The organism is Poseidonibacter antarcticus, assembly GCF_003667345.1.
Taxonomy (GTDB): domain Bacteria; phylum Campylobacterota; class Campylobacteria; order Campylobacterales; family Arcobacteraceae; genus Poseidonibacter; species Poseidonibacter antarcticus.
Genome location: NZ_RCWF01000007.1, coordinates 57,672 through 140,303 on the forward strand (window position 1 = coordinate 57,672; position 82,632 = coordinate 140,303).

An 82,632-nucleotide genomic window follows, 5' to 3' on the forward strand; every position below is an offset into this window, starting at 1 on the left:
GACAATACCTCAAAATATTGCTTCTTCAATACTAACTAAAATGTTAACAAAATTTGATGATTATACTATTATTTCAACTTTAAATATTGATACAAAAATTGATGATGATAGATATGTAAATTTATCTAAAGAATCTAAGAGTATAAATGATTTTATTTATATTATTTCTCAAATGGATTCGATTATAACAACGGATACATCAACTTTTCATATATCAGATGCCTTTATGATACCAACTATTGTATTATCAACTGACAAAGAAATTGATAAAAGAGTGAAGTATTATAATTACACAAAAGTAATAAAAATTAAAGATGAATCGAAGTCTTTATCCAAGTTCATTTATGATAATGATTCTTTAACATTGTATAGATTTAAATCGTGGGAAAAGCTGAAATTATCGAAGATTATTAAACTATTAGATACTTTTTGATATAATCGTGACTTTATAGAAAATACAAGGAATAAAAATGAATTTTATATCAATTATTATGGGTAGTAAATCTGACTATGAAATTATGAAACACTGTGCAGATACGTTCGAAAGATTTAATGTAAATTATGAACTTATTATCTCATCAGCTCATAGATCTCCAACAAGAACTAAAAATTATATTAAAGAAGCAGAAGAAAAAGGTGCTATTGCATTTATTGCAGCTGCTGGTATGGCAGCTCATTTAGCAGGTGCTTTAGCATCTGTTACAACTAAACCTGTTATTGGTGTTCCAATGAAAGGTGGAGCAATGGATGGAATGGATGCAATGCTTTCTACTGTTCAAATGCCAGCTGGTATGCCTGTTGGTACTGTTGCACTTGGAAGATCAGGTGCTATTAATGCAGCATATTTTGCAATGCAAATTCTCGCAATTACAAATAAAGAATTAGCTGTAAAATTAAAAGAAGATAGAATTGTTCAGGCTAAAAAAGTTGAAACAGATTCTAAAGAAGTAGAAGTACTTTTATAATATAAATTAGTGCTATTTTATTAGCACTGATTTTACTTTTTATTAAAATCAAAAATATATCAAAACAAAATTAACACTAGGGATTAAATAGATGCTTACATTTTCACAAATTCTATTAAAATTACAAGAATTTTGGGCAAAAGAAGGATGTAATATTGTACAACCTTATGATATTCCAGCTGGTGCTGGAACTTTTCATCCAGCAACACTTTTACGAAGTTTAGACTCAACACCTTGGTCAACAGCTTATGTTGCACCAAGTAGAAGACCAACTGATGGAAGATATGGAGAAAATCCAAATAGATTAGGTGCTTATTATCAATTTCAAGCATTAATTAAACCAAGTCCTGACAATATTCAGGATTTATATCTTCAATCATTAGAATATTTAGGTTTAGATTTATCTAAGCATGATGTTAGATTTGTTGAAGATAACTGGGAATCTCCAACACTAGGTGCATGGGGACTTGGTTGGGAAGTTTGGCTTGATGGAATGGAAGTTACTCAATTTACTTATTTTCAACAAGTAGGAGGAATTGCGTGTGATCCTGTTGCTGTTGAAATTACATATGGAACAGAAAGACTTGCAATGTATTTACAAGGTGTTGATTCTGTATTTGATATTGTATGGAATGAAAATAAATATGGAACTACAACTTATGCAGATGTTCATAAAGAAAGTGAATATGAATTTTCAAAATATAACTTTGAAATAGCTAATACAGAAATGTTATTTAGACATTTTGATGATGCTTTTAAAGAATGTAATATTTGTCTTGAAAATGGACTTCCTCTTCCTGCTTATGATCAATGTATGATGGCATCACATGCTTTTAATACATTAGATGCAAGAAAAGCTATTTCAGTAACTGAAAGACAAAATTATATTTTAAAGGTACGAGAATTATCTCAAGGTTGTGCTGTTTTATATAAAAGTCAAGAAGAAGAAAGACTAAAAAGAATAGGTAGATAAATAATAGTGAAAGTACAAAATATATACAATTTTTTAAATGATCTATCACCTTTTTCATATCAAGAAAAATGGGATAATAGTGGACTTCTTGTAGGTTCTTTAGATGATGAAATAAAAAAAGTATATATTAGTATTGATTTAGATGAAGAATTAATTGATGAAGTTGAAGACAATTCTTTAATTATTACCCATCATCCTTTGATTTTTTCAGCTTTAAAAAAAATTAATTATGATTCATATAGTACTAAATTATTACAAAAATTAATTAAAAAAGATATAGCTTTAATTTCAATGCATACAAATATAGATAAAACGCATTTAAATAAATATGTAGTAAGTGAGATTTTAGGTTTTAAAATTGAAAATACAGATGAATTTATATCTTATGCAAATGTAAATATGAAGTTTAATGATTTAGTAAAATATGTATCAAAAAAATTGGATTTAAAAACTACAAAAGCCGTTAAATGTAACAATTTTATAAAAAATGTAGCAATTGTTACAGGTGCAGGGATGTCTTTAATTAGTGAAGTAAAAGCAGATTGTTTCTTAACAGGTGATATAAAATATCATGATGCAATGGAAGCAAAAGCTAGAGGTATTTCATTAATTGATATAAGACATTATGAGAGTGAAAGACACTTTAGCAACTTGCTAGAGGGACTTCTTTCAGAATATTTGAAAAAAAATGAATTAAAAGCTATAATAACAGCTTCAAAAAATCCATTTGATTTTTTTATAGAAGGAGAAACTATTGAATAAGTATTTACAGGATTTAATCAAATTATCTAAATTTGATACATCAATTAGCATGTTCGAACCAAAAATCGAAAATGAAAAAGCAAAACTTGCAACATTTGTTGAAACAGCAGAAGATATTAAGGCATCAATAAATGCTTTATATCTAGAAGTTGATGATATCAAATCTAAAAGAAGTAAGAATAATGTTCACTTAAGTGAATTAAAATCTAAGTTAGACGATATTTCTAAGAAGAATGATAATATTCAAACAGAAAAAGAGTTAAAAGCTTTACAATTAGAAGAAGAAATTGCTAAAGAACAAATTACTTTCGCAAATGAAGAAATAAATAGATTAGATACATTAAGTGAGTCTAAAGAAGAAACACTTAAAGAATTACAAGAACAATTAACTGAAGAAGAAGAATCTATTAAAGATATTCAAGTTGCAGTTGATAATACTATTGAAGAAATCAATAAAGAACGAAATCTTGTATATCAAGAAAGAAGTGAATTATTAGAGAAATTTGATAATAAAATTTTAACATTCTATGAAAAAATTAAAAGATGGGCAAAAGATTCTGCTGTTGTTCCTGTAAAAAAACAAGCATGTTATGGTTGTCATATGAAAATTAATGATAAAACATACGCAGAAGTTATAAAATCAGAAGAGATTGTAAACTGTCCACATTGTGGTAGAATTCTTTATAAAGAAGATGAAATAGAAGAACAAACACAAAAGGCTTAATTTTGAGCCTTTTTAGTGTATTTTACTATTTACTTTTGTTTGTAGTATATATACTAGCAATACCTTATTTAATTTTTAAATCAAGAAATCCAAAATATAGACAAGCAATTCCCTCAAAATTCTTTTTAAAAAATAATCCAAAGTTTAATGAAAATGGAATATGGTTTCATTCTTGTTCAATGGGTGAAACAAAAGCTATTAAGCCTTTAATAGATTATTATAAAGAGAATGTAAATGTATCAGTTATTACAAATACAGGATATGAAGAGGCACTTAAAAGTACTTCAAATGTAAGATATTTACCTTTTGAAATATTTTTACCATTTTGGGTGAATAAACAAAAAGTTCTAGTTGTTATGGAAGCTGAATTATGGTTTATGCTTTTTTTAGTAGCAAAAAGAAAAGGTGCAAAAACTTTTTTAATAAATGCAAGAATTTCTGATAAATCATATAATTCTTATAAAAGATTTTCTTTTCTTTATAAAAGAATATTTGAGAATATTGATAAAGTTTTTGCACAAAGTGATATTGATAAAAAAAGATTAGAGCAATTAGGTGCGAAGAATGTTGAAACTATTGGAAATATAAAATTAGCACAAATGCCAGTAGTAACTGAAGTTTTAGAAAAAGTTGATGATGTATTAATTACAGCAGCAAGTACACATAAAAATGAAGAAGAATTAATTCTAAAATCATATAAAAGAAGTCAAGGTAAACTAGTAATCGTTCCTAGACATCCAGAAAGATTTTTGGAAGTAGATTTATTAATTAAAGAGTATATAAAAGGTAAGTCTTTTACTTATCATAAATATTCACAACAAGAAGACTTTGATTCAGATATAATTTTAGTAGATAAAATGGGTATACTAAATAATATATTTGCTATTTCAGATCTTGTTATTTTAGGTGGGGCATTTGAAAAAATTGGTGGACATAATCCAATTGAACCTGCATATTTTAATTGTAAAATAGTAAGTGGAATGAATATATTTAATCAAAAACCACTTTTTGAGTGTATTGAAAATTATTACTTAATAAAAAATGATGAATTAGGTGATTATTTAAATAATATTAAAAATCTAAAAAAACCAGTTTTAAAAAAGATTGGTTCACTAGATCCCATAATAAAGGAAATAAATGGCTGGACGAGATAAAGCATACAAATTATTAGCAATGCAAGAAGGAATTTCTAATTCTAAAGCAAAAGAGTTAATAGATAAAGGACTTGTAAGAGTTGCTGGAAAAAAAGTAATGATTGCACGTGGTGAAATTAGTGCAGATGTTACTTTTGTAGTAAAAGATATTGCTCCAATAAAAGTGATATTTCAAGATAACGATATCTTAGTAGTAGATAAACCTGCATTTTTAACAGCAGATGAAGTTGCTAGAAAATATCCTGATGCAATATTGCTTAACAGACTTGATAAAGAAACAAGTGGTGTTATGATGTTTGCAAAAAATGAAGATTTTCAGAAAAAAGCAATAAAAGAATTTAAACAAAACAGAGTTTATAAAGAATATGTTGCAATTGTTGAAGGTAAGGTTATTGAAGAAATTGTCATTGATAAACCTATTTTAACAACAAAAGATAGAGGTAGTGCTAAATCAAAAATTGATGTAAAAAAAGGTAAACCAGCTAAATCAACTGTTTATCCAATGCTAGTAGAAGGTAACAAATCAAAAATCAAGATTGTTATTGAATCTGGAAGAACACATCAAATTAGAGTTCATCTTAATTCTGTTGGTTTACCAATTATTGGTGATGCAATTTATGGTAGAACTGCTAGTAATGTTACTAGAGTATTATTGCATTCAAAAATCACTAAAATATTTGACTATGTATTCGAAGCTAGAGAACCTAGAGAATTTAAAGTGTATGAATTTAATTAAAATTTAAGTTAAAATATAAATAAATATTTCTACAAAGTCCTATAAAATAGACTTTGTAGAAAAAAACTAAAAAACTAAAACTAAAACTAATCTTAATAAACACAAATTTAACCTATCTTGAAGTATTAAAAAAGTATAATCCACAAAATTAAAAAAATCTAGGAGTAGGGCTTTGTTTGATTCAATAACCGGTTCGATAAAAAATGCTGTTAATAAAATAAGACATAAAGATGATGTTGCTTCATTAAAAAAAGCAATTGTTGAATTAAAAAAATCTTTATTAAAAGCAGATGTTCATCATAAAACTACAAAAGAATTATTATTAGCAATTGAGCTTGAAACAAAAAGACTTGGTATTGGGCAAGACTCATTTATCAGTGCTTTAAAAACAGAATTAACTAAAGTATTAACAACTGAAGGTAATCAAGGTTTTGTTTATTCAAACACACCACCTACTACGATTTTAATGACAGGGCTTCAAGGTTCTGGTAAAACAACAACAACAGGTAAATTAGCTAACTATTTAAAACAAAGAAATAAAAAAGTTTTAGTAGCAGCTGGCGATTTACAAAGACTTGCAGCAGTTGAGCAATTAAAACAAATTGCCGCACAAGTTGAAGTTGATATTTATTTTGATGATAATGAAAAAGATCCAATTGCAATTGCTAAAGCTGCTCAAGAAAAAGCTATAAAAGAACATTATGATGTTTTATTAGTGGATACTGCGGGTCGTCTTGCAATTGATGAAGAGTTAATGACTCAATTAAAAAATGTTAGAGATGCGATTAAAATAGATGAAATTTTCTATGTTGCGGATTCTTTAACAGGACACGATGCTACAAAAACTGCAGCTTCATTTAAAGAGCAAATTGGTATTGATGGTGTTATTCTTTCTAAATATGATGGAGATACAAAAGGCGGGGTTGCCTTATCAATTGCATCACAAGTTGGTGTTCCTTTAAGATTTATTGGTATTGGTGAAAAAATGCCAGACCTTGAAGTATTTATTCCTGATAGAATTGTTTCAAGATTACTTGGACTTGGAGATATAGAAGGTTTAGCTGAAAGAACTTCTGCTGTTATTGATGAAAAACAAGCAAAAGCAGTAGCTAAAAAGATTAAAAAAGGTGAATTTAACTTTAATGACTTCTTAGACCAATTAGCAATGATGAGTAAATTAGGTTCTATGAAATCTATTATTGGAATGATTCCTGGTCTTTCACAAATGGCTGGACCATTAAAAGATATGGATTTTGAAAATTCTGATGAGATTAAAAGAATAAAAGCATTAATAGGTTCTATGACTCAAAAAGAAAGAATGGAACCATCTTTAATGAATCCAAGTAGAAAGAAAAGAATTGCAAAAGGTTCAGGGCTTTCAGAAGTACAAATAAATAAAATATTAAAGCAATTTAAAAATGCTTCAAAAATGGCTAAGAAATTATCATCAAAAGGTGGAATGAAAGGCTTACAAAATATGATGTCTCAAATGGGACCTGGTGGAATGCCTAAAATACCAAGATAGTAATTTGATTTAATAGTGTTGAGCTGTGAACTCACTTTAATTAGAGTTTAGACCTCAATACTATAATAAAAGTATATAAATAAAAGGAAAAAAACATGACAGTAATTAGATTAACAAGAATGGGAAGAAACAAAAAACCATTTTACAGAATCGTTGTAACAGACTCAAGAAAAAGAAGAGATTCAGGTTGGATTGAATCAATTGGTTACTTTAACCCAGTTGCAGAACCAAAAGTATTAAAAATTGACCAAGAAAGATATGATTATTGGTTAAGTGTTGGTGCTAAACCTTCTGAAAAAGTAGCTAAATTAGCTGCAAAATAGTTAGTTGATTAATTGCTATGATTACTAATTTTATTAAAAACTATGCAAAACTTATTGTTAGTGTACCTGAAGATGTAACTGTTACTAAAGAATTAATAGATGATACTTTTGCTGAAATTACAGTTGAAGCAAATAGTTCTGATATTGGTAAACTTATTGGTAAAAATGGTAATATGATTAATGCTTTAAAAACTATGGCAAATGGTTGTAAAGCAAAAGACGGTGTATCATACAAGATACAAGTCGTAGCAAAGTAGATATAAAATGAATAGTAATATATATGTAGCAAAATTAGGGAAAGCTGTTGGTTTAAAAGGACATTTAAAGCTTCATATAGACTCAGATTTCCCTGAGCAATTTAAAAAAGACGCAATCTTTGTAACAAATAGAAAAATAAATCTAAAAGTTATTGAATATAATACAAATAGAGATATGATTTTATTTGAAAATTATGAAGATGTAGACCTAGCAAAAAAACTTATAAATCAAGAACTTTTTGCATCTATGGAACAAACTAGAGAAAATTGTCAATTAAAAGACAATGAGTTCTTTTGGTTTGATTTAATGGGTTGTACGGTTTATGAAGATGATTTAAAATTAGGTACAATTAAAGATATACATAGATACCCTGTTAGTGATTATTTAGAAGTTACTACAGATGAATCTTTAGTATCAAAAGATTTACCCAAAACTTTTTTATTACCACATTTATTTGATAAATATATTTTAAATGTTGATATACTAAAAAAAGAAATTAAAGTAAAAGATGCATATGCTATATTAGAAAACTCATAGAGTTTTTTAGTACTTACATCTTTTAGAAAATTCTTCTTTTGTTAATTCAACTTCATATGAATTTATGATTCCATTCTCTTGTAATTTTTTATATATTTCACTTCTTTTCTTATCATCTTTAAATGGTCCATAATAGATTTCAATTCTATTTAAGTCATCTCTACATAGTTTTATATCACTGTAAATATTAGTAATTTTATCTAGATATGATTTATACAGTTCACCTTTAATTTTTGCAACATTAATTAAAGATACAAATTCACTTTTTTCTTTAAGTGATTCATCTTTATCTTCTTTAATTATTGCTACTTCTTTTTTAATTTTAGGTTTAACTTGAACAACATTATTCTTATTTTTTTCTATTTCTTCTTTATTATTAATCATTTCATCTCTAAGTGCGATTGCTTGATTTTTTAATAATTCAAGTTCTTCTTTCTGTTTTTGTAATTCTATTTTTTTATTTTCTAAATTTTCTTTTTCTTTAGTTAGTTTTTCCTCTTCTAAAGCTAAAGCCTCTTTCTTCTTTTTCTCTTCTTCTCTTTTAATCTTTTTGGCTTCTTCTTCTTTTTCTCTTTTGTTAATTTCTTCTTCTTGAACTATATTTTTATTTGTTAGTAGTAAAAGTTGTTTATTTAATTTTTTAGAATTTATATCTTTTATATTAAAGCTATTAGTTTTTACACTAATTTTTTCTTCTTTAGGAGTTTCTTTGATTTTTATTTCTTCTGATTGAAAAAATCCCATAAAAAAAAGTATTGTTCCTAGAATTAATGTTAAAAATAAAAATCCTACTACTGAAAATAATATTTTATTTAGGATTGGTATCTTCTTCTTTTTTACAAGTTGGTCTTCATTAGAGTTTTTATCATTTGAGACTTTTTGAGTTTTTATCTCATCATCTAAAGAAATATTTGTTTCTTCATCTATTTCTTGTATATTTTCTTCTTCTGCCATGATTCACTCTTTTTTTAAGATTTTCTTTTTTCTTTTTGTTTTGCTAATATTTTTTCTTTATTTCTTTGATAATATTCTCTTCTATACTTTTTTAACTCTTCTTTTTTCTTTTCTCTATACTCTCTATCATATTCTAATCGTTTCTTTTTATTTTCTGTATAATATTCTTTTTTTTTATTCTTATACTCATTTATTTTTGCAACAATTAATTCTTTTCTATTATCTATATGTATTTTTTGAGCTTTTGCTATTTCTTTTATTTTACTTACAAAGTTATCATCATTTAATTCTTTTGAGTAATCAATCTCTTTCCTCACTGATTTTTTAGATGCTTTTTTCTTTAAGTAATACTCTTTCTTTTTTTTCTTATGTGCGGAAAAATTTTTTTCTCGAAGTCTCTTTAATTCTTCTAAATTCATATATTATTTATTTACTTAGCTTTTTAATCGATTTACTGTATCTAACATACTATCTGTTGTTGTAATTGATTTAGAATTAGCTTCATATGCTCTTTGTGCTGTAATTAAATCAACCATTTCATTTACTAATTTTACATTCGATAACTCAATCATTCCCTGTCTAACTCCACCGAACTGGTCTGTTAATGGATTACCTGTTTGAACATCTCCTGATGCTTCAGATTGCATATATAATGATTCACCTAAAGGAGTAAGTCCTGAAGGATTTATAAAATCAGCTATTTCTATTTGTCCTAAATCAACTGTATCTCCAGTTGTTGGATCTGTTGCGGATACAATACCATCTGTACCAAAACTAACATCTGTTACATTATCAGGTACAACAATTTCAGGAGACAATTCATACCCATTTCCATTAACAATAGTCCCTTCTTCATTAAGCTTAAAAGCTCCATTTCTTGTATAGGCTGTTTCTCCACTTGGAAGTGTAATTTGGAAAAAACCACTTCCTTCAATTGCTAAATCTAAGGTATTTGAAGTAAGTTTTAAATCACCTTCGCTAAAATTTTTTTGAATACCTGAAATTCTAACTCCCAGACCTGTATCAATACCTGTAGGATTTCTAGTTGTTTGCGAAGTTTGTCCTGCTGTATAATTTAATGTTTCATACATTAAATCTTGGAACTCAGCTCTATCTTGTTTAAAACCTGTTGTATTTACGTTTGCAATATTATTTGATGTTACATCAATTTGGTGTTGCATAGAGTTCATACCAGTTGCTGCAGTGTAAAGTCCTCGAATCATAACTTTTCCTTTAGAGTATTTATATAATATATTATTATATTTTAACAACAATTAAAAATAGATAAATTATAAATACTGTTTTCTTCTTATTAAGTGAAAATTTAAAACAAATCATATATAATATATTATATTTTAAAGTAATATTAAATAAAAAGGTTAAGTAATGAAAATTCTTATAGTTGATGACAGTTCTACCATGCGAAGAATTATTGGAAACGTAGTCATGCAATTAGGTTTTAAAAAAGAGGAATTCGATGAAGCTGAAGATGGTGTTAAAGCTTGGAAATTACTTGGCGAATCACATTATGATGTAATCTTAACAGACTGGAATATGCCTAATATGAATGGTTTACAATTAGTGCAAAAGACAAGATCTGAGGGTACACATATGAAGACACCAATTATTATGATTACTACCGAAGGTGGTAAAGGAGAGGTTATAACAGCTCTTAAAGCAGGTGTTAATAACTATATTGTTAAGCCTTTTAATGCAGAGATTTTAAAAGAAAAGCTTGATGGAGTATTAAAAAAATAATATAAGGTTTTAGTATGAGTATGAGTCAAGAAGAAATTGAAGCTTTAATGAATGGTTTAGATATCGAGGATGATGCTTCAGATAGTAAGGAAGAACTACCAGTTGTAGAAGAAAAGAATTCTGTTATTAATACTGATGAGATTGAAGAATTAATTTCTCAAAATGAAGATGTCAAAATACAAGAGCCTAAAAAAACTGAAAATGAAACTTTAGAGAATAATGATATTGATGCATTACTAAAAGAATTAGAAATTACTGATAAAAATGAAAAAGAAGTTAGTAATGAAGATAGTAAATTAGAATCAAGTGAAGTTACTGATACTAATGATATTACTCCTAAAAGTTTTGATGATGTATCTGCAGATGAAGAAGGTATTGTAGAGTCTACAAATAAAGTTAATATTGAATCAAATAATGAAGAAGAAATTGGTAAAAATTGGGCAGGATCAAAGATTAATGAAGGTGTTTTCCCTTTACCTGCTGATAATGATACAAAAGTAGTAAACCAATTAAGTCAAGTTGCAAATGATTCAGAAGAAAAAGTATCTCAAATATTTGATGTACTTAGTTTAGCTTTAGATAATAATAGTGATATTAGAAATAAAATAGAAAGTTTTGAGAATTATATTAATTCAGAATTAGAATTATTAAATTCATTAAGTACTAAATTCCCAAATATTGAGGTGTTTAATACACAGAAAACATTATCTATTGAAATGTCTAATAATCTAAAAGATATGAGTTCTATTGTTAATTCAGAAGATAAGAAAATTTATGAAGCTATGGAATTAATGCAATTTAATGATATTAATAGACAAAAAATAGAAAGAGTGATGTCTGTTATTAGAAGATTATCTTTATATCTCAATAATTTATTTGAAGATGATGGCTCAACTCAAGAAATTGCAGTAGCAAAACATATCCCAGGGGATGCAAATCATGATTTAATTGGTGATGATTTAGATAAACTAATAGATGAATTTGGAAAATAAAAGGTAAATTATGAATCAAGGTACATATCCATTAGCTGCATCAATGATTAATCAAATAAATCGTTTAGATCAGATAAGTAATAATTTAGCAAATGTTAATACTAGTGGTTTTAAGCAAGATGGTTTAACTGAAACAACATTTAATTACTATTTACAAAGAGCACAAACTGAAGATTTCACTCCTACAAAAATAAGTACTATTACCAATAATATTCCTAAAATTGATGCAAAATATATTGATAGTGAAGTGGGTCCAATTACAAGTACTGGTAATAAATTAGATTTCGCATTAGAACAACCCGATACTTTTTTTAAATTACAAGATAAAAATGGAGACATTGTTTATACTAGAGATGGAGCATTTAAAGTATTAGATGGTTTTTTAGTGGATTCAAATGGTAATAATATACTAAATGCTGATAATGAAGCTATTGAAATTAATGATAATGTAAGAGAACAAATTGGAGTTACTCAAATACCTTTCTCAAATTTAGAAAAAGTAGGTAGCAATAATTTTAAACTAAAAGATGATACTGAACTTGCTATTTATGATAATAATGATGGTTTAATAATTGAAGGTGCAATTGAAAAATCTAATGTAAATTCTGTTACAGCCATGGTTGAATTAATTGATGCACATAGAAGATTTGATCAATCTCAAAAAGCAATTAAAACTATTGATGAAATGAATGGAACAGTTATTGATAAAATAGGGAGTAATACTAACTAATGGAAGCAAGTAATATAACAAGTACACTTTTTAATAATTTAAATTTTAGAGCTGAAAGGCAAAAAGTTATATCAAGTAATATTGCAAATATTAATACTCCTAATTATAAAACAAAAGATTTAACATTTGAAAATGAATTAAAAAATGTACAATCACCAATTTTAGAACTATCTCAAACAAAAGGTAACCATTTTTCTAATATTAATAACAACATGAATATATCTACTCCATCTTTAATTAAAGTGCAAGGCTTAGAAGAACAAAATGATGGTAATAATGTAAATTTAGATGCACAAATGAGTGAAATGTCAAAAAATAAGATTTTATTTGATGCTGTTCAAACAGCAATAAAAAAAGATTCTACATTATTTAGATCAGTAATTGAATCATCTGCTAAAAATTAATTAGGATAAATGATATATGGATCAACTTGTAAAATTTATAAATAATTTAAATCCTGCACAAAGAGCAGTTGTAATTGGAGGATTTTCTCTATTATTTGTTCTTTTAATTGGATTGTTAGTTTATTCAAATATCAAAGCTGAAGATAAAAAATTAAATTATACAATTGCCTCAAATCTAACAAAATCTCAAGTAATGCTTGCAAGTGATGAATTAGAAGCTTCAGGGATTGAATTTTCTGTAATTGGGAATGGTAATAATCTTACTTTAAAAACATCAAAAGAGTTTATAAATATTGCTAAGATAAAGCTTGTTACAAGCGAAGCTTCAACTAGTCAACACGTAGGTTGGGAAATATTTGAGAAATCTTCTTTAGGTACTACAAATTTTGAAAATAAAGTCAAATACTTAAGAGCTTTAGAGGGTGAATTATCTAGATCTTTAGAGTCTTTAACTGGTGTTTTAAGAGCTAGTGTAAAAATTGCAATTCCAAAAGACACTATATTTACTGAAAGGAAAGCAGATACAACTGCATCTGCTGTTTTATCATTAAAACCTGGAATTTTTTTAACACAAAAACAAATTAATGGAATTAAAAATTTTATTTCATCTGCTGTTCCTAATTTAAGACAAGAAAATATTAAATTAATTGATCAAGATGGTAGTTTACTTCAAAAGTCATCAGATGATATGGATAATATTAAATCTTTAAATCAAAACAAATATAAAGATAAAATAGAAAATGATTATGAACAAAAAATTATAGCATTATTAGAACCTTTTGTTGGTTTAGGAAGAGTTGTTGCTAGAGTAAATGTTGATTTAGATTTTGTAAAAAAGAATATAGAAGAAGAGATATATGATCCTGAAGGGACAATAAGAGCACAGCAAGTAATAGAAAATACTTCAAATTCTCAAGGTGTAGCTGCTAATACAGGGGGTACAGCCGGTGTTGATAATAATATTCAAGAACCAGGAAATGCAAATGCTTCAGGAGTTACAAATTCCAATAGTGAGGGAACAAATACTGTTACAAATTATGAGATATCAAAAAAAATAATTAAACAAAAAGATAATAATTATTCAAAAATCAATAAAATAAATGCGGCAGTTACTTTTGATTCTAGTGTTTTAAATGATGTAGAAAATAAAGAAGAATTTTTGTCTTCTATTACATCTATTGTTGAAGATACAATAGGATATGAGCAGAAAAGAGGAGATAAAATTACAGTAAGAGATTTTAAGTTTTTAGGAGTTAAATCTTTAGATGAAATTAAACAGCAAGTAGATGAAAATGGTAATGTTATTGCAATCGATGATGGGAATGCTGTTGATACTCTTACTATGATAAAATCTATACTTAAAGAGTTTAGTGAATATTTCCAATATTTAATTGCTGCAATTTTACTTTTTATTTTTTATAAAAAATTTATTGTAAATCATGAAGTTGTAATATTAGGGGATAATGTTAGCGCTGAAAAAAGTAGTGAAGCTAATAGTGAAAACAATTTTGAAGATTATTCAAATGAATTTGATTTAGATTCTGCACAAGGTAGATTAAAGTCAAAAATCAAAAGTCAAATTATAAATAATATAGAAGGATTAGATGAAGAGTCTGCTACAAAATATGAAGTATTTATAGAAGAATTAGATAAAGAGATCAACAATAAACCAGAAGAAATTGCAAGTATGATTGAACTACTTCTTTCTGAAGGTAATATCAATTTTAAAGTAGGAAATAGATAATGTCTGAAAATAATGATTTACTAAAAGGTATGTCAATGATGGACAAAGTAGCTAGATTCTTTGTTTTAATTGGCGAAGAATCGACGGTAAAAATTTTTCAATTTTTACCAAAAGAATTAGTTGAAGATATTTCTACAGCTATTACACAAATTTCATCAATTAATAAAGATATTTCATTAGCTATTTTAGAAGAATTTCATTTATATACAAGATCAAAAAGTTTTATTACTTCAGGTGGATATAATTTTGCAAAAGATATTCTATATAAATCCTTAGGTAAAGGTGAGGCAGATGAAGTTTTAGCAAAACTTTCAAGAATGAAATTAGCTTCTCAATCATTTACATACTTAGATGCAATAAATCCAAAACAATTATCAGATTTTATTAAAGATGAATCTCCTCATACTATAGCTGTTATTTTATCTCATATGAATTCAACAAAATCTGCTGATGTATTAATGCAACTTGAAGAAGAAACAAGAGTAAAAGTAACTATGCAAATGGCAACAATAAAAGATGTTTCCCCAGATGTTGTACGAACAATTTCAGTTGTTTTAGAGAAAAAGTTAGAATCACTCTTCTCTTCTATAGTAGATGTTGGAGGAGTAAAAGTTGTTGCTGATATGCTTAATAAATTAGGACCTAAATCGCAAGATATATTAAAAAATATTAATGGTATTGATACTTCTCTTGCTACTAAAATAAAAGAAAATATGTTTGTATTTGAAGATTTATTAAATCTTGACACTGAATATATAATGAAAATTCTTCAAAATGTTGATACAGGTGATGTTGCTGTTGCTATGAAAAATGCTCCAGAAGAAGATATGGAAAAAATTACTAACGCAATGTCTCAAAGAGCTAGAGATAGATTTATTGAAGAGTTTGAAATGCTTAATAAAGTTAAAATAAAAGATATAGAAAATTCACAAAGAAAAATGCTTGATGTTGCCCAAAAAATGATCGAAGATGGCATAATTGACAGAGATATGGATGAATAATGACAGGTAATAACGTATATTCAAATGCAAAAGTTGTAAATAATAATACAAATGCAAAAGTTGAAAAGTATGAATTAGGAACATTTATTAATAATACTTCAACTAATACACCTACAACTTCTAATACAATTTTAGATGATAGAGAAATAAACGGGAAAGTAGACCCACTACTTATTGAAGTTAGAAATTTGGGTAATCAATTATCTGAACTTACAAGAAAAGTTACAAATATTGAAAATGATGGTATATCAGGAAAAGATGTTGATGCTCAAGTTGTTCAAGCTATAAAAGATTTAAAACATTATGCTGCTTTTTTTGAACAAGCAACATTTCAAATGGAAGCTAAACTTTTAAAAACATCTATTTCTATTGCTCAAAAAATAATTAGTATAGAAGTTGGCGAAAATTCTGCAAAAATGGCAAAACAAACTATTACACATTTATTAGAAAAGATTAAAACTGCATCAAAAGTTCAAATTCATTTAAATCCAAAGGATTATGAAATATTAAAAGATCAATTAAATTTAGAAAGTTTTATTGAACTCCGTCAAGATGCTAATGTATCAGCAGGTGGTGTTGTTATAGCTAGTGATTTAGGAAATTTTGATGGTAATATAGAAGCAAAAGTTGCCTCAATGCTTGAAACATTAGATATGGTTACTTAATGAACAAATAATTTAAATTACTTAATTACAAATACTCTACTATTATGATACAATATATTAAAATAATTTATTTAAAAGTGTAAAAATGGAAATTAGTGAAAGAGATTATGACATATTAGTTGATACAGAGATTCTTGTTGATGTAATGTTAGGTAATTCTGATATTAGTATTGCAGAGTTTTTAAAACTAAGTAGTGGTGATATAATTTCTTTAAATAAACCTGCTGGTTCTGGTGGTGATATATATGTGAATTCACGTATAATTGGTACTGGTGATATAATTGTAATAGATGATAAACTTGCAGTAAGAGTTCAAGATGCAATGGATTCAGATAATGTTGTAAGATATTTCTTTGAAGAGAATATGATATAGGAGTTTATAATGGCTACAGATATACAAGTTAATTCAAGTACTGGAGTAGATGGTAATTCATATACTAATTCAGTAAGTAATGATGAATTAACAAATGATGATTTTTTAACACTTATGATTACAGAGTTAAAATTACAAGATCCAACTTCTCCAACTGATTCAGCACAAATGCTTTCAACACAAATGCAAATGTCAACAATTAATACAAATCAAGAAATGGTTACTGCAATGCAATCTTTGCAACAATCTTTTTCTCAAACAGCATTAACTAATGCATCTAATATTATTGGTAAAAATATAGAAGATGGTAATATTGGAGAAAGTGGTATTAATAAAGCCTATACTGTAACATCTGTTGAAAGTATTGATGGGGTAGTTCAGGTTAGAGCTCAAGAAATGCTTTATCTTGAAAATAAAATTAAACTAACGGATCCAGATGATAGTTCAAATGATATTTTATTAGATTATAATACTGCTGGTGAAATTATTGATGCAAATGGAAATAAAAATGGAAGTAAAATTGCTTTAAATAGTCCAGGTGATCCTATAATTAAGGATGGTTCGTTAGTTGTTTTAGACTCTACTAATACTGAAGTAACTGATCATAATTATAAATTAGCGGGACTTAGTTCTCCTGTGTATTCTGATGAATTAATTGATATTCCATTTTCTCAGATTACAAAAATATTCTAAAGATTTATAATGATTTCTTCACTTTGGAATGGCTTGTCTGGTTTAAATACATATGAAAAAGCTTTAGGTGGAGTATCAAATAACGTTGCAAATGTTAGTACAGTTGGACATAAATCTAATAATGTAAGATTTGAAGATAGAATCGGTTGTGATATTTCTTATACAAGAGCTGATAATTGATAGTGTACTTCAAAGAGTAGATAATCTAAAAGTATTAGGATTGACTCCTCTTATAAAATGAATAAATTAGTTAGTAATATTTTAGAGTTAAGTAGGTTAAGTATGCATACATCTTTTGCCAGCTTATTTGTTTATTTAAAAGTATTTGAAATAAATTCAGAATCTGACACAATTTCGGATGAAATGTTAATAACTGTAATGAAATTAATTAAACAAGTATGTTTTCATATTAGTATTTAAATTTAAATTTAAATATTAATATATGAACATCTAATGTTCACTACATTATTCAAAAAGGATAAATCATGATTGGAGCACTTTGGACAGGAATCTCAGGATTATCGTCACAACAAACAGCTTTAGACAATGAGTCAAATAATATTGCAAATGTTAATACAGTAGGTTATAAAGCCTCAAGAATATCTTTTGCAGATCAAATGTACCAAGATGGTATTGGTAAAGGATCTACAGTATTAGATGCAGAAAAATTATATACTCAAGGAAGTTTAAAACTAACAGGTGTATCTTATGATGTAGCACTAGATGGAGATGGCTTTTTCACTGTTACAGATGCAAGTGCTAGTGGAACAACAGAAAATTACTATACTAGAGCTGGTAACTTTAGGATGGGAGAAAACGGAACACTTCAAGACGCAAATGGGAATGAAGTTCAAGGTTGGGCAATGTCTGCAATTGATGCAGATAATGATGTAACTTCAACAAATTCAAATATCAGTATGTTTACAAATGATTATACTAAACTTTTATCTTCAAAAATAATATCCCATTCAAATTATGTAGAAACAATTACTGCAAAAGCGACTGATTATGCAGCTAGTGCAATATCTGATGATGAATCTGTATTTTCAGGAGCAGGATTAAAAACAAAATCTGCAAAGATATCTGATGTAGAAGCAGCGATTAGTAATTATACAAGTTGGTTACAAAAATTGCAAGATACACCAGATGGAGTATCAATCTCATCAATTGCTCAAAAATCTGAAATAAATTTTGAGACAGGATCTGATTCAATTATTAGTAAAGAAGGTGATGAAGTTTATGTATATATAGATGGAAATAAAATATCACAATCTTATGTATCAACTACTGCTGATGCTGACTTAAAACAAGAAATATTTGATAACCTTTCTGCTGCAGATCAAGCTACTTATGGTGCCCCAACAGGAACATTAACAGAAGCACAAGTTGCATTATATGATAAGGAAGCAAGTAAAATTGCAACATATAAAGGATTAGCAGATACAATTTCTGAAATATCAGGATTAGTTGCATATATGTCAAGTGAAGTTGGTGGAACAACAAATGATACATTAGAAGAAGATGATACATTTGGTTTATCTACAAGTACAGCAGATATGATGAAAGGTATTATTCAAATAAAATCACTAATACCAGGAAATGAATTTATAATATCTGAAGTAGGAGAAGTATCAGGAAGTTCAACTATCAAAGGTGATTATCAAACTAGTGTTAATTCTGTTACAGGAAGTGGAACAGGAGCCGTTGAATCAGCAAAAGATGCTTTAGCGAAATTAATTAGTGGTAAACAACAAGATGTTTATAAAACTACAGATTTAAATTTTGATAATGGTGCAAGTGATTTTACTTTTGGAATATCAATCTATGATAAAGATGCAGGAGAATCAATTCCTGTACCTAATGATAGTGGTACTCCTCTTCAGTCGACACCAGTTTCTTTTACAGGAATAACTAATATTGATGATTTTGTTACAGCATTTAATTATGGAACATCTGATGGATTACCTTCGACAGGAACAAATGATTTAGATCCTGCCTTGACTGATTATCTTGAAGCTGTTAATATTAATGGTAACTTAGTAATAAGAACACTAGATACAAACTATGATGCTGAATTTAGTACAACTTTAAAAGATGTAACAAATGCAGAAACACTTACTAAAAACAATGATTTAAGTGGTAGGGCTGGTGCTGGCGCTGAATTCATTGAAATGGTTACTAAAGTAGATCAAACATCATCTCAAAATTCATTACAATTAAGACTAGATACTTTAGGTATTTCTGATTCTGCATTTGGTGAATTTTCTATTGATAGTAATGGTTTAATTACAATGACTCAAGATGGAGCAGAAATTGCTGTTGGACAAGCATCAATTGCATTATTTACAAATAATATTGGATTAGAAGCAATTGGGGATAATTTACTTGCGAAGACTACTCAATCAGGTGACCCTATATATAACTTAAATAATGATAAAGCTGCAAAAATAGAAGGTAAAACTTTAGAACTTAGTACTGCTGATTTAAGTGAAAGTTTAGTTAATCTTATGGTATTCCAAAGAGCTTTTGAAGCAAATGCTAAATCAATAACAACAGCTGATGAAATTTTAACTACTCTAATAGGTTTAAAAAGATAATATTTAAATAAAGTAGGATTTAGTCTACTTTATTTATTAAGAAATAGGATAAATTTGGAAAATTTTTTATTATTAACAATTGCCGTAGTTTTATTGATTTATTTCTTTTCTAGTGCAAATGTTTATAAATCTCTTTATAAAAAAGTTAATGAAGAGAAAAACTTAGTTGAGATAGAATTGAAAAAACTTGAAGGAATTATTGAAAAATATGAGAAGCAAATGAAATCTAGTGCTTCTATACTTAAATCAAGTCATGATAATTTACAAGTTGCAAGAACTGATTTACAAGAATTACGTTTAGAAACTATGAATCAAAAACATAAAATTGATGAATTAGAAAAAAGAAATGAAGAACTTTATGCACAAGTAAATACAATGGTATAGGGAAAATAAATTGAAGATAAATTTGATATATAAAATAGTATTAGCTTTTACTTTGTTATATAGTAATTTATATGCAAAAATTGATTTAATTGAATCTCAACCCGAGATTATATTTCAATTTAATAAATTAAAAAAATCAAATGAAAACTTAAGTTTACAAGTAGATTTTAATAAGGCAGTTTTACTTTTAAGTAAAAATGAGTATAAAAAATCAATTGAGATTTTTGAACAAACTGCAAAAATTTTAGAAGTTCCTTCTTATCTAAATATTGGCATTGCATATTATAAATTGAATTCAGTAGATAATGCTATTGTATATTTAAATAAAATATATGAAAATAGATTAAATGCAAATGATAATACCTTCTCATATATATCTTCATGTTACTATTTATATCAAATATCAAAAGATAATAAATATCTAAATACAATTATTAATATCACAAAAAAGTTTAAAAATTTATCTGAACATTCTAAAAGAATGCTTGCTGATACATATATAATTTTAAAAGAGTATAAAAAGTCTTTAGAAGTTTTAGAATCAATGGATTATGGTTTAGATTTAAAAAAAGCATTATTATATTTAAAACTGAAGAATTATAAGAAGGCTGATATTTTCTTAAAGAAAGCAAAAGAAGTTACAGTAAATCCAAATAGATTAAATAAGGTTCTATGGTTTAGTGTTTTTACTGATTTAAAATCAAATAATATAGACCAATTAAAAGATAATTTAGACTTAATAAATAAAAAAAGACATAATTTTAAAGCTAATTTAGAACTTCCTTTAGAAATGTATTTTAATAAAAAAAAGTATACTCCAAAAGAGTATTTAGATTCTGTTGTTAACTTTAGAAGAGAGCGAAAGATTGATTATATATTCTATTTTGCACCTTTTATTTTTTCTGATACACAAGAAATAATTTATGATTCTGCAAGAGGATTTATTTTTGGTTCTGAAGATAATATCAAATCTTTAACTGAGATGGTAGAATATAATGCGAAATTTTTGGATATCGTAAGAGAAGATCCTATTTTACGAGTTGTAAAATTAAAGAAATTATTAAAAAAAGATACTAAATCTTATGTTTATTATAATTTAGCTTTATCATATGCTCAAATAAATGACTTTCATAATGCATATAAATATTTTGAAAAAGCTTATAAGTTAAATCCTGGGAATAAGTTATATGCAAGTATGACTTTAATTACAGCAAAGAGTTTAAAAATAAAAGTTAAAGAAAAAGAATATATTGAAAAAACAATAAAAACAAATGATGGTTTATATAATTATTTTGGTAAAGAACTTTATAAATTGTTTATAAACCAAGAATACAAACCGTCATATAAATTTTTATCTTATTCTAATACAATATTTTTTAAATCTATAGATTTTTTACAAAAATTAGATAATGAAGAAGATATTATGCTTCATCCTTTGTTAGAAGAGTATCATAAAGACCCCTTGATTTATTTAATTAGATTAGTGCAAAGAAATAAAAATGAGAATGATTTTTCATACTATTCACGTCTTCAAGATAATATTCCTTTAACATTAAATAATAATTTTTTACAAGGTCCTTTAATTGTAACAAAATATTATGTGGATATTCTAAAAGGCTTGGGATTATTTACAAAAGCAGATTTTGATATGCCAGGGAAAAATAGTCCATCTTATCTTAGGACTAAAGCTTTAATTGATTTACATTTTAATGCTTCAGATGAGACAATAAAAATATTAGATTACCTTCGTTTAGAATATAATTTAGAAGATAAGTACTCTATGTATTTAATGGTTGCAGCATTATTAGAATCAGGTAGATATAATGATGCTTCAGTTCAAATATCTTTGATTAAAGCTATTCTAAATGATGAAGATGCAAATTTTCTAACAGCAGTACAATTAATACAAGAGTTGAAATTATCAAGTGCTAAACAATATATAAATGAACCTTATTTGGATTCTTTAATAGACTTTAGAATAATTGGCTTTGATGAATATTTAGAATCACTTTAAACTTTTATTTTATATAAAAAAATATTTCTTAAATAATTTATTTATTTTGTGCTATAATATTTACTAATAGTAACTTTTTAAAAAGGGGATATTATGGAAATTGGTAAAGTAGCAAATATAGATAATGCACGAATAAATAATATTGAAAAAGTTCAAAAGATTAGTAATGTTAATGATAAGAATAAAGTTATACCTGATGATGAATACAAAAAAACATTAGGGAAAGAACAAATTCTTGATAAAAATGAAGTTATTTTAGATAATGTACGTTTTGGTTACAACAAAAGTTCAAAAGACTTTTTTGTAAAAGTTACAAGAGGTGAAGCTGAGTATAAATATCCTACAGAGGATATGATGAAAGCAAAAGCATATATTTTACAAGAATTAGAAAATAAAAATAAGGTTTAATTAATTGGCATCAGATTTATCCAATATATTTAAAGATGAATTATCAAATACATTAGAGCAACTTTTATCGAAAAGTTCTCAAGTAGAAACAGTACATGAACTTAACTTTGAAGAATATAGTTCTTCTCAAGTAATCGAGGCTACTGTAATATTTGACTTTAAAGATATTTCATCAACATGGAAATTTTATATTCCAACTATAAGTGCTACAAAATTTGAATACTTAATGCTTGGAGGAATGGGCGATTTAAAAGAACATATTGATGATGAGATTACTGATGCAGTGAATGAAATAATTTCAAATATTTGTGGGAGTTTTTGTACTTCCGTAAATGCACAAGGTTTCTCTGATGTCTCTTCATTAAAATCAGTAGTAAAAAGTTCTGTAATATTAGAAGGAGAAGTGTTATCTTCTAAAAAGAATATATATGAATTTACAATTTCATTAGATGAAGATAAATTACCAATTATTATCTGCTTTGATGAAAGAATTTTACCTTATATATCTTCTATTACAGGAGGGAAAGTAGAAATTTTATCTAATGATTTAGTAGAAGAAACAATAATTGATAAAGTTGATGATAAGTCTCCTTTAAATACAACAAATATGAATATGCCTAAGAACTTAGAACTCTTATATAATGTTAAATTAAAACTTAGTGTTAGGTTAGGAACAAAAATAGTTTTATTAAAAGATGTCTTAAGTTGGGATATTGGAGAAATAATAGAACTTGAGCAGATGGTTAATGAACCTTTAGAAATATTGGTTAATGGAATTAAAATAGGTGAAGGTGAAGCGGTTATTGTTGAGGGTAAGTTTGGTCTTAAAATTAAAAATATTGGTAATGATAACTTTAAACTAAATCAAATAGGAATGTAATTTATGGATAAAAGTACTGCAGGTGGATTAGGTGGAGGTTGGGGTCTTGTCGCTCTAGCTATTATTCTTGGTGGTGTTGGATTTGGACCATATCTTGATATTCCATCTGTGATAATTGTTATAGGTGGTACTATTGCTGTAACTGCAGGTCAATTTGAAGCTTCTGATTTAAAAAGATTTACGCCTGCTTTAAAAGTAGCTATGAATGAAGTAAAAATAGAACCTCTCCCTGAATTAGTTGAAAAAATAATCTTTTATGCTACAGAAATTAAAAAGCATGGTGTTATGCAGATTGAACAAAAAGTAATGGAAGAAACTAACCCTTTTTTTAAAGAAGCATTTCAACTTTTAGTAGATGGTACAAAAGCTGAAGTATTAACTCCATTACTAGAAACAAAATTAGAACATATGTCAAAAAGACATGGTAGAATGATTTCAATGTTTGGAAATATAGGTGGTACAGCAGGAGCTATGGGGATGATTGGTACACTTGTTGGTTTAGTTGCAATGCTTGCAAATTTATCAGATCCAGCTGCTGTTGGACCAGCAATGGCTGTTGCCTTATTAACTACCATGTATGGTGCTTTAATTGGAACTTTATTTGCAGGTGTTGTTGAGAGTAAATTATCTCAAAAGCATGATAAAGAAGCTGTTGCTTGTGAAGTAATAATTTTAGGATCATCAATGATTGCTGCTGAAGAATCTATTGGTAATATAAAAATGCAGTTGAACTCTATTTTAACTGATGTAGAAGAATAGAAGATTTAAATAATGGCAAAAGACAAATGTCCAGAATGTGAAAAATGTTTACCAGGTTGGTTAGTTCAATTTGGTGACTTAATGTCATTATTATTAACATTTTTTATTCTTTTATTATCAATGGCTGTTATGGATAAAAAGAAAGTAGAAGAATATTTTGAAGTTATGAGAAAAGCAATGGGGTTTCTCGATAAAAATACATCAGTTGAAGAACAAAGTGAAAAGAATTCTACAGATAATAGTAGTTCAGATTCGTTTGAAGATGATGAAAGTACTACAGAAGATGCAGCTGAAGAGGTCTCACAATTAATTTCAGATGTTAATGCTTCTAGTGATAATGAAAGTGAAGAAATAAGTATAGAAAAAGGAAAAAATGAGTTTACTCTTGATATTCCTTCAACAATAATGTTTGAAGATGGAGAATATAACTTAACTAATCCGGCGGCAAAAGTATTTATTTCTAAAATAGCAAGAGTAATTAGAACAATGCCTCAAACATTTAATATTGAAATAATTGGACATACAGATACAAATAGAATAAGAAACACAACAATACCAAGAGATGCTTGGGATATTTCGGCTTTAAGATCAATATCTGTTGTAAAAGAATTAATAAAAAATCGAATTGATCCTGCAGTGTTAAAGGTTTCTGCATATGGTTCTTATCATCCTAAAAGTGATAATGCAGCAGATAACAGAAGGGTTGAAATGAGATTTTTTGCTCAAAATAATCAAGATGATATTTTAGATGAAGAAAGTTTCTTCGATAGGTTGGAATAATGGAAATAAATAGTAATAATTTAGTGGATATTTCTACTTTACAAAATAAAGATTTTAATAATTTAAAAACAGATAATTTAGAAGATAAGGAATTAAGAGAAGTTGCAGATTCATTTGAATCATTTTTCTTAAATCAAATAATGGATGTTTCTTTAAAGTCTACAAAAATAGCAGGAGATGGCCCTGGTTCGGATATTATAAAAAGTATGTATTTACAAAATATTGCAGATAGTTCATCAGGTACTTTTGGAATTAGTGATATGTTATATGATTTTTTAAGTAAGAATAATAAGTAAAGGGAATTTTATGATAAATGAAATAATACAAAGAATGTCTGAACTTGTTAAGAATTTACAAAATTCTATTGAGCTTGATATAGAAGATATTAAAAAAGCTAAGCATGAATCTTTATTAAATAGAAATGATGAAAAACATTATATGATTAATGAGATTACAGAATTAAAAGCCAAATTAAATCAAGAACTTGTTTTAAAAATACAAGAAGGTGTAGATGTTAATATATATAGACAAAAAGTTGATTCTTTAGAAGATGAATTAAAAAAATTATATGAATTAAACAAGAGATTAGCATCAATTGTATTGCCTGTCCAACAAATGTATAAAGAACTTGTTGAAGATATTACAGCTGTTAATGGGGGAAATATCTTTGATATTAAAGCTTAGTTTTATTATTCTATTTTTAACAACTAATGTATTTGCAGTTAATGTATTAATCTCTAAAAGTTCAATAGGCTTTGAACAAAAAATTAAAGCTTCAAAGTTAAGATTAGTAAATGTACCTGTTTTAAAAAAAGCATGTATTCCTTTAACTTTAAATCAAGTTCAAAATAATGAATATATTTCAACTCATTATATAAATAAAAATTCAATAATATGTCAAAAAGATGTAAAAGAATATAAAAAAGAGTCAGTTATTTTTAAATTTGGTGGTTTGGAAATTGAGAAAAAAGGAAAAATTATTTATGAAAATGAAGAATTTATTCGTATTAAAAAAGAAGATGGACAAATAGAAAAAATTTATAAAGATGGAAGACTACAATGAATATGCTTTCTTTTTTAGGAGAAACACCTACTCTAGCATTACGTTTAGCACAAGAAAAATGTGGTGAAGATGCAATTGTAATCTCTACAAAAAAAATATCTAATGCCAATGATTTTGAGAAAAATATGTATGAAGTTGTTGTTGCAATAGAAGATGATAATAAGAATAGTAATCTTACATATACAAAACAGACTATTACTAAAGCTACCCCTCCAAATAAACCTATGCAAGCTAATGTATATGATTTTAGAGAAGAAATTTTAAAAATGCAAAAAGCATTAGAGCAAGTTAAACAATCAATTTGGCAACCTAAAAGTCAATTATATGATTTAACTATACCTCATGAATTTATTGATATGTATACATTATTTGAAAAAAATGAATTTGATCAAGAAATGACATATACTATTATGAAAAAGACTATAAGGCAACTACCTATATCTTTAAAGTCTAATCCTCAAAAGATTAACGATTTTTTCAAATTAGTATTAAGAAGAATAATTCCAATTAAGTTTGAAGTGCCTTTAAGAAAACATCAAAGAAAAATCATAATGATGGTTGGGCCAACAGGTGTTGGTAAGACTACTACTATTTCAAAACTTGCTGCTAGATATGCTTATAAATTAGGTCAAAATTATAAAGTAGGTATTGTAACTTTAGATTCATTTAGAGTTGGAGCTATTGAGCAATTACAAGCATATACGAATATAATGAGATTACCACTTGAAATTGTAAAAAAACCAGAAGACTTACCTGAAGCACTTTTGAGATTGAAAGATTGTAATTATATTTTTATTGATACTGCAGGTTCTAGTCAATACGATGTAGATAAAATTGAATTGATAAATGAGTATCAGAAGAAAGTAGATGAATTGCCTATTGAAAAAATATTAGTTCTTCCTGCAAATGTTAAGCATAGTGATTTAATTGAAATTTACGCAAATTATTCTAGATTAAATGTTGATTATCTAACTTTTACAAAACTTGATGAAACAAAAAGTTTTGGGAATTTAATCTCATTTGCTCATAAAACAAAAAAATCTATTACATATTTTTCAATTGGGCAAAATGTTCCTGATGATTTAATCGTATCAGATTCTTCTTTTTTAATTGATTGTTTTATGAATAATAAATGTATTAGGAAATAATTGTTGTTTAATAGTATCTCTTCTCAAGCTAGTAAACTAATTAATCTTACACGTAAGAAAAAACATATTACTTCTAAAACAAAATTAATAACGATTACTTCAGGAAAAGGTGGAGTTGGAAAATCAACTTTTACTGCAAATATTGCTTATTTATTAGCTCAGCGTGGATTAAAAGTTGCTGTTTTAGATGCTGATATAGGCTTGGCTAATATGCAAGTATTATTTAATATAAAACCTAAATATACATTTTTTGATTATATAGATGGTAGTAAATCTTTAACGGAAACGATTAGTAAAACCCAATATGAAAATATTTTTTTATTGGCAGGTAAAAGTGGATATCAATATTCTAAGCATTCGAATTCCTTTGTCTTTACAAGAGTTGTTGAAGATGTTATTTCTTTAAATATATTTGATATTTTACTTGTAGATACAGGAGCTGGATTAAATGATTTTGTAAAAGAATTTTTATCTATTTCTGATAATATTATTGCTTTAACAACTACGGATCCTAGCGCTTTAACAGATGTTTACTCATTGATAAAAATGCTTTCCTTTGATAAAGATAAATTGATGCTTTGTTTTAATCATACAAGAAATTATAAAATTGGTGAAACTATTACTAACTCTTTAGTTTCACTAGCTAAGAAAAATAGATTAAATCAAGATTTTATGGTAGAATATATAGGTAACGTTTCTACGTCTGCTAATATTTCTACAACTGGAAGGTTGAGAAAACTATTTACTAAAGAGTTTTTTGATGATGATTCAACAAAACAACTGCAAGACGTAATAAATTATTTACTAAAAAATATTTATTAAGGTATGCCTAAGTGGAAGCACTTTATATGATTAATACTTTATTACTGTTATTGGGACTTGAGATTTATGGTAGTTGAACGATTTTCTCAAAGTGTAATAAATAGTGGAATATTCCGTTTATTTATAGCTTCTGGCTTTTTTGCAACGGTAATATTTTTTGTCATAAATGCTGAACTCTTCACACCTCTTGAAATGATTTTTGGTATAATGGGTGTAACTATTATATTAAAGGGGATTGCAAATTTAATGCTATCTTTGATTATTTCATTTTTTAGTTTAGAAAATAAAAAGAATGAATTAGATTTTAAATATAATGAAGAGAAAATAGAATCAATGTTAAGTGAACTAAATGTTCAAGAAGTTCTCTCTTCTAATAAAAAAATGAATAGTACTAGTTAAGGAATAAAAAATGAATATATCTTCGATAAGTAATTCAATAAGTCCACTTACTTTAAATAACAGTGAACAAAAAGTTAGTGATAATCAATCATTCCAAAATATGCTAAGTGATGCAATTGGTGACGTAAATAAAGAACAAATAGAAGGTTACAAAGCAATGGAAGGTATTGCTACAGGTAAGGTTACTAACTTACAAGAGGCAGTACAACAAATAGAAGAAGCAGAACTTTCTATGAAATTAGCATTAGAAACAAAAAATAAAGCTGTTAGTGCATATAAAGAAATTATGAATATGCAAATATAAGGATAAATCATGGGTTTTTTTGATGGTTATAACGTATCTACTTCAGGAATGAGTGCACAAAGAACAAGAATTAATGTTGTTAGTGCAAATATTGCAAATGCCAAAACTACACATACTCAAGAAGGTGGCCCTTATCAAAAACAACAAGTTGTTTTTGAAGATGTTTTACTTAATAAAAGTAAGACAAATAATAGTAATAGTATTGAATCTAATAATGATAAAAATTCAGCAATGGAATTAAGAGGTGTTGGAGTTAAGTCAGTAGTATCATCAGATGTAAAACCAATTTTACGATTTGAGCCAACTCATCCTGATGCTAATGAAGAAGGATACGTTGAATATCCTGATATTAATCCAGTCGTAGAAATGGTAGATTTAATTGAAGCGATGAGATCATATGAAGCTAATGTTGCCTCATTCAATACTCATAAAAATATTGATTCTAAAACATTGGACATCTTGAAGGTTTAGATTATGACAAAGCAAATAGATATATTATCGACACTAAATACAGGTAATAAAGATTCAAAAACTACGTCTACTACCTCAAATAAAGAAGTAAAACAAGAAATCTCATTATTTGATAAATTATTATCAGGAAGTGTATCTACTTTAGAAAAGATAGATAGTGGAATAAGAAAAGAAAATATAAATATAAAAGAAGTAACAGTAGATATAGATGAAAAGATTAATAATAAAGATAGTATAAAAATAGATAATAAAGATACAGAAAATTCAAATAGAAATACATCATTATTAAATAGATTAGTATTAGAATCAAAAAAAATCAGTATAGATAATAATTCATTAGAAGATACTAAAATAGATAATAAATTAAATACAATAGAAAAAGATACAATAGAAGAAAAGATAGATAGTGGAATAAGAAAAGAAAATATAAATATAAAAGAAGTAACAGTAGATATAGATGAAAAGATTAATAATAAAGATAGTATAAAAATAGATAATAAAGATACAGAAAATTCAAATAGAAATACATCATTATTAAATAGATTAGTATTAGAATCAAAAAAAATCAGTATAGATAATAATTCATTAGAAGATACTAAAATAGATAATAAATTAAATACAATAGAAAAAGATACAATAGAAGAAAAGATAGATAGTGGAATAAGAAAAGAAAATATAAATATAAAAGAAGTAACAGTAAATACAGATGAAATATTAACAATAGATGATTCTAAAAGTATAGGTGTTGATACAATAAAAAATGAAGATAATACAAAAATTATAGATGCATCTAAGATAATAAAATTAGATAATAAATTAAATGAAGTATTAGTAGAAAAAAATACAAAGACAATAGAAGTAAAAGATATTATTGTTGAAGATATAAAAGCTAAACAAACAGTTCAATCTTCTGATGATACAATACTGAAGAATAATGAATTAAAAAATACAGAACTAAAGATAGATACAAAAGTAATTTTAGAGAATAATATAAATGAATTGTCAAAAAAAGAAGAGATAATTACGACGGTAAAGACTGATACAAAAACAACGCAAATATCTGAGATAATAAACTCAAATAATAAGATAGAAAATATAAATATTGATGATCAAAATTTGGCAGGAACTAAAAATAATAAACTTGCAAAAGATTTAGCTATCTTAAATGATAATAATAAGAATGAAAGAATAAATATTTCAAGAGAAGAGCCTAAATCTTTAATGGATAGTTTAATTGACAAAACTAAAATTGTTAAAGATCAAATGATTATAAATGAAGATGATTCTAAAATATTGCAAAATAGTGATGTCATTAATAAGCAGAATAATTCAAAAAATATGTTGAATAATATTTATTTAGGTTCTTTGAAAAATAGTATGAATACTAGTGCCTTATCTAATAAGACAGAAGCGATAAATTCTGTAAAAGATGCAACAACTATTCAAGAAATTGAAGTTAATGCAAATAAATTAGATTTAAATGTTAAAGATATTAGTGTAGGATTAAAAGAAAATGAAATAAAAAAAGATACACTTGATTTAACTGATAGGAAAAGTACACTTGATAAACTTATATTAAATAAAAATGCAATACATAATGAAGTAAATAATGTACTAACAAAATCAATAGAAGCTAGTAAGGTAGTCTTAGATGATTTTGTTAATGAGCAAAATGATGATGTTTCTTTAAATGTTAACACTTCTTTAGCTAATAATATACAAACTAGAATTATTGGGGCTAGACAGCAAATGTCAAGTATGATGTCAGATGTTGCGCGAAAAATGTATGAAAACTATAAGCCACCTATCACTGCATTTAGAATAAATCTAAATCCTGCTACCTTAGGACATATTGGAATTACTATGAAAAGTGACAAAGATAATAGTATAAATATTAGTTTAAATATTTCAAATCATGCAACTCTTGATTCTTTTATTGATAATCAAAGTAGCTTAAGAAATGCTCTAAATAAAACATTTAATGACACTGCTGAATTTAATTTAGATTTTAGTTCAAGTGATCAAAGCAATGGAAATTCAAATAATCAAGAAGATTCAGATAAATCATTTACTAATGAATCTAATACTCAAACTATTTTAGAATCAAGAGAGAAAAACTTAGAATCAGAAGATAGAAACATAGATTATATGTAATGGAAGCATTTTTATCTTTATTAAATGAAGATATTGTATATCAATTTCTACTACTATTAGCGCGAATTGTTGCCTTTGTCGCTTTTATGCCTATTTTTTCACATTCAGCAATAGGTCCTAGAATTAGAATTGCATTTGCTTTTTATATAACAGTATTTGTATTTCCATTAGTTGATATTACTACTACAATAACCAAAGATACATTTATTCTTGGATTGATTTCAGAAATAACATTAGGCTTGGTTGCTGCAATGTTTGTTAATATAATATTTTCATCTGTTAAAATTATTGGAGAATTTATTGGTTTTGCAACAGCCTTGTCTATGGCTACAATGTTTGATCCTTCTACTGGATCGCAAGAAGGTTTAATTTCAAGATTACTTTATTGGATAGCTATAGTATTATTTTTTCAAACAGGAATGTATGAAGTTACACTAGTTATATTAGTAAAAAGTTTTTCAATGATCAATTTAGGAAACTTTGATATTTTTTCTTATGATGGAATACAAATAGCAATTGATGAAATAAAAAGAATGTTTGCTTTTGCCTTCTCTTTTGCCTTACCATTGTTCTTCATTGGTTTTATTATGGATATTTATTATGGATATGGAACAAAATCAATGCCTGCTTTCTCTCCTTTTGTTATAACTTTTCAATTGAAGTTTGCAATAATTTTTATTTTTTTAATTCTTGGTATGGAAGTTTTTACAGAAGCTTTTACAAATTACTTTATTTCAAAATTTGAGTAGAAAGGTTTATAATGGCTGATGAAGATGAAAAAACCGAAGAACCCACGGATAAAAAGATTGAAGATGCCAAAAAAGAAGGTAATGTAAATAAATCTGCTGAGGTAACTGGAGCAACTATTTTAACCCTAGGTTCTATGTATCTATTATTCTTTTCTTCATATTCAATGAATGAAATTAAAAAAATGATGATGTATTCATTTAATTTTATTGGTCAAGATATGGATTCTAGTGTATATTATTCTATAACCTATACTGTAGTAATGACATTTTTATCTGCTTTATTACCATTATTTGTATTAATTATAGTATTAGTATTTGCTACAAATTGGATGCAGTTTGGTTTTGTTATTAATCCTTTAAAATTAGATCTTCAGAAATTAGATCCTATTAAAGGATTTAAAAATATATTTGGTTTTAAAAAAGTTATTGAAGCATTAAAACTTACCGCAAAACTTACAATAATTGTTTCTGTAATGTTCTTATTGTTTCTTTTGACTAATAAAAAATTTTTAGCAATGATGGATCAAGAAACAAATAGTTCTATTGCTTCTATGATAGAGTTAATATTTTATTTTCTTTCAGCAATATTACTTATTATAATTATTTTTGCTATAATGGATTTTTATTTTACAAGACACTATTATATGAAATCTCTACGTATGAGTAAGCAAGATATAAAAGATGAATTTAAAAATATGGATGGAGATCCCCAAGTAAAAGGTCGTATTAGAAGAATCCAAATGGAAATGTCTCGTAAAAGAATGATGTCAAATGTTCCTGATGCAGATGTTGTAATCACAAATCCAACACATTATGCTGTTGCATTAAAGTATGATAATGATGTTGATTCTGCACCTAAAATGATTGCTAAAGGTATCGATTTTATCGCAGTTAAAATAAAAAATATTGCTAAAGATAATAATATACCTATAATAGAGAACCCAGCATTAGCAAGAGCTTTACATGATCAAATTGAGATTGAACAAGAAATTCCTAGTGAATTTTATAAGGCATTAGCAGAAATATTTTCTTACGTATATGAATTAAAAAAGAAAAGGTAAATTTTGAAGATTTTAATACTTTTATTCATCTTATTAAATGTATCTTATTCTAAAAAAGATTTTTATTATAGTTTTATAAATTCTTCGGGTGTACAAATCTCAGAAAAAAGAAAACAGACAATAAGTGATGGCTTTGATATAATAGAAAATGCTAAAAATTTAGCACGTGATGGAAAAATCGATGAAGCATATTCACTTATTGATGCTTATAAAAATAAAAATAAAATTAATGTTTTAAATTCTGATTTAATACTTCTATACTCTGAGTTATCATTAAAAAAGCAATCAAAAAGATTTTCATTAGATGCTTCAAAATTACTTGAAAATGCTATAAATTCTTCTTTAATAAACCAATTTGATTTAGCTAAAGCATATATGTTATTAGTTGAATTAAAATTAAAAATTAATAAAACAAAAGATGCAAAATATTTTGCACAAATTATTATTAATAATTTTGAAAATGAGCTTACAAAAACATATGGAAAAATTGAGCTTGCAAAAGTTTATAAGTATCAGAAGTCTTATGATAAAGCAATAAAGATATTGTATTCAATTTTGGCAAAAACAAATGATAAATTGGTAGCAACAGTTGTTGCAGATGAATTATTTGATGTTTATATTGATAATAAAGAGTATGAAAAAGCAAATGTATTAATTTCAAATGTTTTAAAAAACAATATTAATTATTATGCAAATGATTCATATTTAGCAAATCAAAAAATTACTAAGTTGATTAAAGCTAATATGCCAGAGCATGCTGCAGAAATTTTAAAAGAGTTATTAAATAAAACAACAAAAGAAGAGTCAATTGAAGATTTTAAATATAAATTAGCAAATACCTATATGCTCATGTATGATAGAACAAATTTTTATTTAGAAAAAGCAAAAGAGTTATATAAAGATATTATAAATGATTATGCACAAGGTACGTATGCAAAAAAATCAAAAATGTTTATAGATGAAATTTTAATGAGACAAGGAAGACTTAAACCTACAGTTATTGCTGCAAAATATGAAATATCAGAAGCAATGCAACAAAAAGCTTTACTTCAAGAATTAATAAATGATAAAGAAGATAAAAAATATAAATTAATTTTGCGTTCAAAAAAAGTTTATAAAAAAATATCAAATAATATTGTAAAAAGATTTGGCTATGAGTCTATAGAGTCAATATTTGATGAAGTTAATATTTCAATGATTAAAGAACTTTTAAATGAAGGGAAGTGTTTTGAACTAAATAAAGCATTAAAAACTTCTAGAAGTGAAACCTTAGAAAAATTAATAGAAGATGAAACAATAAAATTTAAATTCTTTGAATGTTTAATTGAAGTACCATATGAAAGAGGATATATGCAAGTTAAGAATACTTTTAATACAAGCAGAGATCCTAATATATATTTATATTTAGAGCGAATGGCATATTCCTTAGGATTAATTGAAGAAGCTTTAGATTATTCTGCAAAAGTTGAAATGGTAGATAATCAAGATGTCTTAGCTAAAGAGTTTTTATATAGATATCAAATACTTAAATCAAAAGGAGATAGTCTATCTTTGGATAAATTCTTCTCTTATACAAATATGAACTTAGCTTTCATTACGTTAAATAAGAATAATCCAGTTATTGTAGATTTTTATTATGATTATTATCTATATTTACTTAAAAAAAAGGATAATACGAAAGCAAATGAGATTATAAATGAATTATATTTAAAACAAAAAGAATTAAGAGCACATATATATTCTCCTTTTGTAGAAATAGAACTATCTAAAAAAGCAAAAGAAAATAATGATTTGCAGAAATCTCTTGATTATCTATTTGAAGCAAAAGAAAATACACGAAGATTAAAAGCTAATGATGAAGTGAAAATTTATTATGATATCTTGAAACTTTATGATGCTTTGGGAAATAAAATAAAAGAAGATGAATATATTACTAAGTGTAAAGAAGTGAAAAATACAAAAGATAGCTTATATAAAAAGATGTGCGATGAGATGTAATGGATATTGAAAAATTAATTAATAATATTGATTCAACAAATTTATCAATTGCTTTTGGAAGGATAAAAAATATTTCTACAACAACAATTACTGCTACAGGATTAGAAGTCGCAGTAGGAGATATTGTAAAAATAGAATCGGTTCAACATTCATCTATCGTATTAGGAATGGTAGCATCTATTTCTAATGATGAATTTACAATAGTGCCTTTTTCATTTATTGAAGGGTTTAGAATATATGATAAAGTATATTTACAAAAAGAAGGTCTTTCTGTTAGATGTGGATATGGACTTTTAGGACGTGTTGTTAATGCACTAGGTGAACCAATTGATGAAGGAGGAAAGATAAAAGATTTAGAAGAAACTTCTGCTATTAATAAACTTTCTATGCCTGCTCTTGAGCGAGGAATCATTGAAGAAAGATTCTCAACAGGTGTTAAATCAATAGATGCAATGTTAACAGCAGGTAAAGGTCAAAAAGTTGGTATCTTTGCAGGTTCAGGGGTTGGAAAATCAACTTTGATGGGTATGATAGTAAAAGGCTGTGATGCACAAATAAAAATTGTTGCCCTAATAGGAGAAAGAGGAAGAGAAATTCCTGAATTTATTCATTATAATTTAGAAAATAATTTAGAAAATACTGTAATAATAGCTGCAACTTCTGATGAATCTGCACTTATGAGAAAATATGGAGCTTTTACTGCTATGGCAATTGCAGAATTTTTTAGAGATAAAGGTCATGATGTTTTACTTATGATGGATTCAGTTACTAGATTTGCAATGGCTCAAAGAGAAATAGGTTTAAGCACTGGTGAGCCTCCTGTAAGTCGTGGTTATCCACCTTCTGTATTTTCTTTATTACCACAATTAATGGAACGAGCTGGGAATAATAAAAAAGGATCAATTACAGCTTTCTTTACTGTATTAGTTGATGGTGATGATATGAATGATCCTATTGCTGATCAAAGTAGATCAATTTTAGATGGACATATTGTATTAACTAGAGAATTAACCGAGCAAGGTTTTTATCCTCCTATAAATCTACTTAAATCAGCTTCTAGAGTAATGGATAAAGTGGTTGATAAACAGCATTATAATGACTTTTTAAAGTTAAAAAGAGTATTATCATTAATAAAAGAAAATGAAGTTTTAGTTCGTGTTGGGGCATATAAAGCAGGCATGGATCCTGAACTTGATAATGCAATGGCTAAAAAAGAATTAATCAGAGAGTTTTTAATTCAAGGTACTGATGAAAAATATGATTTTAATAAAATTGTATCAATGTTTAGAAAGGTTTTACAATGATTAATCAAACAGAACAAACATTATATAGATTGGCTAATTTAAACGCAGAACAAACAAGGGTGACATATCAAACTTCTACAGGAAAAATTTTAGATAAGGGTAGTGATGATTCTACTTTGTATTCTAGAGAAATTCTTATTGATGATAAAATTAGAACATATGAAGGTATTAAATACCAAATAGAAAGAACTACAGTACAAAATGATGCATCAGATTCAGCTATATCTGAAATAAAAAAACTTTATGAAGTAATTAAAACAGAATTAATAAAAGCAAATACTGATACGACTAGTGATGAAGGGAAAAAAGCTATTGCTTTAAATATTGAGGGTATGAAAGATAATATTTTAACTTTAGCAAATACTCAAATAGAAGATGAATATCTTTTTGCAGGTTCAGACTCATCTGTTAAACCTTTTTCTGAAGATACAAATGGCGATATAAGTTATAATGGCGATAATTCAGCTAGAAAAATTGCAGTAGATGATGGTACATATAGAGATCGTGGTGTAAACGGATATGAAATAATGACTTATCCAGCAAGTACTGCTACAATGGGAGAAGCATTAAATTTTAAGGCATCTGATATTATTATTGATGAAGATGGTTCACTTTGGAAATTAAATGCAACAAATACAGCAATTGAAAAGTATGATAAAGAAGATAACCTAATTACTCCACTAGAAACAAAAAGTATAGATAGTAATGATGGATTAACACCTGCTACTTATCAAATAGATAATATAAGTTCAGATTCAGGTACAAAATTTGAAGCACGTACAAGTATTTTTGATTTAATTGATGATATGGTAAATACTTTAAATAAAGTTGATTCTGATGGAAGTGCTATTACAGATGAGCAAAGAGATGCACTTTTAGGTGAGCAACAATCAAGTTTTTCTGATGCGTATGATTCATTAAATGTTGCACATACAAATTTAGGATCTATAAATGCAATGTTTGAATCTTCTTTGGAAAGTGTATCTTCTAAATTAACACAATATAATATATTATCTCAAGAAGTAGGTGCTGCTGATTTAACAAAACTAGCTTTAGAATCAAAATCTTTAGAGTTAACATATACAGCATTATATTCAACAATACAAAAAACAAATGAACTATCTTTAGCAAATTTTCTTAGTTAGTTAGATAAATATAATATATGAATATAAGAAAGTTATTTACTAAAGATTTATTTGTTGTTGCATTATTTGTATCAATTTTAACGATTATTATCGTTCCTTTATCAAAGGGTATCTTAGATTTCTTTCTAATTATTTCTTTATCTTTATCTTTACTTATTTTACTTATATCTTTATATATTCAAAAACCAGCAGATTTGACAACTTTTCCTACAATTATTTTAATATTAGCACTTTTTAGACTTTCCTTAAATATTGCAACTACAAGATCAATTTTAAGTGAAGGACATAATGGTCCAGATGCTGTTAGTTCTATAATTTCAGCTTTTGGGGACTTTGTTGTTGGTGGAAACATGGTTATTGGTATAATTATTTTTATAATATTAGTACTTATAAATTTCATGGTTGTAACAAAGGGTGCTACAAGAGTTGCTGAGGTAACTGCAAGATTTACACTTGACTCAATGCCAGGGAAACAAATGGCAATTGATGCAGATTTAAATGCTGGTTTTATTGATGATAAACAAGCACAACAAAGAAGAAAAGAATTAATCTCAGAAGCAAATTTTTATGGAGCTATGGATGGTTCATCTAAGTTTGTAAAAGGTGATGCTGTAGCAGGTATTATTATTACTTTAGTAAATTTAGTTGGTGGATTATTAATTGGATTGTTCCAGCATGATATGACAGTTGCCCAAAGTGGTAAAATATATACAATTTTAACTATTGGTGATGGATTAGTTGCTCAACTTCCAGCACTTATTCTTTCAACTGCAACAGCTATTATTATTACTCGTTCTAATATGGATGATGATAAATTTGCAAATCAATCAATCAATCAATTAATAAAAGATAGTAAGTCTCTTATTTTAGTTGGTATAGGAATGCTTCTATTCTCATTAATTCCAGGTTTCCCTTCAGGAATTTTAATAGTAATGGGATTATTATTAGTATTTATTGGTTATACAATTGATATGATAAATAATGAAAAAGATAATGCAGTTACAAGATTTTTCAAACCTGAATCTTCTAAACCTAAAGTAAATGAAAATATTGATGTTTTAAAAGATAGAAAAAAACATGCAGCAGTTCCAAATGAAGAACAATCAATTGAAACAATTATGAAATTAGAAGTTTTAGAACTAAAACTAGGTATTAGACTTTTACAATTAGTTCAAGGGAATTCAGAATTATTAGATAAGATTAAAGCAATTAGAAAAACAATTGCTACAGAGTTAGGTTTTGTAATTCCCCAAATTAGAATTTCAGATGATACAAGTTTAGCTCCAAATGAATATAGATTATTTTTAAAAAGAATACCACTAGTGAGTGGAAAAGTTGAAATAGAAAAACTTCTTGCTATGGGTGGATTAGGTAATGAAAAACTACAAGGTTTAAAAGTTAAAGAACCTGTATTTAATCTTGATGCGACATGGATTAAACCTAATTTAAAAGAAGAAGCTTTAATGAAAGGTTTTACAGTTGTTGATGCACCTACTATTATTTCAACTCATATTTCTGAAATAATTAAAAAATATGCTGAAGATATTATAACAAGACAAGATATTGTTAATATAATTGAAAGACTAAAAAAAGATTTTCCTATTGTTGTAGAAGAGGCTATGAAAGTAACATCTTATGGTGCATTATTAAAAGTATGTAAAGATTTACTACATGAAAAAATACCAATAGTAGATATGCTTACAATAATAGAAGCAATTGCAGATATTGCAGAATTTACAAAAGCACCTGATATTTTATTAGAACATGTGCGATCTAAATTATTTAGATTAATTACTGAAAAATTTAAAGATACTGATGGTGTTTTGCATATTATTACAATAAAACCTGAATTAGAACAACAGTTTATTGGAAAATTACAAGAACAACATGGAGTATCTCAACTTATGCTCTCAATTGCTGAGATTAATAATTTAGTTACAAAAACTAAACAATTATTGGATGAAATTGAAACAAAAGGTTTTTCTAAAGTGACAATAGTTGTTGACCCTGTATTAAGAAAAAGAATATCTGAAATATATGAAAAATTTGGATTGCAAATTGCGGTATTATCCCATGCAGAGCTTGATTCAAAGGCTAATTTTGCAATAGAAGGAACTTTGGATTTTTAACTATGATAATGATTAGATTTTTATTTTTATCAATTATTTTTATCACATCATTATTTTCAGATGTTCGACTTGATTTACCTAAAAATAGTATAAAAGGTGAGGCTTTAAATTTTTCTATAACAATTAGTGGAAATGATATAGTTTTACCAAAATTAGATTTAATCGCTTCAAATAGTGTACATGAAATATCAAGTTCTATTTCAACTAATATAGTTAATTCTAAAATTATAAGAAGTATAAAAAAAGTATATTCTTTTTATCCACAAAAAGATTTTATATTTCCAAGTTTAAAATTTATTATTGATGGAAAAGAATATTTTACTAAAGAGCGAAAAATTGTTTTAAAAACTTTAGGAAAAACAAAATCTTCATTATTTGATTTATCAATAAAAGTTAATAAAAAAGAGTTATATGTAAGTGAGAACTTTTTATTGACTTTAGTTTTTAAATATAAAAAGAATCCTAATATTGTTGATTTGTCTTTTGAAAAACCAAACTTTGATAATTTTTGGTATAAGCAATTAAAAGAATCAAAACAGTACGAAGAAAAAGGTTTTATTGTTCAGGAATTGAAGTTTTTATTATTTCCTTTAAAAGAAGGAGTATTAAAAATAAACCCTTTAAAAATAAACGCACGTTTATTTGTAAATGATTCATCTTCTGTTTTTTCAAATAAAATGTCAAATATAAGAATTTATTCAAATGAACTAGAACTTGATATAAAAAAACTACCTTCAAATATAAACTTAATTGGTGATTTTGATATAAAAACAAAAGTTGATAAAACAAAGATAAAACAAGGCGAAGCTGTATCTTTTAAATTAGAAATAAATGCTAATGGAAATATTGATGATATTTCAGATATAAAACTAAATTTGGATAATGCAACAGTTTATGAAAATAAACCTAAAATAGAAACAAAATATGAAAATGGTAAATATATAGGGAAATATACAAAAGTATTTTCTATTGTTCCAAATAAATCTATTATTATTCCTAAAATCAATTTAGAGTATTTCGATAAAAAAACTCGTACAGTTATATTAAAACAAAGTGATGAAATAAAAATTAATGTAGTACAAGATTCTGTTTTAACAACAAATCAATTAATACAAAAGCCAATAGCCAAAATAAAAGAGAAAGAAGTAATAAAAGTTATAGAAAAAATATCTATAAAAGATAGAATAATTTTCTTTACTTTAGGTATTATTGCAGGAATATTAATATTAGGTTTATATTTATATGTTATAAAATATAAAGTGAAAAGAAAATCTAATGATACACCTTTGTTAAAAAGAGTAAAAAAAGCAAAAAATAAAAATGAATTGTTAAAAATATTAGCTGTTTATATTAAAATTGATTCTTCATTAGATAAACTTATTTTTCAATTAGAAAATGAAAATGATATTAAATTAATTAAAAAAGATGTTGTAAAAAGAATAAAAGAGATAAATTTATAAGGATAAATTATATGAAAATATTTATATTATGTTTTATACTAGTAAATAGTTTAATAGCTAGTGAATACTATTCAAAATTAGAACCAATTGAAAGCTATAAAGTAAAAGCTGCAGTTTCGGGAAAAGTTGTATTTTCAAATACAAAAATTGAAGGATTTAGAGCCAAAAATTCTGTAATAATTGAATTAGATTCAAAAGTTAATCAAATGGATTTAGCACAATCACGAAGTAAATTAAGCTTTATTAATGAAATGATTAAAATTGAAGATAACAATTATAAAAGATTAAATAAAGTTTCATCAAAATCAGCTTTTGAAAAAGATACACAAAAGTTAAAAGTTATAAATTTAAAATCTAGTAAAGCTGATATGCTTATTAATATAGAGAATTTAAAAGATACTATCAAAAATAAAAAACTTATAGAAAAATCAAATTATATTTCAAATATATCTGTAAAAGAGGGTGACTATGTAACTCCTGGAACATTATTATATGAATCAAAAGATTTATCTATGGGAAAATTAGAAATATTTGTACCTATTAATGATGTAGAGAATTTAAAAAATATGAGTGTTTATTTAGATGGTAAAAAATCAGATGTAAAAATAAACAAAATTTATACAGTTGCTGATACTCAACATATTTCTTCTTATAAAGTTGAACTATTAGTTCCAAATGTAAAAACATTTTCAAGGTTAGTAAAAATTGAATTCAAATAAAAAAGTAGCATGTCCTATGGATTGTTATGATGCATGTCAGGCAGAAGTTATAGATGGTAATATCAAAGGCTCAAAAGAAGTTGGTATAACAAATGGAAAATTATGCGTTAATTTTGCACAGTTATTAAAAAAAGAAAATCATAAAAGTCCAAAATTTGGAAATGAAAATATTTCATTAGAAGAATCTTTAGAAATTTTAACTAATAAACTTCAAGATACAAAAGCTGAAAATACACTGTTTTATACAGGTAGTGGTAATTTAGGTGTAATACAAAATGCTAGTAAAAACTTTTTTACACAATATGGTTCTACTTTAACAAAAGGAAGTTTATGTGATGGTGGAGGTGGTGTTGGAATTGAGCAAGGAAGAGGAAGTGTAGTTAATCCTCCCATTGAAAACCTTATTAACTCTGATATTATCATTGTTTGGGGTAGAAATTTTTCTGTTACTTCTTCACATATATATAATCTTGTAAAAGATAAAACATTTGTAACTATTGATCCTATTAAAACAGATATTGCAAAGAAATCTGAAATTCATATGCAAATTAATCCTAAAACAGATTATGAATTAGCATTACTTTTAAGTAGATTTGCTCATATGCAAGATATGGAAGATGAAGAGTTCTTAGAAGAGTATTCAGAAGGATCAGACTGGTTTTTTGATATTACTAGAAATAGACCTGTTGTTTCATATGAATCAGCTACAGGAGTATCTCTGTCTTTAATAAATGACTTCTTTGAACTAATAGAAAATAAAAAGATTTCAATAGTTGTAGGTCTTGGAGTACAAAAGTATCTAGAAGGTGCTCAAATTATGAGATGTATTGATTCTTTTGCAGCTTATTTAGGTATTCATAAAAAAGAAAGTGGAGGAGTTTGGTATTTAAGTGATTCTTCTTATGGTTATGAAAATCAATTTAAAATCAAAGGGAAAAATAAAAAAGTTCCAATTCCAGAAGTTGACTTTGGTTCTTATGATTTAGTTTTTATTCAAGGAGGAAATCCCGTTGTTTCAGCTCCTAATACAAAAGCAGTTATTGAAGGTTTAAAAAATACTTTTGTAGTATGTTTTACAACAACTTATAATGATACTTGCGAATATGCAGATTTAATTATTCCTTCTTCTTCTTTTTTATCTAAAGCTGATGTAAGATTATCTTATGGGCATGAATATAAAGCTATTTCCCAAGTTGTTGAAGAGCCAAAAGAAAATACAATTAGTGAATATAAATTAGCAACATATTTAATAGAAAAATTTGGATTTGAAGCTTTAAAAAGTGAAGAAGAAATAATAGAATATTATACAAATGCTAAGGTAGAAAATGAAGTGTTTGAAACTTTTGAGTTTATTGAAGAAGTAGAAATTGAACATTTATATAAAAATAAAACGTCATCAAATTTTTATTTAATTACAGGGAAAAGTAAAAACTCTCTAAACTCTCAATTTACTATAGATAATAATGTGTATTTAAATTCATTAAGTGGTTTTAAAAATGATGATATTGTTAAAATTTCTTCACCTTTTGGAGAAGCTAATTTTGTAGTTAAATTAAATGATGATGTAAAAAATGAATGTGCTTTTTTCTATACAGGAAATAAAAAAACAAACTATTTAACACCTAATAAGGCTGATGAAGAATCATTTTCAGCTATGTTTCAAGAGGTATTAATAGAAATTGAATTATCTAACACTCTTTAGACAACATAAGGTAATAAGGGATTTATCTTTAGTTCAATTTATTGCATATTTTGGGGCTTGGTTTTCAAATGTAGCAATATATACAATGCTTGTTAACTTTGGCTCTTCAGGACTAACTATTGCTCTAGTAACAGCTATGCATTTTTTACCTGCTGTATTAATAGCACCTTTTTCAGGTGCCATTATAGATAGGTTCAAAATTAAACCTTTGATGCTTACTTTATTACTTGTAGAATTTGTAATGACTTTACTTTTTCTAACAATTGAAAATCAAAGTCAAGTATGGCTTTTGATGGTATTTATATTTATTAGAATGTCTGCTGCTTCTATTTTCTTTTCAACTGAAATGTCATTATTAGCAAAATTATTAAAAGGTGAAGCTTTACAAAAAGCAAATGAAATACATTCAATTATTTGGTCATTCTGTTACGCAGCAGGTATGGCAGTATCTGCATTAATAGTAAATTATATAGGTATTAAAGCTGCATTTATTGTTGATTCATTATTTTTTATTACTGCATTTTTAGTATTTGTACGAATAGATTTTGTTGTAAAAGCAAGTGAAGTTCAAGATAAAATATTCAAGTTGATTAAAGATGGTTTTATATATATAAAAGAGAATAAAGTCATTATGCATTTAATAGTTTTACACGCAAGTGTTGGAATAACTTCTTTTGATACACTAATCACATTACTTGCTAAAAATGAGTATAAATATGTGATTTCAGTTCCTTTAGCAATTGGAATATCAAATGCAACAAGAGCAGTTGCATTAATGATTGGACCTTTTTTGATTTCTAAATATATTAATAGAAATAATTTACACTATTTATTAGTTTTTCAAGGAATTACAATAATTCTTTGGGGATTAACTCAATTTAACTTTTATATTTCTCTTATATCAATGTTTTTAGTAGGTCTTTTTACAACAGTACTTTGGTCATATACATATGCATTATTACAAGATAAATGTGATGAAAAATATTTAGGTAGAGTGATTTCATATAATGATATGTTTTTTATGATTTCTTGTATTGTAACAACACTATTTATTGGATTAATGGCAAGTTTAACTTCGCTTGATATAATAACCGTATTATTAGGTTTAGCATTCATTGTTTTTGCTTATTACTATACTAGGATTTTAAAATGGATATAAATGAAAAAATATTGCTTCTAGCAATATTAAAGAAAAAAGAAAATGAAACATTGATGGATATTGTAACTACATTGGAAAATACACAACTTTTTTCTTTAAAAGAGGGTAAAAAACTTTTAAAGAAATTAAAAAGTGAAGAGTTTATTATAGATGGTATTTTATCATTAAAGGGTAATTTAATTGCCAAAGAAGTAGAACAAGAATTCAAGATTTAATTTAACTAAATTATCAAAACTAATTCTTCTTATACTAGATATATTTAGCTATACTTTTATATATTTAAAAGAAAAAATAAGGGACTAGAATGATTTTAGACTATAAAGATATTAACGACTTAAACAGATACAAAATAATGTCTGATACAGTAATACCAAGACCAATTGCATGGATTGTTACAGAAGATGAGGGTGTTTTAAATGCAGCTCCTTTTTCTTACTTTGTACCAATTTCTACTAATCCTGCTTTAGTAATTGTAGCAATTGGACAAAAAGAAGATGGAAGCCCAAAAGATTCATTAGCAAACATTTTAAAAAATAAAAAAGCTACTATTTGTTTTGCAAATAAAGATAATGCTTCAGAAGTTCAAAAATGTGCAATTCCTTTAGGAAAAGACGAAAGTGAAGTTGAAAAATTTGATATTGATGTAACAGAAGTTTTAGAAGATTATCCTGCAAGAATTACATCATCTCAAAGTGCGCTTTTATGTGATTATTATAGCACTGTAGATATTCCAGGTGTTACGACTCCTGTAATTTTAGAAGTAAAACATCAATACTTAGAAGATGGTAGATTAACTGAAAGATTTCATGTGAATGTTGATAATGTTGGAAGATGTGGTGCTACATTTAAAGCTTTAGTAGACTTAGATTAAAAAGGTTATAGCCTTTTTAATCTATATACTTTTAGTATAATTCTTCTTCATCCTTTCTCTCTTAATAATAAAAAATAATAAAAATAATCTTTGTATTACAATATGGTTACAATAAAATAACTATTAATAAAGTGTTAAAATAAATCATAATATATTGTTGTAAATATATATAAAGGTTTACATGAATAAGTTAGAACTTAAGAATAAAATAATTCTAATATTAATACTTCCTATTGTCAGTATTTTAGTATTAGCATCATTTTTTTCTTATACAAAATATTTAGAAAAAAGTAAAACTCATATGACTTATGATTATTTGAATTTTACTATTAGTTTACGTAAGATACTTACAGATTTACAAAAAGAAAGAGAATACTCTTTATTATATTTATCTTCATATGGTAAATCATTTGAAAATAGTATTCAAAATAGTTCAAATGATACTAATATTTCTTTTAAAAAACTCGAAGATTTTTTAGAAAAATTTAATATAAATAATTATGATAAAACATTGAGTAAAAATATTAATGATCTTAAAACCAATCTTTCTAAATTAAAAGCTATGAGAATAAGTATTAAGAAATTAACAATAAATAAAATTGTTGTTGATAAATTTTATAGTTCTAGGATAAAAGAAATTTTGGTTCTTTTATCTAAACTTGTAGAATATTCAAATAGTGGAAAAATATCTAAATATTCTGAATCTTACATCGCTATAATTAATACGATTGAAAATTCATTTATTGAAAGAAAAGTAATTAATAATATATTTGAAGCACGTAGAGTTTCAAATGAAAATTACTATTTATTTACAAAATTAATATCAATTGAAAATACTTATTTAAATATATTTGAGAATTATGTTATGGATAGTCAAAAAGCTATTTTTTCAAATAATAAGAATTCTAAAGAATTTATAATAATTGAAAATTTGCGTAATTCAATATTTCAGAAAAGTAAAAAAACTGCCATACTATCTGATTTGATGAACCTTATTGGTTATGGAGGATTAATACACAATTTTAAAAATTATATTCTTACAGGGGATATTAAATATTTTAAAAAGTTTGAGCAACAACATTTAGGGGTAATTAGTAGACTTAGAAAATATAATAGATTAAAGCCAATATCACAAGAAGAAAAAAAATTAATTAAAAAAATAAAAAGAGTTTTTGATGATTATTTATATGAAATTAATGAAATTAAAGATGGAATTAATGTTGGTAAAACAATAAAAGAACTTGATGAATTAGTAAAAATTGATGATTCAAAAGCACTTGAATCAATTAGTATTTTGTCAAGAAAAATATATGGTTTTGATAAAGTACAATGGGATAAAAATAGTCAATTAAGAATAGATTTATTAATGAATATTACAACAAATATTGAAAAAGAGTTAATATTAGATTTGAATTCTAATATTTCTAAAAACAATACGCAATTTGTATTTACTTTAGTATTTATTGTTTTACTTTTAATTATTCTACTTTTTAGTACTTTTATGATGATAAAAAGTATTAATAAATCAATTAATGATTTTAAATATAACTTATCAGAATTTTTTGCATATTCTCTAAGAGAAAAAGATACTATTTCCCTTAGGGAAGTAAAAGGTACAGATGAATTTGCTCAAATGATGGATAATATGAATAAGCGTATTTCAGAAATCAAAGTTATAATTGAAAAAGATAAAAAGGTAGTCTTAGAAATTTCAGATGTAATGGAAAAAGTATCAAATGGATTTTTTACTTATAGTATTCATAATGATTGTGGAACAAAAGAAATTGATTCTTTAAAACATATAATTAATAAAATGCTAGAAAGAACAAGTACTAAAATATCAAATTTAAATAAACTCTTGAATAACTATACTAGCAATAACTATATCTTTAAATTGAAAGAAGAAGAATTAAAAGGAATACATGGCGATATTGGTATTTTATATACATCTACAATGTTATTAGGAGAATCTTCTTCAAAATTAATTGCAATGATTATAAATGCAGGTAAAAAACTTGATGAAAATACAATTATTTTAAGTAAATCTTCTGAAGAATTATCTATTTCTTCTCAAAAACAAGCTAGTTCTTTAGAAGAAACATCTTCATCTTTAAAAGAGATTACTTCTAGTATTAAAAGTAATAATGTAAGTATTAATAAAATGTTTACTATTTCAGATGAATTAAAAATAGATGCAAAAACTGGAGAACAAATGGCTTTACGAACTTCTTCATCAATTATTGAAATAAATGAAAAAATTACAGCAATTAAAAAAGCAATTGGAATAATTGATAAAATTGCCTTTCAAACAAATATTTTGTCTTTAAATGCTGCTGTTGAAGCAGCAACTGCAGGAGAGGCAGGGAAAGGGTTTGCTGTTGTTGCTCAAGAAGTAAGAGCCTTAGCAAATAGATCAGCACAAGCAGCAAAAGAAATATCAAATTTAGTTAAAAGTGCAAGTGATACTTCTGAAGAAGGTAAGGTTATAGTAAATGATATGATTAGTGGATATAAGAAATTAAATGGAAAAATTATTGAAACAAAAAATATTATAGGTGAAGTAACTAGTTTTAGTAAAGAACAAGAAATTGGAATTTGTCAAATTAATCAAACTGTTGGGCTTCTTGATGCAGCAACACAAAGGAATTCTGATACTTCAATTAAGATAGATACATTATCAAAAGAAGTATCATTATTATCCTCAAACTTATTAACTATCACCTCTAAAGCAAATATTGATGATTTGTACTATAAAGATGAATAGGAGATGATTTTAAGCTTATTGTACAACTTGATGAAGTTTTGAACACTGTCCTAAAAATATATCCATTCCACACATATCATTCATAATATCTATAAATGAATGAGCTCGGGCATTATATACATAAACGAATATTTCATCGCCTTTTTCTAGGAAATTGTTTTTTCCAAATTCAGCATAAGCTGTTGCACCTGCTGCTATTAGTATACCTTTAGCATTACTTGCATCTTTAGTAAACTGTGTTAACTCTTCTAATGGTCCACAGTCTTCTTGTGTATTTAATTTATCAATCATCCAATCTTTTAATTGATTAAAGAAATAACTATACGATTTTACAGAAGATGTCATTCCATAATCATGAACAATTCCATCTCTTTTAATAAATGATGCAATATGATATTTACTTAAAATTCCATCTTCTGTAAAATTATCAATAGCAATAACTTCTTGAGAAATACCTTTTGTATTTTTACCCCAATTCTTTTTAGTACTTAATTTATTTCCATCTTGTATTCTGATTGAACAATCATTAAAAGCTGAAAAATACTTAGGAATTATATCTATAAACTTACCATCTTTATATACAAAATCACAAATAAGAGCAACTTCTGCTTCTACTTGTAGTTTGTCATTTTCTCTACCATGTGTTAATATAATTTCGTCAGAAATAGGATATGTTCCTAAAAAACCATCATTGTCTTTTATATAAAAAGGGAACATTCCTTTTGGAGCATCTTTTTCATTTGTTTTTATTTGCGCAAATTCATCTGCTTCTCCTGCTTCACCTAAGTGATTAGCAAAGTTTCCAGCAACGGCAAATCCTAAATAATCTTTTAAATCGTTTAATAACATTATTATTTCCTGTATTATTGTTTCAGTGAAAATATATCATTAATTATACTTTTTTAAGTCAAAAATGAAATATAGTTTTTTGGTCTAAGGGATATTTTATAATTAGTATTTGTAAGAATAAAAATATAAGGATTACAAAGGCTTAAAGCCTTTGTAATAATTTTGCTTAAATAGTTCTCCATTTAGCAGGTCCAGTAGTATGAATAGATGTACCTTCTGTATCAACTGCAACAGTAACAGGCATATCTACAACATCAAATTCGTAAATAGCTTCCATCCCCATTTCTTCAAATGCTAGAACTTTTGCATCTTTAATTGATTGAGAAATTAAATATGCAGCTCCACCAGTTGCAATTAAGTACATAGATTTGTACTCTTTAATTAAATCAATTGTAGGTTGTTTTCGCTCAGCTTTACCAATCATTCCCATGATTCCAATTTCCATCATGTCTTTAGTAAATTTATCCATTCTTGTAGATGTTGTTGGTCCTGCAGGTCCAACTTTTTCATCTCGAACTGGATCAACTGGTCCAACATAATAAATAAATCTATCTTTTAAATCAACACCATTTGGAAGTGCTTTCCCAGCATTTTTGTACTCAACAATTTTTTTATGAGCAGCATCACGCGCAGTTAAAATTTTTCCAGTTAATAATAAAGTATCACCTGATTTAAATTGAGATAAATTTTCTTTTGTTAAATCAGAGATATTTACTTTTTTAACTGAATCCATTGGAATTTCTAAATCTGGCCATATATCTAAAGAAGGTCTTTCAAATTTAACAGGACCATTTCCATCTAAATCAAAATGAATATGTCTTGTAGCTGCACAGTTAGGAATCATAGCAACAGGTAATGATGCTGCATGACATGGATAATCTAAAATTTTAACATCTAAAACTGTAGTTAATCCACCTAAACCTTGAGCTCCAATACCAATTTTATTAACATCTTCATAAAGTCTAAGTCTCAATTTCTCAAGTTCATTTTTAGGACCTCTTTTTTGTAATTCATGAATATCAACGTGTGCCATTAGAGATTCTTTTGCTAAAAGCATAGATTTCTCAGGGTTTCCACCAATACCAATACCTAAAATTCCAGGAGGACACCAACCAGCACCCATTTGTCTTACATTTTCCATAACCCAATCATAAACACTATCAGATGGATTTAATACTGCAAATTTAGCTTTATTTTCACTTCCACCACCTTTAGCAGCAACAGTGATTTCTAATTTATCAGAATTATTAACACTCATATGAATAACAGCTGGAGTATTATTTTTTGTATTTGTTCTTTTTCCTGCAGGATCAGAAACTACTGAATATCTTAAAGTATTATCTGGATTAGTATAACCTTTTGCTACACCTTCATTTAACACATCTTCTAATTCTTTTGTTAATTCAAGTTTAGCATTTAAACCAACTTTAACAAAAATATTAACTGAACCTGTATCTTGACATAGTGGTCTATGTCCCATAGCACACATTTTAGAGTTAATTAAAATTTGAGCGATTGCATTTTTTGCAGCCTCTCCTTTTTCAGTTTCGTATGCTTCTACCATACCTTCTACGAAGTCTTTTGGATGATAATATGAAATAAACTGACAGGCATCAGCAATACTATCTATAATATCTTGTTCTTTAATTACGTTCATTTGTTCCCTTTGCTTAGAAATTTATATATTATACCTTTGCTATTATGAAAAAAATCTTTTTTTTTGTAATATTGGGTATAAATCATTTATAAAAGTGTTATCTTTTCACACGTTCGAAAAGATGAAAATAGTTTTGAATGAAAGAGTTAACTTAAGGCAAGAGCCTTAAGTTAAAAATATTAAGAGAAGAATCTTGTTTGAACAGCTTCTTGTAATTTAGTACCAGAGAAGTTTGCTCTTTGAACTAATTCCCAGAAATATCTGTAAGTTGCTCTATCATGTAATTCACCATCATATTGGATTGGTCCCCATTCAGCATCTTGTGCAGCTAAAAGAATATTTTGAGCAGCTTCAAGTTCTGTAAAGTCAGGTTTCATTGCATCTACAATAGCTTGAACTTGTGTTGGGTAAATTGACCACATTCTCATAAATCCAAATTCATTTCTTGCTTTTTCAGCATCTTTATAAGTTTGGTATGGATTTTTTAAGTCTAATGTAACATTATGACAAGGAATAATATGGTTTTCTAAAGCAGCTTGAACTACTTTTGCTTTAGCAGCAGCAATTAATCTATGTTCAAATTGACCTGGACTTCTCATATTTGAAGCAGGAATTGCTCCTTGGTAACCTGAAACAAAGTCCATTAAACCAAAGTCAAGAACTTGTACCCAAGGTAATGTAGCAGTTTTTTCTACATCTCTTAATGCACCGTGTGTTTCAATTAAAACGTGAATTGGAATTTCTCTTGAAATACCAGCTTTTTTTGCAGTTGCTTGAATATATTCAACTTGAGTTTTAGCATCTTCATAAGAAGTTGATTTTGGAATAGTAATATATGCTAATTTTTCACCAGCACCTGGTACTAAAATATCAATATCTTGTCTCCAATCTGGATGATCAAAATCGTGAATTCTTGTCCCTGCCATACCATATGGGTTAGCTTCAGAATTTACAACTCTTACAATCATATTTGCATGTTCAACTTCTTTACCAGTTTCAGCTCCATCTTCACAATCACAAGTAATATCAAAAACAGGTCCAAGTTTTTCTTGCATAGAGAAACCTTTTAAGATTAGCTTTTCGCTACCTGCAAAGTGTTCACAAGAAGGAATAATTGGTAAATTATCTCCAGATCCAAATAGTGCTTCATTAGGGTGTGTCATAATATTTTTCCTTTTATTTAATTTATATTTTTTGTCTTATAATTATTTAGCTGTTTTTCTTTTTGGAATAACAACAGTATAATCTAAATCAAGTACTACATTTTTTAAGTACTTACCATTTTCATCTTTTGGATTAGTTATCTCATCAGATTTTTGATTTTTAATCGCAATTGTTCTTAATCGCAATAATCCAATATCTTCTCTTTTATGATCAATAGTTTCAATAACTTCAGTATAAGCATAAATTGTATCCCCTGCATAAGTAGGGTTAGCATGCGCTCCACTATTTATTGCATATATCCATTGTGCATTTTGTAAACCATTAAATGATAATGCTCTTGCCATTGAAATAACAATTCCACCATACATAAGTCTTTGACCCATTGGTGAACTTTTCATCATATGGTCATTGAAATGTACTTTTGCATTATTTTGGTATAACTTAGTTGCTAATGTATGATCACTATTGTCAACTGTAATACCTTCTGGATGATTTAATCTTTCACCAGCTTCATAATCTTCAAAGAAATATTTTCCACCAGTATAATCAGTATTTACACACTTGATTTGAGGAAGATTAATAGTATCTAAAATAGGTGTAGTTTTAGCAAAAGAAGGAACTTCATTAATAGCTGATTTAGTTTCCTTATCTTTTTTGTGAACCATAACCCATCTTTTGAAGTTTAATACTTCTTCATTATTTTGATTATAACCAACAGAGTGTACATAAACAACTCCACTTTTTCCACTTGAATTCTCTTTTAATCCAATAACTGTAGATGTCATAGAAACAGTATCTCCTACATAAACAGGAGTAGGAAATGACATTTCTGCATAACCTAAGTTAGCAATTGCATTTAAAGATATATCTTGTACTGATTTTCCAAATGTAAGATGAAACATTAATGTATCATCAATTGGTTTTTTACTATAACCCATTTCTTTTGCAACAACATCCGATGAATGTAATGCAAATCTAGAACCAGTAAAGGCAATGTATAAAGATACATCACCCTCACTAATTGTTCGAGGAAGTGGATGAATAATTTTTTGACTAATTGAAAAATCTTCGAAAAAATTTCCAACGTTAATTTTAGACACTTAACTCTCCTTATTTATTAAATAGGTTTTGACCTAATGATTTATATGTTTCATATAATGTAATCATTTTTTTAGCCCATTTAATTTTTGAAGAATCTACTAATTTATCATTATGTAAGATTACTTCTTTTCCTTCTTTATTTGCTTTTTCATAAGAAGCAATCATCTCTTCAAAGTCTTCAACTTCAGATTGTTTTGGTGTGAAAATATCATTGATATATTCAATTTGAACTGGGTGAATTAATGATTTACCATCAAATCCTAAGTTAAAGGCATCTTTAGTTGAATCTTCACAAGCGAATTCATCATTAACATCGAAGTGTGGTCCATCAATAACAGTTTTACCATACGCTTTTGCAGCAAGTGCAATTTGTGAAAGGTAATTAAACATTGCTTTAGAACCTTTTTTAATATCAATTTGAAGTCTATTTGCTAGTTTATTTGAACCAACAACTACAACTTCTACTCTTGAACTTGCTTCACAAATTTGATGAGCGTTTAATACAGCTAATGGTGTTTCAATCATAATCATTAAAGATAATTTTGGATCAACTTCATCTATTAATTTTACAGCTTCTAAAACATCTTCTTTTGTTTCAATTTTAGAGAATAATAATCCATCAAGTTCTAACTCTTTAGCTAATTCTAAATCTTTTACTATATCTTCACTTCCTAAGTTATTAATTCTTAGAATTCGTTCAGAATCTCCAAATTTAGAACCACTCTCTTTATAAACTGCTCTAATTGTATCTCTAGCTGGTTGTCTTTGTTCTTGTAAAATAGCTTCTAATTCAAAAATAACAGAATCAGCTAAAACAGATTTTGCTTTTTCTACATTATGTTTATTATAAGAAGGTACAAATAACATAGATCTTCTAGCTTTATATTCTTTAATTTTTTCACCAGTTACTCTTGCATGATATACTTCATGTAAATTTTTAACTAATTGTTTTCTTAGAACTTTACCATTTTTTGTTCTTGGATAATCTTTCATTCCAAAAATAGTTTTTGGTGCTTTATATCTAGCAAGATTTGCTTGTGAAAATGCTAATACTTCAGCTTCTTGGTCTTTTGTTAATTCTTCATGTCCAATTACAGCAATTGCTACAAGTACTTTATCTTTTCCAATTTCTAAACCAAAAGCAACACAATCAGCTACTAAAGGATGAGTTTTTACAACTCTTTCAATTTCATGTGGAGATACTCTAAATCCAAATGTATTAATAATATCATCTTTTCTACCAATGAACCAAATATAACCATCTTTATCTTTTTTAGCGTAATCACCTGTAAAGAAATAACCATTATGTTTAGCTTCTCTTGTTTCTTCTTCTAATTGCCAATATTCTAAGAATAAACCTGGATCATCTTCACCTATACAAATCATACCTTCTTCTTCAACACCAACTTCTTTAAGTGTATCAGGGTTTAATAATTTTACAGTATGTCCTGGTTGTACAAATCCAGCAGATCCAGGTCTAATTGGGTTATTAATTGAATGTGAAATATAGTAAGAACACTCACTCATTCCAATTGCTTCATAAATATCTTGTTTAAATCTATCTCTCCATAAACCAATCATTTCATCAGATAAATGCTCACCAGCAGACATACAATATCTTAATGATGGACAATCAGCAGCACCGAATTCAGTTTTTTGAATAATTTGTCTATAAATTGTAGGTACTCCAATAAAGATAGTACATTTATGTTTTTTAATTAATTCAATCCATGTTCCAGCATGATTAGCACCTTCATAAGCGATAACTGTATGACCATTATATAATGGATCCATTAATGCAGAACCTAATACATAAGTCCAGTTAAATTTACCAGAATGCATAATTCTGTCATTTTCTTGGAAGTTAAACCAATATTCAGTTGCAGGAGTTCTTCCAACAAGTGATCTATGTGAATGTAATACACCTTTTGGATAACCAGTTGTTCCTGAAGTATATACTAAATATGCAGGTTCACCTGATTTTGATTTATAATGATTAGCTGTTGTATCTGTATCTTTTAATATTTCAGAAAAAGAATAAACATTCATATCTTTTGGAATATTTAATCCTTCTGTAGAATCAATTCCAGCAACAATAATTGTTTTTAAGTTATCGTGATTTTCTAAGTAAGGTAATAAATTATCATACATACTTGCAGATAATACAATAGCACTTGCTTGAGAATCTTCAGCTAAATATTTAACTTCTGAACCTGATAATAGTGTTGAAGTTGGTACTGCAATAATACCAGCTTTAATTGCTCCAAAAAATGAAATAGGGTAAGCAAGTGAGTTTTTTAAACATACTAAAACTCTATCTCTTGGCTCAAATCCTAATCCTGTTAAGAAGTTACAAATTTGATCAGATTTTTGTGCTAATTCTTTATATGTTATTTCATCTGTACCTAATTTATCATCTTCGATGATCATGGCAGTACTATTTTCCTTAGCTGTTCCTACATGTTTAGATGTACAAGCAACACCAATATTTAAGTATTCAGGTACTTCAATTGTTACATTTGAACTCATTGTTATAACTCCTTATTAAATTTGACCGTATGGCCAGTTTTCTTTAAATGTATGTACAGGCATTCTATTTAATACCGATAATGCAAATATCTCATCTTCTTTACTTAAACTTCTAAGTGCATATGCTCTTAAAATATTTTGTAGTGCTTTTCCAAACATTGGTGGATCTAACATCTCACCTTTATATCTAATAGCTCCACTTAATAAAGCATCAGTTTCTATTGCTAATTTTAATACTGTAATATCATGTTCAAGTTCTTTAGGACTTGGTGTAAATGCAACTTTACAAACATTAATATGATTTGGTGTAATAACTTGTTTACCTGTTAATCCCATTGCATTTTCTCTTTTTGCATGAGAATAAACATGTCTAGATGCATCATCACCATGTAAATCTAACCATCTTCTAATGTCTTTTTTCTCAACACAATGATCAGGTAATGAGTGTGGTGTTAACATAACTTCAACTCCACCAATAACTCCAGCACCTTTAACTCTAGCTTCCATTGTAAGCATATTAAAGAATGTTTCTAACTCATTAATCCAACCTTCAGGTGTGATTTTATAAGCCATTGCTTTAGAGAAATCATGGATTCCAAATACAACATGTTTAACAGTTGCATGATCCATTAATCTATCAGCAATTTGAAGAGATTTTGGATGCTCAATAATTGGTTGAATTGTTAAATCACTACCAATTGATACTAACCAAGAAGATAAATCTCTGATTTCAGCAGATCCATAAACTTCTCCAGCTTTTGCTAAAACAATTACATCAATGTATTTATGAATTTGTTTTAACATTTTTAAATCTTCTTCATATTCGTCTGTTCTGAAAGGATTTATTCTTACTGCTATTTGAAAATTTCTCTCAGGAAACTTTGGAAGTTCTTGGATTAATAATTCTCTTGACATAGCTTTTTGTCTACAACCATCTTCTAAATCAAAAAGTACAGTATGTGCTTTTGTTTTATAAGCATGTTTTTGTAATCTCAATTTAGCTTGCTCCATACTTTCATATGTACCATCAAGTGGATTGAATTTAATTGGTGGGTAATAAATCTGAATACCAGGCCAGTATCCACCAAGAACTGGTGTCAAATCATCGTTTGCTGTTAATTTAGATAAATCTATTGCAGAAGTCATTTTTTATCTACCTTTCTTTTTATATTAATTTTTTTTGTTACTGTTTCTAACTATATAAGTATATAGAATAAAACTGATGTGAAAGTTATACACCATTTAAAATGAATTGTTTTTATGTAAAAAAAAATAGTGTTTTTACTTAAGCTTAAATTTAAAAAACTCTATTGAATCCCTTTAGTTAGGGAAAGTAAACTTAAAAAAATGGTTAAATTATGTAAAAAAGGTGTAAAAAATGTAATAAAATGAACTTATAAAAAGAAGAAAAAGTTGTAAATTTCGAAATTTTTTCGAAATTTTACTACTTTTTTATAAATCTTGTAAAAAATTGAGTGTTTTAAAATGCTCTTTTAAAAATGGTTCTGATACCTTTTTGAAGCTATCTTTATCTTGATATAAATTAATATAAAATTCAAAATCAATATTTCTATTTTTAAGAGCTTCTATTGAAAGTAGAGTATCATTTATTCCTCCAAGTTTTGAAGAAGTGATTAAAATAGCTTTACATTCTAATTTTTTTATTAAATCAATGATAAATAAATCTTTTTCAAGTGGAACCATTAATCCTCCTGCTCCTTCAATTATTAGAACATCACAAAATTGTTCTAAATATTTCTTTTTTTCTTTTATAAATTCTATATCTATTATTGTTTCACCTTTTGCTACATAAGGTGCAGCTGGAAGTTTAAATTGATAAGGTACGACATCATTGATTGTTACATTAAAAGAAGGATTTAGTGTTTTTACTAAATTTAGCATTTTTGTGCCATCAAGTGGAAAATTTACAACTCCTGTTTCAAAGGGTTTAAAATAACCAACTTTGAAACCTTTTTTAGCATAATGTTCTAAGAGTTTTCCACAAGCAAAGGTTTTTCCTACATCCGTATTTGTTGCACTTACAAATAGATTCTTTTTCATATTTCCTCTTTGTTTTTAATTTGTGGGATTATAACTAAGAAGGAATAAAATTTAATAGTTTAATATTTATAAAGCAAAGTAAGCAAAAGCTTACTCTGCTTCTTCATCTTCAAAAAAAGCAATTAGGGCTTTTTTATCAATTTTATTTTTTGCATTTTTATAAAGATTCTCTTCAAGTTGATTTTGAATATCTTCAATAAGTTTATTTTTTTTACTATATGGTAATAATAGCTCAAATAATTCTTTATCATTTTTTGCTTTTTTAATTAATCTTATAATATTTTTTTCTACTTTTTTATCTGTTTTTTTCTTAGTAAAAAATATAAATAAGGCTAATCCTACAAGTAAAATACAAATAGCTAGAATTATATATTTTGTAGTTTTATCTTTTTCTACATCTTGAACATTAGTATTACTTGAAACTTTTGGAATATTATTTGAAGTTTCAATTTTTACTTTTGAGCTATTTTGATTACTATTATTTACTTTTATATTTATTGCTTGTGAATGAATAGTTTTTACTTGTTTTGTATTTTTATCAAAATAAGTTAGAGTAAGTTCTGGAATTGTATAATCACTTTGTGAGACAAAGGCTATTTTTTGAGAAAAAGTACCTTTGTATTCATTTCCTTCAAAACTTGAACTGATTTTTGGCTCTTCTGCATAAGTTACTACATTATCAATATTTAGAGTATATTTTTGTATATCATCAATATTTCCAACACCTTTTATATTAATACTAAGATTAACTGGTTGATCTGCATTAACTTCATTTTTATCAACACTTGTTTCTAAGGTATAATCACCAAAAAGTTCAAGATTATTAGGTAAGGGTTTAACCACTAGATGTAAGCTATTTGAATAAACTTTTTGCCATGATATTCTATTTGTAACTGCATCAAAGAATGGGTCATTAAAAAAAGAATCATTCATAAAATCATTTGAAATTCTTCTTTTTATTTGTTTTCCAACATCTGCTTCTATTGAATTAAGGTCATACTCTCCTGCTTTTTGAGGAAATAAAATATATTTTTGTGTAAATACAATATAATCATTTTCACTACTTTTATCTGCTTCACCTACTTTTTTTATCCAAAAATTCTCAAGTTTTGGTTCATTCATTTGAAGTTTATCAATTCTTGAATCTAGTTTATACTTAAATACTACATCTAAGTTAATTGATTCTCCCACTTTTACTTCTTTTTTATCTGCTTTAATTTCTAATACAAAATCCTCACCATCTTTGCTGGCATTAGCTTTTATTACTGATATTTTTGCTACTCTTGTTTCATAAACTTTTCCATCGGCTTTTATTTTAAAAGGTGGGATAATAACATCTTCTTTTGGAGCAAAACTATATGTATAAGATACTTTCTTTGAATAATTACCATTTATATATGTTCTTGATGTAGATGAAGCTCTATTTAGAATATTATAATTACCTATTGTATTTATTTGTGGGAAAGTTGTATCATCAATATCTGATGTAATTGTAAAACTAGCTAGTTCACCTTCATAAATTGCTGGAGTATTAAGAGTTAATTTAACATTTGCAAATAATCCTGTTATAAAAAGTATAGTAAGTATAAATATTTTACCAAGGTTGTTTTTCATTATTATCTCCTTTTGATAAGGGAATTAAAAGTGTATTTATTTTTCTATCGTTTAGAAGTTTTTGCCACTTTCTTTCTTCCATATTACTAATTTCTTGTTTTTTATTAGATACATTTTTATCTTTATTTTCTTTTATATTTTGAGCTTTGTTTTCTTTGTTTTGTTTTTGTTGCTCATCTTGTTTCTTTTTATCTTGTTGTTTCTCTTTGTTTTTTTCATTTTGATTTTGACTATTCTGTTTATCTTGTTTATCGTTCTGTTGTTTTTTATCCTTCTTATTATCTTTTTTATCTTGATTTTTGTTGTCTTTCTTTTTATCTTGATTTTTGTTGTCTTTCTTTTTATCTTGATCTTTATTTTGTTCTTTATTTTGTTCTTTTTGTTTTTTCTTCAAAAGTTCCAAGTTATATTTAGCATCTTTATCATCTTTTATTTTTAAAGCTTTTTCATAACTCTCAATAGCCTTTTTGTTATTTTTTAAATTAGCGTAGGTATTTCCCATATTATAAAGCTTGTCAAACTCTAAAATTTTATTTGAAATTGAAGAATAAGCTTCTAGGGCTTCTTTATATTTTTTTGCTTTATATAAAGAATCTGCTTCATTAAATTTAGATTCATCCTTTTGTATTTTAGAAAAGGAATTGGCTGCTTTTTCATAATCTTTATTTTCATAAGCTTTTTTAGCATCATCTAAATGTTTAAAATCAAATATTGAAGCTTGTAAGAAAGAAACCAAAATACAAAATAAAACTATAAATATTTTCATGATTTTCTCCTAGGAAGTGAAAAAATTCCCATAAAAAATAGGATTATTGCTATTATCAATGGATAAAAAAACAACTCTTTTTGATCTTTGATAACATCTTCACTTTGTGTACTTGCTTTGTAATTATTGTTTATTACTTCGCTTAATTGTTTAATATCATCTTGATTTAATGACTGTTCCATATAAGCTCCATTTGTATTTAGAGCTAATTTTTTAATATCTTCATTTATTTTTACTAAAACTGCATTTCCATTATCATCTTTTATAATTCCACCTTTTTTAGTTCCGATATTATAAATATAAACATTGATATTATGTGTTTTTGCATAAGCTATTTCTTCATCAAACTTTTTTTTATTTCCACCATCTGTAAAGATTAATAGTATTTTATTTTTTTCATCTTTTAAAAGGTCATTTGTAACTTCTAGTACAGAGTTAATATTTGTTCCTTTTAGATTTAAATAATCAAAGCTTAAATTTTTAACCAAAAATTTTAAAGAATTAAAATCCTCAGTTAAAGGTGAAATTAAAAATGTTTGAGAACTAAATCCTACAAGTCCAACTCTTATATTTTTTAATTCATCTAAAAATGAAAAAAGTTTATTTTTCTCAAATTCAAATCTACTTGGATAAACATCATTTATCATCATAGATTTTGAAATATCAACAGCAACTAACATATTTACAAAACTTGATTTTATTTTTATTTCACCATTATTGATAATAGGTCTTGCAAATGCAAGGACAATAAAAGAAAAAGAACAAATCAATATAATAGCTCTTGTCTTTTTTGAAAATCTATTATTTTTAAATTCAATTTTGTCAAATACTTCTTTAGAAAATTGTCCTAAAACAAAATCTTTTTTTTGTCTTATTAAATAGATTAATGGTATCAACAAAAGAAGTAAATATAAAAACTCAATATTTTTAAAATAAAACATCCTTACTCCTTATTTACTATATAAAAATATGCTAGGAAAAACAAAAGAGCAAAAGCTAAGAAATATTGATAAAAATATGTTTTCTTTACATATTTATCAGCTTTTATTTCACTTTTTTCTAATTTATTAATTGTTGAATAAATATCTTTTAAACCTTGAATTGTATTTGCGTGAAAAAATTTCGCATTTGTTTGACTTGAAATTTCTTTTAATACTGCTGGATTAAAATCACCAACAGAGCCAACTCCAATAGTATAAACTTTGATTCCGTATTTTTTAGCAGTTTTTATTGCTACTTTTAGGGGAATTGTATTTGTATTATCCATTCCATCTGTTAATAATATTGCAATTTTGTTTTTTGATTTACTTGTTTTAAATAAATTTGAACTTAAAAAAAGTGCTTCATTTAAAGCTGTTCTTTGACGTCCTGCAATTCCAACATCTATTTTACTTAGTAATCTTTTTATACTATTCTTATCATATGTTAATGGAATTGCTACGTATGCAAAATCTGCAAAAATACTTAAACCTAAGCGATCATTTTCTCTTTTATTTACAAAATCTGTAACAATATCTTTTACGATATTGAATTTATTCGCTTCTTGCATTGAACCACTTGCATCTAAAATAAGTGATATTTCATAACCTTTATCATTTCTAACAACAACATTATCTTCTTTGATTGGTGAAGCTAATGCAATAATTAAAAATAAAATAGTTAAGAATTTTAAACTATTTATTAAAAGCATAGATTTTCTTGAAGCTTGTTGTAGTAAAGCTAAGTTAGGAAAATAAAAAGAGATTCCTTTTGCTTTACAAAATTTCAAACATAAATAAAATAGTATTAAAATCAAAAATGCATAAGGATATTCAAATGTATAATTTTCAAAAATCATTTAATCTCCTTTATTAGTTCTTTGATATTTCCTTCAAGTTTAATAGGAAGTTCATCTATATCTTTTTTATATTTATAGGCTTCAAGTTCTTTTTGTAATTTTTTAAATACTTCTTTATTTTCTTCATTTATGAAATATTGGAAATTTTCACTAAAAGTATAAACCGTATTTTTTGTATTGCTAAAATCAATCTCTTTTAGATTTTTTCTTGCAATTTGTTCAAAAGTTGGTTTTTTCTTTCTTCTTCTTTTATTTTTGTAAAGATAAATTATTAAGATTATGAAAAATATTACAAAAATAACTATAGACAATAAAATCCAAAGAGAATAATCAGGAACTTCAACAAGACCTTTTATATCTTTTAATCCTTCCATTTTTATCCTTTAATAATTTGTAAGAGTTTAAGAAAAATATCATCATCAGTATATATTTTTCCATAAGTAATTTGATGTTGAAGAAAATGTTCTTCGAGTTTATTATCTTGTTCTTCTAAAAGTTTTTTATATTTATTTGCAACACTTTTTGTAATATAAAATTCATTATTTTCAAAAGTATTAGGATTGACTAAATCATATTCACCATTTAATAAAGGATATTCTTCTAATCTATCCCTTACATTTAAAGCATAAACATCATTGTTATAAGAAATTTGACTTAAATCAACATTTCCATAAAAATCTCCAATAACAAATATTATTGAACGTTGTTTCATAAATGTATTTACATATTCACAAAAGCCAGAATAATCAACATCTTTTTTTACACATTCTATTTCCAAAGCATCTTTTACAACTTTATAGATAATTGAATCATCAAATGTTGGTTCATATAATATTTCATTTTTATTACTGTAAAAAATAGGGAAAAGTAGATTTTTATTTCTTGCTGAAGAAAAGCCAAGTAGGGCGATAATTTCTGTTGCAATATCTTGTTTAATCTTTACAGAACCAAACTTCATACTTCCACTAATCATAAAAGCAACAATTATATTTAATTGTCTTGTTTCATCAAAAACATTTACTTTCAAATCATTACTTTTAGCTGTTGCTTTCCAATTAATATTTTTAATATTATCGCCATAAGCATATTCTTTAATTTCTTTAAAATCTAAACCTTCACCTTTTAGAGATGTTAATTGTGAACCAATATTTGTATTGAAAATATTTCTTTTAGCTTTTATTGTTATTTCTTTTGCTTTATCATACATTGTTATTTTCCTCTTACTTAAGGAGTTTTTATTGATTCTAAAATCTTTTCAATGATATAATCAGCAGTAATATTATTTGCTCTTGCTTTGAAATTAAGTATTAATCTATGTCTTAATACACTTTTTATAACATAAGAAATATCAAGAGGTGTTACATAATCTTTTCCTCTAATCATTGCTATTGCAATACTAGCTTTGTATAAGTCAATAGAAGCTCTTGGACTTGCTCCATGTTCTATATATTCAGATATTTCAGAAACTCCATACTCTTTTGGATTTCTTGTTGCAAAGATTAATTTTGCCATATAGTTTTTTACTGCATCATCAACATGAATATCTTTTAAAGATTCTTTCATCTTTTTTATATCCTCAATACTTGCAACACTTTTGATTTGTTCAAAACCTTTAATTGCTACACGATTTACAATTTCTAGTTCTTCTTCTAAAGTGTTATATCCAACAAGTACTTTTAGCATAAATCTATCAAGTTGTGCTTCTGGTAGTCTATATGTCCCTTCTTGTTCAACTGGATTTTCTGTAGCCATTACTAAAAATGGATCAAGAGATTTAAATGTAGCATCAGCAATAGTGATTTGTCGCTCTTGCATTACTTCTAAAAGTGCAGCTTGAACTTTTGCAGGAGCTCTGTTGATTTCATCAGCTAATAAAAGATTTGTAAAAGCAGGTCCTTTTTTTATAATAAATTCACCAGTTTTAGGATTATAAATTTCAGTCCCTGTAATATCACTAGGAAGTAAATCAGGTGTAAACTGAACTCTTTTAAATTCAATTCCTAAAGCTTGGGCAAGAGCATTAATAGCAGTTGTTTTAGCAAGTCCAGGAACACCTTCTACTAAAATATGCCCATTTGCAATTAAGCCAATTAGAAGAGAATCAATTAGTTCTTCTTGTCCTACAATAACTTTTTTCATTTCATTTTTAATATTAGATATTATGTTATCCATTCTATACCTTTTAATTTGAATTAGATTTTATTTCTTGTTTTTATTAGATGGAAGTATAGTTTTTATATGTAAATAAATAATTAATGATAAAATAATTGTATATTAATAATTTGTTAATATAAATATATGATTATTTTATTATTGCTTTTTTGTTATAATAAGTAATTACAATTAAAAGGTTTGAAGTGAGTAATGAAATAGAAATACAATTAGATGATGAATTAGATTTACAAGAACCAAAAAAATATAAAGTTTTTTTATTAAATGATGATTATTCAACAATGGATTTTGTTATTGATGTATTAGTAAAAGTTTTTAGAAAAAGTCTAGATGAATCATCGGTTATTATGTTAAATATACATAATAATGGAAGAGAAATATGTGGCATTTATACACATGAAATAGCAGCTACAAAAGTTGGACAAGTTAAAAGTATGGCAAGAGAAAAAGGGTTTCCTTTAAAAGCTGTCATGGAAGAAGAATAAAATGATAAGTAAAGAATTAAGAAGTATTTTTTCCCAAGCAGTAGGTTATGCAAAAAATAGTAAACATGAATATTTAACATTAGAGCATATTTTTTTAATGTTATTACATGATGAGTCTATTGAAAACTTATTTGTAGATTTAGGAGTTGATAATAATAAATTATTTGAAGATACTAAAAAATATATAGATGAAAATACGCCTAAGTTACCAGAGGGAATTGATGATGAACCAATTGAAACAATTTCCTTAACTTCTACTATTGAGTATATGGTTGCACATATGCAAACTAGTGGTAGAGGAAATGCAAATGTAGAAGATATGTTTGTAGCTATTTTAAAAGATGAAAAGTCTTATGCCCTTTATCTTTTAAAATCTCTTGGTATTGAAAGAATTGATATCTTAGAGGAAATTTCACATAAAGAAGAAGATGAAACTTTATATGAAGATGAGAATGAAGAAAAGAAAAATAAGGTATTAGATAAAAATTCAGCTGAATTAGTAGCAGTTGCTAAGAAGGGTGAAATTGATCCTGTAATTGGTAGAGAAAAAGAGATTTCAAGAGTAATTGAAATTTTAAGTAGAAGAAAAAAGAATAATCCTATTTTAGTAGGAGAACCAGGTGTTGGTAAAACTGCAATAGCTGAAGGTTTAGCCTTACAAATTGCCCAAGAAAAAGTACCTGAGTTTTTATTTGATGCAAAAGTATTTTCACTTGATATGGGTTCTATGATTGCAGGGACTAAATATAGAGGAGATTTTGAAAAGAAATTAAAATCTTTATTACAAGAAGTTATAAAAGTTCCAAATGCAATTTTATTTATTGATGAAATACATACAATTGTAGGTGCAGGAAGTGTTGGTGGTTCTGCTATGGATGCTTCAAATATTTTAAAACCAATGCTTTCAAATGGAAAACTTAGATGTATAGGAGCAACTACATTTGCTGAATATAGAAATGATTTTTCAAAAGATAAAGCTCTTAGCAGAAGATTTGCAAAAGTTGATGTTGAAGAGCCTTCAATTGAAGATTCTATTTTAATCTTAGATGGTTTAAAATCTAAATATGAAGATTTCCATGGAATTAAATACTCAAAATCAGCTATTAGAAGTGCAGTTGAGTTAAGTAAAAAATATATTACAGATAGATTTTTACCTGATTGTGCAATTGATGTTATTGATGAGGTTGGAGCTTCAAAGAAAATTTCTTTAGTGTCAACACTTAAAACAAAATCTAAAAAGAATATAACTATTACACAAATTGATGTAGAAGATACAATTGCAAAAATGGCACATATTCCTGCAAAATCTGCAACTAAATCTGATTTGACTTTATTAAAATCATTAGAAAAAAATATGCAAAAAAGAGTTTATGGTCAAGATTCTGCAATTACTACAATTGTTCAATCAATTAAGAGAAATAAAGCAGGATTGGGTCTAGATAAAAAACCAATTGGATCTTTTCTGTTTACAGGACCAACAGGTGTTGGTAAAACTGAAGTTGCAAAAGAATTATCATTACAACTTGGGGTGCATTTTGAAAGATTTGATATGAGTGAATATATGGAAGCTCATACAATTTCTAGACTTATTGGAGCACCTGCTGGTTATGTAGGATTTGAGCAAGGTGGATTATTAACAGAAGCTATTAGAAAGCATCCTCATACAGTTTTATTACTTGATGAAATTGAAAAAGCTCATCCTGATTTAATGTCTGTGTTACTACAAGTTATGGATAATGCATCATTAACAGATAATGCTGGAAATAAAGCAGACTTCCAAAATGTAATACTAGTAATGACTTCAAACTTAGGTGCAACAGAAGCTAATGTTATGGGATTTGCAAAAGATGATAATCTTAATGAAAATAAAGCTATTACAAAATTCTTTGCACCAGAGTTTAGAAATAGACTTGATAGTGTAGTTTCTTTTGAAAGTTTATCAATTGATATTGTTACTAAAGTAGTTGCTAAATTTATTAGTGATTTAGAAGAGCAATTAAGTGATAAAAATATTAAGATTAATATTACAGCTAAAGCTAAAAAAGAACTTGCAACAATTGGTTATGATAAAGCAATGGGTGCAAGACCTCTTAATAGAGTAATTTCAGATAAAATTAAAAATGTTTTAACAGATGAAATTTTATTTGGTAAACTTAAAAAAGGTGGAATTGTTAATATAGACTATAATGATGACTTTATATTTGAATATATTGTGTAAAAACACATTTATTATACAATTATAATCTAGTATATTTGGAAATTAATTACTTTCTTAAGTTAAAGGAAGTACACTTTAAAATTATTTATAAAAGGACTAAAACATATGAAGAAAATTTTAATAAGTTCTGCGGTTGCAGTATTGCTATTAACAGGTTGTGGTGAAGATAAAAAAGTTACAACAGAAGTAGCAAAAACTGAAGTTGTAAATACTGAATCTACAGCTAATGTTATTAGCGAAGCTACAAAAGATATTAGTAAAACTGTAACAAAAGCTGCGAGTGAATTAAAAACTACAGTAAGTGATGCAACAAGTAAAGTTGTAGATAACACTACTGCAACGGTGGAAAAAGCAAAAGAAGCTATTGCTACTACTACAATGGAAGAGGCTAAAGATTCTGCAAGTGAAGCTATTTCATCTACAGTAGAAACAGCTAAAAAAGTTGCAAGTGATGCTTCAGAAGTTGTAAATACTAAAGTTACTGGAATCATTGATTCAGTTAAAAAAACAACTGAAGATACAACAACTCAAACAGTTGAAAAAGTAGAAGATACAAAAGCACAGGCAGTTGAAAAAGTTGAAGATGTAAAAAAAACTGAAGCTGTTGCAACAATTGCTGATGCTAAGCCTTCGATTAATGCAAAAGCATTATTTGCAAGTTGTGCTGCGTGTCATGGACAAAATGCTGAAAAACCTGCTTTAGGTAAATCACAAATTATTAAAGGTTGGGATAAAGATAAACTTATCACTGCTTTAAAAGGTTATAAAGACGGTTCATATGGTGGAGTTATGAAAGGCGTGATGAAAGGTCAAGTAGCTACTAAATCAGATGCTGAAATTGATGCATTAGCTGGATTTATTTCTAATTTATAATATATAAAATTTATAAAGAGGGTTTTACCTTCTTTATATAAACTTCTTTTTAGATATAATCTTTGAAAAAACAAGGCTATATTTGAATATCTATCCTCTAGATAAAAACTCATATATTTTCCCAAATCCTAACTTTGCAAATGATAAAGGTCTTTTAGCCTACGGCGGAGATTTAAATCCAAATAGAGTTATGACTGCTTATTTAAATGGTATTTTCCCTTGGTACAATGAATCTGATCCTATTCTTTGGTGGAGTCCTAATCCTAGATTGGTATTAGAACTTGATGAATTTAAAGTTTCAAAAAGTTTAAATAAAACAATAAAAAAGAATATTTTTGAAATTAGATTTGATACAAATTTTGTTAATGTAATGAAAGAATGTAAAAAAATACGAGAAGGCGAAAATAAAAAAGGAACGTGGATTTTACCTGAAGTAATCGAAGCTTATACAAAACTTCATCAAATGGGGCTAGCTCACTCTTTTGAAGCTTACTTTGAAGATGAATTAGTAGGTGGTGGGTATGGAGTTAATATAGGTAATATATTTTGTGGTGAATCAATGTTTGCTAAAAAAAATGATGCTTCAAAGGTTGCCTTGTATTATTTAGTTCAAAGACTTAGAACTAATGGCTTTAAAATGATAGATTGTCAAATCCCTAGTTCACACTTAGAATCCTTAGGTGCTAAAAGAATGAAAAGAGAAAGATTTTTAAAATTAGTTAAAGAATCAAGTCATAATTGTAAACAGTTCTAAAAATATAAAGAATATAAGGGAAAACTTACACTTAACTAACGCTTCTATTCTATACTTCTATACATTCAAACTTAAGGAGTATCAAAAATGAAATTAGGACAAAAATTAGCAATATTAACAATTGCAGCAAGTGTAAGTTTATTTGCAAATGGAATTACAAATGTGACTAGTTTGGTTGACCAAATCAATAAAACAAGTGATATAAAAGCAAAACAAGTTTTAATGAAGAAATTAGATATTGAAATAGCTTCTATTGATCAAAAAGATCTTGCAAAAGCCAAAGAAATCATTGATACAAACCTAAAAAAATAATTTAATCTATTAATTTATATCTTCTGGGAATACAAGTGTAATTTGTGTTCCCTTGCCTAAAGTACTTTCTATATAGATATTAATATTTAAAACTTCACATAACTGTTTTACTATACTCATTCCAATACCTAGACCTGACGTATTCTCTTTATAATATCTTTGAAATACTTTTTTAGTATTTTTTATTCCAATTCCGGTATCTTTGATAATAAGTTGGTTTTTATTTATTACTATATGTACTTGTCCATTTTTTTTATTATATTTACATGCATTTGTTATTAGGTTGTCTATAATTCTATTAATACCATTTTTATTACTTTTAAGAATTAATGAATTTAGTTTTTTTGTAAAATTTATTTTTGGATAGATTTTTTGTAGAACTTCTACTTTCTCGTTGATTATTTCTTCAATGGAAACATTTTCATCTTTATTTATTGTATTTGGACTCATATATTCTAAATTTTTATATAATGATGCAATACTTTTGGCACTTAGTTCTATTCTTTCTATTTCCTCAAAATCACCACGTTTTCTTAGCAATTTTGAATTTAATAAAATAGAAGTTGCAGGGGTATTTAAATCATGGATAATATCCTTTAAAAAATTTTCTAAAAGAAAAAGTGCTTCTCTCATAGGTCTTAATGAATATATTGCAAATCCAATTGAAAGTAAAAAAAGTAATAGTAATATTATAATTGAAAAATTAAATATTTTTATTAGGAATTGATTATAAAGTTTTTCATATTTTGATTTGTCATATATTACTTTTAATAAATATGGAGCAGTAGATATAGTTTGAAAATAAGCACAAAGACCTTCTTTACAGTGATAGATCTTAAATAGTTTTTTTTGTTTATCATCTTCTATAATATCAAGAGAGAATTTCTTTCCTTTAAAATCAAAAGTGTAATCTTTCATTTGATAAAGTATATTCTCTTCAATATCTTTAATTTTATCTTCATGATACATATATAAAACTGTTCCAGAGAGGATTAGTAAAGGTATAAAGAAAAGATACAAAGTTGTAAAAAATGATTTCTTTTCATAATTTTTCAAGTTTGTATCCTATTCCTTTTGTATTTGAAATATTTAAATTCAATATCTTTTTTAGTTTACTAATTAACACACGTAATGCACTATCACTTGGTCTATTCATATAATCAAAAAAAGTTGATTTATTTACAGTCATATTTATATTTTTTATTAAAAGAGCGAAGATTTCTTTTTCTACTAATCCTAAAGATATCTCTACATTATTTTTAAATACTCTATTTTCTAGTAAATCAAAAGTTATATCACCATATTTTAGAATTGGATTTTTTCTTTTTAATATTGCTTTAATTCGTGCTAATAACTCATCTAAATCAAATGGCTTTTTAATATAATCATCACAACCACATTCAAAACCTTTTAAAGTACTTGCTGTGTCTCTAAGCGCTGTGATAAAAAAAGATGGAGTAGTATCTTCTGATTGTCTTAAAAGTTTTAAAGTATCAAAACCATTTAATAAAGGAACATTAATATCAAATAAATAAAGGTCATATTTATTTTTATAAGTATATTCAAGTATTTCTTCACCATCATTTGCTAAAGTAACTTCATAATTCTCTTCTTTTAAAATCTGTAGCATTGTTTGTGCTAATATTTCATCATCTTCTAATAATAGAATTTTTATTTTTTTATTCATTTGATTATGGATTTTGTTTATATATTTTTAGAGGAATTTTTTTCTTTGCTTCTATAATAGCATCTGCTTTTTCTCTAACTTTTTTATTTTCAGAAGCTAGTTTTACTTTTAACTTTTCTATTAATTCTTTTTTTTCCTTTTTATTTGGTGCCTGATTAACTTTTTCTAATAAGGTTTTTACTTCTTTATTTTCTGCAAATAGTATATTTGTAGTAAAAAGTATAGATATTAATATAAGTTTTTTACATATCATTTATAGCTTCTTTTTTTAACATATATTTTTCTAATTTTTCTAATTTTAATTTAACTTTTTCTAAAGGAGAAATTTTATATTTACTAAGATTACATCTATTTTTCTTAGCTTTTTCGTATTGACTTTTATATGAGTTTAGTGCATTATTTATATTTTTGGCAAATATACTTTGTGAATTACTTTCTATTAAAAAAAGTTGGGCTTTAGCTCCAATTACATCTTTTTTAATAAAATATCCTTTATTAAATTCTTCTTTTATATATTTAGTAGCATGATTCATAATTTTAATATATTTATTACAATATTTATATTTAAGAATCTTCTTTCTTACTTTAACTCTATTCGTTTTTATTTTTTTTACTTCTAGTTTTTTTACTTCTATCTTTTTAGGTGTATCTACTTTTATCTCGATTTGTTTTGTTGTTTTATTTTCTTTTTTAGCTACAGTTTTATTAATATTTGTTGAAGCACAACCCGTAATAATAAGCATAAACCCTATTATAAAATATGCTTGTCTTTGACTAAACATCTTGTCCTTTCTTTCCCCTTTATATAAATAATTTAGTGCTATATAATAATAACTAAAAATAATATTTGAGGTCACCATTATATATGAAAAATTATTAAAAACTAAATAAAATGTAAACTTTAACTTTTTATAAAAAATGAATAACCTGCTATAATTAAAATATGATATTAATGAAAATATAAACTTAATAAGGAAAATTATGGCTGGTAATAATGAAAATAACCCACTTCATGGAATAAAATTAGAAATGATTATAAATGAATTAGTGGAAAAGTTTGGTTGGGAAGAATTAGATAGAAGAATTAGAATAAATTGTTTTGCTTGTGATCCTAGTGTAAAATCAAGTTTAAAATTTTTAAGAAAAACACCATGGGCTAGGACTAAAGTTGAAAACTTATATATAAAAACTTTTAAATCATAAGTAATTGTGTAAACTAAAGTATATTATACTAATATACATTTTAAAAAATAAGAGGAATTAATATATTATGATAAAAAAAATAGATACAAATAGTGAAGAGTTTCAAACACAATTAGAACTTACTAAACAATTCACTGATAAAGTTATAGAAAATTTTAAGTTTACATATAATCCAAATGATGAAGTTAATGAATCAATACAAATGGGATTAACTAGAAATAAAATGATATATGGGAAAAGATACTGTCCCTGTTTTATGGTTATTGGTGAATCAAAAGAAGAACAAAAAGCAGCTGATAATCGATTATGTCCATGTAAACCAGCATTAAATAATGAAATTCCACAAACAGGTAGTTGCCACTGTGGAATTTTCTGTACTAATGAATTTGCAAAACAAAGTGCAAAAGAAGAAGAATTACATGATACTATTGCTACTCATTCAAGAGGTTTAACAAAAGAGGAATGTGAAGATTTACTTCTTAAACAAGAAATAAATGCACAAGAATTAGAATCATTGTTAGAAGCAAGAGAGTTAGGTTTTGTAAAATTTAATTTAATAGATACAAGAGAATGGATGGAATGGGTTGGAAGAAGAATCAAAGGAACAGATTATTTAATTCCTACTACATCATTTTATCAAGCCTTAGAAAGAGTTGACAATCAAAAAGATACTCCTGTAGTTGTATATTGCTTGAGTGGAAGTAGATCTGCTTATTGTCAAAGAATAATGCTTGATTTAGGTTTTAAAAGTGTTGCTAACTTAGATTATGGTATTTCAACTTATCAAGGTGAAACTTTAAGTGGAGATGAATAAAGTTTTTTAATGTTAAATGTATCCTTTTAGGATACATTTTCTTTATAATCTTCTGTATATGTTTTTAATAAATGCATAATTGATATGAAAAATGTCACCATTGCAGGTCCTATAATCATTCCCCAAAAACCAAATGTTGAAAGTCCAGCTACAATAGAAAAGAATATTAATATTTCATGTACTTGAGTAGGTGTTTTTACTACTTTTTGATTTATATATTTTATAATAACTGGTTTAGCAAAAGTATCTGCAAATATTGAAATTATTACAATTGAATATATAGCTATTACAATCGCATTAGTAATTGAACCTGTAATTGCTTCATAAATTACTAAAGGTAGCCACATTATAACTCCTCCCACAACAGGAATCAATGATGCAAAACCATATAAAACTCCTAATAATAATCCATCATATTTATAGAATGTTAAAAAGAACCCAAATAAAAATCCTTCAAAGATAGCAGTTATTAAAATAGAATATAAAACTACTGTCATAACATTTGATGATTCATAAAAAAGAGTAATAGAATCCTCTTTATTAATGGGTAATAAATCTTTAACAAAAGTTGATAAACCAGTTGAATATAATGTAAAAAAGAAGTAAAATATTAAAATCAAAACCATATCAATCATAAATCCAGCTGAGTTCTTTCCTAGGTATCCACCAACTGAAAGTGTTTTTTGTGCAACTTCTCCAACATTAATTTTTGCTAGTATTTGATTTAATTGTTCTTTTAAAAATAAGAAATCATCAGATATATTCTCAACCCAAAATTTTATGCTTGAAAAACCTTTAATCAAAGCTTGTTGATCAACATGATTAAAGAAATTTGCAAAAGCAAAGATACAATAAAGTACAGGAATAAAAAATATACCAGCTAAAGTGATACTCATAATAGTTGTAGCTATAAGCTTACTTTTTAATCTATTCTCTAAAAATACTGTTAAAGAATTTGTAGCAACTGCTAAAAGTAAAGCAACAAATATTGCTTTTAAAAATGGATTGAATAACTCTATCATAAAAAATATTGTGATAGCTGCTATAAAAATTAAAAAGTAAACTGGTCTCAAAATAAAGTGCCTTCGTCATCTAATTTCTGACTATTTGGATATGAAAGTCTAAACATTTCATATGTTTTTAATGCTGCTATTCTTCCTCTTGCTGTTCTTTCTATAAAACCATTTGCAAGTAAGTATGGTTCAATTGCATCTTCAATAGTTCCTTCATCTTCACTAAGTGCAGCTGCAATTGTTGAAAGTCCCATAGGTTTACCTTTATTTGATACTAGTAATTCAAGTAGGTTAATATCCATTTCATCAAATCCACTTTCATTTACTCCTAGTTCATCCAAGGCATATTTACATCTTTTTAAATTTATACTATCTTCATTTTCAACTTCTGCAAAGTCTCTTACTCGTCTAAGTAATCGTAGGGCAACTCTTGGTGTTCCTCTGCTTCTTTGCGAAATTTCACGAGCTGCATCATCATTGCAATATTTATTTAATTTACTTGAAGCTATTTGGAGTATTTTTGCTAATTCTTCATGATTATAAAACTGCATTCTAAAATGCATTCCAAATCGTTCACGTAATGGATTTGATAACATTCCAGCTCTTGTAGTTGCACCAATTAGTGTAAACCTTGGTAGATCAATTTTAACAGTTTGAGCAGCAGGTCCTGAACCAATTATAATATCAAGTCTATAATCTTCCATAGCAGGATAAAGTATTTCTTCAACAGCAGGTGATAGTCTATGAATTTCATCAATAAATAAAATATCACCTTCTTCTAAGTTTGTTAAAATTGCGGCTAGATCACCTGATTTTTCAATCATAGGTCCAGCTGTAATTTTGATATTTGTATCCATTTCATTTGAAATTAAATATGAAATAGTAGTTTTTCCAAGTCCTGGAGGTCCATAAAATAAAATATGGTCTAAGGCTTCATTTCTTTTTCTAGAAGCTTCAATAAAAACTTTTAGATTTCTTTTTATTTTTTCTTGACCAATATAATCATCCCAAGAAGAGGGTCTTAAACTTACTTCGTTATTCTCTTCTTCAAAAGATATTGATTCAACTTCTACTATTCTTTCCATATTTAGTATTCTTCATCTTTAGAAGGGAAAGTTTTATCTTGAACGTCATTTCTATATTGATTAACTGCTTCTTTTACAAGTGTTGCACCATCTAAATAGTGTCTTACAAATTTAGGTTTAAAAGCTTCAAAGAAACCTAACATATCAGACCAAACTAGTACTTGACCATCCGTTACATTTCCTGCACCAATTCCAATAATTGGAATATTTACAGCTTTTGTAATTTCCAATGCTGCATCACTCATAACACCTTCTACAACAATTGCAAAAGCACCTGCTTTTTCAACTGCTATGGCATCTTGGATTAATTGAAGAGTATCTTCTTGCGTTTTTCCCCTAACTTTATATCCACCTTCACTTCGTACATATTGTGGCATAAGTCCAATATGTCCCATAACGGCAATTGAATTAGAAGTTAAATGTTTAATAATATTAGCTCTATCTTCTCCACCTTCAATTTTGACAGCACTTGCATTTGTTTCTTGATAAACTTTTACTGCATTTTCTAAAGCTTGTGTTTCATTTATATATGACCCAAAAGGCATATCTAAAATTACAAAGGATTTTGGAGCACCTGTGCATACTGCATTTGTATGATAAATCATTTGATCTAATGTTGCTGAAAGTGTATCAGGCTTTCCTGCAAAACTCATATTTAAACTATCACCAACTAAAATCATATCTGCGATTTCTTCAAAAAGTTTTGAGAATAGGGCATCGTATGCTGTTATCATTGTAATCTTTTTGTTATTCTTAAAATTCTTAATTTTAGATATATTCATTTTTTCAAAATCATTTTTTATTATACTCATTTTATTTATCCCATTTATTAGCGTAATAGATATTTTAGCAAAAAAAACCTTCTAATAAATAAATAAGAGTTTTAATAGTTTCCTAAAGAGAGAATAAACTTGATTTTAGATAATATGTAAACATTAATTAATTAGGATATATTTTAATGAGTAATAATATTGATAAAAAACTTGTAGGTTATATTACTGCTTCTTACCCTGAAAACAATTTTACAGTTGATTTGAGTTTAAGTATGAAAGAAGCAGGTGTTGATACATTAGAGTTGGGAATTCCCTTTTCTGATCCTGTTGCTGATGGACCTGTAATTGAAAAAGCAAATTTACTTGCTTTAAATAATGGTTTTAAATTAAGTGACCTTTTTGAAGTTTCTTCAAAAATAGCACCTCAAATGGATACTTTATGGATGGGTTATATGAATCCATTTTATAAGTATGGAATAGAAAACTTTTTAAAAAAAGCTGAAGAATATGGTATTAGTGGAACTATTATTCCTGATGTTCCTTATGAAATGGCAGAAAATATTTTGCCTTTATATAAAAAATATAATAAAGCTAATATATCATTTGTAGCTCCAACAGATAGTGAAGCTAGAATTAAAGAAATTATTAGTGATAGTCAAAAATTTATTTATATGGTGGCTTATGCAGGAATCACAGGAAGTGGTCAAAGTGAAGATTTGAGTACAATAATCTCAAATGTAAGAAAATATACAAAAACTCCTTTATACATTGGTTTTGGTGTTGATGCAAAAACATGTAAAGAAAAATCGCAAGGTGTTGATGGTGTAATTGTTGGTAGTGCTTTTGTAAAACATATAATTGATGATTCATTATCTTACAATGAAAAAATCACAAAAATTTCTGCAATTGCAAAAGAAATAAAAGAAAAAATAAACGAATAATTATGCATATTTTAAATAAAGATATTGAATTTATTGAAGAACAAAGAGCTTGTTCTTATTTTGAAAATAAAATATCTGATATTAGATATAAATATATGTATGCTTGTTCTCCAAATTCTTATCAAACTATGCTTGAACGAGGTTGGAGAAGATTTGGAAGAATGCATTTTGTACCTGAGTGTAAATTTTGTACAAAATGTGTTTCTATGAGAATTGATGTTAAAAATTATAAATTCTCAAAATCAGAAAATAGGGTAATAAATAAGAATAAAGATACAAAACTTTATATAAGACCTCCTTCTATGACTATGGAACATTTAGATTTATATGATAAATATCATGAGTTTATGAATAGAAAAAAAGATTGGCCGTATTCTCCTATTGAACCTGATGAATATTCAAAATCTTACGTTGAATCAAGTGAAAGCTATGCAAAAGAATTTTTATATATGAGAGATGATAAATTAATAGCTGTTGCACTTGTGGATATTTTACCAAATGCAATTTCTTCTATTTATTGTTATTATGATCATGATTATGCAGATTTATCTTTGGGAAAATTCTCAATATTAGCCCAAATAAAAATTGCAAAAGAGATGAATATACCTTATATATATTTAGGATATTGGATTAAAGATCATTTTTCTATGGGATATAAAGAAGCTTATACTCCTTTTGAAGTATTAACTAATAGACCAAACTTAGAAGAAGAAACAATTTGGAAAAAATATGAATTATAATATAATAGTAATTATAAGTGTTATTATTTGTGCTATAATTTCTTTGTTACTTAGTTATTATGGTGTATTATTATTTCTAGATGAAAATAGCAGTCTTTTTAAAATAGCACAATTAATCGTAGCAATAGTGTCTATGACAACATTCTATGCTCCTATAAAGTATTTATTATTAAAATATATGGACATTGATTTAAGTGAAAGTGAGAATATAAATGATTAAATATTTATTTCCTTTTTTGTTTTTTATAACAATAGCAAATGCAGAAAATATAAATACAAATAGTGAAAAATTAATTAATAATGAGGAATCTACAAAAAATATAGATGAAATTAATATTGAACCATCAGTTGATTGTTTAATTTTAGAAGATGAGAATTCTATTATTTGTAAATTTGAAACAAATAGAGTGCATGAAAATGAATCTATAATTGTTCAATGGATTGATCCTGAAGGTAAAATATCTAGAAGTAGAAATATGCTTGTACCTGTTGGTAATGCTTCAATTTATGATTATAGATATATTAAAGGTAGAGCTCTTGGTGAATGGACTTTTAAAGTTATAGAAAAAGACAAAGAGTATTCAACAAAATTTCAATTAAAGTAATTAATTGTATAAGATAAAATCTTATACAATTAACTTCATAATATTATATGCAACAAATGATAACACCCAAGCTGTTGTAGTAGTAAATACAAATAAATAAGCTAAATATTTCCATCCTCCAGCTTCTCTTGCAAATACCATTGATGCAGCTAAACAAGGTAAATAAATCATTACAAATACAATAAATGATACAGCTGATGCAAAAGGAATATTATTTCTTATTTTTTCAATTAATCCTTTTGAATTTTCATCATTGTCTTCTCCTAAACCATATAAAATACCTAATGTAGAAATTACAATTTCTTTTGCAGCTAGCCCTGTTTCAAGTGCAACTGTCATTTTCCAATCATAGCCTAAAGGTGCAAAAAATGGTTCTGAAAATTTACCAATTTTTCCTAAGTATGAATTTTCTAAATTATATAAAGCTAATTTATCAGCTAAATAATTTTGTTCTTCTTCACTTGAAGCTTGTTCAATTTTTAAAGAATATTGATCTTCAACAAAAGAGTGTTTTGGATAATTAGATGCAAACCAAATTAATAATGAAGCTGCTAAAATGTATGTACCTGCTTTTTTCAAGTACATATAAGCTTGATTTGAAACTGTATGCCAGATTAATTTACTTGATGGCATTCTATATTTAGGCATTTCCATTACAAAAGGTTCATCTTCACTTTTAAATACTACAATTTTTAATACTTTTGCGGCAATTAACCCTAACATTGCTCCTGAGATATAAATTAAAAATATTATATTCCCTGCATTTTCAGGTGAAAAGAAAGCACCTGTAAATAAAACGTAAATAGGTAATCTAGCACCACAAGACATAAAACCAATAATAAATAAAGTAAGTAATCTATCTTTTTCATTTTTAAGTGTTCTAGCTGCCATATAAGCTGGAACAGAACATCCAAAACCTGTAACTAAAGGAATAAATGATTTCCCATGTAATCCAAACTTATGAAAAAAACCATCAAGTAAAAAAGCAACTCTACTCATATAACCTGTAGTTTCAAGTAAAGCAATACCAAAAAATAAAATTACAATATTAGGTACAAATAAAACTACTGCACCAACACCTGCAATTGCTCCATCTGCTATAATAGAAGAGATTTCATTATCTCCTAATATATGTTTTGTAGAATCAATTAAACTTGAAAAAAATGAATCTATCATATCCATTGGAATATTTCCAAGAACAAATGTTAATTGAAATATTCCCCACATTAAAAATAAAAAAATTGGAATACCAAGTATTTTATGAATCAAAATAGCATCAATCTTTTCTGTAAGAGTTTTTGCAGTTGAAATTCTTTGTTTAACAGTTTCTGTTACAGCACCTTTTGCAAAAGCAAATTTTTCATCATTAAAAATATCTTCTATATTTTTTGTATTATAATGAAGATACATATGTTCAAAAGAATTGCTTAGAATAGGTTGTAGGTTAATCCAAATTGGTTCATTATGAAGTATTTTGTATGTTTGCTTATCTTCTTTTAGAAGTTTAATTGCTAGTTCTCTATAACTTACATGAGTTTTAAATCCCATTTCTTTAAATAAATCTGAAATGTTTTCTATTTCTTCTTCGATTACATCAGAAAAAATAAGTTTTGAAGGAAGTTTTTCATCTTCAAATTTATTAACGATTTCTTCTAATAATTGGGCAATACCTATATTTTTTGCTGCACTAGTTTTTAAACAAGGTTTTCCAAGAATCTTACTTAATTGTTTTTCATCAATTTGTATTGATTCTTTTTTCGCTTCATCTATCATATTTAATGCAATTATCATTTTTTTATCTAAAGCTAGTAATTCAGATGTTAAAAATAAATTTCTTTCTAAATTAGTTGAATCTAAAACATTTAAAATAATATCATAAGGAGAGTTATCTAAAAATTCTTTTGTAACTTTTTCTTCTAAAGTATAGTCATTTAATGAATAGGCACCAGGTAAATCAGTGATTTCAATCCTATAACCTTTATAGTCTAAAAAAACTTCTTCTTTTGTTACAGTAACTCCTGAAAAATTACCAACTCTTAACCTTGCATTTGAAATTGAATTAATAAGCATTGATTTACCAACATTTGGTTGACCAACTAATGCAACTTTTATAATCTTATTATTCATCTTCTAACTCAATTTTTGAAGCTTCTGATAGTCTTACGGCAATTTTTGTAGTATTTATCTTAACTTCCATAGTACTTCTTGCTAAAGTAACTTCTTCAACAAAAATTTTAGCACCTTTAATTAGACCAAAAGAATAGAATCTATTCTTCAACATTCTATCACAATGAATATCTTTAATTATCCCTGAATCACCGATATTTAACCTGTCTAGAGTCATTTTATACCTTTATAAAATTAATAATAATTATTATAACAAAATAATAATTACTTATACTTAATTAATATTGGCTAATAGTTGTTTTTTAAAAAAACTTTAGCTATACTATTTTAAATTAGATAATTATAACGAGGCATATTTTATGATGAATAATGAAGAAGTAATAGAAGAATTAAAAAAGATTGTAAAACAAAAAGGTCTTAAATATACAGAACAACGTGAAATAGTTTTAAACATTTTAATTCATGCAAAAGATCACTTAACAGCAGAAGAAGTTTATAACGAAATAAAATCAAAATATTGTGATTCTAATATTGGAATTGCTACAGTTTACAGAGCACTTAGTTTTCTAGAAGAAGTTGATTTAATCACTTCAATAAACTTTGGAACAGACGGCAAAAAATATGAGAGCAATGCAAAATCTCATCATGATCATTTAATATGTACAAAATGTGGGAAAATAATTGAGTTTTTAGATGATGAAATTGAAAAAAGACAAGAAAGAATAGCTAAAAAGAATAAATTTAAAATTACAAGTCACTCTATGCAATTATATGGATTATGTGAGAATTGTCAGTAATATATTAAGAGTTTCCTCTTAATATACACTATTTTTTATAGAATATCAGATTTTATATCTTCAGCCCAAGCTTTTATTCTATCATCGGTTAAATCATCTTGATTATCTTCATCAATAACTAATCCAACAAATTTACCATCTACTTCAGCTTTTGAATCATCATATTCATAACCATCAATTGATGTAGAACCAACTATTGTAGCACCAGTTGTACTTACGTGTTCATAAATAAGACCTAAGGCATTACAAAAATCATCAGGATAACCATCTTGATCTCCTAATCCAAAAAGTGCTACAGTTTTATCATCTAGATTAATTGCGTTAAATGCATCCCAAACTTCATCCCAGTCATCATTTAACTCACCTTCACCCCAAGTTGAACCACCTAGAATTACTTTATCATATTCATTAATTTTATTAATATCTGTATCACTTAAATCAAAAACTTCAATTCCTCCAAGTTCATTTGCAATTTTCTCTGCAATCTCTTCTGAATTTCCTGTGCTACTTGCATAAAATAAGGCTGTTGCCATGTTTGTCTCCTAAATATTTTTTCTTATAATTGACCTTAATGAATAAGGTATTGCTTTTATTTGATATGTTTTATATTTTAACTCATCTACATAGACAGGAATATGTCTAGTAAAATCATTATCTTTTGGATATATTAAATATACTTGATTAAATTCTCCTTCTTTAATGACATTTATTGCATGATTAACTTCATTTTCTATATTTGGATCTTTTTTTTGAATATTTTTCCACGATGTATATATTTTTAGTGCACATACATCTTTTTGTTTAATAGAAATTGAATTACCTAAATCTAAAACCTCTTTATCTTTATGTAAGTTTTTTAACTTTTGTAATACAAATTCATGAAACAATAAATGCTTATCTATTAATAATTGCATTTTATTATTTATAAAACAGTGAGATATTAATTTTGCTGCTGGCAATAAATTTTTACTATTTACAATTACCTGATTATTTAATTTTGGGTTATGATAGTTATTTATAATTTTAGTTGAATTTACACATAAATTAAATTTCTTATTTTTATTAAATACATGAAGTTTATGTTCTGGTAATAAACTTCTAATCTTTGAATTAAATGCATTCTTTAAAGGAACTTTTACTAAATTTTTTTGTTCATATTTATTAAAATGACATACTGAATTTAATACAAAATTACAAAGATGTAAAAATAATTGTCTTAATTTTAACTCTGAATCAAAAGTGTCAAAACCATTAGGTAAAAGTTCTTTATTTCCATCAAATCCTACAAAGTTAATAAAATTCATTATTTCTTTCCTTGACAGTTTGCATAACATTGTTCACAATCTTTGATTCCCATAATTTTTACATATTCATCATATACACATGAAACTGATCTTTTTGCACAAACAAAAGGAATATTTCTTTTTTTAGCTTCATTTTTGTATTTAAGCATTGTATTGTGATTTAAAAATGAAGTTAGCATTAAAATACAATCTGTATCTAAAGGAACTTTCTTTTTTGGAGCTGAAGATTTCTTTCTAGCATCCCAATGATTAATGGTTTTTGCACCAAGACCTTCTAACATTGTTGAAATATGTGAAATTTTATCTCCACCTATGATTAAAATACTCATTTTATCTTTCCCACAAACAAGTGCAACCCGTAGGTTTTATTAAGTCTTTTCTATTTCCAATTTTAAAGTCATTCATTTTTTAATCCTTGTATTGATAATCGTTATTAGAATTATATAGAATAAAACTTAAATTACTATTAATATTGATAGTAATTATCAATAATATTTAAGACATAAAAAAAGGGAAAAGACAAATGCCTCTTCCCTTCATATTAATATTATAAAAAACTATTAAAAAGTATAAGCTAAAGTAGCAGAGTATTCTTTATAATCAGAAGCAGAAGAACCTTCTAAATCATAATCAACA

The 82,632-nt window shown here is 26.4% G+C and carries 91 protein-coding genes (1 of these 91 cut by a window edge); 62 read left to right on the forward strand and 29 right to left on the reverse strand.

The features are described from left to right. The 11 genes from D9T19_RS09590 to rimM all read left to right on the forward strand — a co-directional run. Positions 1-433: the final stretch of a glycosyltransferase family 9 protein gene (locus tag D9T19_RS09590; RefSeq protein WP_121628015.1), read on the forward strand. The gene continues 875 nt to the left of window position 1, outside the view; only the last 433 of its 1,308 coding nucleotides appear in the window; the start codon falls outside the window, past its left edge; it ends in the stop codon at positions 431-433. Positions 434-470: 37 nt separating this feature from the next. Continuing rightward, positions 471-965 carry a 5-(carboxyamino)imidazole ribonucleotide mutase gene (gene purE, locus D9T19_RS09595; RefSeq protein WP_121628016.1) on the forward strand — a complete coding sequence of 165 codons (495 nt, stop codon included), beginning with the start codon at positions 471-473 and terminating at the stop codon, positions 963-965. A 91-nt stretch (positions 966-1,056) separates the two neighbouring features. Further along, a complete protein-coding gene (gene glyQ, locus D9T19_RS09600) occupies positions 1,057-1,938 on the forward strand; it encodes a glycine--tRNA ligase subunit alpha (protein ID WP_121628017.1) in 882 nt (293 codons plus the stop codon). A 6-nt stretch (positions 1,939-1,944) separates the two neighbouring features. Beyond that, the gene (locus D9T19_RS09605) at positions 1,945-2,700 is read left to right on the forward strand and encodes a Nif3-like dinuclear metal center hexameric protein (RefSeq protein ID WP_121628018.1); all 756 of its coding nucleotides are present in this window, start codon (positions 1,945-1,947) and stop codon (positions 2,698-2,700) included. Beyond that, on the forward strand, positions 2,693-3,424 hold the full coding sequence (locus tag D9T19_RS09610) for a zinc ribbon domain-containing protein (protein WP_121628019.1): 732 nt from the start codon (positions 2,693-2,695) through the stop codon (positions 3,422-3,424). Before D9T19_RS09605 ends, D9T19_RS09610 begins: the two co-directional genes overlap by 8 nt. 2 nt (positions 3,425-3,426) lie before the next feature. Continuing rightward, positions 3,427-4,578, forward strand: a complete 1,152-nt coding sequence (gene waaA / locus D9T19_RS09615; protein WP_228197998.1) for a lipid IV(A) 3-deoxy-D-manno-octulosonic acid transferase — start codon at positions 3,427-3,429, stop codon at positions 4,576-4,578. Continuing rightward, entirely contained in the window at positions 4,562-5,314 is a 753-nt protein-coding gene (locus tag D9T19_RS09620; RefSeq protein ID WP_121628021.1) for a pseudouridine synthase family protein, read from the forward strand. Before waaA ends, D9T19_RS09620 begins: the two co-directional genes overlap by 17 nt. A 172-nt stretch (positions 5,315-5,486) precedes the next feature. Next, positions 5,487-6,839, forward strand: coding sequence for a signal recognition particle protein (locus tag D9T19_RS09625; RefSeq protein ID WP_121628022.1), 1,353 nt, complete (start codon positions 5,487-5,489; stop codon positions 6,837-6,839). Positions 6,840-6,934: 95 nt separating this feature from the next. Next, positions 6,935-7,162 carry a 30S ribosomal protein S16 gene (gene rpsP, locus D9T19_RS09630; RefSeq protein ID WP_076088164.1) on the forward strand — a complete coding sequence of 76 codons (228 nt, stop codon included), beginning with the start codon at positions 6,935-6,937 and terminating at the stop codon, positions 7,160-7,162. Positions 7,163-7,179: 17 nt separating this feature from the next. Further along, positions 7,180-7,419 carry a KH domain-containing protein gene (locus D9T19_RS09635; protein WP_121628023.1) on the forward strand — a complete coding sequence of 80 codons (240 nt, stop codon included), beginning with the start codon at positions 7,180-7,182 and terminating at the stop codon, positions 7,417-7,419. A gap of 7 nt (positions 7,420-7,426) precedes the next feature. Further along, positions 7,427-7,957 carry a ribosome maturation factor RimM gene (gene rimM / locus D9T19_RS09640; RefSeq protein WP_121628024.1) on the forward strand — a complete coding sequence of 177 codons (531 nt, stop codon included), beginning with the start codon at positions 7,427-7,429 and terminating at the stop codon, positions 7,955-7,957. A 6-nt stretch (positions 7,958-7,963) separates the two neighbouring features. Here rimM and D9T19_RS09645 read toward each other — a convergent pair whose 3' ends face one another. From D9T19_RS09645 to flgG, 3 genes are read right to left on the reverse strand one after another with little or no spacing between them, the layout of a single operon-like run. Next, positions 7,964-8,911 (reverse strand): hypothetical protein, encoded by a 948-nt coding sequence (locus tag D9T19_RS09645; protein ID WP_121628025.1) that lies wholly within the window; start codon positions 8,909-8,911, stop codon positions 7,964-7,966. A 14-nt stretch (positions 8,912-8,925) separates the two neighbouring features. After that, positions 8,926-9,330 carry a hypothetical protein gene (locus tag D9T19_RS09650; protein WP_121628026.1) on the reverse strand — a complete coding sequence of 135 codons (405 nt, stop codon included), beginning with the start codon at positions 9,328-9,330 and terminating at the stop codon, positions 8,926-8,928. 15 nt (positions 9,331-9,345) lie between these two features. Then, on the reverse strand, positions 9,346-10,134 hold the full coding sequence (gene flgG / locus D9T19_RS09655) for a flagellar basal-body rod protein FlgG (protein ID WP_121628027.1): 789 nt from the start codon (positions 10,132-10,134) through the stop codon (positions 9,346-9,348). Between the two features lie 163 nt (positions 10,135-10,297). On the opposite strand from flgG, the gene D9T19_RS09660 reads away from it, so the two are divergent. From D9T19_RS09660 to D9T19_RS09850, 39 genes are all read left to right on the forward strand, one after another. Then, entirely contained in the window at positions 10,298-10,669 is a 372-nt protein-coding gene (locus D9T19_RS09660) for a response regulator (RefSeq protein WP_121628028.1), read from the forward strand. A gap of 14 nt (positions 10,670-10,683) precedes the next feature. After that, positions 10,684-11,661 carry a hypothetical protein gene (locus D9T19_RS09665; protein WP_121628029.1) on the forward strand — a complete coding sequence of 326 codons (978 nt, stop codon included), beginning with the start codon at positions 10,684-10,686 and terminating at the stop codon, positions 11,659-11,661. Between the two features lie 10 nt (positions 11,662-11,671). Continuing rightward, positions 11,672-12,391, forward strand: a complete 720-nt coding sequence (locus D9T19_RS09670) for a flagellar hook-basal body protein (protein ID WP_121628030.1) — start codon at positions 11,672-11,674, stop codon at positions 12,389-12,391. After that, on the forward strand, positions 12,391-12,795 hold the full coding sequence (gene flgB, locus D9T19_RS09675; protein ID WP_121628031.1) for a flagellar basal body rod protein FlgB: 405 nt from the start codon (positions 12,391-12,393) through the stop codon (positions 12,793-12,795). Before D9T19_RS09670 ends, flgB begins: the two co-directional genes overlap by 1 nt. A 16-nt stretch (positions 12,796-12,811) precedes the next feature. After that, complete coding sequence (gene fliF, locus D9T19_RS09680; protein WP_121628032.1) at positions 12,812-14,539, forward strand: flagellar basal-body MS-ring/collar protein FliF; 1,728 nt, start codon at positions 12,812-12,814, stop codon at positions 14,537-14,539. After that, positions 14,539-15,540 carry a flagellar motor switch protein FliG gene (fliG, locus tag D9T19_RS09685; RefSeq protein WP_121628033.1) on the forward strand — a complete coding sequence of 334 codons (1,002 nt, stop codon included), beginning with the start codon at positions 14,539-14,541 and terminating at the stop codon, positions 15,538-15,540. Before fliF ends, fliG begins: the two co-directional genes overlap by 1 nt. Further along, a complete protein-coding gene (locus D9T19_RS09690) occupies positions 15,540-16,205 on the forward strand; it encodes a FliH/SctL family protein (RefSeq protein WP_121628034.1) in 666 nt (221 codons plus the stop codon). Before fliG ends, D9T19_RS09690 begins: the two co-directional genes overlap by 1 nt. 85 nt (positions 16,206-16,290) lie before the next feature. Further along, positions 16,291-16,578 (forward strand): FliM/FliN family flagellar motor switch protein, encoded by a 288-nt coding sequence (locus tag D9T19_RS09695; protein ID WP_121628035.1) that lies wholly within the window; start codon positions 16,291-16,293, stop codon positions 16,576-16,578. 9 nt (positions 16,579-16,587) lie between these two features. After that, positions 16,588-17,271: a flagellar hook assembly protein FlgD gene (locus tag D9T19_RS09700; protein WP_121628036.1), complete on the forward strand. Its 684-nt coding sequence runs from the start codon at positions 16,588-16,590 to the stop codon at positions 17,269-17,271. Between the two features lie 9 nt (positions 17,272-17,280). Next, complete coding sequence (locus tag D9T19_RS09705; RefSeq protein WP_121628037.1) at positions 17,281-17,451, forward strand: flagellar basal body protein; 171 nt, start codon at positions 17,281-17,283, stop codon at positions 17,449-17,451. A gap of 305 nt (positions 17,452-17,756) precedes the next feature. Beyond that, the gene (locus D9T19_RS09710; RefSeq protein WP_121628038.1) at positions 17,757-19,868 is read left to right on the forward strand and encodes a flagellar hook-basal body complex protein; all 2,112 of its coding nucleotides are present in this window, start codon (positions 17,757-17,759) and stop codon (positions 19,866-19,868) included. Positions 19,869-19,922: 54 nt separating this feature from the next. Further along, positions 19,923-20,252 carry a hypothetical protein gene (locus tag D9T19_RS09715; RefSeq protein ID WP_121628039.1) on the forward strand — a complete coding sequence of 110 codons (330 nt, stop codon included), beginning with the start codon at positions 19,923-19,925 and terminating at the stop codon, positions 20,250-20,252. A gap of 10 nt (positions 20,253-20,262) precedes the next feature. After that, entirely contained in the window at positions 20,263-22,266 is a 2,004-nt protein-coding gene (locus tag D9T19_RS09720; RefSeq protein ID WP_121628040.1) for a tetratricopeptide repeat protein, read from the forward strand. A 93-nt stretch (positions 22,267-22,359) separates the two neighbouring features. Then, positions 22,360-22,674 carry a flagellin gene (locus D9T19_RS09725; protein WP_121628041.1) on the forward strand — a complete coding sequence of 105 codons (315 nt, stop codon included), beginning with the start codon at positions 22,360-22,362 and terminating at the stop codon, positions 22,672-22,674. A gap of 4 nt (positions 22,675-22,678) precedes the next feature. Continuing rightward, a complete protein-coding gene (locus D9T19_RS09730; RefSeq protein WP_121628042.1) occupies positions 22,679-23,554 on the forward strand; it encodes a FliM/FliN family flagellar motor switch protein in 876 nt (291 codons plus the stop codon). A gap of 3 nt (positions 23,555-23,557) precedes the next feature. Next, positions 23,558-24,313, forward strand: a complete 756-nt coding sequence (locus tag D9T19_RS09735; RefSeq protein WP_121628043.1) for a motility protein A — start codon at positions 23,558-23,560, stop codon at positions 24,311-24,313. 12 nt (positions 24,314-24,325) lie between these two features. Further along, positions 24,326-25,093 (forward strand): OmpA/MotB family protein, encoded by a 768-nt coding sequence (locus D9T19_RS09740; RefSeq protein ID WP_121628044.1) that lies wholly within the window; start codon positions 24,326-24,328, stop codon positions 25,091-25,093. Continuing rightward, positions 25,093-25,389, forward strand: coding sequence for a rod-binding protein (locus D9T19_RS09745; RefSeq protein ID WP_121628045.1), 297 nt, complete (start codon positions 25,093-25,095; stop codon positions 25,387-25,389). The genes D9T19_RS09740 and D9T19_RS09745 overlap by 1 nt, the downstream gene beginning before the upstream one ends. Positions 25,390-25,399: 10 nt before the next feature. Then, positions 25,400-25,777, forward strand: a complete 378-nt coding sequence (locus D9T19_RS09750; RefSeq protein WP_121628046.1) for a hypothetical protein — start codon at positions 25,400-25,402, stop codon at positions 25,775-25,777. Beyond that, positions 25,761-26,156: a hypothetical protein gene (locus tag D9T19_RS09755; RefSeq protein WP_121628047.1), complete on the forward strand. Its 396-nt coding sequence runs from the start codon at positions 25,761-25,763 to the stop codon at positions 26,154-26,156. The genes D9T19_RS09750 and D9T19_RS09755 overlap by 17 nt, the downstream gene beginning before the upstream one ends. Next, positions 26,153-27,304 carry a flagellar biosynthesis GTPase FlhF gene (flhF, locus tag D9T19_RS09760; RefSeq protein ID WP_121628048.1) on the forward strand — a complete coding sequence of 384 codons (1,152 nt, stop codon included), beginning with the start codon at positions 26,153-26,155 and terminating at the stop codon, positions 27,302-27,304. The genes D9T19_RS09755 and flhF overlap by 4 nt, the downstream gene beginning before the upstream one ends. Then, positions 27,305-28,126: a P-loop NTPase gene (locus tag D9T19_RS09765; RefSeq protein ID WP_205588708.1), complete on the forward strand. Its 822-nt coding sequence runs from the start codon at positions 27,305-27,307 to the stop codon at positions 28,124-28,126. It begins immediately after the preceding gene. 66 nt (positions 28,127-28,192) lie between these two features. After that, positions 28,193-28,525, forward strand: a complete 333-nt coding sequence (locus tag D9T19_RS09770; protein ID WP_121628049.1) for a hypothetical protein — start codon at positions 28,193-28,195, stop codon at positions 28,523-28,525. 10 nt (positions 28,526-28,535) lie between these two features. Further along, positions 28,536-28,829: a flagellar hook-basal body complex protein FliE gene (fliE, locus tag D9T19_RS09775; RefSeq protein ID WP_121628050.1), complete on the forward strand. Its 294-nt coding sequence runs from the start codon at positions 28,536-28,538 to the stop codon at positions 28,827-28,829. 9 nt (positions 28,830-28,838) lie between these two features. Further along, entirely contained in the window at positions 28,839-29,300 is a 462-nt protein-coding gene (gene flgC, locus D9T19_RS09780) for a flagellar basal body rod protein FlgC (protein WP_121628051.1), read from the forward strand. Between the two features lie 3 nt (positions 29,301-29,303). Next, complete coding sequence (locus D9T19_RS09785; RefSeq protein ID WP_121628052.1) at positions 29,304-31,454, forward strand: flagellar hook-length control protein FliK; 2,151 nt, start codon at positions 29,304-29,306, stop codon at positions 31,452-31,454. Further along, positions 31,454-32,203, forward strand: a complete 750-nt coding sequence (locus D9T19_RS09790; protein ID WP_121628053.1) for a flagellar biosynthetic protein FliR — start codon at positions 31,454-31,456, stop codon at positions 32,201-32,203. The genes D9T19_RS09785 and D9T19_RS09790 overlap by 1 nt, the downstream gene beginning before the upstream one ends. A gap of 11 nt (positions 32,204-32,214) precedes the next feature. Continuing rightward, positions 32,215-33,264, forward strand: coding sequence for a flagellar biosynthesis protein FlhB (gene flhB, locus D9T19_RS09795; protein ID WP_121628054.1), 1,050 nt, complete (start codon positions 32,215-32,217; stop codon positions 33,262-33,264). Between the two features lie 3 nt (positions 33,265-33,267). After that, positions 33,268-35,262 carry a tetratricopeptide repeat protein gene (locus tag D9T19_RS09800; protein ID WP_121628055.1) on the forward strand — a complete coding sequence of 665 codons (1,995 nt, stop codon included), beginning with the start codon at positions 33,268-33,270 and terminating at the stop codon, positions 35,260-35,262. Then, positions 35,262-36,566 (forward strand): flagellar protein export ATPase FliI, encoded by a 1,305-nt coding sequence (gene fliI, locus D9T19_RS09805; protein WP_121628056.1) that lies wholly within the window; start codon positions 35,262-35,264, stop codon positions 36,564-36,566. The genes D9T19_RS09800 and fliI overlap by 1 nt, the downstream gene beginning before the upstream one ends. After that, positions 36,563-37,711: a flagellin N-terminal helical domain-containing protein gene (locus D9T19_RS09810; RefSeq protein WP_121628057.1), complete on the forward strand. Its 1,149-nt coding sequence runs from the start codon at positions 36,563-36,565 to the stop codon at positions 37,709-37,711. Before fliI ends, D9T19_RS09810 begins: the two co-directional genes overlap by 4 nt. A 17-nt stretch (positions 37,712-37,728) precedes the next feature. Next, positions 37,729-39,840: a flagellar biosynthesis protein FlhA gene (gene flhA / locus D9T19_RS09815; protein ID WP_121628058.1), complete on the forward strand. Its 2,112-nt coding sequence runs from the start codon at positions 37,729-37,731 to the stop codon at positions 39,838-39,840. Between the two features lie 2 nt (positions 39,841-39,842). Further along, positions 39,843-41,300, forward strand: a complete 1,458-nt coding sequence (locus D9T19_RS09820) for a BatD family protein (protein WP_121628059.1) — start codon at positions 39,843-39,845, stop codon at positions 41,298-41,300. An 11-nt stretch (positions 41,301-41,311) separates the two neighbouring features. After that, the gene (locus D9T19_RS09825) at positions 41,312-42,019 is read left to right on the forward strand and encodes an efflux RND transporter periplasmic adaptor subunit (protein ID WP_121628060.1); all 708 of its coding nucleotides are present in this window, start codon (positions 41,312-41,314) and stop codon (positions 42,017-42,019) included. After that, positions 42,006-43,721, forward strand: a complete 1,716-nt coding sequence (locus tag D9T19_RS09830) for a molybdopterin-dependent oxidoreductase (RefSeq protein ID WP_121628061.1) — start codon at positions 42,006-42,008, stop codon at positions 43,719-43,721. Before D9T19_RS09825 ends, D9T19_RS09830 begins: the two co-directional genes overlap by 14 nt. Next, positions 43,699-44,880 (forward strand): MFS transporter, encoded by a 1,182-nt coding sequence (locus D9T19_RS09835; RefSeq protein ID WP_121628062.1) that lies wholly within the window; start codon positions 43,699-43,701, stop codon positions 44,878-44,880. Before D9T19_RS09830 ends, D9T19_RS09835 begins: the two co-directional genes overlap by 23 nt. Beyond that, entirely contained in the window at positions 44,871-45,095 is a 225-nt protein-coding gene (locus D9T19_RS09840) for a hypothetical protein (RefSeq protein ID WP_121628063.1), read from the forward strand. Before D9T19_RS09835 ends, D9T19_RS09840 begins: the two co-directional genes overlap by 10 nt. Before the next feature lie 89 nt (positions 45,096-45,184). Further along, a complete protein-coding gene (locus tag D9T19_RS09845) occupies positions 45,185-45,751 on the forward strand; it encodes a flavin reductase family protein (RefSeq protein ID WP_121628064.1) in 567 nt (188 codons plus the stop codon). Between the two features lie 181 nt (positions 45,752-45,932). Continuing rightward, positions 45,933-48,515, forward strand: a complete 2,583-nt coding sequence (locus D9T19_RS09850; RefSeq protein WP_121628065.1) for a methyl-accepting chemotaxis protein — start codon at positions 45,933-45,935, stop codon at positions 48,513-48,515. 15 nt (positions 48,516-48,530) lie between these two features. On the opposite strand, the gene D9T19_RS09855 is transcribed toward D9T19_RS09850, so the two are convergent. The 14 genes from D9T19_RS09855 to D9T19_RS09920 form a co-directional block, all read right to left on the reverse strand. Then, positions 48,531-49,364 (reverse strand): DUF5718 family protein, encoded by an 834-nt coding sequence (locus D9T19_RS09855; RefSeq protein WP_228197999.1) that lies wholly within the window; start codon positions 49,362-49,364, stop codon positions 48,531-48,533. A gap of 166 nt (positions 49,365-49,530) precedes the next feature. Beyond that, on the reverse strand, positions 49,531-51,021 hold the full coding sequence (locus D9T19_RS09860) for a fumarate hydratase (RefSeq protein ID WP_121628067.1): 1,491 nt from the start codon (positions 51,019-51,021) through the stop codon (positions 49,531-49,533). Positions 51,022-51,200: 179 nt separating this feature from the next. Beyond that, positions 51,201-52,184 (reverse strand): HpcH/HpaI aldolase/citrate lyase family protein, encoded by a 984-nt coding sequence (locus tag D9T19_RS09865; RefSeq protein WP_121628068.1) that lies wholly within the window; start codon positions 52,182-52,184, stop codon positions 51,201-51,203. A gap of 42 nt (positions 52,185-52,226) precedes the next feature. After that, entirely contained in the window at positions 52,227-53,285 is a 1,059-nt protein-coding gene (locus D9T19_RS09870; RefSeq protein WP_121628069.1) for a MaoC family dehydratase, read from the reverse strand. A gap of 10 nt (positions 53,286-53,295) precedes the next feature. Further along, on the reverse strand, positions 53,296-55,815 hold the full coding sequence (locus D9T19_RS09875; protein WP_121628070.1) for an aldolase/citrate lyase family protein: 2,520 nt from the start codon (positions 55,813-55,815) through the stop codon (positions 53,296-53,298). A gap of 15 nt (positions 55,816-55,830) precedes the next feature. Beyond that, positions 55,831-56,961 (reverse strand): HpcH/HpaI aldolase/citrate lyase family protein, encoded by a 1,131-nt coding sequence (locus D9T19_RS09880; RefSeq protein ID WP_121628071.1) that lies wholly within the window; start codon positions 56,959-56,961, stop codon positions 55,831-55,833. A gap of 306 nt (positions 56,962-57,267) precedes the next feature. After that, on the reverse strand, positions 57,268-57,876 hold the full coding sequence (bioD, locus tag D9T19_RS09885; protein WP_121628072.1) for a dethiobiotin synthase: 609 nt from the start codon (positions 57,874-57,876) through the stop codon (positions 57,268-57,270). A gap of 90 nt (positions 57,877-57,966) precedes the next feature. Then, positions 57,967-59,490 carry a BatD family protein gene (locus tag D9T19_RS09890; RefSeq protein WP_121628073.1) on the reverse strand — a complete coding sequence of 508 codons (1,524 nt, stop codon included), beginning with the start codon at positions 59,488-59,490 and terminating at the stop codon, positions 57,967-57,969. Continuing rightward, positions 59,471-60,256, reverse strand: coding sequence for a tetratricopeptide repeat protein (locus D9T19_RS09895; protein WP_121628074.1), 786 nt, complete (start codon positions 60,254-60,256; stop codon positions 59,471-59,473). Before D9T19_RS09895 ends, D9T19_RS09890 begins: the two co-directional genes overlap by 20 nt. Further along, entirely contained in the window at positions 60,253-61,197 is a 945-nt protein-coding gene (locus D9T19_RS09900) for a VWA domain-containing protein (RefSeq protein ID WP_121628075.1), read from the reverse strand. The genes D9T19_RS09895 and D9T19_RS09900 overlap by 4 nt, the downstream gene beginning before the upstream one ends. A gap of 2 nt (positions 61,198-61,199) precedes the next feature. Then, the gene (locus D9T19_RS09905; protein WP_121628076.1) at positions 61,200-62,093 is read right to left on the reverse strand and encodes a vWA domain-containing protein; all 894 of its coding nucleotides are present in this window, start codon (positions 62,091-62,093) and stop codon (positions 61,200-61,202) included. Then, positions 62,090-62,467, reverse strand: coding sequence for a hypothetical protein (locus D9T19_RS09910; protein ID WP_121628077.1), 378 nt, complete (start codon positions 62,465-62,467; stop codon positions 62,090-62,092). The genes D9T19_RS09905 and D9T19_RS09910 overlap by 4 nt, the downstream gene beginning before the upstream one ends. A 2-nt stretch (positions 62,468-62,469) precedes the next feature. Then, positions 62,470-63,300 (reverse strand): DUF58 domain-containing protein, encoded by an 831-nt coding sequence (locus D9T19_RS09915; RefSeq protein WP_121628078.1) that lies wholly within the window; start codon positions 63,298-63,300, stop codon positions 62,470-62,472. 17 nt (positions 63,301-63,317) lie between these two features. Then, on the reverse strand, positions 63,318-64,265 hold the full coding sequence (locus tag D9T19_RS09920) for an AAA family ATPase (protein ID WP_121628079.1): 948 nt from the start codon (positions 64,263-64,265) through the stop codon (positions 63,318-63,320). 185 nt (positions 64,266-64,450) lie between these two features. Here D9T19_RS09920 and D9T19_RS09925 point away from each other — a divergent pair, with 185 nt between their 5' ends. The 5 genes from D9T19_RS09925 to D9T19_RS09945 all read left to right on the forward strand — a co-directional run bounded on the left by D9T19_RS09925 (position 64,451) and on the right by D9T19_RS09945 (position 68,907). Continuing rightward, entirely contained in the window at positions 64,451-64,750 is a 300-nt protein-coding gene (locus D9T19_RS09925) for an ATP-dependent Clp protease adaptor ClpS (protein ID WP_121628080.1), read from the forward strand. Position 64,751: 1 nt separating this feature from the next. After that, positions 64,752-66,968, forward strand: a complete 2,217-nt coding sequence (gene clpA, locus D9T19_RS09930) for an ATP-dependent Clp protease ATP-binding subunit ClpA (protein WP_121628081.1) — start codon at positions 64,752-64,754, stop codon at positions 66,966-66,968. Positions 66,969-67,073: 105 nt separating this feature from the next. Further along, positions 67,074-67,841: a c-type cytochrome gene (locus D9T19_RS14775; protein ID WP_121628082.1), complete on the forward strand. Its 768-nt coding sequence runs from the start codon at positions 67,074-67,076 to the stop codon at positions 67,839-67,841. An 82-nt stretch (positions 67,842-67,923) separates the two neighbouring features. Further along, a complete protein-coding gene (gene aat / locus D9T19_RS09940; protein ID WP_121628083.1) occupies positions 67,924-68,595 on the forward strand; it encodes a leucyl/phenylalanyl-tRNA--protein transferase in 672 nt (223 codons plus the stop codon). An 87-nt stretch (positions 68,596-68,682) separates the two neighbouring features. Further along, a complete protein-coding gene (locus D9T19_RS09945) occupies positions 68,683-68,907 on the forward strand; it encodes a restriction endonuclease (RefSeq protein ID WP_121628084.1) in 225 nt (74 codons plus the stop codon). A gap of 9 nt (positions 68,908-68,916) precedes the next feature. Here D9T19_RS09945 and D9T19_RS09950 read toward each other — a convergent pair whose 3' ends face one another. The 4 genes from D9T19_RS09950 to D9T19_RS09965 are packed head-to-tail and all read right to left on the reverse strand — an operon-like array spanning position 68,917 to position 71,376. Further along, complete coding sequence (locus D9T19_RS09950; RefSeq protein WP_121628085.1) at positions 68,917-69,963, reverse strand: sensor histidine kinase; 1,047 nt, start codon at positions 69,961-69,963, stop codon at positions 68,917-68,919. Beyond that, positions 69,950-70,594, reverse strand: coding sequence for a response regulator transcription factor (locus D9T19_RS09955; protein WP_121628086.1), 645 nt, complete (start codon positions 70,592-70,594; stop codon positions 69,950-69,952). Before D9T19_RS09955 ends, D9T19_RS09950 begins: the two co-directional genes overlap by 14 nt. Positions 70,595-70,598: 4 nt before the next feature. After that, a complete protein-coding gene (locus D9T19_RS09960; RefSeq protein ID WP_121628087.1) occupies positions 70,599-70,847 on the reverse strand; it encodes a hypothetical protein in 249 nt (82 codons plus the stop codon). Next, positions 70,837-71,376, reverse strand: coding sequence for a hypothetical protein (locus D9T19_RS09965; protein ID WP_121628088.1), 540 nt, complete (start codon positions 71,374-71,376; stop codon positions 70,837-70,839). Before D9T19_RS09965 ends, D9T19_RS09960 begins: the two co-directional genes overlap by 11 nt. Before the next feature lie 199 nt (positions 71,377-71,575). Here D9T19_RS09965 and D9T19_RS09970 point away from each other — a divergent pair, with 199 nt between their 5' ends. After that, positions 71,576-71,797 (forward strand): VF530 family protein, encoded by a 222-nt coding sequence (locus tag D9T19_RS09970; RefSeq protein ID WP_121628089.1) that lies wholly within the window; start codon positions 71,576-71,578, stop codon positions 71,795-71,797. Between the two features lie 67 nt (positions 71,798-71,864). Continuing rightward, the gene (locus D9T19_RS09975) at positions 71,865-72,611 is read left to right on the forward strand and encodes a ferredoxin-thioredoxin reductase catalytic domain-containing protein (protein WP_121628090.1); all 747 of its coding nucleotides are present in this window, start codon (positions 71,865-71,867) and stop codon (positions 72,609-72,611) included. Between the two features lie 26 nt (positions 72,612-72,637). Here the strand turns inward: D9T19_RS09975 and D9T19_RS09980 are convergent, their stop codons facing one another. Genes D9T19_RS09980 through panB form a run of 3 tightly spaced genes read right to left on the reverse strand, consistent with a single transcriptional unit; the run spans position 72,638 to position 75,521 of the window. Further along, the gene (locus D9T19_RS09980) at positions 72,638-73,684 is read right to left on the reverse strand and encodes an AI-2E family transporter (protein WP_121628091.1); all 1,047 of its coding nucleotides are present in this window, start codon (positions 73,682-73,684) and stop codon (positions 72,638-72,640) included. Beyond that, complete coding sequence (gene ruvB / locus D9T19_RS09985; protein ID WP_121628092.1) at positions 73,681-74,709, reverse strand: Holliday junction branch migration DNA helicase RuvB; 1,029 nt, start codon at positions 74,707-74,709, stop codon at positions 73,681-73,683. Before ruvB ends, D9T19_RS09980 begins: the two co-directional genes overlap by 4 nt. Positions 74,710-74,711: 2 nt before the next feature. Next, the gene (gene panB / locus D9T19_RS09990; RefSeq protein WP_121628093.1) at positions 74,712-75,521 is read right to left on the reverse strand and encodes a 3-methyl-2-oxobutanoate hydroxymethyltransferase; all 810 of its coding nucleotides are present in this window, start codon (positions 75,519-75,521) and stop codon (positions 74,712-74,714) included. 146 nt (positions 75,522-75,667) lie between these two features. On the opposite strand from panB, the gene trpA reads away from it, so the two are divergent. Genes trpA through D9T19_RS10010 form a run of 4 tightly spaced genes read left to right on the forward strand, consistent with a single transcriptional unit; the run spans position 75,668 to position 77,768 of the window. Continuing rightward, on the forward strand, positions 75,668-76,423 hold the full coding sequence (gene trpA / locus D9T19_RS09995) for a tryptophan synthase subunit alpha (protein WP_121628094.1): 756 nt from the start codon (positions 75,668-75,670) through the stop codon (positions 76,421-76,423). Positions 76,424-76,425: 2 nt separating this feature from the next. After that, a complete protein-coding gene (locus tag D9T19_RS10000) occupies positions 76,426-77,163 on the forward strand; it encodes an arginyltransferase (RefSeq protein ID WP_121628095.1) in 738 nt (245 codons plus the stop codon). Beyond that, a complete protein-coding gene (locus tag D9T19_RS10005; RefSeq protein WP_121628096.1) occupies positions 77,153-77,383 on the forward strand; it encodes a hypothetical protein in 231 nt (76 codons plus the stop codon). The genes D9T19_RS10000 and D9T19_RS10005 overlap by 11 nt, the downstream gene beginning before the upstream one ends. Further along, a complete protein-coding gene (locus D9T19_RS10010; RefSeq protein ID WP_121628097.1) occupies positions 77,376-77,768 on the forward strand; it encodes a hypothetical protein in 393 nt (130 codons plus the stop codon). The genes D9T19_RS10005 and D9T19_RS10010 overlap by 8 nt, the downstream gene beginning before the upstream one ends. 21 nt (positions 77,769-77,789) lie before the next feature. On the opposite strand, the gene feoB is transcribed toward D9T19_RS10010, so the two are convergent. Together feoB and D9T19_RS10020 are read right to left on the reverse strand one after the other, a co-directional pair. Further along, complete coding sequence (gene feoB, locus D9T19_RS10015) at positions 77,790-79,895, reverse strand: ferrous iron transport protein B (RefSeq protein WP_121628098.1); 2,106 nt, start codon at positions 79,893-79,895, stop codon at positions 77,790-77,792. Then, positions 79,888-80,112 carry a FeoA family protein gene (locus D9T19_RS10020; RefSeq protein WP_121628099.1) on the reverse strand — a complete coding sequence of 75 codons (225 nt, stop codon included), beginning with the start codon at positions 80,110-80,112 and terminating at the stop codon, positions 79,888-79,890. Before D9T19_RS10020 ends, feoB begins: the two co-directional genes overlap by 8 nt. Before the next feature lie 142 nt (positions 80,113-80,254). On the opposite strand from D9T19_RS10020, the gene D9T19_RS10025 reads away from it, so the two are divergent. Beyond that, entirely contained in the window at positions 80,255-80,692 is a 438-nt protein-coding gene (locus D9T19_RS10025; RefSeq protein ID WP_121628100.1) for a Fur family transcriptional regulator, read from the forward strand. A 35-nt stretch (positions 80,693-80,727) separates the two neighbouring features. On the opposite strand, the gene D9T19_RS10030 is transcribed toward D9T19_RS10025, so the two are convergent. From D9T19_RS10030 to D9T19_RS10040, 3 genes are read right to left on the reverse strand one after another with little or no spacing between them, the layout of a single operon-like run. After that, positions 80,728-81,225, reverse strand: coding sequence for a flavodoxin (locus D9T19_RS10030; RefSeq protein WP_121628101.1), 498 nt, complete (start codon positions 81,223-81,225; stop codon positions 80,728-80,730). Positions 81,226-81,234: 9 nt separating this feature from the next. Next, the gene (locus D9T19_RS10035; RefSeq protein ID WP_121628102.1) at positions 81,235-81,996 is read right to left on the reverse strand and encodes a hypothetical protein; all 762 of its coding nucleotides are present in this window, start codon (positions 81,994-81,996) and stop codon (positions 81,235-81,237) included. Next, the gene (locus D9T19_RS10040; RefSeq protein WP_121628103.1) at positions 81,996-82,325 is read right to left on the reverse strand and encodes a DUF2325 domain-containing protein; all 330 of its coding nucleotides are present in this window, start codon (positions 82,323-82,325) and stop codon (positions 81,996-81,998) included. Before D9T19_RS10040 ends, D9T19_RS10035 begins: the two co-directional genes overlap by 1 nt. Positions 82,326-82,632: the final 307 nt, after the last annotated feature.

What these genes read in the sequence shown, in the direction of transcription:
- purE (WP_121628016.1), top strand. Translation starts at nt 471, where the DNA reads ATGAATTTTATATCAATTATTATGGGTAGTAAATCTGACTATGAAATT.
- glyQ (WP_121628017.1), top strand. Translation starts at nt 1,057, where the DNA reads ATGCTTACATTTTCACAAATTCTATTAAAATTACAAGAATTTTGGGCA.
- D9T19_RS09620 (WP_121628021.1), top strand. Translation starts at nt 4,562, where the DNA reads ATGGCTGGACGAGATAAAGCATACAAATTATTAGCAATGCAAGAAGGA.
- rpsP (WP_076088164.1), top strand. Translation starts at nt 6,935, where the DNA reads ATGACAGTAATTAGATTAACAAGAATGGGAAGAAACAAAAAACCATTT.
- D9T19_RS09635 (WP_121628023.1), top strand. Translation starts at nt 7,180, where the DNA reads ATGATTACTAATTTTATTAAAAACTATGCAAAACTTATTGTTAGTGTA.
- rimM (WP_121628024.1), top strand. Translation starts at nt 7,427, where the DNA reads ATGAATAGTAATATATATGTAGCAAAATTAGGGAAAGCTGTTGGTTTA.
- D9T19_RS09645 (WP_121628025.1), bottom strand. Translation starts at nt 8,911, where the DNA reads ATGGCAGAAGAAGAAAATATACAAGAAATAGATGAAGAAACAAATATT.
- D9T19_RS09650 (WP_121628026.1), bottom strand. Translation starts at nt 9,330, where the DNA reads ATGAATTTAGAAGAATTAAAGAGACTTCGAGAAAAAAATTTTTCCGCA.
- flgG (WP_121628027.1), bottom strand. Translation starts at nt 10,134, where the DNA reads ATGATTCGAGGACTTTACACTGCAGCAACTGGTATGAACTCTATGCAA.
- D9T19_RS09660 (WP_121628028.1), top strand. Translation starts at nt 10,298, where the DNA reads ATGAAAATTCTTATAGTTGATGACAGTTCTACCATGCGAAGAATTATT.
- D9T19_RS09665 (WP_121628029.1), top strand. Translation starts at nt 10,684, where the DNA reads ATGAGTATGAGTCAAGAAGAAATTGAAGCTTTAATGAATGGTTTAGAT.
- D9T19_RS09670 (WP_121628030.1), top strand. Translation starts at nt 11,672, where the DNA reads ATGAATCAAGGTACATATCCATTAGCTGCATCAATGATTAATCAAATA.
- flgB (WP_121628031.1), top strand. Translation starts at nt 12,391, where the DNA reads ATGGAAGCAAGTAATATAACAAGTACACTTTTTAATAATTTAAATTTT.
- fliF (WP_121628032.1), top strand. Translation starts at nt 12,812, where the DNA reads ATGGATCAACTTGTAAAATTTATAAATAATTTAAATCCTGCACAAAGA.
- fliG (WP_121628033.1), top strand. Translation starts at nt 14,539, where the DNA reads ATGTCTGAAAATAATGATTTACTAAAAGGTATGTCAATGATGGACAAA.
- D9T19_RS09690 (WP_121628034.1), top strand. Translation starts at nt 15,540, where the DNA reads ATGACAGGTAATAACGTATATTCAAATGCAAAAGTTGTAAATAATAAT.
- D9T19_RS09695 (WP_121628035.1), top strand. Translation starts at nt 16,291, where the DNA reads ATGGAAATTAGTGAAAGAGATTATGACATATTAGTTGATACAGAGATT.
- D9T19_RS09700 (WP_121628036.1), top strand. Translation starts at nt 16,588, where the DNA reads ATGGCTACAGATATACAAGTTAATTCAAGTACTGGAGTAGATGGTAAT.
- D9T19_RS09705 (WP_121628037.1), top strand. Translation starts at nt 17,281, where the DNA reads ATGATTTCTTCACTTTGGAATGGCTTGTCTGGTTTAAATACATATGAA.
- D9T19_RS09710 (WP_121628038.1), top strand. Translation starts at nt 17,757, where the DNA reads ATGATTGGAGCACTTTGGACAGGAATCTCAGGATTATCGTCACAACAA.
- D9T19_RS09725 (WP_121628041.1), top strand. Translation starts at nt 22,360, where the DNA reads ATGGAAATTGGTAAAGTAGCAAATATAGATAATGCACGAATAAATAAT.
- D9T19_RS09735 (WP_121628043.1), top strand. Translation starts at nt 23,558, where the DNA reads ATGGATAAAAGTACTGCAGGTGGATTAGGTGGAGGTTGGGGTCTTGTC.
- D9T19_RS09740 (WP_121628044.1), top strand. Translation starts at nt 24,326, where the DNA reads ATGGCAAAAGACAAATGTCCAGAATGTGAAAAATGTTTACCAGGTTGG.
- D9T19_RS09745 (WP_121628045.1), top strand. Translation starts at nt 25,093, where the DNA reads ATGGAAATAAATAGTAATAATTTAGTGGATATTTCTACTTTACAAAAT.
- D9T19_RS09750 (WP_121628046.1), top strand. Translation starts at nt 25,400, where the DNA reads ATGATAAATGAAATAATACAAAGAATGTCTGAACTTGTTAAGAATTTA.
- flhF (WP_121628048.1), top strand. Translation starts at nt 26,153, where the DNA reads ATGAATATGCTTTCTTTTTTAGGAGAAACACCTACTCTAGCATTACGT.
- D9T19_RS09770 (WP_121628049.1), top strand. Translation starts at nt 28,193, where the DNA reads ATGGTAGTTGAACGATTTTCTCAAAGTGTAATAAATAGTGGAATATTC.
- fliE (WP_121628050.1), top strand. Translation starts at nt 28,536, where the DNA reads ATGAATATATCTTCGATAAGTAATTCAATAAGTCCACTTACTTTAAAT.
- flgC (WP_121628051.1), top strand. Translation starts at nt 28,839, where the DNA reads ATGGGTTTTTTTGATGGTTATAACGTATCTACTTCAGGAATGAGTGCA.
- D9T19_RS09785 (WP_121628052.1), top strand. Translation starts at nt 29,304, where the DNA reads ATGACAAAGCAAATAGATATATTATCGACACTAAATACAGGTAATAAA.
- D9T19_RS09790 (WP_121628053.1), top strand. Translation starts at nt 31,454, where the DNA reads ATGGAAGCATTTTTATCTTTATTAAATGAAGATATTGTATATCAATTT.
- flhB (WP_121628054.1), top strand. Translation starts at nt 32,215, where the DNA reads ATGGCTGATGAAGATGAAAAAACCGAAGAACCCACGGATAAAAAGATT.
- fliI (WP_121628056.1), top strand. Translation starts at nt 35,262, where the DNA reads ATGGATATTGAAAAATTAATTAATAATATTGATTCAACAAATTTATCA.
- D9T19_RS09810 (WP_121628057.1), top strand. Translation starts at nt 36,563, where the DNA reads ATGATTAATCAAACAGAACAAACATTATATAGATTGGCTAATTTAAAC.
- flhA (WP_121628058.1), top strand. Translation starts at nt 37,729, where the DNA reads ATGAATATAAGAAAGTTATTTACTAAAGATTTATTTGTTGTTGCATTA.
- D9T19_RS09820 (WP_121628059.1), top strand. Translation starts at nt 39,843, where the DNA reads ATGATAATGATTAGATTTTTATTTTTATCAATTATTTTTATCACATCA.
- D9T19_RS09825 (WP_121628060.1), top strand. Translation starts at nt 41,312, where the DNA reads ATGAAAATATTTATATTATGTTTTATACTAGTAAATAGTTTAATAGCT.
- D9T19_RS09840 (WP_121628063.1), top strand. Translation starts at nt 44,871, where the DNA reads ATGGATATAAATGAAAAAATATTGCTTCTAGCAATATTAAAGAAAAAA.
- D9T19_RS09845 (WP_121628064.1), top strand. Translation starts at nt 45,185, where the DNA reads ATGATTTTAGACTATAAAGATATTAACGACTTAAACAGATACAAAATA.
- D9T19_RS09850 (WP_121628065.1), top strand. Translation starts at nt 45,933, where the DNA reads ATGAATAAGTTAGAACTTAAGAATAAAATAATTCTAATATTAATACTT.
- D9T19_RS09855 (WP_228197999.1), bottom strand. Translation starts at nt 49,364, where the DNA reads ATGTTATTAAACGATTTAAAAGATTATTTAGGATTTGCCGTTGCTGGA.
- D9T19_RS09860 (WP_121628067.1), bottom strand. Translation starts at nt 51,021, where the DNA reads ATGAACGTAATTAAAGAACAAGATATTATAGATAGTATTGCTGATGCC.
- D9T19_RS09865 (WP_121628068.1), bottom strand. Translation starts at nt 52,184, where the DNA reads ATGACACACCCTAATGAAGCACTATTTGGATCTGGAGATAATTTACCA.
- D9T19_RS09875 (WP_121628070.1), bottom strand. Translation starts at nt 55,815, where the DNA reads ATGAGTTCAAATGTAACAATTGAAGTACCTGAATACTTAAATATTGGT.
- D9T19_RS09880 (WP_121628071.1), bottom strand. Translation starts at nt 56,961, where the DNA reads ATGACTTCTGCAATAGATTTATCTAAATTAACAGCAAACGATGATTTG.
- bioD (WP_121628072.1), bottom strand. Translation starts at nt 57,876, where the DNA reads ATGAAAAAGAATCTATTTGTAAGTGCAACAAATACGGATGTAGGAAAA.
- D9T19_RS09890 (WP_121628073.1), bottom strand. Translation starts at nt 59,490, where the DNA reads ATGAAAAACAACCTTGGTAAAATATTTATACTTACTATACTTTTTATA.
- D9T19_RS09895 (WP_121628074.1), bottom strand. Translation starts at nt 60,256, where the DNA reads ATGAAAATATTTATAGTTTTATTTTGTATTTTGGTTTCTTTCTTACAA.
- D9T19_RS09900 (WP_121628075.1), bottom strand. Translation starts at nt 61,197, where the DNA reads ATGTTTTATTTTAAAAATATTGAGTTTTTATATTTACTTCTTTTGTTG.
- D9T19_RS09905 (WP_121628076.1), bottom strand. Translation starts at nt 62,093, where the DNA reads ATGATTTTTGAAAATTATACATTTGAATATCCTTATGCATTTTTGATT.
- D9T19_RS09910 (WP_121628077.1), bottom strand. Translation starts at nt 62,467, where the DNA reads ATGGAAGGATTAAAAGATATAAAAGGTCTTGTTGAAGTTCCTGATTAT.
- D9T19_RS09915 (WP_121628078.1), bottom strand. Translation starts at nt 63,300, where the DNA reads ATGTATGATAAAGCAAAAGAAATAACAATAAAAGCTAAAAGAAATATT.
- D9T19_RS09920 (WP_121628079.1), bottom strand. Translation starts at nt 64,265, where the DNA reads ATGGATAACATAATATCTAATATTAAAAATGAAATGAAAAAAGTTATT.
- clpA (WP_121628081.1), top strand. Translation starts at nt 64,752, where the DNA reads ATGATAAGTAAAGAATTAAGAAGTATTTTTTCCCAAGCAGTAGGTTAT.
- D9T19_RS14775 (WP_121628082.1), top strand. Translation starts at nt 67,074, where the DNA reads ATGAAGAAAATTTTAATAAGTTCTGCGGTTGCAGTATTGCTATTAACA.
- D9T19_RS09945 (WP_121628084.1), top strand. Translation starts at nt 68,683, where the DNA reads ATGAAATTAGGACAAAAATTAGCAATATTAACAATTGCAGCAAGTGTA.
- D9T19_RS09955 (WP_121628086.1), bottom strand. Translation starts at nt 70,594, where the DNA reads ATGAATAAAAAAATAAAAATTCTATTATTAGAAGATGATGAAATATTA.
- D9T19_RS09960 (WP_121628087.1), bottom strand. Translation starts at nt 70,847, where the DNA reads ATGATATGTAAAAAACTTATATTAATATCTATACTTTTTACTACAAAT.
- D9T19_RS09965 (WP_121628088.1), bottom strand. Translation starts at nt 71,376, where the DNA reads ATGTTTAGTCAAAGACAAGCATATTTTATAATAGGGTTTATGCTTATT.
- D9T19_RS09970 (WP_121628089.1), top strand. Translation starts at nt 71,576, where the DNA reads ATGGCTGGTAATAATGAAAATAACCCACTTCATGGAATAAAATTAGAA.
- D9T19_RS09975 (WP_121628090.1), top strand. Translation starts at nt 71,865, where the DNA reads ATGATAAAAAAAATAGATACAAATAGTGAAGAGTTTCAAACACAATTA.
- ruvB (WP_121628092.1), bottom strand. Translation starts at nt 74,709, where the DNA reads ATGGAAAGAATAGTAGAAGTTGAATCAATATCTTTTGAAGAAGAGAAT.
- panB (WP_121628093.1), bottom strand. Translation starts at nt 75,521, where the DNA reads ATGAGTATAATAAAAAATGATTTTGAAAAAATGAATATATCTAAAATT.
- trpA (WP_121628094.1), top strand. Translation starts at nt 75,668, where the DNA reads ATGAGTAATAATATTGATAAAAAACTTGTAGGTTATATTACTGCTTCT.
- D9T19_RS10000 (WP_121628095.1), top strand. Translation starts at nt 76,426, where the DNA reads ATGCATATTTTAAATAAAGATATTGAATTTATTGAAGAACAAAGAGCT.
- D9T19_RS10005 (WP_121628096.1), top strand. Translation starts at nt 77,153, where the DNA reads ATGAATTATAATATAATAGTAATTATAAGTGTTATTATTTGTGCTATA.
- D9T19_RS10010 (WP_121628097.1), top strand. Translation starts at nt 77,376, where the DNA reads ATGATTAAATATTTATTTCCTTTTTTGTTTTTTATAACAATAGCAAAT.
- feoB (WP_121628098.1), bottom strand. Translation starts at nt 79,895, where the DNA reads ATGAATAATAAGATTATAAAAGTTGCATTAGTTGGTCAACCAAATGTT.
- D9T19_RS10020 (WP_121628099.1), bottom strand. Translation starts at nt 80,112, where the DNA reads ATGACTCTAGACAGGTTAAATATCGGTGATTCAGGGATAATTAAAGAT.
- D9T19_RS10025 (WP_121628100.1), top strand. Translation starts at nt 80,255, where the DNA reads ATGATGAATAATGAAGAAGTAATAGAAGAATTAAAAAAGATTGTAAAA.
- D9T19_RS10030 (WP_121628101.1), bottom strand. Translation starts at nt 81,225, where the DNA reads ATGGCAACAGCCTTATTTTATGCAAGTAGCACAGGAAATTCAGAAGAG.
- D9T19_RS10035 (WP_121628102.1), bottom strand. Translation starts at nt 81,996, where the DNA reads ATGAATTTTATTAACTTTGTAGGATTTGATGGAAATAAAGAACTTTTA.
- D9T19_RS10040 (WP_121628103.1), bottom strand. Translation starts at nt 82,325, where the DNA reads ATGAGTATTTTAATCATAGGTGGAGATAAAATTTCACATATTTCAACA.